This is a genomic window from Venatoribacter cucullus (assembly GCF_016132445.1).
GTDB lineage: Bacteria > Pseudomonadota > Gammaproteobacteria > Pseudomonadales > Oceanobacteraceae > Venatoribacter > Venatoribacter cucullus.
On sequence record NZ_CP046056.1, the window covers coordinates 228,141 to 338,109 of the forward strand.

The window sequence follows — 109,969 nt, forward strand, 5'->3', positions numbered from 1 at the left end:
TGCGATCCGTGAAGGCGGCCGTACTGTAGGCGCCGGTGTTGTGGCTAAGATCATTGAATAATTCGCCCGGAGCGAATTATGACAGCCGGAGGCTGGCCCGATAGGGCGAGGGCAGGAAGCCCGCAGCAATGATGATTTTTGCCAGACGCTAGACGCTACAAGCGAAAAGCCGAAAGCGACAAAAAGCCCTGCCAGTAATGGTGGGGCTTTTTTTATGAGAGGAATAAAATGCTTCCAGCTTCCAGCTTCCAGCTTCCAGCTTCCAGCTTCCAGCTTCCAGCGTCTCCCGTCTCCCGTCTCCCGTCTCCCTTTTCACCAGCCAATAAAAAACCCCGCAGGCTTGCACCGGCGGGGTTTTTGTTCAGTCAGCAGCGATTACTTCGCGGCTTCCTTACGGGCTTTGGTCTCAGCGATTACTTTCTCTGACACGTTCGCCGGGCACGGCATGTAGTGAGAGAATTCCATCGAGAACTGGCCACGGCCAGAGGTGATGGTACGCAGGTGACCGATGTAGCCGAACATTTCGGACAGCGGAACATCGGCTTTAACGCGTACACCCGTAGCACCGGCTTCCTGGTCTTTGATCATGCCGCGACGACGGTTCAGGTCGCCGATCACGTCACCGACGTTATCTTCCGGAGTGAACACGTCCACTTTCATGACCGGTTCCAGCAGCTGGGCGCCGGCTTTCGGCATGGATTGACGGAATGCACCCTTGGCAGCGATTTCGAACGCGATGGCTGAGGAGTCAACCGCGTGGTAAGAACCGTCAAACAGTTCTACTTCTACGTCCAGTACCGGGAAGCCAGCCAACGGACCTTCGTTCATCATCAGGCGGAAGCCTTTTTCAACGGCAGGCCAGAATTCTTTCGGCACGTTACCGCCCACAACGGTGGACTTGAACGCAAAGCCAGTGCCTGGCTCGGCCGGACGGATGCGGTAGTCGATCTTACCGTACTGACCAGAACCACCAGACTGCTTCTTGTGGGTGTAGCTGTCTTCGATGGCTTTGGTAATGGTTTCGCGGTAAGCCACCTGCGGCTGACCAACGATCAGTTCCACACCGTAAGTACGCTTCAGAATGTCGACTTTAATATCCAGGTGCAGTTCGCCCATGCCTTTCAGGATGGTCTCACCAGAATCTTCATCGGTTTCAACCTGGAAGGTCGGATCTTCAGCCACCATCTTACCGATGGCGATACCCATCTTGTCGACCATGCTCTTGTCTTTCGGCTGCACGGCGATGGAGATTACCGGCTCCGGGAACACCATGGCTTCCAGAGTACAGGGGTGTTTCGGATCGCACAGGGTGTGACCGGTCTGTACGTTCTTCATGCCCACAACGGCGATGATGTCACCCGCCTGAGCAAAATCCAGTTCAGTACGCTGGTCAGCGTGCATTTCACACATACGACCGATACGTTCAGTCTTACCGGTGAAGCTGTTCAGAACGGTGTCGCCTTTACGCAGTTCGCCTGAGTAAATACGTACGAAGGTCAGGGCGCCGAATCGGTCGTCCATGATCTTGAATGCCAGGGCGCGCAGCGGCTCTTTCGGATCAACGATGGCTTTCTGGCCAGTCGGGTTACCTTCTTCGTCGGTCAGATCCTGTGGCTCAACTTCGGTCGGGGCCGGCAGGTAATCAACAACGGCGTCCAGAACCAGCTGCATGCCTTTGTTTTTGAAGGCAGAACCGCAGTAGGTCGGGAAGAATTTCAGATCGCGGGTGCCAAGACGGACACAGCGCTTGATGTCTTCAATGGACGGCTCTTCACCTTCCATGTACGCCATCATCAGGTCGTCGTCCATTTCTACCGCAGTTTCAACCAGCTGTTCGCGGTACATCTCAACGTCGTCAACCATATCGGCCGGAACATCACCAACGGTATAGGCTTCCGGATCGCCGGATGCGTCCCACACATACGCTTTGCGGGTCAGCAGATCAACAACACCGGTAAATTCGTCTTCACGACCGATCGGCAGCACCATGATCAGCGGGTTGGCCGCCAGAACGTTTTTAACCTGATCGGTAACGCGGAAGAAATCTGCACCCATACGGTCCAGTTTGTTAACAAAGATAATACGGGATACTTCAGAGTCGTTCGCATAGCGCCAGTTGGTTTCTGACTGCGGCTCTACACCGCCGGAACCGCAGAATACACCGATACCGCCATCCAGAACTTTCAGGGAGCGATACACTTCGACGGTGAAGTCAACGTGTCCGGGGGTGTCGATTACGTTAAAGCGGTGACCTTTCCAGAAACAGGTTACGGCCGCTGACTGAATGGTAATACCACGCTCAGATTCCTGTTCCATGAAGTCGGTGGTTGCTGAACCATCATGGGTGTCACCAGCGCGGTGAATACGGCCGGTCAGCTTCAGGATACGTTCGGTGGTGGTGGTTTTGCCCGCGTCTACGTGGGCGAAAATACCAATGTTTCTGTATAGGGAGAGGTCTGTCATAACTATTCTCGGTTGGAAGAGAGAAAATTCGCGCGCTACTTTACCCGTTTTTTTTTCCGTTTTCTCGCGTTTTTGCACTTTTTGTGCCGGAATTTGTGCGTCAAACCAGAAAAAAGCCCGGGCTGGCGGGGTGCGAATGGCTGCAGGCGCGCGTTGCGGCCTGTTGACAGTGAGGTGGTGACGGGTATTATTGCCCGCCACAGGGCATGCCGGAAATGTTTCCGCATGGCTAACATTCAGCTTTCTATGAGGATACGGCTGTGGCAAAGGAAACGTTTGAACGTTCCAAACCCCACGTAAACGTGGGCACTATCGGTCACGTTGACCACGGTAAAACCACTCTGACCGCGGCACTGACCCGCGTATGTTCAGAAGTATGGGGCGGTAAAGCAGTAGCGTTCGACGGTATCGACAAGGCACCGGAAGAGCGTGAGCGTGGTATCACCATTTCTACTTCTCACGTTGAATACGAGTCACCGACCCGCCACTACGCACACGTAGATTGCCCGGGCCACGCCGACTACGTTAAAAACATGATTACCGGTGCTGCCCAGATGGACGGCGCGATCCTGGTGTGTGGTTCAACTGACGGCCCGATGCCGCAGACCCGTGAGCACATCCTGCTGTCCCGTCAGGTAGGCGTACCTTACATTGTTGTGTTCCTGAACAAAGCTGACCTGCTGGCTGAAGACTGCGGCGGCGCGGATTCTGACGAATACGCCGAGATGCTGGAGCTGGTAGAAATGGAACTGCGTGACCTGCTGTCTGAATACGACTTCCCGGGTGACGACACTCCGATTATCCCAGGTTCTGCGCTGATGGCCCTGAACGGCCAGGATGAGAACGGCATGGGTACTTCTGCCGTTAAGAAACTGGTAGAAACTCTGGATGCTTACATTCCGGAACCTGAGCGTGCCATCGACGGCGCCTTCCTGATGCCGATCGAAGACGTATTCTCCATTCAGGGTCGTGGTACCGTAGTAACCGGTCGTGTAGAGCGTGGTATCGTTCGTACGGGTGAAGAACTGGCCATCGTTGGTATTCGTGAAACCACCAAGACCACCTGTACCGGTGTGGAAATGTTCCGCAAGATCCTGGACGAAGGCCGTGCTGGTGAAAACGTTGGTGTACTGCTGCGTGGTACCAAGCGTGATGACGTAGAGCGTGGTCAGGTACTGGCCAAGCCGGGCTCCATCACCCCGCACACCAAGTTTGAATCCGAAGTCTACGTACTGGGCAAAGACGAAGGCGGCCGTCACACTCCGTTCTTCAAAGGCTACCGTCCGCAGTTCTACTTCCGTACCACTGACGTAACCGGTTCAGTAGAACTGCCGGAAGGCGTAGAGATGGTAATGCCGGGCGACAACGTGAAACTGGTTGTTACCCTGATTCACCCGATCGCGATGGACGACGGTCTGCGCTTTGCGATCCGTGAAGGCGGCCGTACTGTAGGCGCCGGTGTTGTGGCTAAGATCATTGAATAATTCGCCCGGAGCGAATTATGACAGCCGGAGGCTGGCCCGATAGGGCGAGGGCAGGAAGCCCGCAGCAATGATGATTTTTGCCAGACGCTAGACGCTAGACGCTAGACGCTACAAGCGAAAAGCCGAAAGCGACAAAAAGCCCTGCCAGTAATGGTGGGGCTTTTTTTATGAGAGGAATAAAATGCTTCCAGCTTCCAGCTTCCAGCGTCTCCCGTCTCCCGTCTCCCGTCTCCCGTCTCCCGTCTCCCGTCTCCCGTCTCCCGTCTCCCGTCTCCCGTCACCCGTCACCCGTCACCCGTCACCCGTCACCCGTCACCCGTCACCCGTCTTTTTACCCATTCAGTATTGTGGTTGACACTTTTTGTACAGCCGCATACAATTCGCGTCCCCTTATTTCCGGGGGAAATGAGCTCTTGCACATAAAACTTGGAGTTTGGTAATGCAAAACCAACGAATCCGTATCCGTCTGAAGGCGTTCGACCATCGACTGATCGATACATCGACTCAGGAGATTGTTGATACTGCCAAGCGTACGGGCGCTCAGGTACGCGGTCCGATCCCGCTGCCGACTCGTAAAGAGCGTTATACCGTTCTGATCTCTCCGCACGTCAACAAAGACGCGCGCGATCAGTACGAAATCCGTACCCATAAGCGCATGCTCGACATCGTTGAGCCGACTGAAAAGACGGTAGATGCGCTGATGAAACTGGATCTGGCTGCCGGCGTGGAAGTTCAGATCAGCCTGGGTTAATTCGTTAACCTTAAGGCTCTGTGTAACGCCTGAAAGGGCGGCCATAGCGGGTAAAAAGCCCCATACACGTGAGGTAAATAAAAATGGCAATTGGTATTGTCGGTAAGAAAGCGGGTATGACCCGTGTATTTACCGAGGAAGGTCAATCTGTCGCAGTGACTGTTGTTCATGTAACTCCTAACCGTGTTTCTCAGGTTAAGAACGTTACCACTGACGGCTACAGCGCTCTGCAGATTACATACGGCGAGAAGAAAGCTTCCCGTCTGACAAAAGCTGAAGCTGGCCACTTTGCGAAAGCAAACGTTGAAGCCGGTCGTGGCGTTATGGAATTCCGCACTGAAGAAGCTCTGAGCATTGGTGATGAGCTGACCGTTGCGCAATTCGAAGCAGGTCAGAAAGTTGACGTGACTGGTTCTTCCAAGGGTAAAGGCTTCCAGGGCGGTGTTAAGCGCTGGAATTTCCGTACTCAGGATATGACCCACGGTAACTCCCTGTCCCATCGTGCTCCTGGTTCTATCGGTCAGTGCCAAACTCCTGGCCGCGTGTGGAAGGGCAAGAAGATGGCAGGACACATGGGTGCAGAACAGGTGACTACCCAGTCTCTGGAAATTGTACGCGTGGATGCAGAAAACAATCTGCTGCTGATCAAGGGTGCTGTGCCAGGTGCGACTGGTTCCGATGTGATTGTTAAACCAGCTGTAAAGGCTAAGGGGTAAGCAATGGAACTGAAAACTAACACTGGCGCCGCTGTAGCTGTTTCTGACGCTGCATTTGGTCGCGAATTCAATGAAGCCCTGGTTCACCAGATTGTTACCGCCTATATGGCTGGTGGACGTCAGGGTACCAAAGCACAAAAAACCCGTTCTGAAGTAAGCGGTGGTGGTATCAAGCCATGGCGTCAGAAGGGAACCGGTCGTGCCCGTTCAGGTACCTCCAACTCCCCGATCTGGCGTTCAGGTGGCGTTACATTCGCTGCCAAGCCACGCAGCTTTGAACAGAAAGTAAACAAGAAAATGTATCGCGCGGCGATGCAGTCCATCTTGTCTGAGCTGGTCCGTCAGGAGCGCCTGGTTGTTGCCGATTCTTTCGCTGTGGAATCCCACAAGACCAAAGAATTTGTTGCCAAGCTGAAAGAAATGGATCTGCGCAACGTATTGATCGTTGCCGATGAGATCGACGAAAAACTGTACCTGGCGGCGCGTAATGTTCCGCACGTTGGTATTACCGAAGCTTCGGCTATTGATCCTGTCAGCCTGATTGCTTTCGAAAAGGTACTGGTGACTGTGCCCGCCCTGAAGAGACTTGAGGAGGCTTACGCATGAACCGTGAGCGTATCTACAAAGTGCTGGTAGCTCCGCACATCTCTGAAAAAGCAACTCTGGTTGCAGAGAAACACGGTCAGTATGTTTTCCGTGTTGCTCCGGATGCCACCAAGCCTGAAATCAAAAAGGCTGTTGAAGCGCTGTTCGAAGTGAAAGTTGACTCCGTACAGACTGTCAACATCAAAGGTAAAACCAAGCGTACTGCCCGTGGTGTAGGCAAGCGTAACGATGTGCGTAAAGCATACGTTCGTTTGGCAGCCGGTCAGGACATCGACTTCGCAGACGCGGAATAAGGGGAATTAAGTCATGGCATTGGTGAAAACTAAACCGACTTCTCCCGGACGTCGTCATGTGGTGAAAGTCGTTAACCAGGAACTGCACAAAGGTCAGCCTTTTGCTGCATTGCTGGAAAAGAAAAACAAGCACGGTGGTCGTAACAACAACGGTCATATCACTACCCGTCATAAAGGTGGTGGCCACAAGCAGCATTACCGTCTGGTCGACTTCAAGCGCGACAAAGATGGCGTGCCGGCAGTGGTTGAACGTCTGGAATACGATCCGAACCGCAGCGCTAACATTGCTCTGCTGAAGTACGCTGACGGTGAGCGTCGCTACATTCTGGCCCCGAAAGGTATCTCTGCCGGCGACTCAGTCGTTTCTGGTGAAGATGCACCGATCAAAGCCGGTAGCGCCATGTCACTGCGCAACGTACCGGTGGGTTCTGTTGTTCACAACGTTGAACTGAAGCCAGGTAAAGGCGGCCAGATGGCACGTTCAGCCGGTGCTTCCGCTCAGGTTGTAGCTCGTGAAGGTATGTACTGCACCCTGCGTCTGCGTTCTGGCGAGATGCGTAAAGTGCTGTCCGACTGCCGCGCAACCATCGGTGAAGTAGGTAACTCTGAACACGCTCTGCGTGTACTGGGTAAAGCGGGTGCATCACGCTGGCGTGGCGTCCGTCCGACCGTTCGTGGTACTGCCATGAACCCGGTTGATCACCCGCATGGTGGTGGTGAAGGCCGTACCTGTGGTAAGCACCCGGTTACTCCGTGGGGCGTTGCTACCAAGGGTTACAAGACTCGTAAGAATAAGCGTACCGATAATCTCATCGTACGTCGTCGTTCTGCGAAATAATTAGAGAGGATAGAACTGTGCCACGTTCATTGAAAAAAGGTCCGTTTATCGACCATCACTTGATGAAGAAGGTAGAGGCCGCTCTTGAGAAGAACGACAAACGTCCGATCAAGACCTGGTCCCGCCGCTCCACAATCTTCCCGGATTTCGTGGGGCTGACACTTGCCGTACATAACGGCAAAACACACATGCCTGTTTTCGTAACTGAAGACATGGTTGGACATAAACTCGGCGAATTCGCTCTGACCCGTACTTATAAAGGTCACGTAGCGGATAAGAAAGCCAAACGTTAATAAGAGGTGAAACATGTCTGAAGTAGCCGCTGTATTACGTGGTGCTCGCTTATCTGCTCAGAAAGCACGTCTGGTTGCGGATAGCATCCGTGGCAAGAATGTTGGTGAAGCTCTGAATATCCTGTCTTTCAGCAACAAGAAAGGCGCAGACATCATCAAGAAAGTGCTGGAATCTGCCATCGCCAATGCTGAGCACAATGATGGTGCCGATGTGGACGAACTGAAGGTTTCTACCGTGTTCGTAAACGAAGGCATGACTATGAAGCGCATTCTGCCGCGTGCGAAAGGCCGTGCCGATCGCATTATGAAGCGCACTTGTCACATCACTGTGAAAGTTTCAGAACAATAGGAGTTGGTCAGATGGGTCAGAAAGTTCATCCAACCGGGATCCGCTTAGGTATTACCAAAGACCATAATTCGGTCTGGTATGCCGGTAAGGATAAATACGCCGACAACCTGCTGGCTGACATCGCTGTTCGTTCTCTGATCGAAAAGCGCCTGGAAAAAGCCTCTGTCAGCAAGATCGTTATCGAGCGCCCGGCACAAAACGCCAAAGTCACTATTCACACTGCCCGTCCGGGTATCGTGATCGGTAAAAAAGGCGAAGACGTAGAAGTTCTGCGTAAAGATATCAGCGATCTGATGGGTATCCCGGTACACATCAATATCGAAGAAGTTCGTAAACCGGATCTGGATGCCAAACTGGTAGCACAAAGCGTTGCCAGCCAGCTCGAGCGCCGTGTGATGTTCCGTCGTGCTATGAAGCGCGCGGTACAGAACGCCATGCGTGGTGGTGCTGAAGGTATCAAAATCCAGGTGAGCGGCCGTTTAGGTGGTGCTGAAATCGCTCGTACCGAATGGTACCGCGAAGGCCGCGTACCGCTGCACACTCTGCGTGCAGACATCGACTACGCGACTTACGAAGCACACACTACCTATGGTGTTATTGGCGTAAAAGTATGGATCTTCAAAGGCGAGATCCTCGGTGGTATCCAAGAGGTACGTGACCGCGCCAAGAACCAGGGCAAAAAGAAAACCGGTCGTTCATAAGGGGAATTAGTTATGTTGTTACCAAAACGTACAAAGTTCCGTAAAGTTCAGACCGGCCGCAACCGCGGTTTGGCGATCCGGGGCTCCAAAGTGAGCTTCGGTGAGTACGCTCTGAAGGCTACTGGACGTGGTCGCCTGACTTCACGTCAGATCGAGTCAGCACGTCGTGCTCTGACCCGTAAAGTGAAGCGTGGTGGTAAAATCTGGATCCGCGTGTTCCCGGACAAGCCGATTACCGAAAAGCCTCTTGAAGTGCGGATGGGTAAAGGTAAGGGTAACGTTGAATACTGGGTATGCCAGATTCAGCCGGGTCGTGTTCTGTACGAAATCGAAGGTGTACCGGAAGAGCTGGCGCGTGAAGCATTTGCTCTGGCTGCTGCCAAGCTGCCATTCGAAACCACCTTTGTTAAACGGACGGTGCTGTGATGAAAGCAAGTGAACTGAAGAACAAGTCAGTGGCTGAGCTGCAATCTCAGCTGGAAGAACTGTTGGGCGATCAATTTAAACTGCGTATGCAGAAGGCAACCGGTCAGCTGGGTCAGAACCATCTGATCAGCCAGGCCCGTCGCGATATCGCCCGCGTTAAAACCGTGCTGGCTCAAAAGGCAGGTGAGTAATTATGACTGAGAACACAAAAACTGTTCGCACTCTGTCCGGTCGCGTTGTAAGCAACAAGATGGACAAGTCCGTCACTGTGCTGGTTGAGCGCTTTGTTAAGCATCCGATCTATAAAAAGTTCGTGAAAAGCTCTTCCAAGGTGATGGCACACGATGAGAACAACGAATGCCAGATCGGTGATCTGGTAACCGTTAAAGAGTCACGTCCGCTGTCTAAAAACAAGACATGGGCGTTGGTATCAATCGACGAGCGCGCCGCCAAGGTTTAATACCGGGCGCAGTTAGTTAGGAGCGATAGGCATGATTCAAACTCAATCAATGCTTGACGTTGCCGACAACAGCGGCGCGAAACGCGTACAGTGCATTAAAGTACTGGGCGGTTCACATCGTCGCTATGCCGGCATCGGTGATCTGATTAAAGTATCCGTCAAGGAAGCTATTCCGCGCGGTAAAGTGAAAAAAGGTCAGGTAATGAATGCAGTGGTCGTACGCACCAAAAAAGGCGTACGTCGTCCGGACGGATCCGTGATCCGTTTTGATGTAAACTCCGCTGTTCTACTGAACGCATCACTGGCGCCGATCGGTACCCGTATCTTTGGCCCTGTGACTCGTGAGCTGCGCTCTGAGCAGTTCATGAAAATCATTTCCCTGGCACCTGAAGTGCTGTAAGGGAGGGGACGATATGTTAAAGATTCGTAAGAACGACGAAGTAGTAGTTATTGCTGGTAAAGATAAAGGTAAGCGCGGCAAGGTTCAGAAAGTTCTGGCCGATGGTCGTCTGCTGGTGTCCGGCATTAACATGGTGAAAAAACACCAAAAACCAAATCCGTACCTGCAACAGCCGGGCGGCATCATTGAGAAAGAAACTGGTATCCAGGCTTCCAATGTTGCTATCTGGAATCCGAAAACCAGCAAAGCCGACCGTGTTGGCTTTAAGGTAGACGGCGACAGCAAGGTACGTATCTTCAAATCCACTGGCGATCAAGTTGACGCCTGATAGGGGCTGGGTACTACTATGTCACGTTTAAAAGACCTGTACAAAAATGAAGTAGTAGCCAAGCTGCAAGAAGAGTTTGGTTACAAAAATGTAATGGAAGTGCCGCGTATCACCAAAATCACCCTGAACATGGGTGTGGGTGAAGCGCTGGGTGATAAGAAAATTCTGGACAATGCCGTGGCCGAAATGGAAGCCATCGCAGGTCAGAAAGTTGTTATTACCAAGGCACGTAAGTCAGTAGCGAGCTTCAAGGTTCGTGAAGGCTGGCCGATTGGCTGTAAAGTTACCCTGCGTCGTGATCGTATGTGGGAATTCATGGACCGTCTGATCGACGTAGCTCTGCCGCGTGTTCGTGACTTCCGTGGTATTAACGGCAAGTCTTTTGACGGCCGTGGTAACTACAGCATGGGTGTGAAAGAGCAGATCATTTTCCCGGAAATTGAATACGATAAAGTAGACAAGGTCCGCGGTATGGATGTGACTATCACCACCACCGCTCAAACCAACGAAGAAGGCCGCGCTCTGCTGAAGGCGCTGCAGTTCCCGTTCCGTAACTAAGGAGTACGTCATGGCTAAAATTAGCATGAAGAATCGTGAACTGAAGCGTGAACAGCTGGTTGCTAAATTCGCCGCCAAGCGCGCTGAATTAAAAGCGATTATCAGCAACGTGAACTCTTCTGAAGAAGATCGTTGGAATGCACAACAAGCACTGCAAAAACTGCCGCGGGATTCTTCCTCAAGCCGTCTGCAGCGTCGTTGTCAAATGACTGGCCGTCCACACGGTGTTTACCGCAAGTTCAAACTTTCACGGATTAAGTTGCGTGAAGAGGGAATGAAGGGTAATGTGCCGGGCCTGAAAAAAGCTAGTTGGTAAGCAATTCCCAGAGTGTGGCGGAAAAGTACCCGGTCTCCGGGTGCTTTTTTGCTGTACCGGGGCGCTGTACAACAGAGGTAATTATTAAATGAGTATGCAAGATACGTTGGCGGACATGTTCACCCGCATTCGTAATGCCCAGCAAGCTGGTCATGCGAATGTCTCCATGCCGTCTTCAAAAATTAAGAAGTCTGTAGCTCAGCTGCTCGAAGCTGAAGGCTACATTGGCGGTTTCTCCGTCGCTGGTGATGTTAAACAAACCATGACCATCGACCTGAAATACTACGAAGGCAAGCCTGTTATTGAACGCATCCAGCGCGTAAGTCGCCCTGGTCTGCGTCAGTACCGTGGCGCCACAGAACTGCCGAAAGTTGAAGCAGGTCTGGGCGTGGCTATCGTATCCACCTCCAAAGGCGTTATGACTGATCGTGCTGCCCGTGCTGCGGGTGTGGGCGGTGAAGTTATAGCGACTGTATTCTAAGGAGAAATACGATGTCCCGCGTTGCTAAGGCTCCCGTAACAATTCCGGCTGGCGTAGAAGTTAAAATCGCCGCCGGCAAAATCGCCATCAAAGGCAAGCAAGGCCAGCTCGAGCTGGATGTACACTCTGATGTTGAAATCAAACAGGAAGAGAATGTACTGACCTTTGCTCCCCGTACTGGTGAAAAACAAGCCAACGCTCTGGCCGGCACTTTCCGTGCCCTGGTAAACAATATGGTTACCGGTGTGACCGCTGGCTTTGAAAAGAAACTGGTTCTGCAGGGCGTTGGTTATCGTGCCAAAGCTGCCGGCAAAACCCTGAATCTGTCCCTGGGCTTCTCTCACCCTGTCGACTACGAACTGCCGGAAGGCGTTTCAGTCGAGACGCCGAGCCAGACCGAGATTGTTATCAAAGGTATTGATAAGCAGATCGTTGGTCAGGTTGCTGCAGAGATCCGTGGCTATCGTCCGCCTGAGCCGTATAAAGGCAAGGGTGTTCGCTATGCTGATGAAAACGTGCGTCGTAAAGAAGCCAAGAAAAAGTAAGGTCTAGGCCATGAATGAGAAGAAAAAAGCTCGTTTGCGCCGTGCTGCCAAAACTCGCGTAAATATTCGTGAAAAAGCCACGGTGCGTCTGTGCGTTCATCGCACGCCCAGACACATTTATGCTCAGATCATCTCTGCCAATGGCGCTACCGTCTTGGCGACTGCTTCCACTGTTGAAGCTGATCTGCGCACTGAAGCGACCGGTAACGTTAATGCAGCCACCAAAGTTGGTCAGCTGATTGCCGAGCGTGCGAAAGCCGCTGGCGTCACTAAAGTTGCATTTGATCGCTCCGGTTTTAAATACCATGGTCGTGTTAAAGCCCTGGCTGACGCGGCTCGTGAAAACGGCCTGGAATTCTAAGGGTAAAGATCATGGCAAATAATGAACGCGTAGAACGTAACGAAAGCGAACTGCAGGAAAAGCTGGTTCAGGTGAACCGGGTTGCAAAAGTGGTTAAAGGTGGTCGTATTTTCGCCTTTACCGCTCTGACTGTGGTTGGCGATGGCAACGGTCGTGTGGGTTTCGGTCGCGGTAAATCCCGTGAAGTTCCGCTTGCAATTCAAAAAGCAATGGAACAAGCCAAACGCAACATGGTAGCCGTGCAGCTGGATGGCAACACTCTGCAGTATCCGATCCGTGGTCGTCACTCTGGCGCCCAGATCTACATGCAGCCGGCCTCTGAAGGTACCGGTATCATCGCCGGCGGTGCAATGCGTGCCGTACTGGAGATGGTGGGTGTTAAAAACGTACTGGCCAAATGTTATGGCTCAACCAACCCGGTGAACGTGGTTCGTGCAACTTTTGATGCGCTGGCTCACATGAAATCTCCGGAACAGGTTGCTGCCAAACGTGGCAAATCCGTTGACGAGATCCTGGGGTAATACGTTATGGCTAAGAAAACCGTAAAAGTGACCCTGGTTCGCAGCACTATCGGCAAACTGCCGAAGCACCGCGAAACCGTTAAAGGCCTGGGTCTGCGTCGCATTGGTCATTGTGTTGAGCTGGAAGATACTCCTTCCGTGCGCGGCATGATCAACCAAGTTTCTTACATGGTTAAGGTAGAAGGGGAGTAATATGCGTCTCAATGAATTGAGCCCGGCCCCTGGTTCCAAGCCTGCCGGTAAGCGTGTTGGCCGTGGTATCGGCTCTGGTCTGGGTAAGACTGGTGGTCGTGGTCACAAAGGTCAGAAATCACGTTCAGGCGGCTCTGTAGCACCGGGTTTTGAAGGCGGTCAGATGCCTATGCACCGTCGTCTGCCGAAGTTTGGTTTCGTTTCCCGTAAGGCTCCGTATGTTGCGGAAATCCGTCTGGGCGAACTGGCTCTGGTAGAAGGCGATGTGGTTGACCTGGCTGCTCTGAAAGCGGCAGACGTTATTGGCGAGAAGATTCGTGAAGCTCGCGTAATTCTGTCCGGTGAAGTAACCAAGGCTGTGACCGTAAAAGGTCTGAAAGTTACCCAGGGCGCAAAAGCTGCTATTGAAGCGGCTGGTGGAAAGGTCGAAGACTAATGGCTAGGCAAGGACTTCCGCAGGGCATGCAAAGTGGATTAGGTGAGCTGTGGGCTCGTATCCGCTTCGTGCTGCTGGCAATTGTGGTATATCGGATCGGCACCCATATTCCGGTGCCGGGAATTAATCCGGATGCATTGGCGCGTTTGTTTGAACAGAACCAGGGCACAATCCTGGAAATGTTTAACATGTTCTCCGGTGGTGCACTGGAGCGCATGAGTATTCTTGCGCTGGGGATCATGCCCTACATCTCTGCATCCATTATCATGCAATTGCTGACTGCGGTAAGTCCTCAGCTCGAGCAGCTGAAGAAAGAAGGCGAAGCCGGTCGCCGTAAAATCACCCAGTACACCCGTTACGGTACCGTACTGTTGGCGACTTTACAGGCGTTCGGCGTCTCGGCTGGCCTGGCCAGTCAGGGCGTTACTTTCTCCGCCAGTGCAGATTTTTACATCACCGCTGTACCGTCCTTCGTGGCCGGTGCCGTGTTTATGATGTGGTTGGGTGAGCAGGTTACCGAGCGTGGTATCGGTAACGGCATCTCCATTCTGATCTTTGCTGGTATTGTTGCCGGGTTGCCGAGTGCAGTCGGTCAGGCTTTTGAATCCGCGCGTCAGGGTGACCTGAATATTCTGGTGCTGCTGGGTATTGCTGTACTGGCGACCGCTGTAGTGGCTTTTGTCGTGTTTGTGGAGCGCGGTCAACGCCGCATCACCATCAACTACGCCAAGCGCCAGCAGGGCCGTCAGATGTTCGCAGCCCAGACCAGTCATCTGCCCCTTAAACTGAATATGGCCGGCGTTATTCCTGCTATTTTCGCGTCCAGCTTACTGTTGTTCCCGGCATCTCTGGGTCAGTGGTTTGGTCAGGGCGAGGAAATGGCCTGGTTGCAGGATATCAGTATGGCTCTGGCTCCCAGTCAGCCGTTGTACATTGTCCTGTTTGCTGCCGGTATCATTTTCTTCTGCTACTTCTACACGGCGTTGATGTTTAACCCGAGAGACGTGGCCGAAAACCTGAAGAAATCCGGAGCATTTATTCCGGGTATCCGTCCAGGCATTCAGACCGCCAATTATATTGATGGTGTGCTGGGTCGTCTGACGCTGTTTGGTTCTCTGTACATCACCGCTGTATGCCTGATGCCGGAGTTTCTGATCGTAGGTTTCGGCATCCCGTTCTACTTCGGTGGTACCTCTCTGCTGATCGTGGTGGTGGTCGTAATGGATTTCATGGCCCAGGTGCAATCACACCTGATGTCTCACCAGTACGAATCGCTGATGAAGAAAGCAAATCTGAAGAATTTTGGCTCAGCTCGCTGAGCCGGATTTAGGAGACTGTCATGAAAGTACGTGCGTCTGTTAAAAAAATCTGCCGTGAATGCAAAATTATTCGCCGTAACGGTAGTGTGCGCGTGATCTGTTCAGATCCCAAGCACAAGCAACGTCAGGGTTAATCCCCGGACACAGGGTCGGGCGTAAGTTTTACCAGGTGGCTTGCTTTAACGTTAAGCCACCTGTATTATTTTGCGCCCTTTCATTAAGTAAGAGTAACGGAGTTAGACATGGCCCGTATTGCCGGTGTCAATATTCCTGACAACAAGCATGCAGTGATTTCTCTGACCTATGTCTATGGCATTGGTCGTACTACTGCCCAACAGATCTGTGCCGCTACTGGCATCGCTGAGACCACCAAAATTGGTGAGCTGAGCGAAGAACTGCTGGATGTTGTTCGTAACGAAGTAGCTAAGTACACGGTTGAAGGTGATCTGCGCCGCGAAGTGCAGATGAACATCAAGCGTCTGATGGATATGGCTTGCTATCGTGGCATCCGCCACCGTCGCAGCCTGCCGCTTCGTGGTCAGCGTACTAAAACGAATGCCCGTACCCGTAAAGGTCCGCGCAAACCGATCCGTAAGTAATTACGGTCGGTCTTTTAGTGTAGCTGCATTCGACTTGTTGCAGTGTTGATATTAAAAGCAGGATTTAAAAATGGCTAAGCCACAAAGATCAACCAAGAAGAAGGTTAAAAAGCAGGTAGTGGACGGCATCGCCCACATCCATGCCTCTTTTAACAACACCATTGTGACCATCACCGACCGTCAGGGTAATGCTCTGTCATGGGCAACTGCCGGTGGTTCTGGTTTTCGTGGTTCACGTAAGAGCACTCCTTTCGCCGCTCAGGTCGCTGCAGAGCGTGCCGGTGAAGCCGCAAAAGAGTACGGTCTGAAAAACCTGGACGTGGAAGTTAAAGGTCCTGGTCCGGGTCGTGAGTCCGCAGTCCGCGCTCTGAACGCATGTGGTTATAAGATCGCTAACATCACTGATGTTACCCCGATCCCACATAACGGCTGTCGTCCACCTAAGAAGCGTCGCGTATAAGGAGGCTGAGAAATGGCACGTTATATTGGTCCTAAGTGCAAGCTGTCCCGTCGTGAAGGAACTGATCTGTTCCTGAAGAGTGGTGTACGCGCACTGGACACTAAATGCAAAATGGAAACCAAACCGGGTGTACACGGTGCTGGTCGCGGTCGTCTGTCAGACTATGGTCTGCAGCTGCGTGAAAAGCAGAAGGTACGTCGTCTGTACGGTATCCTGGAAAAACAATTCCGCAGTTACTACAAAGAAGCCGCACGTCGTAAAGGCGCTACCGGTGAGAACCTGCTGCAACTGCTTGAATCCCGTCTGGATAACGTTGTTTACCGCATGGGCTTTGGTTCTACCCGCGCTGAAGCGCGTCAGCTGGTGTCTCACAAGGCAGTCGCTGTTAACGGTAAAACCGTGAATATTCCTTCTTTCAGCATCAAAGCTGGTGATGTGGTTACTATTCGCGAAAAAGCGAAGAATCAGGACCGTATCAAGACTGCAATGCAACTGGCTGGTCAGCGTGCTGACTGTGCCTGGATTGACGTAAATGCAGCTTCAATGGAAGGCACGTTCAAGTCCGCTCCTGAGCGCGCGGATCTCCCTGCGGAGATCAACGAAAACCTGATCGTGGAACTTTACTCTAAGTAATAGAGGAACTAAGGGGCAGCTATGCAGCGTGCAGTTAATGAATTTTTGACACCTCGTCACATTCAGGTTGACGAAGTAACCAAAACCCATGCCAAAGTCACTCTGGAGCCGCTTGAGCGTGGCTTCGGTCACACTTTGGGCAACGCATTGCGTCGTATCCTGCTGTCCTCTATGCCGGGTGCCGCGATCGTTGAATGCGAAATTGATGGCGTTCTGCATGAGTACAGCGCGATCGAAGGTGTGCAGGAAGACGTTATTGAAATCCTGCTGAACCTGAAGGGCGTCGCCGTTAAATTGCATGAACGCGACGAAGCCACTCTGAGCCTGGCCAAAACCGGCCCGGCCACTGTGACCGCTGCCGATATTCAACTGGATCACGGTGTAGATATTGCTAATCCGGACCACGTCATTGCCCATCTGGGTGAAGGCGCTGAGCTGAAAATGACCCTGAAAGTCGCTTCCGGTCGTGGCTACGAGACGGTTGAGTCCCGTAATCAGAACGATGAAGAGACCAAGGCGATTGGCAAACTGCAACTCGATGCTACTTACAGCCCGGTTAAACGCGTTTCTTACAGTGTAGATGCTGCACGTGTGGAACAGCGTACTGACCTGGACAAGTTGGTTATCGATCTTGAAACCAACGGTACCATCGATCCGGAAGAAGCTATTCGTCGTTCCGCGACTATCCTGCAGCAGCAGCTGGCTATCTTCGTTAACCTGGAAAACGACGAAGTCGTTGAACAGGTTCGTGAAGAAGAAGAGATTGACCCGATTCTCCTGCGTCCGGTGGACGATCTGGAGCTGACTGTCCGCTCTGCCAACTGCCTGAAAGCAGAAAATATTTACTACATCGGTGACCTGATTCAGCGTACAGAAGTTGAGCTGTTGAAGACACCTAACCTGGGTAAGAAGTCTCTGACTGAAATCAAAGACGTTCTGGCCTCACGCGGACTGTCGTTGGGTATGCACCTGGAAAACTGGCCTCCAGCCAGTCTCCGCAACGACGATAAAGTATTAGCCTGAGCGGAACGTTCAGTTAGTTAAGGAATTAAACCATGCGTCATCGTAAAAGTGGTCGTCACTTCAATCGTACCAGCGCACACCGTCAAGCCATGTTTAAAAACATGGCGGTGAGCCTGTTCGAGCATGAAATTATCAAGACTACTCTGCCAAAGGCGAAAGAGCTGCGTCGCGTAGCTGAGCCGCTGATTACTCTGGCAAAAGAGGATTCAGTTGCTAATCGTCGTCTGGCCTTTGCTCGTACCCGTAGCAAAGAAGCAGTAGGCAAGCTGTTCACTGAACTGGGCCCGCGTTACCAAACCCGTCCGGGTGGCTACATTCGCATTATGAAATGTGGTTTCCGTGCTGGCGATAACGCTCCCATGGCTTATGTGGAACTGGTCGATCGTCCGGTAGCAACTGCTGCTGAAGACATCGTCGAGGACAGCGCTGAGTAATTTCAGCTGTTGTAAAGACACGGAAAAGCCCGTTACCGCAAGGTAACGGGCTTTTTTGTTGGGCGCTGTTCCGGTGGTTATGCCAGTCGGCCTGCACTGGTCTGGCTGCGGTTGGGCTGCATAGCTGTGAGCGCAGCGCCGGAATGCAGGCAAAAAAAAGCGGGCAGTGCCCGCTTAAAATACTCTTCCTGAGTCCAATCATGAATGGCTTTCACCATGGTTGTACTCTAACCCTTGTCCCTGTCAGTCAGGGCAAAGGCTGGTAAAGAAGTGTACTGCCTTACCAACTTCAGCTGCGGCTGTTACAGCAGGGCCAGGCTCAGACCCGGCCAGAAGGTAATAATCAGTACTGTCGTCAGCAAAATAAAGAAGAACGGCAGGGTGGCCTTATACAGGGTCATAACCGGTTTATTAAAGCGGAAGCTGGCAATAAACAGGTTCATGCCTACCGGCGGTGTGAAGTAACCCAACTGCATATTGGCCAGGAACAGAATACCCAGATGGATAGGGTGGATGCCGTACTCAATGGCAATGGGCAGAATAATCGGGATCATAATGACGATGGCGGAAAAGATATCCAGCATCATGCCCAGTACCAGCAGGAATAAGGTTAACAGCAGCAGAAACGTTAGCGGGTCACTGACGTGTTGCTGGATAAAGCTGAAGATTTTTTCCGGAATACCGGCATCAATCATGTAATTGGTGGACGCCATAGAGACAGCCAGAATCAGCAGGATGGCACCGACCAGCTTCATTGAATCACGCATCACCACCGGCAGCTTTGCCAGGCTGATTTCCCGCCGGATAACCACACTGACGATCAGTACATAAAATGCGGTTAAAGCGGCCGCTTCCGAGACGGCAAAGAAGCCACTGTAAATACCGCCCAATACCACCACGGGTAACGGGATTTCCCAGGCACTGTCCTTAATGGCAGCCCAGGTTTCGGCTTTATCAAACGGATGTTGATCGCGCTGCATACCGCGCGACTGCCACATGCTGTAGGCCGATAAGGCAAACAGCATCAGCAGGCCAGGCAGCAGGCCGGCGAGGAACAGGTCATCAATACTGACCGGGGTTTCCAGAGCCATTTGTTGCGCGACCACACCGTACAGGATCAGTGGCAACGATGGTGCAAACAGTAAGCCCAGACTGCCGGAAGTGGTGACCAGGCCCAGATTGAACGACTCTTTATAGCCGGCCTTGTGCAGGGCCGGCACCAGCAGGGCGCCCAGTGCGACGATGGTGACACCGGAGGCGCCGGTAAAGGCAGTGAACATGGCACAGGCTGCCAGTGCCACAATCGCCAGTCCGCCAGGCATCCAGCCCAGTAACGCATCGGTAATGCGTACCAGCCGTTGGGGCGCCTTGCTTTCACCCAGCAGATAACCGGCGAAGGTAAACAGCGGAATGGCCACCAGTACCGGCATTTCCGCCACCTGGTAAATGTTAATGGCCATGGTCATCAGATCGATATCGGCTTGCCAGAAGCCCCACATGGCGCTGGCGGCAATGACCGCAAACAGCGGTGCACCGGCCAGTGCCAGCAGTAATAGGATCAGTGGAACCAGAATGCTCACCGGGCTTCTCCCTCGGTTTTGGCCAGTAAATCCTGCACGCCCTGCAGCATAAAGCGCAGTCCCATCAGGGCAAAACTGAGCGGAATAATGATCTGCAGCGGCCAGGCTGGCACCCGGCCAAAGGCCACATCACCAAACTCCCAGGCAAAGCGGACGAAGTTCTGTGAATGCCAGGCCAGCAGCAAACAAACCATTGCGGCAAACACCGAGCTGATCAGTGCCAGCAGTCGGCGCAAGCCGGGCCCGGCCAGCCGGCTGGCCAGGTCGATGGCAATATGCTCGCGGGTGCGGGTCGCCAGCAAGGCGCCCAGTAAGCCCAGCCACAGCACCATCACGCGCAGCAACGGCGGAATCCACACCAGACCGCCACCAAACAGGCTGCGGGCCAGAATGTCGGCACCGGCCAGTACGATCATGGCCAGCAGCAGCAGCACTAACAGGCCGTCTTCGGCCCGGTGCAGAATACGGAAGAAGGCCGTCATATCAGTTGCTGGTACTGTTACGCAGGGTGGTCAGCGTCTGCAGCAATTGATTGTAGGTCTCGACCGGATACACCTTGCGCTCACGCAGCGAAGCAATGCTGTCGGCGGCCAGCTGACGCCAGGCTTCTTTATCCGCTTCGCTGAGGGCGACGAATTCCAGGCCGTTCTGCTGTAATGCTTCGCGGGCGCCCTGTTCATCCGTTTCGTTCTGGCCGTCCATTGCTTTGAACGCGGCCGCCATGGCGGTACGCACCACCTGTTGATCGGCGGCACTGATGCCTTTAAACGCACGGGCATCGACCACCAGCATGCCAAACAGGAACACCAGCGGATAATCGGTGGCGTAGTTCAGCTTGGTGTGCCATTGCAGCGCAATGGCGGACGAGGCATTCACCGCCAGAGTGTCAATCAGGCCGGTCTGCAGGCTGGTGTAAACATCGGAAATCGGCAGGGCAATGGGTTGTACTTTGCCATTGGTGAAGATGGTTTCGCTGATCATGTCACCTTCCGGCATCCATACTTTTTTGCTGCGCACGTCATCGGAGGTGCGCAGCGGGCTGTTGGACATCAGGTAGGCAAAACCGCCTTCTGACAGGCCCAGCAGAATATAGCCCTGTTCTTCCAGTGCGGCCGCAATGCGCTGATCGTACTCGGCACGTACGGCACGGATTTCGTCCAGATTGCGGAAGGTAAAGGGCAGGCTGTACAGCTGCGTCATATTGGTAATGTGCGCCAGCGCACCGCTGGCCACGGCGCCGCCCTGCAGCTGGCGGATCTGCATTTTACGCAGTACGGCTTTGTCGGTGCCCTGCACGCCGCCGGGGAAGTAGCGCACTTTAACACGGCCTTCGGTGGCGCTTTCAATGTCATCGGCGGCCTGACGCATCAGACGCATCCAGCTGGTCCCGTCCGGCGCTACAGTGGCGATTTTCAGGGTGGTCGCGGCCTGCACGGGGGCAATCATAACGCCCAGCAGCAGGGCAATGGTGGAGATCAGTTTCATGGTTCTCACTCGAAGTAATCAGAGGATTCGGCTAACAATTCGGCCGCCTGACGTTGAGCCAGGCGGTTGATCAGGGTGAGCCCTTCCTGGTGCGGGTCGGCCGCCAGAGCTTCTTTTAATAAACGGTCGTGCAGTTCCTGTTCAAACATCAGGCGGGCGTACTGTTTGGCAAACAGTACGTGTGCCATCAGGTTGCGGCCTTCGGTCATCACAATGGCGCGCTCAAAATATTCCCGTGCCAGGTCGGGTTTGCCGCCCAGGGACGGGGGCAGCTGGCTTTCCAGCACCCCCAGATACACCTGTACGGTGGCGTTATCGAAAGCCGGATCATGGCTGGCGACCCATTGCATCAGGGTTTTCACTTTGCCCAGCTGGGCAATGGCATGCCAGTTATCGCTGTTGGCCTGAATCCAGCCAGCCCAGGCGGCGGCTTTGGCATAAAAGACGGCGATATCGTCTTCGTCATAGTTCAGCTGCAGCCCGGCCAGCAGTTGATCCTGCGGGCCGTCAACCAATGCGCAGGCATCGCTGTCGTATTCACACAGCGCCCGGCGGGAGTAGGTCATGGCTTTGTCGGCCATGCGTCTGGCCTGCTCTTTATCGCGGGCGAAGACACCGGCATACGCACCGTACAGGCGCGAGCCCGCAAGCAGGAAGTCTTCGTTATCGGGATAGGTCAGGATCAGGGCATCCAGCAACAGCAGGTAAGCCGGCGCGCCGGCCTCGACGATGGCCGGGTCATCCTGATTCATCATGGCCCGCGACAGGTTACCGGGCAGGTTGGCGACTGAGCAGCCGCTGAGCAGGGCCAGCAAAGCCAGGCCGACGAGTACTTTCATGCGAATACAACCGCGCTTGCTTAAAAAGGGAGCGCGGATTGTACACCGGTTGGGCAGCCCGGGCATTAACCGGACTGCCCACTGGCCGTGGCCGGATCAGCCAAGTTGCTCCAGTGGCTGATATTCGTTAGGGGCACCGGCGACAAAATCGATGCCGATGGTGCGCAGAATTTCCCAGGCATTATTGTTCGGGCTGTACTCGGCAATGGTTTTCTTGGCCATAAAGTGGGCGATTTCCTGAATCGATTTTACCAGCGCGTAGTCGGCAGCACTGGCGTGCAGCCCGTCAATAAAGCTGTGATCAATTTTGACGTAGTCGACCGGCAGGGCTTTCAGGTATTCAAATGACGACTGGCCGGTACCGAAATCCGACAACACAAACTGGCAGCCCAGGCTGCGCATTTCGTGCATAAAGTCGGCGGCGTCTTCCAGGTTGCGGATGGCCGATGTTTCATTCAGCTCAAAACAGAGTTTCCTCACCGGAACGTCTTTTTCCCGTGCCTGCTCAAAAATATACGCCAGCAGGCTTTCGTCATTAATAGCATGGCCGGATAGCCGCAGCACAAAGCGGTTAATACCGGCCGCCTGCTGCGGATGGTCGTGCAGCCATTGCACCAGTTGTTCCAGCGTCCAGCGATCCAGCAGGTACATTCGGTTGTAGTTTTCCGCCGCCTGCAGGTAGTCCTGTGGGGGAATCTGCGCGCCGCGCTCATCACGGATGCTGATCAGGATTTCATACTGCCGGCTGTCGCGGTGGCGTTCCTGAATGGGTTTGATCGGTACGCACAGTACCTGCAGCTGGTTGTTGCTGAGCGCCTGATTCAGCTTGTTGCCCCAGGCCATAAATTCTTCATGGCGCTGACGACTGGTGTCATCGGTCTGATAGGTAACAATGCGGCTGCCGCCTTTTTCTTTGGCCAGCTGGCAGGCGGACTCGGCTTGTTCGATCAGTTCAGCAGCGCCGGCGCTGTCAGCACTGGTGGTGGCCAGACCGATGCTGAGGTGGACGCTGAAGGTGCCGGCCGGACTGTCGATATGGGTGGTTTCAATCTGGCGTTTCAGGATTTTGGCACTGGCTTCGGCCTGCTCGGTGTCGGTGTGCGGGAAGAACAGGGCAAATTCGTTACTGCCGAGGCGCGCGCACAGGGCGTCCGGCATATGCTCACGCAGCATGCCGGCCACCTGTTGCAGACACAGATCACCGCCTTCAACACCGTAGTTTTTATTGATCAGTTTGAACTGATCCAGGTCAGCCATCAGCAGAGTACAGGGGCTGGCGCTGCGCAGGCTGATCAGAATGCGCTCCTGCAGCAGGCGCAAAAAGTGCTGACGGTTGGTCAGGCCGGTGAGCGGGTCGATATTGGCCTGCTCGGACAGGTCGCGGTAAATCTGCTGCACCAGCTTGTCGACGCCTTTATCCACCGCCGACTCTTCCTGCTCGTACAGGCGTTTAACCCGGCCGCTGTCAAAGGCTGTGGCCAGTTCGGCCAGGGTGAAATCGACCACTTTCATGCCGCTGTGGTTCACACAGGCAAAGCGGGAGGCATCCTGGGCAATCCAGACCACCGATACGGCCTGATCCGGTTCGACCAGCAACAGCCAGTCGCCAACCTGCAGGTTCATGGCGCGGCGGGTGCCACGACCTTCCGGTATCACTTCCGCCGGCTCGGCGCTCCAGGCCGGCAGATCAATGGCTTCGGGGATGGTGCCGGATTGCAGATGCTCAGTGGCCGCCTGCAGTATGCCCTGGTGCCACAGCTCATGCGCCGGCAGGTTGCCGTGCAGTTTATCCAGTTCCGTGCGGGCCAGATCCAGCAGGGGCCGGAATTTGGGCAGCAGCTCCTGACGGCCGCTGTTGGCGGCGCTGAACAGAGCCAGCACCTGCCGGTAGAGCTTAATCGCTCCCTGAAAGCGTTTGCTGTCCTTGCCTTCGCGTAGCAGCAGCAGGCTCAGCAGCGGTTGCCAGCCCTGCTGCAGCCATTCCACCACGCTGTTGGGCAGGGTGCGGTTGGCGATGTCTTTACCAATCAGTTGCTCAATGCGGCGGCGGGCGTTGTGCAGCTTGTGCTCACCTTCGGCGGCCTGGGCCACCCGTTCGGCATTCTGACGGGCTTTGCGCTCGGCCCCCCCCACCAGACTCTGCAGGCTTTCCAGTAGTTCTTCCAGAGCGTGTTCATCCCGGTCGAGATTCTGTAAGACCGGCTCAATCAGCCCCTGCAGACGGTTGCTGAGCTGGGTTTCGCCGCTGGTGGTCAGTTGCCCCAGTTTGGCCAGCTGGTTCAGGACCAGCCGGCCCGGGTGTTCCGGGTTAAACAGCAGGCTGGGGTCTTTCAGCATCAGCTGCAGCAGTGGCCAGCCCAGACGCTCAATAAAGGGTTTGATAAAGTCGGCGACCTGCTCACTGCTGAGCAGGTGCTGGGTGACCTGTTCCAGCGTATCAATGGCATCGCGGGAGTCCGCCGGCAGGCTGACTTCTTGTGCGGCCAGTGCTTTTTCTACCGATTCCCGCACATGGCCTTCGGCCAGGCTGTGCTGCTGGGCCAGGTGGGTAACGATGGTGCTGACCTGCTCGGGTGCGGCCGCCGGCAGGGATTCTTCCGGGCTGAGTTCGGCCTGCTCAAGGCGCTGATAGCGCAGGCTCAGCAGGTTCTGAATATTGGCATAGGCCTGTTTGGCTTCGTCCTGGTGGCGCTGGAAACTTTGCAGTGACTGGCCGCGATTGTTGCTGGGGGGCGGATTGGTAACACTCGCTGCGCTGTTCGCCTTAACGGTAGCTGCCTGGGTGGTGTTGGTACCGGTTGTGGCAGATGCCGTGGGCACGGCTGGTTGCACCGCCGGAATGGCACGGCGATAGCGGAACGTCAGCGGGATATCAATCTGGCGGATCAGATTCTGGTAGCTGGTTTGCAGGGTGGTCAGGGCCACCTGTTCATACACAGAAAACGCCAGTGCCCGCGCTTCCTGGGGTAGCTGCAGAGTATCCAGACTGTCACGGAAGGCTTCTGTCACGGTGGACGGACCGATGGGATTGAAGGTGTCTTCCATGCGTGCGGAGGACAGGGTGTCGAGCAGCTGGCGCAGCTCAAAACTCATATTAGCCAGCCGGGACTGCAGGTGTGATGAAGTCACTTTGGCCAGCAGCCAGTCTTCAAAATCGGCTTGCTGCACCAGCGATAAATGCAGCTCGGCCTGATCCGGCTGCTGCTCCCGCGAGATTTCCGGCTCACCTTGCAGCCAGCGCTGTAACTGCTGCTGCAAGCGCTGCTGAAAAGCTTTCAGCATGGCGCCAGCATTGCTTTTGGCCTGTTTCTCCAGTCGCAGCCATTGCTGCTGTTCGGCGGTGTTGCGGGCCATATTGGCTTTTTCAAAGGTGGCTTCCAGAAAGTCCGGCAGCCATTGGCGCAGCAGGCGGTCACGCACGTTCGCGGCTTCCTGTTGCAGCAGTTGCAGATAGCGTTGTTTTTGCTCGTCCGTGATACGGCGTTGATTACGGGTGGCCTGATTGTATTCCTGCAGGCGCAGAAAGAGTTTGTTATCGGGGCGGCGGAATTGCACGCCGGCGTGCTGGTCATTATTGAAGACCCAGTCGACGGCGACTTTGACGGGGTGATCGTCAAAGGCCAGTTGCAGCATCAGATTCTGAGTGCTGGTGGGAATGCCATGCGGCCAGAGCAGGTGCACGCCGGTCTGTGAATAATCCAGTACCTGACAGGGGTATTGTTGCCCATCGGTACTGATCAGAGCGGCATTCAGGTAGGTGGTGAATCTTGGGTGTTCGCGTTGCTCAACGGCCATGCTGTCAATTCCATAATGCGGGCCAGTAGCCCGTAGCCGGCACTGGGCCGGGTTCTCCTCAGCTGGCAGAACAGCTTCAGGGGAATGCTGCCAGCGATATTGTTCTATTCCCTGTTGTGCATATTGTTATCTGTTTTCGCGCTTGCCGGAATAGCCGGGTGTGTAAAGTCCGGTTTTTTTTGCGTTAAAACGGTTGGTTATCAATCTTCTGGCTGCGCAAACTGCGCAATTTCCGGTACAGCGTGCGTTCGCTGACGCCCAGAGCCTGTGCCAGTGACGCGTTATCACCTTCGTACTGTTGCTGCAGTTGTTGCAGGTAATGCTGCTCCAGCTGATCCAGCGGCATCAGCGGCAAGCCGGCAGGTAAAGGGGCCGCAGTCGCAGGCAGCGCGGGAGTGTCACGCTGCGGCAGCTGCAGATGCTGAGGTTCAATCAGGTTGCTGTCACACAGCAGGATGGCGCGCTCGATGCGGTTGCGCAGCTCACGGATGTTGCCGGGAAAAATCTGGCTGGTCAGCCATTCGCAGGCGGCATCGGACAGTTGCAGGGGGCGTTGCGGGCTGAGCTGCTGCAGCAGGTGTGTGGCCAGCGGCACAATATCTTCCGGCCGCTCGCGCAGTGACGGCAGCAGCACCGGAAAGGGGCTGATACGGTAGTAAAGGTCCTGACGGAAGGTGCCGGCAGCGACCATGTCTTCCAGCTGCCGGTGGGTGGCACAGATCAGCCGGAAGTCGGCCTGTTTGGGGGTGATGCTGCCAACCGGCCGGTAAGCGCCGGTTTCTATCAGGCGCAGCAGTTTTACCTGCATGGGCAGCGGAATATCCCCCACTTCATCGAGAAACAGAGTGCCGCCACGGGCGGCATCAATCAGACCGGGTTTCTTCTGGGTGGCGCCGGTAAAGGCGCCTTTTTCGTAGCCGAACAGTTCGCTCTCAAACAGGCTTTCGGTCAGGCCGGAACATTCCACCGTCACAAAAGGTTTGCTGCTGCGCTGGCTGTGGTTGTGCAGATATTGCGCCGCCAGTTCTTTGCCGGTGCCGGAATCCCCCAGCAGCAGCACGCTGATATCGCTGGGAGCGGCGCGGCTGAGTAATTCCAGCATGCGGGTGTAGGCGCTGCTGTAGCCCAGCATGGGTTGGCCGGGCAGGCTGTCGCGGTGTTGCAGCGGCTGCATGATTTCAACGAAGAAGGTGATGTCGCCGGCGTCGTTGCAGATCGGGCTGAGTTCCACGTTGACGTGTTCGCGGCCACGGGCGGTGTTGTGAATATGCAGAATGCGCTGGCGCTGACCGGTGTCCAGGCATTGGCGTAAGGGGCAGTGTTCGCCAGCCTGATCGCAGGGGACGCTGTAGCCGTGCGATACCTCGTAACAATGGCGCTGCAGGATGTCCTCTTCATTGGCGAAGGTGCGCCGGTAGGCATCATTGGCTGCGCAGATTTCGTAATCCAGATTCAGCAGCACCGCCGGATCGCTGATGGCATTCAGCAATGAGGTGATGGCGGGCAGGTCGTGACTGTCGATATTGGAAAACATGACTGACATCTTTGGCAGTGGCGTGCTGCCAAATCTGGCAGCTGGCGTAAGGATGCGCAAGCCCAACATGTGTTTTCTATGCCTGGCAGCGCTGACAGCACAGCTGGCCCGCTTGTTGCTGAGGGAGCTCTGTGACAACACGCCGCATGGTCAGCCAGTACATTCAGGCCGACCATGCGATGCCTGACTGGCATGCCCTGTGTTTGCGGGGCGGCCGCCGGAATAACCGGCGGTGCCAATGTTCTGAGTAACCGGAGGATCAGCAATGATCAGTGAAAGCCTCGTCGAGCTATCGCGGCTGCAGTTTGCCATTACGGCGTTTTACCATTTTCTGTTTGTACCCCTGACCCTGGGTCTGTCATTTCTGCTGGCCATTATGGAGTCGGTGTACGTGATGACCGGTAAAGAAATTTACCGCGATATGGTGAAATTCTGGGGCAAGCTGTTTGGTATTAACTTTGCGCTGGGGGTGACCACCGGCCTGACCATGGAGTTTCAGTTCGGTACCAACTGGGCGTATTACTCACACTATGTGGGTGATATTTTCGGTGCGCCGCTGGCCATTGAAGGACTGATGGCATTCTTTCTGGAATCCACCTTTATCGGCCTGTTTTTCTTTGGTTGGGAGCGGTTAAGCAAGGTGCAGCATCTGCTGGTGACCTGGCTGGTGGCCATCGGCTCCAACCTGTCGGCACTGTGGATTCTGATTGCCAATGGCTGGATGCAGAACCCGATCGGCGCTGAGTTTAATTACGACACCATGCGCATGGAAATGACCAGCTTTGCTGAGGTGATTTTAAACCCGGTGGCGCAGGTGAAATTCGTCCATACCGTCTCGGCCGGTTACGTGACCGGAGCGATGTTTGTGCTGGCTATTTCCGCTTTCTACATGCTGAAAAAACGCGATCTGCCTTTTGCCCGCCGTTCCTTTGCCATTGCTGCCAGCTTCGGTTTTGCCGCCATTCTGAGTGTGATTATTCTCGGCGATGAATCCGGTTATGAGCTGGGGGATGTGCAGAAAACCAAGCTGGCGGCCATTGAAGCCGAGTGGGATACCCATGAAGCGCCGGCGGCTTTTACCCTGATCGGTCTGCCCGATGAAGACCGCATGACCACCGACTACGCGATTAAAATTCCTTACGCGCTGGGGCTGATTGCCACCCGCTCGGTTACGGAAGAAGTGACCGGTATTAAAGACCTGATTGCTCAGCATGAATTGCGCATCCGTCGCGGTATGGAAGCCTATGCTTTGCTGCAAAAAATCCGCAGTGGCGATAAATCCGCGCCGGTATTGGCGGCCTTTGATGCCCTGAAAGATGACCTCGGTTACGGCCTGCTGCTGAAGCGTTATACCGATAACGTGGTGGATGCCACCGAAGAGCAGATTCAGCAGGCGGCGCGTGACACCATTCCGGCCGTGGCGCCGATGTTCTGGACCTTCCGCATTATGGTGGGGCTGGGCTTCCTGATGCTGGTGCTGATTGGTCTGTCGTTCTACTACAGCGCCCGTGGTGTGGCGGAAGAGAAAACCTGGCTGCTGAAAGCCCTGTTAATTGCGCTGCCGGCGCCCTGGATTGCCTGTGAAATGGGCTGGTTTGTGGCCGAGTTCGGTCGTCAGCCCTGGTCCATCGGAGAAGTGCTGCCCACTTATCTGTCGGTGTCGACCCGCAGCGTGGAAGACCTGTGGCTGAGCATTGCCGGTTTCGTCACCTTCTACACCGTGCTGCTGGTGGTGGAAATGTACCTGATGATCCATTTCTGCAAACTGGGACCGTCCAGCCTGCACACCGGTCGTTACCACTTTGAACAGCAGGGTGGAGCCTTACCGGCACAGCCGCTGCAGTCTGTACAAGATCCGGCCTGAGGAGCAGAACATGGATTATGAAACCTTAAAAATTGTCTGGTGGTTATTAATCGGTGTGCTGCTGATCGGCTTTGCCGTCACCGATGGCTTTGATATGGGCGTGGGTGCGCTGCTGCGCATCATTGGTAAAACCGATAACGAGCGGCGGGTGATGCTGAATACTGTTGGCCCGCACTGGGATGGTAATCAGGTGTGGTTTATCACCGCCGGCGGGGCTTTGTTTGCTGCCTGGCCGGTGGTCTACGCGGTGGCGTTTTCCGGTTTTTACTGGGCCATGCTGCTGGTGCTGTTCGCCATGTTTTTCCGCCCGGTAGGCTTTGAATACCGTTCGAAAATGACCGATGCCCGCTGGCGCAGTGCCTGGGACTGGGGTCTGACCGTGGGCGGTGCGGTGCCGGCGCTGGTGTTCGGTGTGGCGTTCGGCAATCTGTTCCTGGGCGTGCCGTTCACCCTGGATGAGTTTATGCGCTCTACCTACAGCGGCTCGTTCTGGGCCTTGCTGAATCCGTTCGGTCTGCTGGCCGGGCTGATCAGTCTGGGCATGCTGACCCTGCACGGCGCCACCTATCTGCAGATGCGGACCGATGGAGCCCTGCATGAGCGGGCGCGCAAAACCGGCGTGTTGTTAGGCGTGCTGGTGGCGGTGCTGTTCGGTTTGGCCGGATTCTGGGTAGCGGGTATGGACGGCTATGTTATGACCGCCAGCGCTGATGTGGGCGCGGCAATGTCGCCGCTGCAGAAAACCGCAGAGCTGCAGGCCGGTGGCTGGATGCAGAATTACAGTCAGTATCCGCTGGCCATATTGGCGCCCGTCGTGGGGTTTGCTGGCTTGTTGCTGGCCTCGCTGTTTTCGTTGCTGAACCGCGGCGCGCTGGCCTTTGTCGGCAGTTCGCTGGCACAGGTGGGGGTGATTATGACGGCCGGCGTCAGTCTGTTCCCGTTCATTATGCCGTCCAGCCTGAATCCGTCGCACAGTCTGACCGTGTGGGATGTGGTCTCGAGCGAGCTGACCCTGAATATTATGTTCTGGGTGGCCATGGTGTTTGTGCCCATCGTGCTCAGCTACACCGCCTGGGGTTACTACAAAATGCGCGGTCGCCTGACCACCGATTTTATTGAACAGAACAAGTACAGCACGTACTGAGGAGATTGGTTATGTGGTATTTCGCCTGGATTCTTGGCGTGTTGCTGGCCTGCTCGTTCGGCATCATTAACGCCCTGTGGCTGGAAGTGAGTGGCCGCTTCGAGCACGAATAAAACCTGCTTTGTGACCGGTCCGGCCTTGGTCGGGCTGGCAGTGAAGTCTTATTTCTGTATGCCTATTGCGGAATGTATGACGGAATATTTAAGGGGTAACGAATGGCCTTAAACAAAGACGATTTACTGGCCGAAGCGCGCAGTGCTGTGGTGCCGGTGGATGCGGCGGCGGCGGAAGCCATGCTGGCGCAGGGCTGTGTGGTGCTGGATGTGCGTGAGCCGGCTGAGTTTGATATGGGGCATCTGCCCGGGGCGGTGAATGTGCCGCGCGGGGTGCTGGAATTCCGCGTTGGTGATCACCCTGATTTATGTGATCTGCAGGCGGATATTTTGTTGTATTGCAAAAACGGTGGCCGCAGCACATTAGCCGCTCATACCCTGAAGCGCATGGGTTTTGAGCAGGTAAAAATGCTGGTGGGTGGCTTTGATGGCTGGGCGGGTTCGGTGCACAAAGTGGAACTGGACCCGGGCATGTATCGCTGAGGATTAACGATGAAAAAATTACTGACTGTTTTGGTATCCGCAGCGCTGACATCCGTGTCCGTGCAGGCTGAAGACACCCGTGCGCTGCAGGCGGAAGCCCGGACGCAGATCAAAGCCTTTGCCGGTGCGCTGCAAAGCACGCTGAAGCAAGGGATGGAAAGTGAGGGTGCTGTGCATGCGATTGAGCTGTGCAATACCGAAGCGCCGGTGATTGCCGAACAGACCAGTGTGAATGGCTGGCAGGTTGGCCGCACCTCGCTGAAAGTACGCAACCCGGACAACCAACCGGATGCCTGGGAACGTGAAGTGCTGCAGCAGTTTGAACAGCGTAAACAGGCCGGCGAAGACCTTATGACACTGGAAGCCAGTGCGACTGAGAATGGCGAATTCCGCTTTATGAAAGCCATTCCCACCGGTGCCGCCTGTATTGCCTGTCATGGCACCGAACTGAGTGCGCCGGTGCAGGCGCGCCTGGCCGAGCTGTACCCGCAGGATCAGGCCCGTGGCTTTAACCCCGGCGATCTGCGTGGTGCTTTCACGTTGCGTAAAACACTGGAGTAATGCAGGTGTCTGAACACATTGTAAATATCCGCTGGCAACAGCAGGGCGAGTTTTCCCACGAGGGCTTTGAGCGCCGTCATGAGCTGCAGTTTCAGCCGACCGTCACGCTGCCGGCCGGTGGCGCCGGTAACGATTTTGGTGCTGATCCGGAACAGATGCTGGCGGCGGCCATGGCCAGCTGTCATATGCAGACCTTCCTGGCGCTGGCGGCGAAAAAACGTCTGGTAGTGGCTTCTTATGAAGACATTGCCAGCGCCGAAATCGCCCAGCGTGACGATGGTAAATTCTGGGTGCCGGTAATTCGCCTGCAACCCAGGGCCGTGTTCAGTGGCGATAAGCAGCCCGATGCGGCGGCCATTGCTGCCATGCACGAAAAAGCCCATCAGCACTGCTTTATTGCCAATTCCTGCCTGAGTGAGGTGGTGGTCGAGCCGCGAATGGGTTAACGGGTTCCGGGGGCGGCGTTGAGGGTTCTGCGTGCCCGGTGGCTATTCACGGGGCGCACCAAACCCTCAACCCTCAACCAGATCTTCTCCCGTCCAAGCATCCTCTTACATTTCTTTGCGGCCTGATTAGTCATAATCTGCCGCTGTTTTATGCTTTCATGCTATCTTTTCTGCCGTCCATATAATTAATTCTGATCATCAAGGGGCACCCGTCGGTATGACTGTGTTATGGATTTTGTTGCTGCCCATGCTGGGTATTCTGCTGCCGTTATTGGCCGGGCGCAGCGGGCGCACAACCATTGCCTGGAGCACGGCACTGTTGCCGGCGGTGGCGCTGGGGCTGTTGTTGCAGGCGGCGCCGCAGGTGTTCAGCGGTGAAGTGCCGGTATACACCGCTCAGTGGGTGCCATTACTGGGGCTGAATATTTCTTTGCATCTGGATGGTTTGGCGTTTTTATTCAGCCTGCTGATTCTGGGTATTGGTCTGTTAATTATTCTGTACGCCCGTTATTACCTGTCGGCGCAGGATAATATGGCGGTGTTTTACGCCTATTTGCTGTTCTTCATGTCGGCCATGCTGGGTGTGGTGCTGTCGTCCAATTTATTGCAGCTGTGGTTATTCTGGGAATTAACCAGCATCAGCTCCTTCCTGCTGATCAGTTTCTGGTCGCACAAAAGTGAAGCCCGTAAAGGCGCGCGTATGGCGCTGGTGGTAACCGGTGCCGGCGGTCTGGCGTTGCTGGGTGCCTTATTGCTGATCGCGCAGGTTACCGGTACCTATGAATTGCGCGAAGTGCTGGGCATGGGTGACGTGCTGCGTGCCAGTGACTATTACCCGGCCATTCTGACGCTGTTTTTGCTGGGGGCTTTTACCAAGTCGGCGCAGTTCCCGTTCCAGTTCTGGTTGCCGCACGCGATGGCGGCACCCACGCCGGTATCGGCCTATCTGCACTCGGCCACCATGGTGAAAGCCGGGGTGTTCCTGCTGGCGCGTTTCCATCCGGCCCTGTCGGGTACCGAAGCCTGGTTTGTGGCGGTGTCCCTGACCGGTATGGCGACCATGTTGCTGGGCGCCTATACGGCGCTGTTCAAGCATGATTTAAAAGGTCTATTGGCTTATTCCACGGTATCGCATCTGGGCCTGATTACCCTGCTGCTGGGGCTGGGTTCACCGCTGGCAGCGGTGGCGGCGGTGTTTCACATTATTAACCATGCGGTGTTCAAAGCGTCACTGTTTATGGCGGCCGGTATCATCGACCACGAATCCGGCACCCGCGATATGCGCAAGCTGAATGGCCTGTGGAAATACATGCCCTATACCGCCACGCTGGCAATGACGGCGGCGGCTTCGATGGCGGGGGTGCCGTTGCTGAACGGCTTCCTGTCGAAAGAAATGCTATTCGCCGAAACCCTGCATCAGGAAACCCTGGGGGCGCTGTCCTGGTGGATTCCTTTACTGGCGACTGCCGGTGGTGCGCTGGCGGTGGCGTACTCGCTGCGCTTTATGCACGATGTGTTCTTTAACGGCGAACCCATTGATCTGCCGAAAACCCCGCACGAACCCCCCCGCTATATGCGGGTGCCGGTGGAGGTGCTGGTGGTGCTCTGTCTGCTGGTCGGTATTTTCCCGCAATTTATGGTGGGCGATATACTGGCAGCCGCATCGTCGGCCGTACTGCAGACCGAGCTGCCCTATTACAGCCTGGCGATCTGGCATGGTTTTAACCTGCCGTTGCTGATGAGTGGCCTGGCAGTGGCGGGTGGTCTGGCCCTGTATGCGAACCGCCGGCATCTGTTCTATTTCCAGAGCCAGTTTGTTGAACGTGATGCCAAGCTGGTATTTGAAGGGGCGGTACAGCGAGTGCAGGGCTGGGCCGGGGTGCTGAACAATGCGCTCGATAACGGCTCGCTGCAGCGCTATATGCTGCTGCTTATTTTACTGGCGCTGGCGGTCAGTGCGGCTCCCTTATTCCATTTAATGGATACCGTCGGTACGCATCCGCAACTGCCGGTGAACTGGGTGGTGGGCTTCTGTGCCGCGCTGATGATAGCCGCCACCTTCGTGACGCTGTGGTGGAGCCATCGCCGGCTGGTGGCTCTGATCGCCTTATCGGTGGTGGGTCTGATTGTCTCCATCGCCTTTGCCTATTTCTCCGCGCCGGATCTGGCGTTAACCCAGTTGTCGGTGGAAGTGGTCACCATTCTGCTGTTCCTGCTGGCGCTGTTTTTCCTGCCGCAGAAAAGCCCGGTGATCGACAGTTCCTTTACTGTGATTGTGCGTGATTTCAGCATTGCGGCGTTGTTTGGCAGTGTGATCGGCACCATCTGTTATGCCCTGCTGATCCGGCCGCTGGACAGCATTTCCGGTTATTTCCTGGACAACAGTAAGACCGGCGGCGGTGGTACCAACGTGGTGAACGTGATTCTGGTCGATTTCCGCGGCTTCGATACCCTGGGCGAAATTACCGTACTGGGGATTGCCGCGCTGGGTATCTTTAAGTTGTTATCACGGATGCGGGTGTATATGCCGCACAGCGACAGCAAGGGCCGTAAGTGGGCCAAAGATCGTCATCCGCTGTTGCTGGCGCTGGTATCGCAAAGTTTATTGCCGCTGGCGTTGCTGGTGTCGGCGTTTATTTTCCTGCGCGGCCACAATATGCCCGGTGGTGGTTTTATCGCCGGTCTGATTACCGCCATTGCGTTAATTCAGCAATATGTTGCACACGGGGTGGTGTGGATGAAAGAGCGGATGCCGATTAATTATCAGGGCCTGATCGGCAGCGGCTTACTGATCGCCACCCTGTCGGGCCTGGGCAGCTGGCTGTTCGGCCGTAATTTCCTCACCACCTGGTTTGATTACTTCCACCTGCCGGTGGTCGGCGAGTTTGAGCTGGCCAGTGCCATGGTGTTTGACTTCGGCGTGTACCTGACTGTCATCGGTGCCACCCTGCTGATTCTGGCGAATCTGGGTAAGCTCACCACCACCGAGCGCCTGCGCGCAGGAGATGAATAATGGAATTTACCTTTGCCCTCGGGGTGGGTGTGCTCACCACCGCTGGTATTTATCTGATGCTGCGGGGCCAGACGTTCCCGGTCATTGTTGGCCTGACGCTGCTGTCGTATGCGGTTAACCTGTTTCTGTTTGCCAGTGGTCGTCTTACCGTCAACGGCGCGGCGATTGTTGGCCAGAGTGAGGTCTATACCGATCCCTTGCCGCAGGCGCTGGTGCTGACCGCTATTGTGATCGGTTTTGCCATGACCGCCTTTGTGCTGATTCTGGCCATGCGTGCCCGTTCGGATCTGGGCAATGACCATGTGGATGGCCGCACCATGCCGCAGGCCCGGGAAACCGGTGCTGAGGAAAATGGCAAAGAACGAAAAACCAGCCGCAAAAGTGCCACCCGTACTGAATTGCGTGATACCAAACCCCGCAAGGAGCCGAAATGATTCTGCAGCATTTACCGGTATTGCCGCTGCTGATACCTCTGTTGGGCGGTATTTTATTGTTACTGCCACCGCTGGCTGATTCTGACCGTGCGCAGCGCTGGGCGGGCAGTGCCATTGCCCTGGCGGCACTGGCGGCGGCGCTGTTGTTGCTGTGGCAGGTTGATGCCCGGGGCACGCTGGTCTATGCCGTGGGCGAATGGCATCCCCCGTTCGGTATTGTACTGGTGGCGGACCGTATGGCCGCGTTGTTGCTGGTGCTGACGTCCTTATTGCTGTTGAGCGTGCAGGTATTCAGCAGTGCCGGTGAAGATCAGAAAGGGCGTTTTTTACACCCCTTGCTGATGTTTCAGGCGCTGGGCATTCAGGGCTCGTTCCTGACCGGTGATATTTTTAACCTGTTCGTATTCTTTGAGATCTTGCTGATCGCGTCTTATGCGCTGTTAATTCATGGTGGTGGTAAGCAGAAAACCCAGGCCAATGTGCATTATGTCATTCTGAACCTGGCCGGTTCGGCGTTGTTTCTGTTTGCGCTGGGCATTATTTACGGCACCTTCGGCACGCTGAACATGGCCGACCTGCAGCAAAAAGCCGCACATCTGCCCGCCACCGATGTGCAACTGGCGAAGGCCGGGGCGATGTTACTGCTGGTGGTATTCGGGATGAAATCTGCCATGTTGCCGCTGCATTTCTGGTTGCCACGCGCCTATGAGGCGGCACCAGCACCGGTGGCGGCTTTGTTTGCCATTATGACCAAGGTGGGCATCTACAGTCTGTGGCGGGTGCATAACAGCATTTTCGGTGAAGGTGCCGGAGAGCTGGCCAATATTGCTCAGCCCTGGTTGTGGCCATTGGCCTGGCTGACCGTCGTGGTGGGGATTGTGGCGGTGCTGGCCAGTCAGACATTGCGGACGCTGACCGCTAACCTGATTATCGTCTCGGTCGGCAGTTTGCTGCTGATGGTGGCGATTAACGGTGCCGACGCCACGGCGGCGGGCCTGTATTACCTGGTGCACAGCACCATCGCCGCCGCCCTGATGTTTTTGCTGGCCGGGCTGATCATTGCCCAGCGCGGCAAGGCCGAAGACCGCTTTGTGCAGGCCCGCCCGGTCACCCAGCCGGTGTTGCTGGGAGGCTTGTTTTTCATTGCGTCTCTGGCGCTGATCGGCATGCCACCACTGTCTGGTTTTATTGGTAAAGCGCTGATGCTGAAAGCAGCTTTACCGGATTCAGCCGGCTGGATCTGGCCGCCGATATTGCTGGGCAGTCTGGCAGCGTTGCTGATGCTGTCACGGGCCGGCAGTACGCTGTTCTGGCGCGTGCGTGGCGACAACGACGAACCGGTACGGGTGCAGCCGGCCCAGCAGCTGGCGGTGTGGATACTGGTATTGGCGCTGGTGGCACTGGTGATCTGGGCCGGCTGGCTGACCAGTTTTATGCAGCAGGCGGCGCTGGATATGCTGAATGGTCTGGATCTGCAACAACTGCTGCTGCCGGCGGGAGGTTATCATGCTGAATAAACTGCTGCCGATGCCGCTGCACACCCTGATTCTGACCGGGGTGTGGCTGCTGCTGAACGACTTTACCGCCGGCCATCTGGTGCTGGGTTTACTGTTGGGCCTGATGATTCCCTGGCTGGCGGCCCGTCTGAGTGATCCCCATCCGCGTGTACAGCGGCCCGGGCTGGCCTTTCTGTACCTGCTGAAAGTCTTGTGGGATATCGTGATCTCGAACTTCGAGGTGGCCTACCGGGTGCTGCGTTCCAATAAACATCTGCGGCCGGGGCTGATTGCCTTACCACTGGATCTGCGCGGTGATTTTCCGCTCGCCATTCTGGCCAGCACCATTTCCTTAACCCCGGGTACCGTGAGTGTGGATTTCTCGGATGATCTGCAATGGCTGTATATCCATGCCCTGCATATCGATGACGAACAGGCGCTGATCGATACCATTAAAACGCGTTATGAAGCGCCGCTGCGGGAGATTTTCGGATGCTGAATGTCGTATTGCCGGCGGTATCGCTGCTGGTGGGAATTGCACTGGTGCTGAATGGCGTGCGGTTGCTGATGGGACCGTCCACCGTCGACCGCATTCTGGCGCTGGATACCATGTACATCAACAGCATTGCCCTGATTGTGTTACTGGGGCTGTATTTTGCTACGGATATGTATTTTGAAGCGGCCCTGCTGATTGCCATGCTGGGCTTTGTCAGTACCGCGGCGCTGGCCAAATATCTGTTGCGTGGCGACATCATTGAATAAGACGGAGGCTGACGATGTTCTGGCTTGAATTGATTGCATCGGTGTTATTGCTGGTGGGCGGTGTGTTTATTGTGATCGGCGCACTGGGCATGGTGAAACTGCCGGATTTTTATACCCGCCTGCACGCACCGACCAAGGCCACCACGCTGGGGATTGGCTGTATTCTGGTGGCATCGATGGGGCTGCATGCGTTGCGCGGTGACGGTTTCAGTATTCAGGAGCTGGTGATCAGCCTGTTTCTGTTTATTACCGCGCCGGTGTCGGCCTATATGATTGCCAAAGCGGCGTTTCACCGCCGTACCGGTTTGCAGGACGGCACTCTGAACAGCCACCTGGCCGACGATATTGTGCAGCAAAGCAATCATCCGGCGGTGGATAAAACACCGGAACAGCCCTGATTACAGCTGCGCCAGCGCCTGTTGCAGGGTTTCGACGGCAATGACGGTCATGCCCGGCAGCGGCTGCCGCGGGGCATTGGCTTTGGGAACGATGGCGCGGGTAAAGCCGTGCTTGGCGGCCTCGCGGATGCGTTCCTGCCCAGACGGCACCGGCCGGATTTCGCCGGATAACCCTACTTCCCCGAATACGATTAAATCCTGCGGTAAGGCCTGATTGCGGAAGCTCGATAACGCCGCCAGCAGCAGTGCCAGATCGGCGGCGGTCTCATTCACCTTCACACCCCCCACCACATTAATGTACACATCCTGATCGCCCAGCATGACGCCACCATGGCGGTGCAGGGCGGCCAGTAATAAATTCATGCGGTTCTGATCCAGCCCCACCGCCACCCGTTTGGGGTGACCAAAATGGCTGTCGTCGACCAGCGCCTGAATTTCCACCAGCAATGGCCGCGTTCCTTCCCAGATCACCATCACCACGCTGCCGGCGGCGGGTTCTTCACTGCGGCTTAAAAAAATGGAACTGGGGTTTTTCACTTCTTTCAGGCCGCTTTCCAGCATGGCAAACACGCCCAGCTCGTTGATGGCGCCGAAACGGTTTTTGATGCCGCGCAGCGTGCGGAAGCGGCTGTCACCGTCGCCTTCCAGCATGATCGAACAGTCGATCATATGCTCCAGCACTTTCGGGCCGGCCAGGGTGCCGTCTTTGGTGACGTGGCCGACCAGCAGCAGAATGGTGCCGGTCTGTTTGGCGTAGCGGGTGAGGGCGGCGGCACTTTCGCGCACCTGCGACACGCTGCCGGGGGCGGATTCCACGCCTTCCACGTGCATCACCTGAATGGAGTCGATGACCACCACTTTGGGCTGGTGTTGCTGCAGTAATTGCAGCAGCCGGTCGACACTGGTTTCGCTGAGCATATTCAGCTGGTCGGTGGGCAGGTTTAAGCGGCGCGCGCGCATCGCTACCTGCTGCAGGCTTTCTTCACCGGTGACGTACAGCGCCGGCAGGGTGGCGGCCAGCGCACACATGGTCTGCAGCAGTAAGGTGGATTTACCGGCGCCCGGATGGCCGCCGATGAGGATGGCGGAGCCTGGCACCAGACCGCCGCCGAGCACGCGGTCGAATTCCTGCATGCCACTGCTGATGCGCGGCACTTCCGCCAGATCCACATCGGCCAGGCGCTGAATGCCCTGCGTGCCGGCCGCCCCGGCATAGCCGCCGAGGCTGGCGTCGCGGGCCGGGGTTTTGGCCGCCGAGACGACAAATTCCTGCAAGGTATTCCAGGCACCACAATCGCTGCACTGGCCCTGCCATTTGCTGTGATCCGAGCCGCAATCGGTGCAGACATATGCGGTTTTTTTCTTGGCCATAATAAACACTATCCGGAGCTGGTGACGGCGACGTGAAAGCGCCGAGTGTACGGCATTCAGAGGATTCCGTCAGGCACTGCAGATGGCTATGGCAGGGCGGTGCAACTTGCTACACTCGGGACTTTCCGTCACCCAATAAGGATAATGCCCGATGAAAATTGAGACTCAGGCTATTCACGCCGGCTTTAATGATGACCCGACCACCCGCGCGGTCGCGGTGCCGATTTATCAGACCACGTCCTACAGCTTCCGCGATACTCAGCACGGTGCCGACCTGTTCGACCTGAAAGAACCGGGCAATATTTACACCCGCATTATGAACCCCACCAACGATGTGCTGGAGCAGCGCCTGGCGGCGATGGAAGGTGGTATCGGCGCGCTCTGTATGGCCTCCGGTATGTCGGCCATTACCGCCAGCATTCAGACCCTGGCCCGCGCCGGCGATAACATCGTCAGCGTCAGCCAGCTGTACGGCGGTACTTACAATCTGTTCGCGCACACCTTTCCGCAGCAGGGTATTGAGGTGCGGATGGCGCGCGGAGACGATCTGATTGCTCTGGAAGCACTGATCGACGACAACACCAAAGCGCTGTTCTGTGAGTCCATCGGTAACCCGGCCGGCAACGTGGTTGATCTGCAGGCGCTGGCTGATATGGCGCACAAACATGGCGTGCCGGTGATTGTCGACAACACTGTCGCTACCCCGTATCTGTGCCGGCCGTTTGAATTTGGTGCCGACATCGTGGTGCATTCGTTAACCAAATACATTGGTGGGCATGGCACCACCGTGGGCGGTGCGATTGTCGATTCCGGTAAGTTCCCGTGGAAAGATAACCCGCGTTTCCCGCACTTTAACCAGCCAGACCCTTCGTATCACGGTGTGGTTTACGCCGAGGCCTTTGGTCCGGCCGCCTTTATCGGCCGGGCCCGCGTGGTGCCGCTGCGTAATATGGGGGCGGCGCTGGCACCGCTGAGTGCTTTCCTGTTGCTGCAGGGCCTGGAAACCCTGGCGCTGCGGATGGACCGCCATGTGGAAAACGCCCAGAAAGTGGCGGAATATCTGGCGGCCCATGAACAGGTGCTGTGGGTAAATTATGCCGGTTTGCCGACCAATAATTACCACGCCGTGGCGCAGCGTATGGTCGGTGGTAAACCCTCGGCGATTTTAAGTTTCGGCATTAAAGGAGGTGCCGAAGCCGGGGCCAAATTCATTGATGCGCTGCAGATGATCAAACGTCTGGTGAATATTGGTGATGCCAAATCACTGGCCTGTCATCCGGCCACCACGACGCATCGCCAGCTGAACGAGGAAGAGCTGGCCAAGGCCGGTGTCAGCCGTGATCTGGTCCGCCTGTCGATTGGTATCGAGCATGTGGATGATATCATCGCCGATGTTGAGCAGGCGCTGGCCGCCGCACGTTAAACCCTTGTGTTCCGGCAGTCACTGGCTGCCGGTATTTTTTAACAGCAGGCTAGTCTGGGAGCCGTTATGTCATTTGGTCAGTTTATTGCGTTAATCAGTTTTGTCCTGTCGATGGGGACCATTGCGGTAACGTATTACGTTGGTACAACACAGGGTACCGCCTTACTCTGTAACCCCTTTATTGTGGGGTGCACCGATATTACGCATACCGGTATGAAAGGTGCGGCCGGCTTTATTTTCCGTGGTGGTCTGGTAACGGCCTGCGCATTTTTTATGGTCTGGTGGGTGGTTATGCACACCTGGCTGCAGGGGCGCAGTAACCGCATCGCACTGAATGCGATGACGATCCTGGGCGTTATTGGTGCCATTGGTTTGATTGTGGGTACCGCCGTATTGCTGCCGGAAAAAGCCGAAAGCCCGTTTAAAGTACATGTGAAAGGGGCCAACCTGTTTTTCCAGGGCACAATTATTGCCATTCTGATCAGCTACGTGCTGATTTATAAAGCCCGGAAAAATGGCTTTGAGGTGCCGTCATTCCGCCTTAAATCCATTATTCTGATTGCCTTGACGGTGATGTCGATACTGGTTGAAGGCGCTGCAATTACCGTCAATATGAGCAATAAAAGCCGGATTATTGAGTGGTGGGGAACTCTGTTTGTCGGCATGTATTTCCTGTCGTCCTACTGGGACTGGAAGCGTGTGCGTCTGGTCAGCGAAGATCGCTGATTTCCTGACCGGCGTCAGGTGCGCCGGCCAGCCAAAACGCCTATGCTGACTAAGCGCCGTTAAGGCGCTTCATTTATAAGGAAACATTGCATGGCCATTCCCGTTGATCTTCTGCACGAAATGAATCTGCTGGCGCATTACGATCTGCACAGCATGCAAAAGGGTATTAAAGTGCACTCCGATGCCGGGCCAGAGATGATTGCGGCGGCACAGCGCCTGCATCAGAAAGGGCTGATTGATCAGCCGGATGGCGGCTATCTGACCACGCTCGGGCATGATGCCGCCGAGCACGTACAGAATCTGTTGCAGATTCTGCGTGGCTGATGGCTTCAGGCGCTGAAGTCGCCCCACTGAAACTGCAGTACGCTGAGGGCCGCGAGGGCTGCGGTTTCAGTACGCAAAATCCGCGGGCCTAAGGTCAGGCCGGCAAAACCGGCCTGCAGCGCCTGCTCTACCTCGGTATCACTGAAACCGCCTTCCGGCCCCACCAGTAATGCAATGGCGTCTGGTTGCGCATAATCGCGCAGTGGCTTTTGCTGGTGCGGATGCAGCAATAACCGGACATCTTCCTGGCGGGCGCTTGTCCAGTCGAGAAAATGCACCGGCTGGTGGATTTCCGGCACCCAGGTGCGGCCACTTTGCTCACAGGCCGCGACGGCCACGTTACGCCAGTGCTCCATTTTTTTATCCAGTCGCTCACCCTTTAAGCGCACCTCACAGCGTTCGCTCCACAGCGGTGTAATGTCGCTGATACCCAGCTCGGTGGCTTTCTGAATGGTGAAATCCATCCGGTCACCTTTTGAAACGACCTGGCCCAGGTGCAGTGCTAAGCGCAGTGGCGGTTCCTGACGCAGACATTGCTGCAATTCGACTGCGGCTGATTTTTTCTGCACGTCGCACAGGCGGGCAGCAAATTCACTGCCGCGGCCATTAAATACCAGTACCGCATCCTGTTCTGTCATCCGCAGGACGCGCAGCAGATGAGTGGCGTTGTTGTCGTCCAGTGGCAGCTGGGTGCCGGCTGCGCTGGCCTGAGGCAAATAAATTCGCGGGGCGGAGCTCATGGGATACCTGTGGTTGTGGTGCCGTGGTTCAGTCGCCGGCCCGCTGCTGGCGCAGGGTGCGGCTTTGCAGCTGGAATAAATGCTGAATCAGCATTTCCTGTTCTGCTTCTTTCAGGCCGTCAAAATTAACCCGTACCTGATAACGGCCGCGATCATGATTCACTTCTTTTACCGAAACAATATCACCGGCCAGTGACAGGCTGGCATTGGACGGTTTCAGCTGCATATTCAGCAACATAAAGCGTTCAGCCTGCAGCGGTTCATCAGTATAAAAGGCAATGCCGCAAGCGCTCAGATTAACCTGCATGCGCGCTTCGTTGCTGCCATTATGCAGCTCTGGCGTGTCACCCGGGTGATCGTGGGTGTTGTGCAGCAGATTGATTTTGCGGTTAAACAGCTCCAGCACCTGCCCCAGTTGCGGGTGGCTGGCCCGCACCTGATGCAGCAGTAAGCCTAGCTCCTGCTCCAGTTGTTTCAGTTCGGAAGTCTGCAGTTGATGCTCGCTGCGCCACTGCTCAAATTCATCCGCACTGAGGGGGCGGAATTCCATAATGACTTCGTCATCGAGGCGGAAGAAACGGCGTCTTTCCTGCATTGTTATTATTATCCTGTTCAGAAAATTTCGTTGGGCGACAGCTCAAAATCTTCCGGGCGGGCGTTGAAGGCATCTTCAACTGCCGGGGTCGTTTGCGGCTGAATAATCGGTTGATCGTCGTCGTCATCTTCCTGCGAACGCAAAATAATAATTTCTACCCGCCGGTTGCGCTCACGGGTTTCCGCATCCAGATTCGGCACCAGCGGCATGGTGTCGGCGTGACCAACAATCTGAAAGCGGCTGGCGTCCATTTCCGGGGCGATAAACAACTCTTCGGCAAACGCCGCCGCCCGGGCTGAAGACAATGTCCAGTTAGAACGGAAGCGACCGCCGCGGATAGGAATATCATCGGTATGGCCTTCCACGGAAATTTTGCCCGGAATGGTGACCAGCACCTCGCGGATTTTATCGACCACCGGCAAAAATTTATCCTCGATATAATCCGAGCCGGAGCGGAAGGCGCCTTGCTGCGGAATACGGATAATAATTTTTTTACCGACGGTCTCAATTTCCACCTGACCCTGGGCAATTTCACTTTCCAGCCGGGTGGCGATATCCAGCGCCATTTCTTCACTCTTTTGGATTTCGGCCTGCTCAGACGATGAAGGCACCACCACTTCGCGGGTTTGCATGCCGCGATCGCCCTGGCGTTCGATCTGTTGCTGGGTTTCGTCCTGGCACAGCACTTCCAGTGAACTGCGGGTGATATCGTTGGTTTTCTGCCGCACTTCATTAATGGGCGTCGGCTCCGGAATAGAGGGGCTGAAATGACGCGCAATCACGCTGGTGCCTTTCGGTGGGTCATCAACGTTGATAACCGTCTGCACACCAAAGGCCTCGCGCAGCTCACCGGCCAGACGTTTGAATTTCAGGGCATCAATTTCGGAAAACGACAGCAGCAGCACGAAGAAGCACATCAGCAGCGACATCAGGTCGGCGAAGGTCATGATCCAGGCCGCCATTTTCGGACATTCCGGACATTCGAGTTCTTCTTCCGGCGCCATTACTGCTCTCCGGTATTGCGTTTGCTCTTCTGGATATAGGTCTGCAGCATGGATTCAATGACGCGCGGATTCTGGCCGCTCTGAATGGCCAGCAGGGCGTCAATAATCATGTTTTTCAGGCGCGCCTCTTCCTCTTTGCGCAACGTCAGCTTGTCGGCAATCGGCAGCGCGATCATGGTCGCCATCATGGCGCCATAGAGAGTGGTCAGCAGCGCCACCGCCATGGCCGGGCCGATGGATTTCGGGTCATCCATATTCGCCAGCATCGCCACCAGACCAATCAGGGTACCGATCATGCCCATGGCCGGAGCCACATCGCCAATGGCCTTAAAAATGTTAATGCCGATGGCGTGGCGCTCGACGGTTTGTTTCATATCTTTGTTCATCAGCGTGCGGACCACGTCCGGGTCGTGGCCGTCCACCAGCAGCTGAATGCCTTTGCCAAGAAATTCATCACTGACTTCGCGGCCTTCCAGCGACAGCAGCCCACCTTTACGCGCCATGCCGGCCATTTCCACCACTTCTTCGATGATTTTTTCCGGCTTGCTGAGCTTGAAGGAGAAAGCTTTGGCGGCCACTTTTACGGCACCCAGAAACTGCCCCAGTTCGAACTTCACCATCACGGCAAACATACTGCCGACAATCACAATAAGAATGGACGGTACGTTGACGAACATACTGATGTCGCCGCCCAGGATCATGGCCATGATCACAATGGCGAGGGCGCCTACTATCCCGATAAGCGATGCGAGATCCACGGATGCTCCTTGATTAAGCGTTAACTGCGCCCAAGTTTAGCTAATCTGCCGTAGAAATGCCCCGCCTTGACAAAATTGTTGTTGATCCTGGGCAAGCTGGCTGCGGTTGACCGCCCCCGGGCTTGGCGTTAGTGTTGCCGGCTCTGTGCAAGAGCCCTGATTATGAGCACCAAAACCCCCGTCTTTACCTTTGAAACCGCCCTCGCTGAACTGGAGCAACTGGTACAGCGCATGGAAAGCGGCGAGTTGTCGTTGGAAGAATCGCTGCAGTCCTTTGAACAAGGCGTCAAACTGACCCGTCAGTGTCAGCAGGCGCTCAGCAGTGCCGAGCAGCGTGTACAGCTGCTGCTGGAACAAAATGGCCAATCGGTAGCCCAGCCGTTCCAGGGAGAACAATGATGCTGGCCAGCCGTTTGCAGATGGTGCAACAGCGCATTGCCGGGCAGTTGCAGCAGCATTTACAGGCACTGCAACCGGCTGACCCGCGTCTGGCTGAAGCCATGCAATACGGCGTTCTGAACGGTGGTAAACGTCTGCGGCCGTTTCTGATTTATGCCACCTGCGAAGCGCTGGGAGGTACCACCGAAGCGGCTGATGCCGCCGCCGTGGCCATGGAAATGGTGCACAGCTACAGTCTGGTTCATGACGATCTGCCGGCGATGGATGACGATGATCTGCGCCGCGGCAAACCCACCTGCCATATTGCCTTTGATGAAGCCACCGCCATTCTGGCCGGCGATGGCCTGTTAACGGCGGCGTTTGCGGTATTGGCTGACGCGCCGGCCCAGACCGATACTCAGCGCCTGCAGCTGATTCGCCTGCTGGCACAGGCCGCCGGTGCCGCCGGTATGGTGGCCGGGCAGAATATCGATCTTGGCCATGTTGGCAAGCCGATGACGCTGGCCCAGCTGGAAACCATGCACCGTTATAAAACCGGCGCGCTGATCCGCGCCGCGGTCCTGATGGGCGCTGCCTGTGCGCCGCTGGCACCGGCGGCGGCAACCTTGCAGGCACTGACGGACTATGCCGATGCCGTGGGGCTGGCCTTTCAGGTGTGGGATGACATTCTGGATGTGGAAGGCGACACCGCCGTGCTGGGTAAACAGCAGGGTTCGGATCTGGCCCACAACAAACCTACCTACCCGTCGCTGCTGGGGCTGGAGGGGGCGCGCAGCAAGGCCACAGAACTGATTGACCGGGCGCAGCAGGCGTTACTGCAGGTGCCGGGCGATACCAGCCTGCTGGCCGGGCTGGCCCGCTATGTGATTAACCGCGACCATTGACCGGCGCGGCGGTCATGATTGCCGCTACTCATTGCCGCCAACAGCCGTTAGAATAGCAGCCCTTTTGTGCCGGCTGCGCCGGCCCCGTTGATGTGCTGACTGCAGGCCGATGACACTTACTGAAATCCCACATACCCGTCCACTGACGCCGCTGCTCGACAGTCTGGATACCCCGGAACAGCTGCGCACGCTGGACGAAGCACAGCTGCCGCAACTCTGTACCGAACTGCGCGAGTTTCTGCTCTGGAGTGTCAGCCAGTCGGGCGGTCATTTTGCGGCGGGACTCGGCGTGGTCGAACTCACAGTGGCGCTGCATTTTGTCTTCAATACGCCGGCTGACCGGCTGGTATGGGACGTGGGGCACCAGGCGTATCCGCACAAAGTGCTGACCGGCCGCCGCGAACAGATGCACATCATCCGCAGCCAGGAAGGCCCGGCGGCTTTCCCGCTGCGCAGTGAAAGTGAATACGACACCTTTGGCGTGGGCCACTCCAGTACCTCCATCAGTGCCGCGCTGGGCATGGCGATGGCCTTGCGCGCCCGTGGCGAAGAGCGCCAGACGGTGGCCATTATTGGTGACGGCGCCATGACCGCCGGGCTGTCCTTTGAAGCCCTGAATCACGCCGGCCACGAAAAGGCCGATATGCTGGTGATCCTGAACGACAACGATATGTCGATCTCCAACAACGTCGGCGCGCTGAATAAATATTTCACCCGTATCTGGTCCAGCCGTACCTATTCAGCCTTGCGTGAAGGCAGCAAGCGGGTGCTGGAAAAAATCCCGGCGGCCTGGGAATTTGCCCGCCGTACCGAAGAACACATGAAAGGCATGGTGGCTCCCGGCACGCTGTTTGAAGAGCTGGGCTTCAACTACTACGGCCCCATCGACGGCCACGATCTGGATGAGCTGGTGCTCACCCTGAACAACCTGAAAAAGCTGAAAGGCCCGCGTTTTCTGCACGTGGTTACCCGCAAGGGCAAAGGCTTTGAGCCGGCCGAGCAGGACCCGATTGGTTATCACGCCCTGAAAAGTGCCCGTGCGCCGGCCGGGGTAAAAAAACCGACCTATTCCAATGTGTTCGGCCAGTGGCTGTGCGATATGGCCGCCGCCGATGAGCGCTTAATCGGCATTACTCCGGCCATGCGCGAAGGTTCTGATCTGATCCGCTTTTCGCAGGAATATCCGGATCGTTATATCGATGTCGCCATTGCCGAGCAGCACGCGGTAACGCTGGCGGCGGGCCTGGCCTGTGAAGGCGCGAAGCCGGTGGTCGCTATCTATTCCACCTTTTTACAGCGCGCTTATGATCAGCTGATTCACGATGTGGCGCTGCAGAATCTGGATGTACTGTTTGCCATTGACCGTGCCGGTCTGGTTGGTGAAGACGGCCCTACCCATCATGGTGCTTACGATTTAAGTTACCTGCGCTGCATTCCCGGCATGGTGATCATGACGCCGTCCGATGAAAACGAATGCCGGCAGATGCTCTACACCGGTTATATCCACGAGGGCCCGGCCGCCGTGCGTTATCCGCGTGGCAGTGGCACTGGCGTGGTTCCGGATGCCGAGATGCAGGCGCTGGCGCTGGGTAAAGGCATTATCCGTCGTCAGGGCAACCCCGTAGCCGGGCAGCGGGTGGCTTTGCTGGCTTTTGGGGCGCCACTGGCGCAGGCGCTGCAAGCGGCGGAAGCACTGGATGCAACCGTGGCGGATATGCGTTTTGTGAAACCGCTGGATCATGAGCTGGTGGCCGAACTGGCAGGCCGTCACGATTTGCTGGTAACGCTGGAAGACAACGCTGTTCAGGGTGGTGCCGGCAGTGCCGTGCTGGAGTCGCTGGCGGCGGCTGGCCTGTCGGTACCGGTGTTAACGCTGGGCATTCCCGACCGCTACATCGAACACGCCTCACCGGCGCAGCAACAGCAGGACATCGGTCTGGACGTGGCTGGTATTCTGGCCGCTGTGGCTGGCTACCGGAGCCGCACTGGCGCATCGTAATCTGCCGCAGATGATGCTTTACTGTCTGCACGTCTTTGTTTCTTAGAGTGCTTCAGGAGTGTCAGGCATGAGACTCAGAGAAAGCCTGCTGGCCTTGTTGCTGGCTTTCGCTGCGGCCCTGATTGTGTTTTCCGTTGTCAGTAATCAGCAGCAGCGTCAGGCCGCCGGCATGAGTCAGCAGCTGTTGCAGCAGGTGTATATCCGCGCCCTGCGTGAATATTATCAATGGCTGAGTGTCGTCCGTGAGGACGGCCCGGCCCTGTCCCGTACTTTGTTATCCCTCTATCTGGATACCGGCCCGGCTCAGGCCGGCGACTGGCAGCTGCAATTCAGCCTGCAGGAGCTGGATGCCCGTATTCTGTTGCCTGCGCAGCCGTTATCCGAAGCCTCCCGTTTTGCCATGCAGATCCACAGCGAGGGTTGGACCGAGCCTCTGCAGCTACGGCTCGATGTACTGGGCTGGCTGGAGCAATTAACCAGCGATCTGGGTTATGCGGCACTGCCGGTGGCGGTGGAGTTTCAGCAACAGTCTTTTGGCGATGGCGCTGCCGGAATCCGCAGCCCGCAGCGGTTTCCGGATTTTTTGTTTACTGAATTGACCCTCATTCTGGATGCCGCCCCCCTGCAGCAACATCTGCTGCGTGGTTATACCCCGTTACTGAGCGCCGTGCTGGCGGCACTGCTGGTACTGGTGGCGGTGTGGCTGATTCTGCAGCAATGGTATCAGCGCCAGCACCTGAGTCTGGCGCTGCAGGATGCTGAAACCAGTCTGCGCGAACAAATGCGCAGCAATGCACGTCAGCGACTGAAATTGCAGCACCATACGCTGGAACTGGAAGGCCTTAATCAGCATCTGCAGAATGCCCGCCAGCGCATGGAATTATCGGAACGTCTGGCCGGGCTGGGCGAGTTGTCGGCCGGCATCGCTCACGAAATCAATAATCCGGTGGCCTATGTGCGCAGTAATTTGCAGACGCTGGCCGAAGACTTTGCTGCGCTGGCAGAATTTATCGATACGCTGGATAAGGCCAGTGATGAGCTGGACCTGCATTCGCCGGTATTTCAGCGCCTGCTGAAAGCGTATCAGCGTTTGCGCATTGCCGCGGTGCTGAAAGAGGCGCCGGCCCGGCTGGCGGACAGCCAAACGGGTGTGGAGCGGGTGGCGCGCATTGTCAGTGATATGCGTAATCTCAGCCGCAGCGGTTTTGACAAGCACTGGTGCCAGGTTAATGAAGACATCCGCAGCGCCATCAATATTGCCCGTTCGCGTCTGCCGGCGGGCGTCAGCCTGGAGGCTGAACTGATCCAGCTGCCCGATATTTACTGCAACCCGTCGCAGATCGCTCAGGTGGTGATGAATATTCTGGTCAATGCGATACAGGCACTGGAAGGCCGCCACGGCCAGATTCAGTTACACGAAGTCTTTACCGGTAACGAGCTGAAGATCAGCATTCAGGATGATGGGCCGGGTATGGATGAGCAAACCGCCAGCCGGGTCTTTGAACCGTTCTTTACCACCAAGCTGCAAGGAAGTGGTACCGGCCTGGGGCTGGCCTTGTGCTATAAATTAATGCAGGCACATGCCGGACGTATTGAATTAACCACAGGTCCCGGTGAGGGCGCCCGGTTTGACCTGATTCTGCCGGTAAACGGAGGTACTGAACATGTTGAGTGAGATGGCGGAAGCCCTGCAGGAAAAACACGCGCGGCTGATTATTGTTGATGACGATCAGGCCGTTCTGCAGGCGCTGAACCGTTTGTTTTGCCGCCAGTACGATGTCGTGCTGTGTTCCGGCGGAGAAGAAGCCCTGAATTATCTGCAGCAACACAGCGCTGATCTGATCATTTCTGATATGCGCATGCCGGGCATGAACGGGGCGGAATTGCTGAAACAGTGCAATGAAAAATATCCGGATATGATCCGATTTTTACTCACCGGTTACGCTGATTTGCAGTCGGCGATTAAAGCGGTTAATGAAGGGAATATTTACCGTTATATTGCCAAACCCTGGGACAACGACCAGTTGCGCGGCATGGTGGCTGAAGCCATTGACCTGCGTGATCTGCGCTACGCCAACCAGCGTCTGAACGCCCATGTGGCGGCGCAGAATGCTGAACTGGAACGGCTGAATCTGGAATTAAAAATTAAATACCAGCAAAAAGCCGAACAGGCTGGCAGTGCTGAAGAGCAATTACGCGAAGCCTACCGTACCCTGCGGCAGGAATTTAACGGCATGGTGCATTTGCTGGTCAGTATTGTTGAAACCCGCAATGGTGAAGAATCGGGCAGCAGTGAAAAACTGGCCCGGCTGGCAAAATTGTTTGCCGAATTTGCCGGTATGCAGGGCGAGCAGATTCAGGATATTTATTACGCCGCCTTATTGCGCAATATCGGTAAGGTTTTATTACCGGATGCGGTGCTGAATAAAAGCATTGGTTTGCTGTCGGCGGCCGAAAAACAAGCTTATGCGCGTTTTCCTCTGCATGGACATAACGCCCTGATGATGCTGGGGCCATTGCAGCATGTGGCGGCGGTTATCCGTAACCATATGGAGCTGTATAACGGTAAGGGCTTCCCTGACCGGCTGGCAGCCAATGCCATTCCGAAAGAATCCCGCATGCTGCGTATCGTCAGTGATTATGTCGACCTGCAGCATGAGCATAATTTTCTTGGTACGGCGCTGGATGAAGAGCAGGTGCGGGAATATTTGCTGAAAATGGCCGGCCAGCGTTATGACCGCGAGCTGGTGGATATTTTCTTTACCGCACTGGATGATTTTGAAGAAGGGGTGGTATCGAATTTTGAGCGTATTGATCTGCACGAAATCCGCGCGGGTCTGGTATTGGCGGCCAATCTGGTCAGCCCGGCCGGGATGATTTTACTGTCGGAAGGTACGGTGGTTACCGCTCAGCATGTTGCCAAACTGCACTCCATGATGGGGCAGTTTGAAGGCCATGAAATTATGCTGCATGTACGCCGCCCGGAACCTCAGGAGGCCGGGTCGTCGTCCTGATGAGTAATAGCCGGTGCCTGCGGTGGCTGCGGCAGATAATGTCCCAGCTTACTGGCTTTGGTATTCAGGTAGCCATCGTTATGCGGATTCCGGCCGACTTCCAGCGGTACCCGTTCCACTACCTGTACGCCGGCAGCGCTTAATGCTTTTACCTTGCGCGGATTATTGGTCATTAAGCGAATGGCTTTAATACCCAGATGCTCCAGCATTGGCTGGCACATGCTGTAATCGCGCATGTCGGCACCGAACCCCAGTTGCTCGTTCGCTTCAACGGTATCGGCACCCTGATCCTGCAAATGGTATGCGCGGATTTTATTCAGCAGGCCGATGCCCCGGCCTTCCTGACGCAGATACAGCACTACGCCGTGGCCGGCTTCTGCCACCGCTCGCAATGCTGCTTCCAGCTGATAACCACAATCGCAGCGCATGCTGAACAGGGCATCACCGGTCAGGCATTCTGAATGCGCCCGCGCCAGCACCGGCTCACCATTGCCGACATCGCCCATGCTCAGTGCTATGTGTTCTTTACCTGTCGCGCTGTCTTCAAAACCGTGCATAGTAAACACGCCGAACGGGGTCGGTAAGCGGGAGGAAGCTACATAGGTAATGCTCAAGGGACGCACTCCGGGGGCAAACGGGGCGCGTATTCTAACAGCGAAGGCGGGGACTGCCTAATATGTATCCGCCCCCTCACCTGCACAGACTGTTGCACTGCAGTAGAATCGGTTTATTAGTAATTAACGGGGCATAGCGATGCTGTGGATTATGCTGGGTGTGGGGGTGCTGGCCTTGCTGGTACTGCCGGGCTGGTGGGTAAAACGGGTGTTGCGCCGGCACGCCGGAGAACGGCCGGATTATCCCGGCACGGGCGGTGATATGGCGCGTCACCTGCTGGGCAAACTGGGGCTGGATGACGTAACGGTGGTCAGCAGTGATGCCGGCGATCATTACGACCCGCGCAGCCGCAGCGTGCGCCTGACGCCGGATAAACTGGACGGCAAAAGCCTGACTGCCGTGGTGGTGGCGGCGCATGAGGTCGGCCACGCCGTGCAGCATGCCCGCGGCGAACCGCTGTTTCACAGCCGCACGGCGCTGGCGTATCTGGCCATCTGGATGCAGCGGCTGGCACCCGCTGCGCTGCTGATTACCCCTTTTCTGGCCTTCTATACCCCGTCGGCCTCGCGGTTGGCGCTGATTATTGCGGTGGGGGCCATGCTGATCGGCACGCTGGTGCATCTGGCTACCTTGCCGGTGGAATGGGATGCCAGCTTCGGTAAGGCGTTGCCGTTGTTGCAGGATGGCGGGTATCTGAACGAGCAGGATATGCAGGATGCCCGCCGGATTTTGCTGGCCGCGGCACTCACTTACGTTGCGGGTTCGCTGTTCAGCTTGCTGAATGTCTGGCAGTGGCTGAGGTATTTGCGGCGGTAGGGGTTGAGCTGGAAGCTTGAGGCTTGAGGCTTGAAGCAAAAAACGCTTGACGGGAGACGGGAGACGCCAAAAAGCGTCCAGCGTCCAGCTAATTGCATATATATGGAAAACCGAATATAAAGGCAGGCAGATATTTGAGGTCTGCCTATGAAGAAGAGTGTTCTGTTCCTGTGCAGCGGCAATTCGGCCCGCTCACAGATGGCTGAAGCGGTGTTGCGCCAGCTGGCGCCTGAGCAATTCGACGCGGCCAGCGCTGGTACTCAGCCGGAAGGCGTTGATCCGCGTACGCTGCAGGTGTTGGAAAAAGCCGGTATTGATACCGCCGGGCTGGCGTCAAAAGCAGCAGCACAATTCAGCGACCAGCATTTCGATTACGTGATTTCCCTCTGCGATAAAGCCCATCAGGAGTGCAAACACTGGCCCGGTGCGGGTGTGATCATGGCGTGGGATTTTCCCGACCCCAAGGCCAGCAAAGATCCGCTGGCTTTCGCCCGCACCCTGCAGGAAATCAGCGAACGCCTGCGCCTGTTTGTGCTGGTGAACAGTAAGCAGGTCAGCGAGCAAACCAAGCCGCTGAGCGCTGTGGAGTTTTATAAAGCGCTGGCTGATGAAACCCGGTTGTTGTCATTGCTGCTGATAGAACAGCACGGCGAGCTTTGCGTGTGCGATTTAGTCACCGCACTGGATGAGTCACAGCCGAAAATTTCCCGCCATTTAGCCCAGCTGCGCAAAAGCGGTATTCTGCAGGATCGCCGTCAGGGGCAGTGGGTGCATTACTCCCTGCATCCGTTGCTGGAGCCCTGGATGCGTGAGGTGCTGCACACCACCCGGCTGAATAATACGCCGCTGCTGCAGCTGCCCACTCAACGTGTAACAGCGGCGCAAGGCTGCAGCACAGGAGCGGCATAAATGGGAATTTTTGAACGCTATTTAACCCTGTGGGTGGCGCTCTGTATCGCTGCCGGTGTATTGCTTGGCAATCTGGTACCGCAGGCATTTGCACTGATCGCCACGTTGGAATACGCCCATGTGAATCTGGTGGTGGCGGTGTTTATCTGGATCATGATTTACCCGATGATGGTGCAGATTGATTTTTCCGCCATTAAAGAAGTGGGCCGCCAACCCAAAGGCTTGCTGCTGACGCTGGTGATTAACTGGCTGATCAAACCGTTCAGCATGGCGTTAATCGGCTGGGTATTTTTCCGTGTTTTATTTGCCGATTGGGTTGATCCGCACAGTGCCGGTGAATACATCGCCGGCATGATTCTGCTCGGTGTGGCGCCTTGCACGGCGATGGTGTTTGTCTGGAGTCAGTTGACCAAAGGCGACCCGAATTACACGCTGGTGCAGGTGTCGGTGAACGACGTCGTTATGATTTTTGCCTTCGCCCCGTTAACGGCTTTTTTGCTGGGGGTGACCGATATTCAGGTACCCTGGAAAACTCTGCTGTTATCGGTGGTGCTGTATGTGTTACTGCCGCTGCTGGCCGGCATTCTGACCCGGCATTTGCTGGAGCGGCATTCATCGTCTGCGTCTGACGGTATGGACGTGCAGGAGTTGTTGCAACGTTTAAAACCTTGGTCGGTATTAGGCTTGTTAGCGACGGTGATTCTGCTGTTTGGATTTCAGGCGGAAACCATCATTGCCCAGCCGCACACCATTGGCTTAATTGCCATTCCGTTATTGCTGCAAACCTACGGCATTTTTGCCATTGCCTATGCGGCGGCGTATTGGCTGAAACTTCCCTATCGTATTGCGGCTCCGGCTTGCATGATCGGCACGTCTAACTTTTTTGAACTGGCGGTGGCCGTAGCGATTTCATTATTCGGCCTGCATTCCGGTGCTGCACTGGCGACCGTGGTGGGGGTTCTGGTGGAAGTGCCGGTGATGTTGTCGCTGGTGTACTTCGCTAATAAAACCCAGCACTGGTTTGTACAGAATTGATTAACAGAGGATTCCATTATGAGTATTAAAATCGGCATTAATGGCTTTGGTCGTATGGGGCGGTTATCGGCCCGTGTGTTGGCTGAGCACAGCGATGTGCAGATTATTAACGTGAATGATCCGGCCGGCGATGCCGCCACGCTGGCGCATTTAATGAATTTTGATTCCGTGCATGGCCGCTGGAGCCGGGAAGCCGGGGTGGATGGCGATAATATGCTGATTAACGGCCAGCCAGTGCTGGTGACGCACAATAAAACCATTGCCGACACCGACTGGTCGGGCTGCGATGTAGTGATTGAAGCCTCCGGCAAAATGAAAACCAAAGCAGTGTTGCAGGCCTATCTGGATCAGGGTGTTAAGCGCGTGGTGGTAACGGCGCCGGTAAAAGAAGAGGGCGTGCTGAACGTGGTGATGGGCGTTAACGACCATCTGTACGATCCGGCGTTGCATCCTATTGTGACCGCTGCCTCCTGCACCACCAACTGCCTGGCGCCGGTGGTTAAGGTGATTCACGAAAACCTGGGCATTGAGCACGGCTCTATTACCACCATTCATGATTTAACCAATACCCAGACCATTCTGGATGCGCCGCACAAAGACCTGCGTCGCGCCCGTGCCTGTGGCATGAGTTTAATTCCGACCACCACCGGTTCGGCCACCGCCATTACACATATTTTCCCGGAATTAAAAGGCCGCCTGAACGGTCATGCTATCCGCGTACCGCTGGCTAATGCTTCCATTACCGACTGTGTCTTTGAAGTGGCACGCGAAACCACGGCCGAAGAAGTGAATGCGTTATTAAAAGCAGCCGCGGCTAATGAGCTTAAGGGAATTCTTGGTTACGAAGAGCGCCCACTGGTGTCGATTGATTACAAAACCGATCCGCGCTCCAGCATTATTGATGCGCTTTCCACCATGGTGATTAATAACACGCAGGTGAAAATTTACGCCTGGTACGACAACGAATGGGGCTACGCCAACCGCACCGCGGAACTGGCCTTAAAAGTGGCGCGCTACCGTTAAGTGTTGGGCGTTGGGCGTTCAGGGTTCGGCGGGCGGTATCGTTAAGCGTTAGGCGTTTAGGGTTCCGCGAGCTTTTGTTTTTAATGCCACCCTCGCTGAACCATTAACCCTCTATCAGCGCAAGACATTAAGTAGTGAACTTTGCTGCCGAGCACGCCTAACCCTTTACTGGCAAAGGTATCCGGTGCTCGCTTTTGCTGCAGAGCTCGCCCAACGCTCAACCCTTAACCTTTTACTCGCACAAGACATCAGGTACTGGCTTTTGCTGCGGAGCACGCAAAACACCGAACCCTCAACCCTTAACGAAAAAATAATTATGCTGACTCATCTCTCCGCCGATCTGCGCCAGTATCTGGTGGTGACCGGTAATTACTGGGCCTTTACCCTTACAGACGGTGCCTTGCGCATGCTGGTGGTGCTGCATTTTCATGCGCTGGGGTACAGCCCGCTGAACATTGCACTGCTGTTTTTGTTTTATGAGATTTTCGGCGTTATTACTAATTTAGTCGGTGGCTGGCTGGGAGCACGGCTGGGACTGAACCGCACCATGAACATAGGCTTATTTCTGCAGTTGGTGGCATTGGCCATGCTGCTGGTGCCGGCATCCATGTTAACGGTGGTGTGGGTGATGGCAGCACAGGCGCTGTCGGGTATCGCCAAAGACCTGAATAAAATGAGCGCCAAAAGCTCGATTAAATTATTGCTACCGGAAGATGCCGAAGGCGCTTTATATAAATGGGTCGCCATTCTCACCGGCTCCAAAAATGCCATGAAAGGCGCCGGATTTTTTCTCGGTGGTGTGCTGTTAATGACGCTGGGTTTCAGCGGCGCCATATTGGCGATGCTGCTGGGCTTGTTGCTGGTGTGGCTGCTCAGTCTGGTGCTTTTGAAGCGGGATTTAGGCAAAGCCAAAAACAAACCGAAATTCCGCGATATTGTCTCCAAAAGCCGCGCCATTAATATTTTATCGGCGGCGCGGATGCTGTTATTCGGCGCGCGTGATGTGTGGTTTGTGGTCGCCTTGCCGGTATTTCTGGCGCAGACGCTGGGCTGGGATCACTGGCAGACCGGCGGCTTTCTGGCCTTATGGGTCATTGGCTATGGCGCGGTACAAACGCAGGCGCCGAGGCTCACCGGCAAGCGCGCTGGCACCGTGCCGGATGGCCGCAGCGCTGTTCTTTGGGCTGCACCATTAATGCTGTTACCGGCGCTGATTGCAGCAGGGCTTTACGTGGGGTTTGATCCGGCCTTCACCATCATTATTGGCTTGCTGGCCTTTGGCGCCGTGTTTGCAGTGAACTCGTCGCTGCACAGCTATTTAATCGTCAGCTACGCCGGCCGCGATGGTGTGTCGCTGGACGTCGGCTTTTATTACATGGCCAACGCCATGGGCCGTTTGCTGGGCACCCTGTTGTCAGGCTGGTTATTCCAGTTGGCCGGGCAGGGCAGCAGCGGGTTGCAGGCTTGCCTGTGGGTATCGGCTATGCTGCTGTTGCTGACGTTGGTGATTTCTCTGGCGTTACCAACGACTGCGCAAGCCCGCTCCGCCTGAAAAGCACTGTTCCTCTGATCAGCCCAAGGCTGGCTTGCGGCTCTGACGGCCTTGCGTCTTAATGATCGGCGATTTTTGTGTATCCACAGGAGCCTTGTCATGATTAAAGCCTACGCCGCATTTGAACCGGGTGGTGAATTAAAATCCTTTGAGTACGATCCAGGCCCGCTGGGTGATCATGATGTGGAAATCGAGGTGGATTACTGCGGTATCTGTCACAGCGACCTCAGCATGCTGAATAACGAATGGGGTATTACCCAGTATCCTTTTGTACCCGGCCATGAAGTGGCGGGCCGTATCAGCGCCGTGGGTAAACATGTGAATAAATTCAGCATCGGCGACCGCGTCGGTTTAGGCTGGCATTCCAGCTACTGCAACGAATGCAACACCTGTATGGAAGGCGACCATAACCTGTGCCGCGATGCGCAGGGCACCATTGTTGGTCGTCACGGTGGCTTTGCCGATAAAGTACGGGCACAGGCCGCCAGTGTGGTGAAACTGCCGGACACCTTAAGCAGCGAAAGTGCCGGGCCGTTATTCTGCGGCGGTATTACCGTATTCAATCCCATTGTGCAGTTCGATCTGAAACCCACTGCCCGTGTCGGCGTGATTGGCATCGGTGGTCTCGGCCATATGGCGGTGCAATTTCTGAATAAATGGGGTTGTGAAGTCACGGCCTTTACCTCGTCGGAAGCCAAGCGTACCGAAGCACTGGAACTGGGCGCGCACCGCACCCTGGATTCCCGCGATAAGGATGCCTTAAAAGCCTCGGCCGGTTATTTCGATCTGATTATTTCCACCGTCAACGTCGAACTGGATTGGGGTGGTTATATCAGTACGCTGCGTCCTAAAGGCCGTTTGCATCTGGTCGGCGCGGTGCTGGAACCGATGAAAATCAGCGTGATGGCCCTGATGGGTGGTCAGCGCTCCGTGTCGTCGTCACCGGTCGGCAGTCCGGCGGTTATTGCGCAAATGCTGGAATTTGCCGCCCGTCATCGTATTGAACCCAAGGTGGAAGTGTTCCCGATGGCGGACGTAAATGCCGCGATTGACCGGCTGGAAAATGGCAGCCCGCGTTACCGGGTGGTGCTGAAGCGCTGACAGGTGTTGTCGCCGTGCACGGCGGCATTATTGCCGCTGTCGCACAGCTTTGTCGCTGTGGCTGGGTTGATCTGGCCCGGCACAGTGATTAAGGTCGGTTTTTTTCTGCAGCAGAAGATTGTTATGACACAGCACGAATGGCGTCCGTTAACCAATATTGATCACGACTGTTTTGGCTGCGGTCAGCATAATCATCAGGGTCTGAAAATGACCTTCGCCACCAATGGCGAACAGTTACGTTCCGAGCTGGTGATTCCCGAGCATCTGCGCGGCTGGAGTAATCTGGTGCATGGCGGTATTACCACCACCATTCTGGATGAAATGATGGGCTGGGCCGGTATTTATTTTCTGAATAAATTTGTGCTTACCCGCGATATTAAAGTGCGTTTCCGGCTGCCGGTCTTTATTGGTGAAAGCGTCAGTGTTATTGGCTATGTCGCCGAATGCAAAAACGACAGGCGCGCCTTATTGGTGGCTGAACTTTATAACAGCAAGGGCCAGCTGGCGGCAAAAGCGGAAGGGGATTTTGCGTTATTTGAACCACAACGCTTTGCGGAACTGAATCTGGTGCCGGATGGCAAACTGGAAAAAATGCAGCAGATGTTCAGCTGTAATCAAAATATCGGCGCATAAAAAACCCGCTGTAAAATACTGCAGCGGGTTTTTTATAAGCGGAATTATTCCTGCGCAGCTGCACATTTAATGCAAAGCGTTGCGTAAGGCACCGCCTGCAGGCGTTCGGTGCCAATATCGGCACCACAGCCACTGCATTCACCGTAATTGCCATCTTCAATGCGCTGCAAAGCCTGACCAATCTGCTGAATTTCATAGCGGGCTTCGACACTGATGGTGCGTAATACATCATCGTTTTCCCGCTCGCTGGCCTGTTCAGCAAAATCCGCCGACACGGCCTCATCACGATGGCTGGCATCGCGGGCGGTTTTGTCGGCACGGGCTTCCAGCATCTGCTGACGCTGTAATAATTGTTCGCGGACTTTATCCAGATTCATAATGTCTTCCTGTTTATAATCTGTCTGCAGGCTAACCCATTGGCTGGCCTGCAGCCTTGATGTGCATCAGCCGGCCGGGCGCTGCTCCAGCAGTTCAATGGCCAGGCGGACAAAATCCTGCGAGCTGACAATACCCAGCAAGCGTTCCTGTTCATCGGCGACCAGCAGGCAACCGTGGCGCTTACTGCGTAATAAGCGGCCGGCTTCGGCCAGGTCCAGATCCGGGCGTACGGTCTGAATATCGTTTTTCATACACTGGCGTACGCTGGTTTTGGCCAGATAATTGCGCAGATTATGAGCACCGAATTTATCGGTAATGCGGAAGGCTTCGGCCAGAAACTCTTTCTGGCTTAACAGCCCAACCACAATGCCGCTTTCATCCAGTACCGGAATATGGCGGATAGAATGGGTGGCCATGGTTTGTTCGACATCCTGCAGGGTGTCATCGGCCTGGTGGGTAAGGACATTGCGGATCATCAGATCGCTGACCAGTTTCATAACGCTTCCTGTGTCAATTTCAGCTTAAAAAGGTTGAGTGTCAGTAAAGCAGGAAATCATCAAAGTGCTATCCTCACGTCAGCACTTTGGAGAGTCATCATGAGCATCAGTAACCATATCCGCAACTACTACGAACAGCTGGTCGCCGAAGAAGTCCGCCGCCGCCTGCACGATGCCGAACCACCGGCAACACTGGATTACATGGCCGATGTGGCCTGTGTGGCGCTGAACCGTCTACCGCCCCGTTATATCCGCTTTGAGGTGGACATGGCGTTTTATATGTCGGCCGATGAATATGTGCAGACCCAGAAAGCGGTGGAAAATGCCGTAACCGATGCGCTGGCCTTTGTGGCGCAGCATCATCGCCGTGACTGAATGTAACCGGGCGTCTTTACAAAATGTAAAGAAACGGGCCAACAGCTTGAAATAAATACATTTTTCCTGAACTCTGAGCCACTAAGGATGAGGATCAGGTATGAATGTACTGTTAGTCGACGACGATCAGGAACTCTGTGCACTGTTGAAGCGTTACCTTGAACGCGAGCTGTTTAAGGTAACTGCCGTGCATGAAGCCACCACCGGGCTCAGCGAAGCGCTGTCGGGTAAATACCAGGCCGTTATTCTGGATGTGATGCTGCCGGGCGGTGACGGGCTGGATATTCTGCGCAATATCCGCCAGCGCAGCGATCTGCCGGTGCTGATGCTGACCGCCAAAGGCGATGAAACCGACCGTATTGAAGGGCTGGAAATCGGCGCCGATGATTACCTGCCCAAACCCTGCAACCCGCGTGAACTGGCTGCCCGCCTGCGTTCTGTCTTACGCCGTGGCCGTTCCGGCCAGATTGCCGATGCGCTGCTGCAGGTGGACGAACTGACCATTGACCTCGACCAGCACCGCGTTCTGCGCGACGGTCAGCCGGTTGAGCTGACGGTCACCGAATTCAATATTCTCAGTGTGCTGGCCCGCGAAGCCGGCAATGTGGTGGAAAAAAACCGTCTGGCCGAGCAATCGTTGCAACGCTCACTGACGTTATTCGACCGCAGCCTTGATATGCACCTGAGCAATCTGCGCAAAAAACTCGGCCCCAACCGGCAGGGCGAAGCCCGCATCCGCACCGTGCGCGGTATCGGTTACTGGTACGCGCCGGAAACGGTGACGGCCAACACCTGATGCGCGGCATTTTTATCCGCATTTATCTGGCCTTTCTGGTCACCAGTCTGGTGGCCACGCTGGTGACCGTACTGCTGGCCATGTATTACCGTCAGTGGTCAAACGACTCCGTTAACCTTATTGCCCCCACCGGCGGTTATATTTCCGCCGCCGAACTGATGCTGCAGCGCGGTGGCGAGCCGCTGTTGCTGGAATGGCTGCTGACCTTCGAGCGCCATCCCAGCGTCAATGCCTATGTGTTTGATGATCAGGGCGTCAGTCTGACCCCGGCCGTGCCCGTGGATGTGCTCAGTTACGCCTTTGCGGCCGATTCCTATCAGGCCCGGGTTAACCCGCTGGGGCAGACCGAAATTCTGGTGAAGGCACCGCTGCACAGCCTGGATGGGCGGGTGTACCTGTTGGTGGTGGAATTCCTGCACCCGTTGGCGGTGTTTAATCTGCCCATCTATCTGGCGCTCGGGCTGGTGGCTTCATTGCTGCTGTTCGCCTTATGGAGCTATGTGCTGTCGCGTTATCTGACCCGGCCGTTACTGTCATTGCGGCGCAGCGTGCGCGCCTTTGCCGATGGTCAGTGGCCGGTGCGTATTGCCCCGCGGGTACTGGCGCGGCCGGATGAAATCGGTGAGCTGGGGCGTGAATTCAGCCAGATGGCCAGCCGCCTGCAGCGGCTGATTTCCGATCAGCGCCAGCTGCTGCGCGATGTCTCCCACGAATTACGGTCGCCGCTGGCGCGCAGTGCAGTGGCGCTGGAGCTGGCACGGCTGGATGCGGTGCCGGAACAGCAGGAATACCTCGACCGTATCGAACTGGAAACCGGCCGGCTGAACGAGCTGATTGAAGATCTATTGCACATGGCACGGCTGGAAACGGTGCAGGACCGCCAGCACTGGCAACGCTTTGACTGCGCAGAGCTGTTGCAGCAAGTGGTGGCTGATGCCCGTTTTGAACGGCCGGATTCACCCTTGCAGCTGCAGCTGCCGGCCGGCGCCGTAACGTTGCAGGGTGACCCGCGCCTGCTGCTGTCAGCGTTTGAAAATATTATCCGCAATGCCTTGCTGCACACCGCGCCGCAAACCTCGGTGGACATCAGTCTGCAGGTCGCGGCGGTGGCTGAAATCCGTATCCGTGACCACGGCCCCGGGGTGCCGGAGCATCTGCTGGCTGATTTATTGCGCCCCTTTGTGCGCAGCGAGCAGGCCCGCGAGCGCAGTCCCGATACGCTGCAACAAGGACACCGTGGTTTCGGCCTGGGGCTGGCCATTGCCCAGCGCGTTATTCAGCACCACGACGGTACGCTGCAGCTCGGTAATCATCCGCAAGGCGGGTTGCAGGTATTGATCCGTCTGCCGGTGGTGGTTTGAATGCGGTTGGCTTTACCAGAGGTTTACGCCGGTGCGGCTGGGTTTGTGGCGCTGGCTGTCGTTACAATCGGCGCACGTTTTAATGAGGACATACTGTGAGGCGGATTTGTTTTATTGCTCTGCTGTTAGCGGCTGCCGGCGTCCAGGCCGACCCGCTGCTGCGCCTGCCGGAGCCGGTCGCAGTGCCACCGGCGGCCGTCACCCAGCTGGAGTGGAATAACAGCCGTCCGGAACAACGCCAGGCGCTGGATCATTTCTATCGCTCACTGCAAAGCCAGCAACCAGACCTGAACAGTCAGCAGCTGCAACGCCAGCAGCACATTGACCAGCTGCGCGGCATGTCCCCCGAGCAGCGTCAGCAACAGTTCCTGAATTTTATCCAACAGCAGAACGCTGCCACCCTGCCACCGCGCTGACTTCCTGCGCGGCTGGTCAGCCGTTAGAATGCCGGCTTTTCCTGTTGCCGGAACCGCTATGAAAACCCGTATTACCGAACTCTTAGGTATTCAACACCCCATTCTGCTGCCGGGCATGAGCTGGATCTCCACCCCGGAACTGGTGGCGGCGGTGTCCAACGCCGGTGGTCTGGGTATTCTGGCCAGCGGCCCGTTAACGCCCGCGCAAACCCGCGCGGCGATTCGTCAAATCCGTGCCTTAACCAGCAAGCCCTTTGGTATCGGCGTTACGCTGCTGATGCCGGGTGCCAAAGAAAACGCCGACGTAGCGCTGGACGAACAGGTGCCGGTGATTAACTTTTCCCTCGGCAAAGGCGACTGGATTGTGCAGCGCGCCCACGCCTACGGCGGCAAAGTGATTGCCACCGTGGTATCCGAAAAACACGCGCTGTCGGCCCAGGCCATTGGCGCCGATGCCTTGCTGGTAACCGGCCATGAAGCCGCCGCCCACGGCGGCGATGTTACCTCGCTGGTGCTGGTGCCGGCGATTGCCGGCAAAGTGACCATTCCGGTCATCGCTACCGGTGGTTTTGCCGACGGCCGCGGCCTGCTGGCGGCGCTGGCGCTGGGTGCCGAAGGCATTGCCATGGGCTCACGTTTTGCCACCAGCCTGGAAAGCCCGCTGCATCAGGCCACCAAGCAGGCGGTGCTGGAGCGCAGCGAACAAGACACCATTTATTCGAAAAACTTTGATGGTATCCCGGCCCGGGTGATGCGCACGCCGCGATCCCTTAAAGCCACCCGCAAACCGATGAATTTTTTCGTCGCCAGCTGGCAGGCGACCAAAGCCGCGAAACTGATTGGTCAGCCGGTGTGGAAGGTCATGATCGGTATGCTGGCGATGCTGGATAAGGTGAAATTGCTGGCCTATTTCGGTGCCAGCGTGCCGCGTCTGCAGGCGGCTACTATTCACGGTGACCTGCACCAGGGCGTGCAGTTTATCGGCCAGACTCAGGGGCTGATTAACGACGTGGTCAGCGTTGAGACCATTATTCAGCGCACGCTGGCGGAAGCGCAGGCACAGCATCAGCGTCTGCAACCGCTGTTGAGATAAGCATCCGGCCGGGCATCAGTACCGATTTACAACCAACTGGCCGCTGATGTCCTAACACCTGTCGGTTCAGGCCGTCATTGTTAGTCCGTTTTCTGAACGGGATCGACCTGCTGCTGTTGGTTGTGATGGGCAGGTTGATGAGTCTCTAACAATAAAAAAGGCCCACACTCATGCTCCGATCTGTCCTTTCTGCTGTCGTTTTATCCTCCACGTTGCTGCTGTCGCAGGCGCAGGCCATGTCTGCACCGCCGCCGACCGGTTATACCGAAACCCAGTACCCCATCGTGCTGGCCCACGGGCTGTTTGGCTTTGATGCCATTCTGGGGGTGGACTACTGGTACAAAGTGCCGGAAACCCTGCAGAAAGACGGCGCCACCGTGTTCCTGACCAGTGTCGCCAACTCCAATTCGCCGGAAGTACGTGGTGAGCAGCTGATTGCGGAAGTTGAGCGTGTACTGGCCATTACCGGTGCCGACAAAGTGAACCTGATCGGTCACAGCCATGGTGGCCCGACCACCCGTTATGTGGCCTCAGTGCGCCCCGATCTGGTGGCGTCAGTAACCAGCATTTCCGGTGTGAATAAAGGCACCCCGGTGGCGGAAACCCTGTCGCAGTGGCAGAACGGCGCTACCGGCTTTTCCTGGTTGCTGGAAAATCTGGGCAATACACTGGCCGGTGCTATCGATTTCTTATCCGGCGGTGGTTATGAGCAGGATATTCTGGCCTCCATCGGCTCCATGACCTTTGCCGAAGCGGATGCCTTTAACCAGCAGCATCCGGGTGGTATTCCGGCTACTGCCTGTGGCGAAGGTGCCTATGAATATCAGAACGTGCGCTACTACTCCTGGGCCGGTGAAAAACCACTCACCAACGTGCTGGACCCGCTGGAAGTGGTGACCGGTGCCGCCTCGCTGTTTTTCCCGGCCGGTGAGCGCAACGATGGCCTGGTCGGTGCCTGCGCCAGCCGTCTGGGCATGGTGATCCGGGATGACTTCAAGATGAACCATCTGGATGAAGTGAATCAGACCTTCGGTATTCACGCCCTTACCGATACCGATCCGCTGACGGTGTTCCGTACCCACGCCAACCGTCTGAAGCAGGCAGGTCTGTAAGCAATGCAGGCGGCGCATGGTGCACTGGCGCTGACCATTCTGGGCGTTGCCATCGGCCTGTTGGGCTGGTGGCAGCAGCCTCAGGTAACCGTGGCGGATGCGCCGGCTATGCTGCCGTCGCTGCCGGTAGCGGCAAATGTCAGCAGCGCAGCAGTTACGCCCGTGGCGCCGGACTATTCGGCCTTACAAACCTTCCGTGGTGCCGCCGTCGATGGCCAGCTGCGTACCGATTTCAAAGGCCGGCTGGTCATTGATATGCAGCTGCGCCACTGGATTGATTTTCATCTGTCAGCTCAGGGCGAAGTGCCGCTGGATGAGATTGTGGCACTGATGCAGCAACAGATGCAGCAACTGCCGCAGCCCGGACAGCAACAAGCCTTACAGCTGTTGGATGATTATCTGGGCTACCTGCAGGCGTTGGCCGGTTACGATGCCGAAGCCGCCCGCCGACTGGTGCAACCGGGTATGGATGATCTGGAAGCCCGCCTGTTGTGGCAGCAACGTTTGCGCCGTGAATGGCTGCAGCCGCTGGCGGTGGAGGCGTTTTTTGGTGCGGAAGAACAGCTGGATCAGCATACCCTGGCCAGCCGGCGCTTACGCCGTGATGGCGCCAGCCCGGAAGCACTGGTGGCGCTGGAGCAAACCCTGCCCGAGCCATTACAGCAGATGCGGAAGGAATCCCGTCAGCTGATCGAACTGCGCCAGCAGGAACAACAATTAAGCCAGAGCAACGATCCGCGCGCCTTGCAACAATGGCGTGAGCAGCAGTTCGGGCCGCAAGCCGCCGGGCGGCTGGCCGATCTGGATAAAAAAAATCAGCAATGGCAGCAACGCCTGCAGGCGTATCAGACGTACCGCGACTCGCTGGCGGTGCAGGGCTTAAACGAACGCGATCGTGAGCGACTGCTCAGCACCTATCAGCGCAAACACTTCTCGGAAGCCGAACAAAAACGTTTGCCGGCAGCACTCAGTCTGCTGGCCACCAGCAGCTCAGACTGAGCGGTCGGCCTGTTGCAATAACTGCTGCAGCGGCGCAAACAGCGCCGGCACACTGAACAGCAGATTCTCACCACACAATTCCTGATTCACTCCTTCAGGCAACGTATGAATATGGCCAAAGCGCACGCCGGCCTCGCGCGCAATTAACTGTGCGGCGGCAAAATCCCACAGCTGCACGGTTTCGTAATAAGCATCCAGCCGGCCGCAGGCCAGCCAGCAGATATCCAGCGCCGCCGAGCCGATCCGGCGCACGTCAGCACAGTTTTCTAACACCCGTTGCAGTCGTGCCATTAACAGCGGCAGATTGTCTTTCACGTAAGGAAAACCGGTGGCCACCAGGGCGCGTTTAAGCTCCGTGGTGGCTGCGCAATGGATGCGCTGACCATTCAGAAACGCACCGGCACCGGCTTCAGCGTAAAAAGTTTCCTGCAGGAAGGGGTTATGCACCACCGCTGCCTGCGCCTGGCCGTGGCGGTAATAAGCAATGGAAATACCGACATTGGGGTGCTGGTGGGCGTAGTTCACCGTGCCGTCGATGGGGTCGACAATCCATAAGTCCGGTGCGCTGGTGGTTTGTTGCGGGGCCAGTTCTTCCGACAGAATCTGATGCTGCGGAAAGGCGGCGCTGATGGCGCTGCGGATAACCCGGTCGGCTTCCACATCGGCCTGGGTGACCAGTTCGTGGCCGCCTTTAAATTGAATATTCAGCTGGTCGCGGGCGGCCATAATAGCCTTGCCGGCCGCTTCGGCCGCCTGTAAGGCCAGAGTCAGCTGTGAACTCAGTGTTGCACTGTTCATCTTATTGCCGCTCCTGCAGCCATTGCTGCACCAGCGGCTCCACCAGGGCGGTCATGCGCGGCTGGGCGGCGGCGGTGGGGTGGATGCCATCGCTTTGCATCAGCCCCGGTTCGGTGGCGATACCGTCCAGTAAAAACGGCACCACCGGCAGCTCAAAACGCTCGGCCAGCTCGGTAAAACTGCGGCTGAACAGTTCGGTATAACGGGCGCCGTAGTTGGGCGGAATCTGCATGCCCAACAGCATCACATCGCTGCCGGCGGCCTGCGCCAGCTGTACCATGCGTTCTAAATTGCGCCGGATCACCGGAATCGGTGTACCGCGCAAGCCGTCATTACCACCCAGTTCAATAATGGTCAGATCCGGCTGGTGCTGTTTTAATAACGCCGGTAAGCGCGTCAGCCCGCCCTGGGTGGTTTCGCCACTGCTGCTGGCATTAATCACCTGCAGCTGGGGCTGACGTTGCTGCACATTTCTTTGCAATAAGGCGACCCAGCCTTGTTGCAGCGGCACCCCAAATCCGGCACTAATGCTGTCACCCACGACCAGTATTACCGGCTCGGCCCTTGCCAGCAGCGGCAACGCCGACAACATCATCAGGACAAGAATTGATTTTATGCGTACTGACACAGCAACAACCGCAGGGGATAACAACACGCTTTCTCTCCGTATTCAGAATCTGACCAAAACCGTTCAGGCCGGGCCGCAACCGCTGACCATCTTGCAGGCAGTGAATATTGAGATCAAGTCAGGGGAAACCGTGGCCATTGTCGGCGCTTCCGGCAGCGGCAAGTCGACGCTGCTCGGAATTATGGCCGGGCTGGACCTGCCCAGCAGTGGCTCAGTGCAGTTGCTTGGGCATGAACTCAGTGCTCTCGATGAAGATCAGCGCGCCGCGGTGCGGGCGCAGGGCGTCAGCTTTGTATTCCAGAACTTTCAGCTGCTGCCCGGTTTAACGGCGCTGGAGAACGTCATGCTGCCGCTGGAAATCCGCGCCGTGGTCAACGCCCGTGCCGAGGCCGAGCGTCTGCTGCAACAGGTGGGGCTGGGCGAACGCATGCTGCATTACCCCACCCAGTTATCCGGTGGCGAACAGCAGCGCGTGGCCATTGCCCGCGCCTTTGCCGGCCAGCCCGGCATTCTGTTTGCCGACGAACCCACGGGTAACCTCGATTCCGTCACCGGCCATCAGGTTGAAGACCTGCTGTTTGAACTCAACCGCGCCACCGGCACCACGCTGGTACTGGTCACTCACGATGAACGGCTGGCGCAGCGCTGTCAGCGCCGGGTGCGGATGCAGGCCGGGCAGCTGGAGGCGTTATGACACTGGCAATGCAATGGCGCATGGCGCTGCGGCTGCTGTGGCGGGAAGCGCGCAGTGGCGAACTGACGCTGATTCTGGCCGCCTTACTGCTGGCGGTGACATCCGCCACGGCCATTTCACTGTTCAGTTCGCGCCTCGATCTGGCCATGCAGGCCCGTTCCAACGATTTGCTCGGGGCTGACTTACGGCTGCAATCCACCACCGAGCTGCCGCCGCAGTGGCAGCAGCAGGCCGAACAGCTGGGGCTGAAAACCGCCACCACCACGCATTTTTCCTCCATGATTCTGGCCGGCGATGAGATGGCGCTGGCCGCGGTAAAAGTGGTGGGCGAGAACTATCCGCTGCGCAGCAAACTGACGCTGGAAAACCCGCAGGGCGGCGAACCCTTAGCGCAAACCAGCGGTCCGGCCGCCGGTGAAGTCTGGGCCGAACCCCGGCTGCTGGCGCTGCTGAATGCCAGTGTTGGCGATGTGCTGGAAGTGGGCCGCAGCCAGTTGCGGCTGAGCGGTGTGATTGCCGAAGAGAGCGACCGTGGCGGTGGTTTTTACAGCTTTTCGCCGCGTCTGCTGATGAACGCCGCCGACCTGCCCGGCAGTGGTTTAACCGACGCCGGCAGCCGCATCCGCTGGCGCTTATTGCTGGTGGGTGAACAAGACGCGCTGCAGCAGTTCCAGCAGCAACTGACGCTGGAGCCTAATCAGCGCTGGCAATCGCTGGAAGACAGCAGCGAAGCCGTTGCCTCCCGGCTGGCCAAGGCGCGCCGGTACCTGGGGCTGGCGGCCTTGCTGGCGGTGGTGCTGGCCAGTGTGGCGGTGGCCATCAGTGCACAGCGCTATGCCATGCGCCATTACGACATCAGCGCGCTGATGCGCACCTTTGGTTTATCCCGGCAGCAAGTGTTCCGCATTTATGCCTTCCAGCTGCTGCAGCTGGGCGTGCTGGCCACGGTGGCGGGGTTGCTGCTGGCGTCAGCGTTGCAGGCCGGTTTGCTGGCGATTCTGGGCGATCTGGTGCCCGATCCGCTGCCGGCAGCGCCGCTGTCGGCCTGGCTGCTGGGGGCCAGCAGCGGTTTGCTGACCCTGCTCGGTTTTGCCTTGCCCTACATTATGCCGCTGGCGCGGGTTACGCCGTTGCGGGTGCTGCGCCGCGATATCACCCCGGTGCCGTTGGCCGGCTGGCTGATTACCGCCGTGGCGCTGCTGGCGTTAACGCTGTTGCTGTGGTTGTTTACCGGCGATCTGGCGTTAAGCGCCGGCGTGATGGGCGGCGGCAGTGTGTTGTTGCTGGTGATGCTGGTAGGACTGCATGGGCTGATCCGCGTGCTGCGCCGCCAGTTGGCCGGGCGCAATCTGCCGCTGGTGTGGCGCTTTGCCTGGCAGCACATCAGCCGCAACAGCCGCCAGAGTGCCGGCCAGATTCTGGCCTTCTCGTTAACCATGATGGTGATGCTGCTGATCGGTACTCTGCGTACCGACCTGCTGGCCGACTGGCAGGCCAGCATGCCGGCTGACGCGCCCAATGTGTTCACCATCAATCTGCAGCCCTATGAGCTGGAGGACTTCCGCACGGCACTGGCGCAGCAGGATATTCGTGCGCAGAAACTCTACCCCACGGTGCCGGGACGCTTGCTGAGTATTAACGGTGAGCCGCTGGAGGGTGAAGCCGCCGAAGACTCGTCGGTGAACCGCGATCTGGTACTGACGGCTGACACCGAACTGCCGGCTTCCAATACCGTGGTGGCCGGTGACTGGGCGGCGCAGCAACAGCCTGGCCAGCTATCCATTGAAGAACGGCTGGCCGGCCGCTTAGGAGTGGAGCTGGGCGATGTGCTCAGCTTCCGCGCCGCCGGGGTGGACTTCAGTGCCACCGTCAGCAGCATCCGCACGGTGGACTGGGGCTCGATGCAGCCGAACTTCTTTATGATCTTTTCGCCGGACGTGCTGGACGGCCTGCCGGCCAACTACCTCACCAGTTTCTACCTGCCGCCGGGCCAGCAAACGGCGTTAACGGCGCTGATCCGCCAGTTCCCGGCCGCCACCTTTATGGATGTGCGGGCGATTCTGGGCCAGATTCAGACCTTACTGGAACAGGTAACGCTGGCGATTGAGCTGATTCTGCTGTTTGTGTTGCTGGCGGCGCTGCTGGTGATGCTGGCGTCGCTGGTGGCGGCCTTGCCGGAGCGGCTGCGCGAAGGTGCGGTGCTGCGGACGCTGGGCGGCAGTTCGGCGTTGCTGCGGCGCTCGCAGATCGGTGAATTTACCCTGCTGGGCCTGGCCGCGGTGCTGCTGGCGCTGCTGGGTACCGAGCTGGTGCGCTATGTGCTGTACCACACACTGCTGGATATTCCCTGGTACAGCCTGGGCTGGATCTGGCTGTGGCTGCCGCCGCTGGCGGTGCTGTTGCTGGCGGTGCCGGGCATGTTGTTGCTGCGCCGCACCACTCAGGTGGCGCCGTTGCGGGTATTGCGGGAACTGGCTGAGTAACGGGTGGCATCGGCGGCGGATTGTTATAGAGTAACGCCTTTTCCCATCCGGACGGCGTTATGATCCGCACCCATTTAATTACCGGTTTCCTTGGCGTTGGCAAAACCACCGCCATTCTGCACCTGCTGCAACACAAGCCGGCCCATGAAAAATGGGCCGTGCTGGTGAACGAATTTGGCGAAGTCGGCGTCGATGGCGCCATTCTGGCGGCGCAGGGCGCGGTGGTGAAAGAAGTACCGGGCGGCTGCCTGTGCTGCGTCTCCGGTCTGCCGTTTCAGATGGGTCTGAACATGCTGATTGCCCGGGAAAAACCCGATGTGCTGCTGATTGAGCCCACCGGCCTTGGTCATCCGCGCAATATTCTCAATACCCTGCGCAACGAACATTACCGCGACATTCTCAGCATTGGCGCGGCGCTGTGCATTCTCGATCCGCGTCATCTGCTTAACCCGCGTTACACCGGCAATGATGTCTACGCCGACCAGATTCAGCTGGCCGATGTGCTGGTGGCGAACAAAACCGACCTCTGTGGCGATGCGGAGCGCGCCGCGTTTGAGCAGTTGCTGGCCGACGCGCAACCGCCCAAAAGCGGCTCGGCCTGGGTAACGCAGGGACAGTTGAAGCCTGAGTTATTGTTGTTACCGGCTGATCCGCAACGGTTGGCGCTGCACCCGGATGCTCACGAGCATAACCGTAAAGAATCCCTGCCGCTGGTGTTGCCGCTGGCCGCTGGTGAAACCTGCCGCCGGTTGCAGAATCAGGGCCAGGGCTATTATTCGCTGGGCTGGCTGCTGCGCGGTGATCTGGTATTTTCAGCCCGCGCGCTGCGAAACTGGCTCGGCAGTCTGGACATCGAACGGGCCAAAGGGATTGTGGCGACCGACGAAGGCCCGCTGGTGCTGAATATGCGCGATGGCGTGCTCAGTGATATGCCAACCCGCCAGCCGGAAGAAGGGCGTATCGAACTCATTGATGCACAGCCGCTGGCAGTCGAGCTGTTGGAACAGGCGATGCTGGCCTGCCGGCTGGAAGAGTGAATTGCATCCCTGCAACCCTCGCTCCATCCGGGTGCCCGTTGCCGGCTAAGCCGGCTTCCCTGAGTCGGGTAAAGGCCTCAGCCTATGCGGCTGAGCAGGGCAAACTCATGTACCAGCGCCCGCAGTCGCAGCCCGCGCCCCGGTTGTTCACGGTACAGGTGGCTGAGCACAAAAAAGGGCTGGTACAGATAATCAAGACACAGCTGCCGCCAGGTGGAGGGCAGGCTGGTGTTCAGCGCGGCATCGCGCAAGGTGTTGTACAGCCGGGTCAGCCAGCTTTCCTGCAGGGCCGTCAGTTGCCGTTGGCCCGCTGTGCAGGCCATTTCCAGCCCCAGATCCAGATACTCATTCAGCCAGTCGGCGTGCAGCTCCAGCCCTTTATGGCTGCGTATTTGTTGCTCCAGTTGTTCCAGCTGTTGGACCACCGGCAACGGTGCGGCAGCGGGTAGCAGACTCAGGTGGCGCGCAGTAGTGGGGCTGTGGGGTAGTACCGACTGCGGCGGAATGCGGGCCAATTGCAGCATGATGACTCTCCTTGGGAGTGGCGGCGCTGATAGAAAATCAACATAATGATAATTATTATCATTTGCAAGCGTTTTAATGGCGACTGCGTTAGCCTGTTGCGGAGCGAACTCCGTTATAATCTCCGCCTTTTCCCGCCAGGACAGATGTATGCAGGTGCTGATCATTTTTAACCCCGCCGCCGGTACTGCCAGTCAGCAGCTGATTGACGCCATTGAGCAGCGCCTGCAGCAGGCCGGGGTGACGGTGCAACGCTACGCCACCCGCCACGCTGGTGACGCCATGGACTATCTGGCGGCTTATGAAGGTGAATTGGATGTGGTGGCCGCTGCCGGAGGTGACGGCACCCTCAACGAAGTGGTGAACGGCATGCGCCAGCGCGATAACCAGAGCTGGCGACTGGCCATTATTCCCACCGGTACCACCAATGTGTTGGCCACTGAACTGGGTATTCGCCGGCGCGCAGGGGCGCTGGCGCAGATGATTCTTAATGGCCGCGAGCAGGCGCTGTATCCGGGCCGTATTAACGGCCGCCGTTTTTTGCTGATGGCGGGTGTGGGCTATGACGCCTGGGTGGTGGATAAGGTCGATCTGGCGCTGAAAAAGAAAGCCGGCAAACTCGCCTATGTAAAATCCATGCTGCAGCAGCTGCGCCATTTCGGCCGTAAACAATACCGCCTGCAGGTAGACGGTGTGCCCTATAGCGCCAGCTCGGTGGTGATGACCAATGGCCGTTGTTACGGCGGTTCTTTTATTATTTCCCGTCAGGCAGACCTGCGCGCTCCGACCACCCAGGTGCTGATGATGAACGGCGGCAGCCCCTGGGCGCTGTTGCTGTCGTTGCTGGGCTTGCCGCTGGGGCTGATGGAAAAAATGCCCGGCATTGTGTCGGTGCCGGCGCGCCGGGTCGATATTGAATTGGTGGGAGAGCAGGCCGAACCGGAACCGGTGCAGGCCGATGGAGATTCGCTGGCGCAATTGCCGCTGCAGCTGGTGATGGAAGAGCAGCCGTTACGGGTGCTGGTGCCTTAAACGGTGCCGTAATGAAGACGATCAGAATGTTATTGCGGCAACCGTGTGCGCCATGGATGGCGCGCTCGAGCCCCCAGGGATGGGTTTACGGCGAGTTGCAGCAATAACTTCTGATTGGGTGTTCAGTTGAACGAGATGGTGTATGCGTTAGCGCTCACCGCCACTCGAATGGCTTTTCTTCCCCACGGATCAGTTTGATCCAGCCGCTGCTGCTTTCCTCGCCCTCGGTTTCCTGCCAGCCGCTGTCGGAACAGCGCACTTCCACGCCTAAGGCGGCATGAGCGGCGCGGCCGCAATCGAGGTCGGTGGCCCAGGGCGTGTGGTTTTGCTTAAACCACAGACTGGCAAAATTTTTCTCCGCCTGCGGGTTAAAAAACACATCCATCGTCTCGCCGTTATGGCCACAGCGCCAGTGCTGGGCAGACACCTCCAGCACAGGTTCACCCAGCGCCTGTTGCAGCCATTGCTGCACCTCCGCGGCGCTGGCTTTCATCAGATAAATCTCAAGATCGGGAAATCGTTCAGTCATCGCGGCGGCCTACGGTCAGGATGCGTAATACACTGAGCGCAATATACCCGAGCGCGGCACAAACGCCACCGCCCACGGCCAGCACCAGCCCCAACAAACTGACTAATTCCTGCTGCAACGACGGCAGAAACCATTTTTGTGCCAGCACAATCAGCCCCATGCCGGCAAAAAAAATGGCCGCGCCCAGTACAAATAAACGCAGATTTTCCCGTTCTTTTTCCGCCCGCTGTAACAGCCATTGGCGCAGGCGGGCAGGACGGCTGGAATGGCTCATAGTGGCTTCCGCTGGGCATAAAGCCGGCAGCATAACAAAAAATCTGCAACAGTCTGTAGCCCAAGGCAGGGCAGACCCGGCGGGTTATTTCTGGTAAAAACGGCCGGCTATTTTAATAAAAGGAAAACACCATGAGCAGTATCTGGTTTGCCACCCCCGACATCGCCCTGATGAACCGTCAGATGCAGAATACCGCCTGCAGTAACCTGGGCATTGAAATTACCGAAATCGGAGATGACTGGGCAAAAGGCACCATGCCGGCCGATGAGCGCACCTTTCAGCCGGTGGGGCTGGTGCACGGTGGCGCCAATGTATTGTTTGCCGAAACCCTCGGCAGCATGGCCGCCAACCTCTGTCTGGATAACAGCAAAGAATATGCGGTGGGGCAGGAAATTAACGCCAACCATCTGCGTGGCGTGCGTTCCGGCACCTTAACCGGCATCGCCAAACTGGTGCACCGGGGCCGCACGTCGCAGGTGTGGGAAATCCGCATCCTGAATGACGAAGGCAAACTCAGCTGCATTTCGCGTTTAACCATGGCGGTTGTTCCGGCCCGCTGAGGCATACGGCTTGGTCATCGGCCCGCAGCGGGGTAACCTGCTGCGGTGATTCCACAGGACCGCATTATGGCCAACCTTGCCGGACAGAATTTTGTTCCCTGCGTGTGTTTTATTCTGCTGCGCGATGGCTGCGTGCTGCTGGAGCAGCGCCGCGCCGATAAAAGCACTGACCCTGGCCGTATTATGATTCCGGGCGGCCATATCGAAGCCGGCGAATCCCAGCTGCAGGCGTTGCAGCGCGAGCTGGCCGAAGAACTGGGCCTGCAGGCGGTGCAGCCACGCTACGTTTGTTCTTTATTACACCCCACCTCGGAATTGCAGCTGCTGCACTATTACCTGATTACCGACTGGCAGGGCGAGCTGTGCGCCCATGAAGCCGAGCGGGTGTTCTGGCACCCCGTTAGCGAACTGGCCGGGCTGGATTTGTGCCCGGACGACATCGCTATTGCCGAAGCACGGAGGCTGTACCTGTGAATCCCTTGCACTTACCCACCCTGGCATTTTTCAGCCCGGCGCAGTTACGCAGCCGCGGGCAAGGGCAGAGTATTGTCTATGGGCTGGCCCCCGGCCCCTTTGGTCTGTTCTTTGTTGCCACATTGAATAACGAAGTCATCCGCAGTGCTTTCGGTGAGGGTGCCGCTGAGTCCGCACTGCTACAGCAGCAATGGCCGCAGGCGCTCTGGCAGCGCGACGATGCCGTTGCCACTGCGGTGGTGCAGGCGCTGTGGGGCGGCGCCCCGGCCGCTTTATCGGCACGGGTGGGCGGCACGGCATTTCAGCAAGTCGTGTGGCAGGCCTTACTGGCGGTTCCTTATGGGCAGCATTGCTCATATCAGGCGCTGGCCGTCGCTGTCGGTAAACCGCAGGCCGCGCAGGCGGTGGGTAATGCCGTGGGTGCCAATCCGCTGGCCGGTATTATTCCCTGCCATCGGGTGCTGCCGCAGCGTGGCGGGCTGGGTGGCTTTCGCTGGGGTGTGAGCATCAAACAGCAGTTGCTGGACTGGGAAGCCGGGCAACACCGGCCAGATTAACCCGGCGTTGGGCCGCACAAAAAACCAACACCCGCCGCCAGCCCGCATTGGCTGGTGCATTGGTCTGGTTATCGTCAACTTATCCCATAAGTTATCCACAGAATCTGTGGATGTAATGGCCTCTTTGTCCCCATGCTGCGGAAAACTTTTTACCCTTTGTAGGTATTTTTTGAATTGGCAAGACTTGCAGGTAAATTTTTTCTGTGAAATTCAAAAATAGTCGCTGAGCCTTGAAAAATAAGGTTTTTTTATTAATTTTTCGCGTTGGTGAAAAAATACCCGGTTTTTGGCAGAGGCCGGCATTATGGGGTTCAGGGCAGTTCTCAAAAGAATACTCACAGAATTATCCACAGAATCTGTGCGTAACTTCAGGGTTGACAGCAACAACTTATGCACAAAATGCCGCTGACCGCTTGACGGCGTTATTGGTCTTATGTTTTGCGCGGATTAACAGCCAAAAAAAGGCACAGCGCCCTCACGCTGTGCCTTAGGGAGTCTCTGAATAACTCAGTGCTCGCTCTGGATTGCAGAAAAGTTCTGAATCACGAAGCCGGGTTGCGGTGGCATTTGACCAAAACACCGCAGCAGGAAATTGTTGCCCTCACAACAACCTCATGCCGTCAGAATAAGGCGGCCCCCGGGCCTTGTCGCTGTGACAGGTTGTCGCACCTGTAGCGGCCGGCACTACGCCAGAACGCTGCTGTGGTTGTCATGGCGCTGTCATCCGCTTGCCATCAAAGCGTCAATAAAGCGCAACCCGTCTGTCACAGCCGCAGCATTGAATAAAACCATACCGGTTAACAGCGGGGCAGGTATGAGTCTTACGCGGCGGAATTTTCTGCGCAGTTCGGCAGCAGCCACCTCAGGTTTAACACTGCTCGGCGGTGCGGCCGGAGCCACGGCTCAGTCCTGGTTACCGGCTTTGTTGCCCGCCTCAGACCCCCAGTCCCCTCCACGCAGTCACGCTTATCCTTTTCAGCATGGGGTGGCCAGCGGTGACCCGCTGACGGATGGCGTGATGCTGTGGACCCGCATCAGCCCACCGCCAGACTGGCAGGGGCCGCTGGCGTATCGCTGGCACCTGGCGCTGGACCCGCTGTGTCAGTGGCTGGTGGCCACCGGGGAAGGCAGCACCGATGCCAGCCGCGACTTCACCGTAAAGGAAGACGTGCGCGGTTTAAGCGCTGGTCAGACTTATTACTATCTGTTTGAAGCGCTGGGGCAGATTTCCGATACCGGCCGCACCCGGACCTTGCCGCAAGGCCGGGTGGAACATCTGCGGCTGGCTTATACCTCCTGCGCCAACTACGCCTGCGGGCATTTTAATGTGTACCGCGACATCGCCGCCCGCGCCGACCTCGATGCGGTGCTGCATCTGGGGGATTACCTGTACGAAGACGCCGACCATGAGCGTGCGCTGGTAAGTGGTCGCTTACCCTTGCCGGCCCGGGAACTATTGTCGCTGGATGATTACCGTACCCGGCACGCCTGCTACAAAAGCGACCCGGATCTGCAGGAAGTCCATCGCCAGCACCCGTTTCTGCTGATCTGGGACGACCACGAATTTGCCGATAATGCCTGGCCGGGCGGGGCGCAGAACCATACCGAAGGCGACCTGAACCGTGGTGGCGAAGGCGCCTGGACAGAACGCCTGGCGGCCGCCCGGCAGGCCTATTTTGAATGGATGCCGGTGCGTGAACAGCCTCATGGTGGCCTGTACCGCAATGTGCGTTGCGGTGATTTGCTCGATCTGAATCTGCTCGATACCCGGCTGGCCGGGCGTGACCAGCAAGCCACCACGCTGGAACAACGTAATCAGCCTGAACGCACCCTGTTGGGGGCTGCGCAGGAAGACTGGCTGCAACAGCAACTGCAGCAGTCGGTACAGGATGGCGTGTGCTGGAATCTGCTCGGCCAGCAGGTGATGCTGGCACAGCTGGGTACCAATTCCATGCCGTTTAACTATGACCAGTGGGACGGTTATCCGGCTGCCCGGCAACGGCTGTTTGACAGCGTACGGGCCGCGGGCGCAGAGAATCTGGTGGTGCTGACCGGTGATATTCATTCCAGCTGGGCGCTGGAACTGCACGACGACCCCTTTGCCAGCGCTGCAGGGCAACCCATTGGCGTAGAGCTGGTCACGCCGGCGGTGACTTCACCAGGTATTGAGCAGTTTGCCCAGGCCCGGCTGGCCGCCCATTCGTTAACGGGCTTGCTGCCACACCTGAACTTTGTCGATTTTTATCATCGTGGCTATGTGCTGCTGGATATCACCCACCAGCGGCTGCAGGCGCAGTGGTGGGTGGTGGATAATATCCGCTCGCCGCGTTATGTGAGTGAATGCTTGCGGGCGCTGGATATTCCCGCCGGCCGGGCGCAGTTGCAGCCGGCGGCGACACTGGCGGGCCCAGTGGCTGCGCCGGCTCTGGCGCCGCAGGCTCCGGCCGAACTGGCCTGGTTACGGCACTGGCAATCCGCGCCGGCGCTGAACCCGCAACAGGCGCTGGCCAGCCATGCGGCGCCAGCGCATAAGCTGGCGCTGGTATTACCCGACAGCTGAGCGGATTTACTGCTGCAGAAAGCGCAGTGCATCCACGGCACTGCGTTGCGGAATTTCTTCCATCGGCATGTGGCCGCAGTCGTCGTAAATCACACTTTCGGCCTGCGGTAATGCCTGGCGGAATTTCTCCACGTGGGCCACCGGAATCCAGCCGTCGTTTTTGCCCCACATAATCAGTACCGGCTGTTTTACCTGCTGCAGAGGGCGCGTATCAAACCCGCCCCGGTTGCGGACAAAACGCAGCACGGCGGCAGCGGCCATACGGTTACCCGGGCGCATTAATAAATCGTAATAACGGTCCATTACCGGCTTCTGCAGCCGTTCTTTCCGGCCATAGGTAGTGCGTACGATGGCGTACAGCGCTTTGCGCGGCAGCGGAGTACGGGCGGCCAGCCAGCCACCGAACGGCAGCCCCATGCTCAGCAGTACCATGGGCGGCATAAAGAAGAAGCCGGCACTGTCGAGCAGAATGATTTTCTGCACCTTATGCGGAAAGCGTGCGGCAAATTCCCAGCTCATCCAGCCGCCCAGTGAATTGCCCACCATGTGCGCCTGCTGAATATTCAGCGCATCGGTAAACTCATTCAGGAAGTCGCTGTACAGATGCTTACGTATGCCTTGCGGGTGCGGGCCGGTTAAGCCGAAGTTCGGGTTGTCGATGCTGATAACGCGGAAATGCTGGCTGAGAATATCCGTCCAGTCATTCCAGGTGTGCAACGAAGCAAAAATACCGTGCAGCATAATCACCACCGGTGCCCCGGGGTTGCCGGTATTATTCACATCACGGTAATGCACGCGCATACCCTGCAGCTCCAGGTAGCGGGAATCGGGCAGTTCATGGCGGCGCTGCAGTTCGTCCAGGGCAATGGCACCGGCTTCACCGGTAAAAGGACTGAACATGGCGTTCCAGGCTTGTGACAGCATGGGGGAAATCCCGTGGTAACCGAAAAAAGCCATTCTGCGGTGCGGGTACGGGAAAGATAAGGGACGTTTACGCCAGATGCTGGCCGGAATTCCCCCCTGGGGTGGTTTGTTGGCCACTGTGCCGGTGGTAGACTGCTGGCGCTTACCAATGGACTTCTTGCGGTAGCTCTTACCCCATAAATATTCTGTTAATAACAAGGATTCAGGCGATGGAAAACCTGCTCAATATTGTTTTTTCGGTCGAAGCCTTTGCGCTTATTTTTATTCTGGTGGTGCTGAAAAAGAGCATTATTTTTGTGCCACAGAACCGCGCCTGGCTGGTCGAGCGTTTTGGTAAATTTCTGGCCACCAAAGAAGCCGGCCTTAATTTTGTGGTGCCCTTTATTGACCGCGTGGCGGCCGACCGTAGCCTGAAAGAACAGGCCATTGATGTACCGAGCCAGTCGGCCATTACCCGCGACAACATTACCCTGAGCGTGGATGGCGTGCTGTATTTCCGCGTGCTCGACCCCTACAAAGCCACCTACGGTGTGGACGACTATATTTTTGCCGTAACCCAGCTGGCGCAGACCACCATGCGTTCCGAACTGGGCAAGCTGGAACTCGACCGTACCTTTGAAGAACGCGCCACACTGAATATCAACATTGTTCAGGCTATTAACGAAGCGGCAGAGCCCTGGGGTATTCAGGTGATGCGCTATGAAATTAAAGACATTACCCCGCCACGTTCGGTGATGGATGCGATGGAAGCGCAGATGAAAGCCGAGCGGGTAAAACGTGCGCAGATTCTGGAATCCGAAGGTAATCGCCAGGCCGCTATTAACGTGGCCGAAGGTGCCAAGCAAGCTCAGGTACTGGCGGCGGAAGCCGATAAAACCGAACAGGTTCTGAACGCCGAAGGTGAAGCCAAAGCCATTCTGGCCGTCGCTGCGGCCAAGGCTGAAGCACTGCGTAAAATCGGTGAAGCGGCGAATACCGTTGAGGGTCAGAAAGCCATTCAGCTGGATCTGGCCACCAAGGCCATTGAGGCCAAACAAGCCATTGCCAAAGAATCCTCCGTGGTGTTGCTGCCGGATAATGCAACCGATGCCAGCTCGATGGTGGCGCAGGGCATGGCCATTATTCACGCCATGAACCAGAAGGTCTGATCTATGGAATTTATTCTGCAGCATTTACCAAAATTTCTGCTGGTTGTTGGTGTGGGCGCACTCATTATTGAAGTGGCCATTTTAGGTTTTGCGACCTTTGTGTTGCTGTTTCTGGGCGCATCGCTGGTGATTACCGGTTTGCTGATGCACATCGGATTATTACCCGCCACCATGATGGTCGCGCTGTGGAGTAATGCCTTACTGACCAGCATTCTTGCGCTGGTGTTATGGAAGCCCCTGCGCAACCTGCAGAACAACCATATTCAGCGTCAGCCGGTGGAGAATGACTTCACCCGGCACGAATTTGTGCTGGAGCAGGATGCCGATGTGCAGGGAAAAACCGAACATCAGTATTCCGGTGTGCGCTGGAAAGTGAAAAGCGAACAGCCATTGGCTGCCGGTACGCGGGTGGAAGTGGTGAAAGCCGATGTCGGCGTGCTGTGGGTTAAAGAAAAAGCCTGATGCCAGACTGGCTGACCGACCTTGCCGCCCAGCCCTGGCTGCTCAGTTATGGCGGTTTATTTGTGCTGGCGTTTCTGTCGGCCAGTTTATTGCCCATGGGGTCGGCCTGGTTGGTGTTATTGCTGCTCAGTCAGGGCGAAAGCCCGCTGCTGGTGTGGCTGATTGCCACGGCCGGCAACACGCTGGGCAGTGTGCTGAATTACGCGCTGGGTTATTACGCCCGCCACTGGGTGCAGGCGCGGCAATCGCGTGAGCGCTGGCAGCAGGCCGAACGCTGGTTCGACCGCTACGGTATCTGGAGTATGCTGCTGGCCTGGTTACCCATTATCGGTGACCCGCTGACGCTGGTGGCCGGCGTATTACGGGCGAATTTCCCGCTCTTTCTGATCTTGGTAACCCTTGGCAAAGCGGCCCGTTACGCCGTACTGATTGCCGGATATCTGGCCGTTGCGCCAGGCAGTTAAACAGGAATACACATGAGCACCAAACCAACCCAGGGCGATGCGACCCGCATTATTCATAACCGCCGTCATGCCGATGCGGAAGGCAGCCCTTACGCACCCTTGTACACCACCACCACCTACCGCTTTGAAAAAACCGCCGATCTGCTCAACGTTATCAGCGGCAAAGATGACGGTAATCTGTACACCCGCTGGGGTTCCAACCCCACCATTCAGGAACTGGAACAAGGCCTGGCGCAGCTGGAACAGGCCGAGGCGGCGCTGGCCTTTGGTTCTGGCATGGCGGCTATTTCCGCCGCCCTGCTGGCGCTGGGGCGCAACGGCATTGTCTGCGTGGGGGATTTGTACGGCGGCACGCAGGAACTGCTGAAACAGTGCCAGCTGCTGGGATTTCCGGTGACCTTATTGCTGAAAGAACAGCAGACCGAACTGGCGCAGGCGCTGCACACGCCGGGCATGTTGGTGTATTGCGAAACGCCGGCCAACCCGACCCTGAGCATTCTGGATATTTCCGAACTGGCCAACGTGGTCCACGCCCATGGTGCGCTGCTGGCGGTGGATAACACCTTTGCGTCGCCCATTAATCAGCAGCCCTTAACCCTGGGTGCGGATGTGGTGCTGCACAGCGCCAGTAAATATTTAGGTGGCCACAGCGATATTACCGCCGGCGCCTTAATGGCCAGCCTGGAGTTGGTGCGCAAAGTGGCGCCGTGGCGTAAAAATTTCGGCCAGATTATTGCCCCGGAAGTGGCGGCGCTGCTGGCGCGCAGTTTACGCACACTGCCGCTGCGCATACGCCAGCACAACGACAATGCCTTAGCCGTGGCGCAGGCCATGCAGAATCACCCGAATATTCGCCGCGTGCTGTACCCCGGCTTGCCAGATTTTCCTGGCCATGCCCTGGCTGCACAACAGATGCAGGGCTTCGGTGGCATGCTCAGCATGGAAGTAGACGGCGGTTTTGAACAAGCGGCGGCGGTGGCCGATAACCTGCAGTTATTTCTGCTGGCCACCAGTCTGGGCGGGGTGGAAAGTCTGGTCAGCCAGCCCTGTGCCACCAGCCATTATGCCCTGAGCGCAGAAGAACGCCGGCAACGTGGCATCAGCGATGGCTTATTGCGGTTATCGGTGGGGCTGGAAAATGCCGAGGATTTAATTCACGACCTGCAGCAGGCGCTGGCCAGGGTATTCAGTTAGGCGATTTTCCACTCAGCGGCGCGGTTTCTTCGCGCCGCCGCCGCTGCGTCCGGCTGATGGTGCTTTACCGCCGCTGCGTCCGGCCGGGCGAGCGGGCTGCTGCTTACCACCATTGCGTGACCCGGAGCGTGGCGCGTTGGCTTTTGGTGGGGTATGACGGGTACCGGCATCCGGCTTAGTGCTTTTGCTGCCCGTGCTGTTTTTATTACCCGCTGCCTTGCCCGGTTTTGCGTCTTTATTGGACTGCGCCGCTGCAGGTTTCGGGCGATTGGTTTTGCGTGGCCGCGGGGATTTTTCGGCGGTTTTGCTGGAGTCGGCCACCATCTCATTAATAACGTCCATTTCCGCCCGGGTCAGCTCGCGCCATTGGCCGGCTTTTAAACCCGTAAGGCGAATATTCATCAACCGCACCCGGATCAGGCGGGTGACGTTATAGCCCAGAAATTCCGTCATTCGACGGATCTGCCGGTTCAGCCCCTGGGTCAGAATAATATTAAAAGTAGTGGCATTAATGCGGCGGATTTTACAGGGCAGGGTGCGGGTGCCGAGAATCGGCAGACCGCCACTCATTCGTTTCAGAAAGGCTTCATCAAAGGGGCGGTTTACCGTTACCACATATTCTTTTTCATGGGCATTACCGGCGCGCAGAATGCGGTTCACAATGTCGCCGTCGTTGGTTAATAAAATCAGCCCTTCCGATGGTTTATCTAGCCGGCCAATGGGGAAGATACGCTGGCGGTAACGCACCGCATCAATAATATTGCCCGGCACCGACTGGTCGGTGGTGCAGGTAATGCCCACCGGCTTGTTGTACACCAGGTAAACCGCTTGTGGCTTGGCGCGCAGCCGTTTGCCGTCCACCATCACCTCATCGCCGGGCTGCACCTGCACGCCGTTATCCGCCACCTGGCCGTTTACCGTAACTCGCCCTTGTTCAATGAACTCATCGGCTTCGCGGCGCGAACAGATACCGGTATCGCTGATGTGTTTGTTCAGGCGGATGCCGGCGGTGGATTCATCAGACATGGGGTACTCGCTGTGACGGTGGGCTGGGTAATCGTTGTGCGGGGTAAAGGATACCGGACAATCGGGTCGGGGTCAGGTGCGGGAGGGCGGTTTTGCCACGGCCAGCGCCCGGTGAGCTCCAGATCCAGCGTGAAACTGAGGAAGGTGCGGATAAGAACAACCAATGCCAATACGCCAATCGATTCAAAGGTGAGCTCCACCGCCACGGTATGAACAATATCGGCGGCGATAAGAAACTCTAACCCCAGCAAAATTCCCTGGCCGAGCACCTGACGGACGTTACTGAAAACATCCTCTTTCGCATGCCCTTTAATGAACAGCACGACGCCCATGATCAGCGATACCGTAGCGAACAGAATGATGACCGCCAGACCAAGCAGTTCAACGCCTGCTGCACACCATTCTGCAATGGGTCTTACAAATTCGTTTATGGAAGTAACCTTGATTTAATGCCCGCATTTTCGGCGAATTTGGAGCGCAGCGGAAATTTTGACCCAGTGCCTGCGATTTTCAGGTATTACCCAGATTCCAAAGGTAAATATCCAAAACACGCTCACGAAACCAGTGCTCAGAACTAATTTTTTCAATTTCGTCTTGCCTCATTTCTGGCTGTACAGAGTAGGACAACACATTTTTCAAATTGGAGCATGCACCTATAATCCGCTCCTCACAGTCTGCATACTGATAAGAAAAGGCATCATTGAAAGCCGTGAAGTCGCCCTCCTTGGTCTTTAGGGCAATACGAGCTTGCTTATCGTAAATCCGAACAGGGCTTTTAAACTTGAGCCAAAAAAACTTCGTGGTTAACGAAAGAACGTTTCTGTCTCCATAGTGCTTGGAGATTTGATCTCGCGCTTTGTTGACCACATCTGTTACGTTGCTCAAATTCACTTCACTAATATTTTTAAGCACATCAAGAACTGGCTGATATCTGGGAAAATTATTTTCTTTCTCGAAATGTGTAGGTAAGTTACGTGAGATACGAAAGTGCCCGCCGGCTTTAGCAAGCGCTAACCTTTGTGTCTCGATGTCTGGCGATGCGAGCATCTCGCAGTAGCTCTTTTCCTTTTCTAACCACTGGTTCAGAAATTGGAGAGCACAAAAATCAAACGTTCGTTGTGGCACGAAACCTCCTAAAATTTCTAACGCCAGGTAGTCGAGCAAATATTTTCTCGGCTGAGGTGTAGATTATGTATTCACATGCAATCCACTACAGAGACGTCGCAAATGGAACCACCTTTGCCGTTGTTTTCTTGCTGCCACGCCGCAAAAGCATTGTTAAAAGATTCAGGATAAACACCACCTTTTTCCAGAGGCTCTTTGATGCTGGCCTTCAATGCTTTTTCTGTAACGGCCATATGGTGAACCAAACGCTCTACCTGCCAAACTGCATTTCCATGCTTTCGGCCGATTACTTCGATGTGATATAAGCCAGTGGTTGTTGCACTCTCAAGGTTGTGAATAATTACCCATCGACTCATGTCTTGGGTGGACTCAATAGCCCAGACTCCGATCCTGTGTGCTGCTAGATCTACAGCAAAAGCACCCGATACAAATAAACCAAAAATCAAATACTTGAATCTATACATAGGTCTCCCTGATGCATAACGTTCAAAGCAGGGGCGGCGAAGCCGTCCCAGCCTGCCTTTGCTTGTTAACCGCGTCAATCGCAGGTTCCTTTAATTTCGCCGACAAATAGATTTCCACCATTGAATGATCCATATCCGGTAATAGACTTGGTGAAAAGCACTTTCCCCGCACTTGGATAAACGGCCCATGTTTCAATAGTTGTTTCTCCATCAGCTCGGACGTCTTGGCATAATAAGGTAGTTGAGCCGACTTGATCGCACTTCATGTTATTCGGCGTGATACTACTCGACTTTCCATTTAACTCTAAGATGAACTTGCCACTGCTTATTCCATCTTCAGATATCTGGTACCCCTCATGTGCCCTCGTAGCGTAGCCTTTCAAATCGCCAATAACATAGCACTCCGCTGAAGCTAGATGAGTAAATAAAACCAAAAATGTTAAAAATAAACGCATATTCCATTCCTGCGGTTAACGCCAACAGCACGCGCGACTGCGAAATGAAGGCGAAGCCGCAATGTAGCAGACGTCGCCGTGACTGTTATTGTTAGCTCACTTTCGCCAACATCTCCTCTAATACTGCCTGACGTTTCAATCGATCATCTGTGAGGTTTTCAAAGGATTGGATAATACCAATTGCCTCGTTAAACGGGTCGAGCACTGATGATCCATGTTTAGAAAAGGCATTAATTAACTTCTTTGTGTATGCTTCCATTTTTCTGGAATTAAGTTTTGGAACATCTTTTCCTGCAACGATCGCTCTAACCAAAACCAAAATATGCCACTTATATTTACGCATGTTTTGGGGTATATCTGCGCTCGCCACTAACAAATGCAATCGGTAGAGAGAAAGACATGCCGCATAGAAAACCGATTCTTTAGTATCGTCAGAGAAAATCTGATCACCTAGCTGCTCGTACATTTGCTTTGGATAACGATAGGCAAGGTCGGGTCGCTCAAAGAACATCGAGGCAACAGCTTTTGCTGCAACATTTACATTGAAAGTACGCACAGCAGGTATATCACGACCTACATATTGCCTATCTCGGCGTTCGAAATACAGCCGACCGTCTTGCCCTTCGAAAGTATTGAAATATTCTTCGACCCTTTTTACTATCGGGCGAAGTGATAAAAATTGTGTTTCATCAACTTTTGATTGGCTGTTTGTCGCCCGGACCAAGTCGGCGAAAACATCTTCATTCGAGGTCTCGACTACCTTCAGGTTCACCATCACTGAATCGTTTAGGTTCTCTCTGCACTCAAACAGCACATTCGAGGTCTGGCAGCCATTTACAATCTGAAAATTCTCTAGATGAAGGACGCTTCCTTGAACTCTTACGTCAGGACTTACAATTGTAATGCCATTGTTTAGAACAGGAAATCTAGTTGATTGGTTTATTTCATCCAGAGTTCGGGCTATTGATTCATTTACTGGATTTTCAATGCCAAGAAATGCTCTGACATTCTCCTGGAAAACATGAGCTCTAAGGTTTCCATCCTCGTTCATGAGAAGATTATCTACGAGATCTTTAGCCTTAACAACTGCAAGGTACGCCTCATCTATTCCATGAATTTTTGGAAGGGCGGCATTACTAAACATTTCGAGCTCCGAGCTTACAGTCTCATAAGTACTAACCCAAAGGTTAGTTATTTCTTCACGCCCAAAAAACTCAATGTCGATATCCCCAAAGTAGCCAAGATCATTTAATTGATCGGTGAAATCGTTTTTAGCATTTTCTAATGCTTCGGGCTTCCGATATATTCCTGTAGTGACAAATCTGGCGGTAATGTTCGGCTTGCCGCCCCTTATCTTTGGGACGTTACTTAAAATGACGTCAAAAATTTCTCGTGCATTATTTTGCACTGTATCATTCGATTCATAGTTGTCAGAGTCTGTAAACCTACGAATTGCCTCTTTAAACTTCAGGAAGTCGCCTAAATCATAACTTTCGCTAGTTTTGGCCTGGACAAAAACAACTTCAACATCGTGATTCTTTCTGCCTGAGCTAAAACAAGCTTCAGCGTCTTCTGATGAGATGACTAGTTCTTCATCTATTATGATGGCCACGCCATCGATTCCATCGTCTGTCTCACTAGAAGTGACATCGTCAAGCTCATAAGTATTGACTAGCCTGCCAGCCAATACTGAATAATTCACGAACAACTCAAACTGCTTAGATTCATCCAACTGCTCAAACCCATGACTCTTAACAAAGCTTTCAAGATGGGTCTTGGTTATTCTATGCATAGGTAAGCCCTTATCCTAGATGACTAAATGAGCTAACGCCCCAATCACCGGGCCAGCGGAGTGGAGCAATTTTTGTGGTAAAAGAGCGTAGCGACACCACAGAAATAGCGCAACGTAGCTGGCTCCACGTGCATTGGCTTGTTAGCTGTGTGACCCACCTGAGACTCGAACTCAGAGCTACTCCTTCATAAACACCCTATGCCAAGGTGCTTATGAAGGGAGTTGCTTTACCGATTAAGCGAGTGGGTCATAAAACTTATCTACTATCTCTCTAGCTCGATCTAAACTATACGAATATTCAGAATGAATATAGTTTGTTGCCACCTTTTTCAGCTTCTCATGGTTGTGGCCATATTTTTTCCACCGTTCAAAAGGTACCTTTGAGTAAATTTTACATTCTTCAGGCTCAAGTAACAGAGTAATTGTTTCAGTAAACTCCAAAAGCATTTGACACCAAAACTTTATATCATGAAATGATATGCTGCTTGGCTCATTCGGTGCCGACACCATGTTGTATTTTTTTCTAACGAAATCAATCGATTCGGATCTTGATTTATAAAACTCGTTTGCGCTAGTTTTATTCTCTTCACTCGGATGTGCAATTGAGTTACGAAGCAACCGGAAATAGTCAACGGCATCATTTTCGTACCGGAAGTGCGTCTTATTAGTTGGCTTACCAATGTAGTTCTGCTCAAGAACTACAAGGGGAGAAACTTTATCAGGCTTGATCCACTTATAGCCAAACTTTTTAAATTCGCCCTCTACTTCCTCCAAAAACACATCGAAACCACTATAAATCGAAACAACAGATAGCCTAATTTGACTATTCAAAATGCGCTTTGAAGTAATGCCATCTAGCACTATCCCTGCGTCACTTGCTTTGCTCTTCCAGTAGTCTTTTTGTTCTTTTTCTCGATCTTGTGAGTCAAGAAGAGATATGTGAACAGCTGCGGCTTCAGCAGTGAGTTCGCCGATAAACAATTTAAAGTTTCTAACACTCGGAGGTCTATACATACTTATTCAGCTAACAGTTTATTCGTAGGCATGCTCAAATACACGCCTGTGTCCTTGTTTAAGTCCCGAGTCTAACCCACTGTTACCCAAGCGAAAAGCGCCGGTAATAACATCGTTATCAGGCTGCAAACGCGCACGCACACTATCACTCTCTCAGTATCTTTACACTTTGCGCGTTATCACTCTGAGTAACTCGCTAACGCATTGATTTTAAAAGACGAATTTTCTGTATTGGTGGCAATTCGCGCATCGCCAGTTTGACGCTGGCGCGTAAACACGCATGATTTTATGCGTTCTGAATAATAGTCTGGTTTTTTATCCAGCATTTTAGGTTGGGTGCGTTTTCCGATTGTCAGGCTCAATTCATCGATTTCATCTGGCTGTTTGTATCGGCTTTGCATGCACAAAAACCCTGCTTTTTAGTCCTTTGCTTCGGCCTCCAGCTGCCGCACCATCCCCATAATCATGCGCAGGCCGGTATTCACCAGTGTGTCCACCGAGGCCGCGCAACCGCTTTGCAGCCAGTAGGTGGTGACCTGGCGCATGGCACCAATAAAGCCGGTGCCGAGCAGGGCGGCTTCTTCGTCGCTGATGTTCCAGTGTGGGTGAACGGTGCGCGCCAGCGTCATCACCATGTCGGCAAATGCGCGCATATAACCGTGGTAAAAACGGTCGCAGTCGGCGCTGACGCCTTCCAGTTCCAGCATGCATACGCGGGCGACGCGGGCGTCTTGCATGGCATTAAAAAACGCCGCCAAGCCCTGCCGGGCGATGCTTTCTATATGGCCGCCGGGGCTGGCCTGATGAAAGGCGGCCATAACACGGGCTTTGATGTCGTCCATGCAGTGGGCGTAGACGGCGCGCAGCAGTTCTTCAGTGCTGCCAAATTCGCGGTAGAAGTATCGGTCGGTTAGCTGCGCTTCACGGCACAGGCTGCGCACGGTGGTGTGGCGGAAGCCGTCGGTGCCGAATAATTGCAGGCCGGCCTGCAGAAATTGCTGGCGGCGCTGGGCATCGCGTTGTTGCTGGCTTTGGCCACCATAGGCGCGGCCCTGGCTGCGGTGGGAAGCGGTCACCGGTGTGTCCTGCATGGTTGAATATTGTCCTGAAATCACTCGCTGTATGATTTGACGACACCTGTCCTCAGAAGTAAAGTGAAGCGCAGTGTCGTCAGATGAGCTGGCCTGTTGTGCCCTTCGCTGGCCGACCCGGATAACCGCAATTCCGTATAACAACAATAAATCCGACCGGAGAACTTATGTCCCGCTATACCGTCATCATTATCGGCAGTGGCTTTGGTGGGCAGTGTGCTGCCATTAACCTGAAAAAACGCGGCATCGACGATTTTATTATTCTGGAACGCCGCGAATTTATGGGCGGCACCTGGGCACAGAATACTTACCCGGGGGCGGCGGTGGATGTGCAGTCGCCGCTGTATTCGATTGAATCCGAGCCGTATGACTGGTCGCAGATGTTTGCGGAACAGCACGAATTACGCGAATACACCGATTATGTGCTGAAAAAGCATAAGCTGGCCGAAAAAACCTTTACCCGCACCAATGTGCAGAAAATTGAATGGAATGCCGGCGAGCAATGCTGGGATATTCACACCGACAGCAAGGGCTTGCTGCAGGCGCAGTTTGTGATTAATGCCTCCGGCCCGCTGAGTACGGCGGTTATTCCGCCGTTTCCGGGGCGCGATTCCTTTACCGGCAAAGCCTTCCACACCAACGAGTGGGACCACAGTTACGATTACAAAAACAAGCGCGTGGCCATTATTGGCAGCGGTGCCAGCGCCGCGCAGATTATTCCGGCTATTGCGCCGGATGTTGCGCATCTGCATATTTTTCAGCGCACGCCGCACTGGGTATTGCCGCGCCCGGATTATGTGTTCAAACCCTGGCAGCGCAAGTTACTGCGGAATAAAACCATCTATCGGTTGCTGCGCGAAATTATTTACTGGTCGTTGGAAACCCGCGTAATCGGCTTTAAATATTCCGAAACCATGCTGGATTTATTGGCGGGTCGTGCGGCGCGTAAGCACATTAAAACCCAGATTAAAGACCCGGTATTACGTCAGAAAGTAACGCCGGAATTCACCATCGGCTGTAAGCGCATTATTTTGTCGGACACTCTGTATCCGGCTTACTGCCGCAGCAATGTCAGTCTGCACGATAAGCACGATGGCGTGGCGGAAATTACCCCAACCGGTATCAAAACCGCACAGGGTAATGAGCTGGAACTGGATCTGATTATTTATTCCACCGGCTACGATGCCACCGACGGTGCCATTTCCTACCCGGTAGTAGGCAAAGACGGCCGTACCTTGCTGGATGCCTGGGCTGATTTTCCGCGGGCCTATCTGGGCACCGCCGCGCCGGGTTTCCCTAATCTGTTTGTGGTTACCGGCCCCAATACCGGTATTGGCCATACTTCGGCCATTTTTGTGATTGAAGCACAGATGAATTACATCATGAGCGCCATTGAAGAAGTGCGGAAAAATAATAAGCAGGTGATTGAAGTGGATGCCGGCGCGGAAGAGCGCTACACGCAACACATTCACGAGGAAATGGCCAAAACGGTATGGCAAACCGGCGGCTGCAACAGCTGGTATAAAAGCAAAAGCGGTAAGGTAATTGCCATGTTCCCGGGCTTCAGTTTTACCTTCCGCCGCTGGACGAAAAATTTCCGTAAGCGTGATCACCACCTGGCATAAGGAGCCTCTGAATAACTCTGCACAGCTCTGCGCGAGTCTTTCCGGGCTACAGAGCACGGCGGCGAATGCCGAAAATGGCGAGTACTTTTCAAGTTCGCCAACACCGCTATGCGGACCGGAAAGCCGCGCCCTACGGGGATGACAGGAAAGCCCTGACTCGGTGTCGCCGGGTTTTGACAGAACCCGCTATGCCTGCAACCTGGCTTCGTGATTCAGAACTTTCCTGTAATCCAGAGCGGGCACCGAGTTGTTCAGAGGCTCCTTAACAATAAAAAAAGGAATACGTTATGAAAAAAGTGTTATTGCTCGCCGTGCCCTTGCTGCTGGCCTTATTGGCCGGCTTGTATCAGGGCGCTTATGCCTGCATCGGCCACTGGCTGTATGCCAACGCCACCGATCTGGAAGCCAGTATTTATGGTTTCAGCGAAGAGCGGGTGAATATTGGCGACATGGAGCTGGCGCTGTACCGCAACCATAATCCGGGCAAACCGGCCATTGTGATGCTGCACGGTTTCAGTGCCGACAAGGATGTATGGCCACGCTTTGCCAAGCATTTCGTTGACGATTATCAGGTAATTATTCCCGACCTCGCCGGCCACGGTGATACCGGGTTTAAACCGGGCTGGGATTATGGCATGCCGGCGCAGGCAGCGCGGGTGATGGCGTTGCTGGATGCGCTGGATATCGGTCAGGCGCATATTATCGGTAATTCCATGGGCGGGTTTTTAACCGCGGTGATTGCGCTGGATTATCCGCAGCGCACGTTGTCGGCCACCATGGTGGACCCGGCTGGTACGCGCTTTCCGCAACCGAGCGATATGTTCCGCATGCTGGAGCAGGGTATTAACCCGTTCCTTATTCACAATCAGGCGGAATTTCAGCGCTTTTATCCTATGACCATGGCGCAGCCGCCGTTCCTGCCCAATGTGGTGCTGGCTGCGGTGGGGAATAAATACATCGCCCGCCGGGATGAGTTGCAGACCATTTTTGCCGGCTTTCACAGCAGTCCGGCGCTGGACGAACGGCTGCCGGAATTAAGCGTGCCGGCCATGCTGTGGTGGGGTGATCAGGACCGTTTGCTGCACGTCAGTGCGGTGGAGGTGTGGCAGGCCGGTGTACCGCAACTGCAAACTCATATTTTTGCCGGTATCGGCCATATGCCAATGGTGGAAATTCCGGCCCGCAGTGCGCGCATTTACCGTGAATTTCTGCAGGGTTTGTGAAGCATTGCCGGCAGATTATGCAGACACAGCTACACTCGACTAACGACCGAAAGGAGATGCCTGTGTCTGTATTCATCCGGCGCTTAACCCTGCTTGCGTTACCGTTATGGCTGGCGGCCTGCTCGGAATCTTATCCGATGCAGAAGCCAGTGCACGATTTAGGCGCTGCCATTAATCATTGTCGTGAGTACACCCAATACATGCTGCCGCCGGAAGCGGTGATCAGCCTGGATGCGCTGAGCACCCGGCAGGGCCAGTATTTTTACGATGTGTTTTTCAGTGTGCGCGACCATAAAGACAGCGGCTATGTGCGCTGTCAGATCGATATGAGCGGCATGATTGTGTATTTCAAAGTGCGGGATTTCCGCCAGCGTTCACGGTCGTTTTCCGGTTCTGCTTTCTGAAGCGTTCGTTTGCCGCGCCGGGCTTACCGCTCGTGGCGCTTACAGCTCGTAGCGCTGATGACACCAAGCAATGCCGGACACCAGCGGGTAATGCTGGCACTCCGGTAAGCTGCACTGAAAATCGCGCAGACGCGCATCCACCGGTAACACCACTTCCGGGCTGCCCCGGTAGCCATGTTTGCACAGTTCTGCCGCGCGGCGCTGCCAGTGTTGCTGCAGGGTATCCAGCGTTTCTTCGCGGTTCAGCTGCAGCCGCAGGCGGCTGTTTTGCCGCACTTCAATAACAAACACGCCGGGGGCAATTTCTTCGCTGCGATAGCCGTTTTGCAGGCTGTCCTGAATGGCCGGCTGATAGGGTACCGGACTGCAGGCACTGAGCAGCGCAACCAATAACAATGACCAGGGCAGGGTACGGCGGAACGTCATGGCGGAACCGGAGCGGCTGAAAAAACAGGCTGCGATTCTGCCCAGACTGAGCCGGCGGGTAAAGTCCTGAATGGTCATTCCGTGATCAACGGAGCAAAGATTCCCCGCGTCAGCCGGGCCAGATCCGCCGGGGCCAGTTCAATTTCCAATCCGCGTCGTCCGGCGCTGACGTTTATTTGTGGCAGGGCTTCGGCGCTGCTGTCGATAACGGTGGGCAGGGCTTTTTTCTGGCCCAGCGGGCTGATGCCACCCACCACATAACCGCTGCTGCGTTCCGCGGCTTTGGGGTCGGCCATATCGGCTTTTTTCGCACCCAGCGCTTTGGCAATGGCTTTCAGGCTTAACCGGTGCGATACGGGTAATACGGCTACCGCTAACGGGCTTTTATGGCCGCTGAGGCTGACCAGCAGGGTTTTGAACACGCAGGCTGGGTCCAGCCCCAGCGCAGCGGCGGCTTCTTCACCGTAGGATTCGGCCGCCGGGTCGTGCTGGTATTCATGCACCTGAAAAACAATGCCGGCTCTCTGCGCCGTAACAATGGCGGGCGTCATGAGGCGTCCGGTTCGTATTGCGGCGGCAGGGCTGCGCCGGCTTCCAGCGGTTGTTGCAGGGCGAAACGGGGTTGTTCGCCGTTATCGGTATTCACCGTGCCGGTGAACATGGCAAAGGGGCGCACCCAGCTGGAAAAATCGCCGTACAGGGTTTTGTACAGCACCAGCCATTCTTCGGTTTCGCTGTGGCGCACCAGCCCCAGCACCTGATACAGGTTACCTTTGTAGTGCCGGTAAATACCCGGCTGAATCTGTGGTTGTGACATGCAAAAGCCTCGGTGTTACTTCAGTTCAAAACGGACCTGCACGGTCGCCCGGATACGTTGTTTCTGCACCAGCATTGGTGCCGGTGCGGCATCGGCTTTGGCCATGCTCAGCAGGCGCATTTCTGCCGCTGGCGCTGGCATGCCGCCCTGTTCTTCAATACGTTCGGTTTTCCCCAGCCGGTTGCCCAGAGCACTGGCCATGTGTTCAGCCTTCTGGCGGGCATTTTCTAATGCCAGGGCGGCGGCGCGCAGGTACAGCTGTTGCGGGTCGTTAAAGCCGGGCTGGCTGTGTTGCAGTTGCAGCAGCGGGTTCTGCAGCAAATGGTGCACCAGGTCGGTGTATTGGTTCAGGTCGCGCAATGTGATGGTTACCGGGCGGCTGACCTGCTCACCGCGCAGCACGCGGCGGTTGTTGTCCCAGTCGTAGACCGGCTGATTACTGATGCGGGAGGCATCAATATCGTCGGCGGCAATGTTCATGTGTTTCGTCAGCGCCAGCAGTTCCTGCATGGCAGCATCCACGGTTTTCTTGGCGTCGCTGGCGCTGCGTTCAACGGCGCTGATTTCCAGCTGCAGGCGCAGATAATCCGGCCATTCTTCCACTTCACCCTGGCCGCTGACGCTGATGTAGCGGTCAGCCCAGGCGGCCGGACTCAACAGCAGAATGAACAGGAACAGAGCGTAAAAAGGGCTGGCAGAGCGTGGCAATAACATAGTGACTTCCGGCGCAGTAATGAATGGATAACCGGCAACATAAACCGGACCGCTGAGTTTGTCATGTGTGGCGGGGCGGAGTTCCGTCTGTGCTGGCGTTAAACCAGCGCTGCGGGCTCAGAAGTGCTGGAAACCAGTGCGCTCTGGTAAGGGCATGGGGTTGTCATTGCGCAGCAGTGTAACGGTGTCGCTGCCGGCGGTGGTGACTTTGCCAATCCGGCTGAGCGGTGTGCCGTCCATATTCTGTAAGGTGCGGCGCAGGCTGGCCGGGGCGGTAAACAGCAGCTGGTAGTCGTCACCGCCGTTCAGGCACTGTGCCCAGCGCGGGTCATCGCTGGCCACGGCGGTGGGAATGGCATCGGCATCCAGCTCCAGCGACACCAGGCTGGCGCGGGCAATATGGGCGGCGTCCTGCAGTAAACCGTCGGAAATATCCATACAGGCGGTGGCTTTGCCGGTTAAGGCCTGGCCCAGCGGCAGTTGCACATCGGGGAAATAATAGGCGTGCGCCAGGCCACTGTAATCAGCCGACTGTTCCAGCACCTGCGGCAATGCCAATGCCGCCGTGCCAATGGTGCCGGATACCCAGACATCATCGCCGGGGCGGGCGCCGCTGCGGGTTAAGGCGGTGCCGGTGGTGACCCAACCCTGCACGCTGATGCTGATGACCAGCTGCGCACCGCGGGTAGTATCGCCACCCAACAGGTCCAGAGTCAGGGCGTCGGCCGCTTCGCGCAGGCCACGGCTGAAATCGGCCAGCCAGTCGGCGTCGGCATTGGGTAAGGTGAGCGCCAGATGAAAGCCTTGTGGCTCGGCACCCATCGCGGCCAGGTCCGAGGCCGCACAGCGCAGCGCGCGCTGAGCGATCAGATCGGCCGGTGCGTTGGCCGGAAAATGCACATCGGCGACCTGGGTGTCGATGCTTTGCACCAGATCACACAGCGGGCGCGGCATAATCACCGAGCAATCGTCACCCACGCCCAGCAGCGTATCGCGGCTGCGGGGAAAACCGTGACTGAAGTGGTCACGGATTAAGGTAAATTCGCCGGCGGGCAGGGTGCGGTTCATCATCGCTCCGGTTACGAACGCGGGCCGCGGATTTCGACCGAGCGTTCACGCTGGGCCAGTTTATCCAGCACGCCGTTGATGAACTTGTGGCCATCGGTGGCGCCGAAGGTTTTGGCCAGCTCAATGGCTTCGTTAATCACCACTTTGTACGGCACATCGATGCGGCGCATCATTTCATAGGCACCGAGACGGACGATGGCCAGTTCTACCGGGGTCATTTCATCGAGGCGACGGTCGACCAGCAGCGGGCTGACTTTTTCATCCAGCAGGGATTTATCCCGCGGCACGCCATGCAGAATGTCGTGGAAATATTCCATATCGACTTTGCTCATGTCATTGTCGGTACGGAACTCCGCTTCGATCTGCGCCAGATCGGCACCGGCTAATTGCCACTGATACAGCGCCTGCACGGCAAAATGACGCGCTTTACGGCGCGCGGCCGGGCTGGCTTTGTTGTGGCCGGAAATACGGGACATGGAAATCAGGCCTCCATCGCTTGCAGCAGGCCAACCATTTCAAAGGCTGACATGGCAGCTTCTTCACCTTTGTTGCCCGCTTTGGTGCCGGCACGCTCAATGGCTTGTTCGATGGTATCGACGGTCAGTACACCGAAAGACACCGGAATACCGAATTCCAGCGATACGGACGACAGGCCTTTTACACACTCGCCGGCCACGTATTCAAAGTGCGGCGTGCCGCCACGGATAACAGCGCCCAGGGCGATGATGGCATCGAAATTACCGGTGGTAGCGGCTTTCTGCACCACCAGCGGAATTTCAAAGGCGCCCGGAGCGCGGATGATGGTGATGTTGTCTTCTTCCACGCCGTGGCGCAGCAGCGAATCCACCGCACCTTCCAGCAGGCTTTCTACTACAAAAGCGTTCCAGCGACCGACCACAATGCCGTAACGGCCGTTGTTGGGGGTGAGGTTTCCTTCAATCGTTTTAATGTGTTTCATGGCATTAATTCCTGAAAAAATTATTCGTTAAATGGGAGGTATTCGGTAATTTCCAGATCGAAACCGGAAATGCCGCTGTACTTCATTTCGGAGCTGAGCAGGCGCATTTTTTTGATGCCCAGTTCGCGCAGAATCTGCGAACCGGTACCAATGGTTAAAAAGGCGCCGGAGCTGTCTTTATTCGGGCTGCGCTTGGGGCGGGCGCGGCCAAAGAAGGTATCCAGACTGTCGTCGATGTCTTCGGCCTGACCGGCCGATAACAACACCAGTGCGCCTTTGCCTTCGCGGGCAATGCGCTGCAGTGCCTGCGTGGAGGACCAGCTGTCAGAATTAGGCTGGCGCAGGCCCAATACATCGCGCAGGAAATTATTGGTTTGTACCCGGGTCAGGGTCGGTTCATCGCCCTCAATATTACCCAGCGTTAAGGCCAGATGAATTTCGTGCTGAATGCTGTCGCGGAAGGTGTGCAGGGTAAACTCGCCGAATTCGGTATGCACCGGTTCGCTGCTGAGTTTTTCCACGGTTTTTTCGTTGGCGATGCGGTAGTGAATTAAATCGGCAATGGTACCGATTTTAATGCCGTGTTTTTCGGCAAACACTTCCAGCTCCGGACGCCGTGCCATGGTGCCATCCGGGTTCATCACTTCGACAATGGCAGCCGCCGGAATCAGACCCGCCAGACGGGCTAAATCGCAGCCGGCTTCGGTGTGACCAGCGCGGCTTAATACACCACCCGGACGCGCGCGCAGCGGGAAAATATGGCCCGGCTGGACGATGTCTTCCGGCTTACCCATAGGGTTTACCGCCGCCAGAATGGTGGTGGCTCGGTCGGCGGCGGAAATACCGGTGGTCACGCCTTCGGCCGCTTCAATCGACACGGTAAAGGGCGTGGAAAATTTCGCCCCGTTGCCGGTGACCATGGCCGGTAAGCCGAGATAATCACAGCGCTCGCCGGTTAAGGTGAGGCAGATTAAGCCGCGCGCTTCACTGGCCATAAAGTTAATGATGGCCGGCGTGACTTTTTCGGCGGCAACGATAATGTCGCCTTCATTTTCGCGGTCTTCATCGTCCATCAGAATGACCATTTTGCCGGCGCGGATGTCGGCAATAATGTCTTCAATCTTGTTCAGAGCCATAAGATCCTGCCTATTTCCAGAAACCATTCTGTGCCAGAAAGGCCGGGGTTAACCGGGATTCCTGCGCGTTATTCTCAGCCTTACCGCCACTCAGTAATTGTTCAAGGTAGCGGGCAATAATATCCACTTCCAGATGCACCTGCGCACCGGGCTGCAGGTGAATTAAGGTGGTTTGTGCGGCGGTGTGCGGCACGATATTCAGTTCGAATCCTTCAGCACTCAGCGCGTTGGCGGTGAGGCTGACGCCGTCCACGGTAATGGAACCTTTGGCGGCGATGTATTTGCGTAAAGCGGTCGGCGCTTCGATGGTAAAGCGGATGGAACGGGCGTCGGCGCTGCGCTGTTTCACCACCCCCACGCCATCGACATGACCGGTAACAATATGCCCACCCATGCGCGTGGACGGGGTCATGGCTTTTTCCAGATTCACCGCCGTGCCGGCGCCCCAGTGCGCAATGCGCGTGTGCGCCAGCGACTCACGCGATACGTCGGCCACGAAACCGTTACCGGGCAATTCCACCACGGTTAAGCACACGCCGTTGGTGGCGATGCTGTCGCCCAGACGGACATCGCTTAAATCCAGCGCGCCGGTGTGGATGCGCAGGCGCAGGTCGCCTTGCTTATTCTCCACCTGTTGTACGCGCCCGATGGCTTCAATAATTCCGGTAAACATGGGGGTCCTGTTTCTATATGGTTTGGCGTTCAGGGTTGAGGGTTCGGCGTGCTCTGCAGCAAAATCCCAGCTCAACGCTCAACGCTCAACGCTCAACGCTCAACGCTCAACGCCTTAACATCATCCGCAAATCACCGCCGACCATGCGCACATCGTGCCAGTGCCAGCGGATCTGTTCGTTCATCTGTTGCAGCCCCAGCGTCAGCAACGGTCGGGCATCGCTGCCTAACAGCGTTGGTGCGCAATACAGCACCAGTTCATCCACCAGTCCGGCCTTCACAAAGGCGCCGGCCAGATGCGCGCCGGTTTCTACTAATACGTCGTTGCAGCCGCGCCGGCCCAGTTCGGCCAGCAGGGCGGTCAAATTCAGTTTGCCGGCGGGATTCAGCGGGCCTTGCCACACACTGAATTCACCCAGCGCGGCGTCGCGCTGTACGCGGTTACGGCGGGCGTCGCTGACGGCTAATAGCACCGGGCCGGGCAGTGAGAATAGCTTTTCATCACCGCTCAGGCGTTGCTGACCGTCAATAACCACCCGCAGTGGCTGCCGCCACAGGCGTTCCTCCAGTGTAATACCGGTTTCGGCCGGGCGTACGGTCATGGACGGATTATCGGTCTGTACCGAACCGGCGCCGGTAATAATGGCGCAGCTTTGCGCGCGCAGGCGCTGTACATCGGCGCGGGCCTGCGGGCCTGTGATCCACTGGCTTTCGCCGCAGGCCATGGCGGTGCGGCCATCGAGGCTGTGCGCAAGTTTCAGTCGCACCCGGGGCATGCCGGTACGCATCCGTTGCATAAAGCCGCGGTTGAGTTCCTGTGCCTGCGCTTCCAGACAGGGGGTCATCACGTCAATACCGGCATCGCGCAGCAGCTGATAACCCCGGCCGGCCACCAGTGGGTTGAGGTCAGAGCAGGCACCGACCACGCGGGTGACGCCGGCGTTAATCAGGCCTTCGGCGCAGGGCGGCGTGCGGCCATGATGGCTGCAGGGTTCCAGTGTCACGTAGGCAGTAGCCCCACGTGCAAGATCACCGGCCATGCGTAAGGCGTGCACTTCGGCGTGAGGTTCACCGGCTTTCTGATGCCAGCCTTCACCGACGATTTCGCCTTGCTCGCTGACAATAACGCAACCGACGCGGGGATTGGGGCTGGTGGACCAACGCCCCCGCTCGGCCAGCTGCAGGGCGCGGGCCATATAAAATTCGTGGTTCATTCTTTGTTGCCGCCGGGCTGGCGAGAGGACGACAGGCGCTCGATTTCGGCGCGGAATTCATCCAGATCTTTAAAGCTGCGGTACACCGAGGCAAAGCGCACGTAGGCGACTTCATCAAGCTGGCGCAGTTCCGACATTACGCATTCGCCGAGCATACGGCTGGGTACTTCGCGCTCACCGCTGCCGCGCAGGCGTTGCTTAATACGGGTGAGGGCGGCGTCAATGTCTTCGACACTGACCGGACGTTTTTCCAGTGCCCGCAAAATGCCGGCGTGGAGTTTTTCTTCGTTGAAGGGCTCACGCGTGCCGTTCTGCTTGATGATGCGCGGCATCACCAGTTCGGCGGTTTCGAAGGTCGTGAAACGCTCACCACAGCTGATGCATTCGCGTCGGCGGCGGATCTGTTCGCCATCGGCGACCAGGCGCGAGTCGATGACTTTGGTTTCCGGGTGAGTGCAGAACGGACAATGCATGGCTGGTAAAGAGCGACTCTGAGGAGTTAAGAGGCGCGGATTTTAAGCCATTCAGCCGGCCAGCGCCAGCACCATAGCGGTGCCGGCGAGGCTGGTTTCCGCATCAGGCTGCGCGTTGCGGGTTTTTGATCTGGTCGGCCAGCATACCGCCTTTACCCAGCAGTTTTTCACGCCAGTCGTCCAGCAACTGCACGGTATCGTGGTCGTTGGGGTGGAAACCCGGACGGAAGAAATCCAGGTACTGCGGCAACAGTTGCGGGAACAGACCTTTCGGACTCCACAGATACCAGAAGCCTTTCAGGTTGCCTTTGATATCGAACAGCTTACCGTCCGACCACAGCATGCGGGTATGGCCGATGCCGACCACGGCAAAGAAGAACAGGGTCACCACCAGCATGGTCAGTACGCGGGTGAAATAACCGCCACCGACCAGTTTGTACACATCGTAGGCCACGGTTTTGTGCTCATTTTCTTCCAGCGCGTGCCACATCCACAGCTTCAGCGCTTCCGGGTCCTGGATGTTTTGCTGATGTGCCGGATCGCGCAGCAGCTGCTCGGCCAGAATGGCGGTGTAATGTTCCAGCGCCACGGTAATGGCCAGCTGGATTTTTTTCGGCACAAAACGGCGGGTGAAACTCAGTAATTTGCCCAGATCGCGGTCGAGATTATTGGCCGGATAGCCGTGTTTCTCGGCCAGATCGTTAAAGGCCTGGTGCTCTTTGCTGTGCATAGCTTCCTGACCGATAAAGCCCGATACCTGCGCTTTCAGCAGCGGGTCTTCAATGCGCTTGCGATAGTTTTTAACCGAATCGACAAAGAAGGTTTCGCCTTCCGGAAACAGCGTCGACAGCGTGGTCCAGAAGGTGGTCAGGTAGGGGCTGTCTCTGTACCAGTAACGCTTGGTGTCTTCGGCGAACACGAAATCCATGCGGCGCGGCGGAATATTGGCCAGAGCGCCGGCGGTCTGACGAACAGTCGTGGTGGCGTTGGTTGCCTGAGCAGTGGCTTGGGTCATCACAAACTCCCGGAATATTGTTGTTATGGATTGGTACGGCGTACCGCAATGTGGGTATTAAAGCGCTGGCACTGGCCGGCCAGAAGGTAGCAATCGGACAATTTTGCTGGGCCGCCGTTGGGCCGGCGGCGGTTGCCAGGCGGTGTTTTACGGCCGCGGGCCGGCAGAAATGGCGGGAAGGCGCTGGTGGCTGGCCATTCTGGCCGCCAGAGAGGATTTTATGCCGGTGGAGATGGGGGTTCTAAGCGGCCAATACCCCGAATCCAGCGCTGGGCGCTGGTTGTTTTCAGCCTTGCAGGCTGGTCAGCCCCTTGGGCTGATACGGCCTGCGGCCGTTGGTTTAGCCGTCACTGCGTGACGGCTTTTTGCGGGCTGCGCCCGCTTTCACGGGGCTGCGCCCCTGTACCCCGATGTAAGGAGAGGTGTCTCCTTACAATCCTCTCTGGCCCGCGTCCCAGCTGATCCTTGCTGAAAAATTCCGACAACGCCCACGGATCGTAAGGTACCTCCTGTACCACGATCCTTGCCCGGCATCCCGCCGGGCATGGCTACCGGATTTTTTCAGCGGCGGGCTGGCCCGATTGGGCCGGTACAAACCCCTGCGGCTACGCCGGCATGGCTTTATTGGGCGCGCTACGCGCGCAAAACCAAAAGGAAAAGGAAAAGGAAAAGGAAAAATTGTTCCGGCCGCAGGCCGACAAAAGCGATTCAGGTTGCTGAGGTTTTTCCCGGCCCATTCGTTCCAGCCCGATGTTTGGCAAAGCCAATAGCATCGTTTGGATGATTCCAAACGAGCGGGCAGGGGCATGGATGCCCCTTGGCCGCGTATGCTCAATTGGCTTTGGTAAACAAGGAAACGACCAGCGGGAGTAACAGCCGAAGGCTGGCCCGAAGGGCGAGCGAAGCGAGTAACCAGCTGGAACGCGGGCCAGAGGGGTTCGCAAGGGGATACTTCCCCTTGCAATACCAGCGGCCGAAGGCCGCAAAAAGCCGTCACGCAGTGGCAGCTAAATCAGCCCAGCGGGCTGACCAACCGGAAAGGCTGGCCAGGGCCCCGCTGGCCGGAAGCGGTTTACTTGTAAACCGGGAACTTGTCACACAGAGCGATAACCTTGGCTTTCACCTCGGCTTCGACCGCGTCAGACGTACCGTTTTCCAGTGCGTTCAGCACATCACAGATCCAGCCAGCCAGTTGGGTGGCTTCGGCTTCTTGGAAGCCACGGCTGGTGATGGCCGGGGTACCGATACGCACACCCGAGGTGACGAACGGTGAACGCGGGTCGTTCGGAACGGCGTTTTTGTTCACGGTGATGTTGGCGCGGCCCAGAGCTGCGTCAGCGTCTTTACCTGAGTATTCCTTGCCGATCAGGTCGACCAGGAGCAGGTGGTCGTCAGTACCGCCGGATACCACGTTGATGCCACGCTCAATGAAGGTTTTGGCCATGGCCTGAGCGTTCTTAACCACCTGCGCCTGGTAGGCTTTGTATTCTGGAGTCATGGCTTCTTTGAAGCACACGGCTTTGGCCGCGATCACGTGCATCAGCGGGCCGCCCTGTGATTCCGGGAACACGGCGAAGTTGAGCTTTTTGTTCAGCTCTTCGTCTTCTTTGGCCAGAATCAGACCACCACGCGGACCGCGCAGGGTCTTGTGGGTGGTGGTGGTGACGACGTCAGCGTACGGCATCGGGCTTGGGTACACGCCAGCGGCGATCAGACCGGCTACGTGCGCCATGTCGACGAACAGGTAAGCGCCCACTTTGTCGGCGATTTCGCGGAACTTGGCCCAGTCGACCACGCGCGAGTAAGCGGAGAAACCGGCCACAATCATTTTTGGCTTGTGTTCAACGGCCAGACGTTCCACTTCGGCGTAGTCGATTTCGCCGGTGGCCGGATTCAGACCGTACTGCACGGCTTTGTAGATACGGCCAGAGAAAGATACCGCAGCACCGTGGGTCAGGTGACCACCGTGGGCCAGGCTCATGCCCAGAATGGTGTCGCCCGGCTGGCACAGAGCGAAGTAAACCGCGGCGTTAGCCTGGGAACCGGAGTGCGGCTGGACGTTGGCGTAACCGGCACCGAACAGTTCTTTGGCGCGGTCGATGGCCAGTTGTTCGATCACATCCACGTGCTCGCAACCACCGTAGTAACGCTTGCCCGGGTAACCTTCGGCGTACTTGTTGGTCAGCTGCGAACCCTGTGCCTGCATGACGCGCGGGCTGGTGTAGTTTTCAGAAGCGATCAGCTCAATATGATGCTCCTGACGGGCATCTTCAGCTTGCATCGCGGCCCAGAGTTCCGGGTCAAAATCCGCTATGTTCATGTCACGGCTAAACATCAGGGTTTCCTCACACAAGGGTGGTCGAAAGGGTTGAAATCGGGAAGGCCGGCATTCTAACCCAAACTCGGCGTTGTGGCACTTGAGTTCCTGTCATGTTGTGGCTGAATTCTGTTCAGGCTGAGCCGGGCGTCTGGCCTTCCAGCAGCAGTTGCCGGCAGGCATCCTGGGGCAGCGGTTTGCTGAACAGGAAGCCCTGCACTTCTTCACAGCGGGCAAAAATCAGGAATTGCAGCTGTTCCGGCGTTTCCACCCCTTCGGCAATCACGCCCATACCGAGGTTGTGCGCCATGGCAATAATGGTGCGGGTAATCTGGGCGTCGTCGGCGTTACCGGGCAGGTTCTGAATAAAGCTGCGGTCAATTTTCAGGGTGTCTACCGGGAACTGCTTCAGATAGTTGAGCGACGAGTAGCCGGTACCGAAATCGTCAATGGACGTACGCACGCCGAGGCTGCGCAGGCCGCTGAGCACGTCCAGGGTGTGTTCAATATCGTCAATCAGAATGCTTTCGGTCAGCTCCAGCTCCAGCTGGTCGGCACGGATACCGGCCCGCTCAATGGCGTTGCGCACCACGTTGAGGAAATCTTCCTGACGGAATTGCCGCGCCGAGACGTTAACAGCAATACGCTGCAGCTGAATCCCCTGTTGCTGCCAGCGCGCCAGCTGGCGGCAGGCCTGTTCCAGAACCCATTGGCCAATCGGCATAATCATGCCGGTATCTTCAATAATGGGAATAAACAGCCCCGGCGGAATGGTGCCTTTCTGGGGGTGGTGCCAGCGCAGCAAGGCTTCAGCGGCAATGGCACGACCGCTGGCGGCCTGATACTGCGGCTGGTAATAGAGTTCCAGTTCGCCGCGGTCGAGGGCATGGCGCAGGTCGTTTTCCAGTTCCAGCCGCTGTACGGCTTTACGGTTCATGGCTTCGTTGTAGAACTGCACGTTGTCGCGGCCGAGGTCTTTGGCGTGGTACATGGCCATGTCGGCGTTTTTCAGCAGTTCAATCACACTGTCGCCATCGTTGGGATAGACCGCAATACCAATACTGGCGCTGATAAAGACTTCACGCTGATCAAGGAAGTAGGGTTGGTTTAAGGCATACAGAATCCGTTCGGCCACTTTCACCGCCGTGTCGGCGGCGCTTTCCGGACTCTGCTGACCACCGATGGCGATGGTGAATTCATCGCCGCCCATACGGCACACCAGGTCGTGTTTTTTCACGCAGCTTTGCAGGCGCAGGGCGACGTCTTTCAGTACCTGATCACCGGCCGGATGACCCATGGAGTCGTTAATCGGCTTGAAGCGGTCAAGGTCAATAAACAGCAGCGCCAGCGCCTGGTCATGGCTGCGCACATCGTCCAGCATGCTGTTTAAGCGTTCATTCAGCTGGCTGCGGTTGGGCAGACCGGTGAGCGGATCGTAATAGGCCAGTTTGTGAATGCGCTCTTCAATGACTTTGCGTTCGGTAATGTCGGACACAATGATGATCAGGCTCTGCACATTATGATGCTTGTCGCGTACCGCACTGATACCGGCCCAGCCGGTGCGGATGTCGTGATTGGCGCGGCGGTAAGACACCTCCCCTTGCCAGTAACCGTCGACCACCAGGGATTCGCCGATCATGGTGAAAAAGTGTGCTTCGTGCTGTTCGGTAGCAATCAGGAAATCCGGGGTTTTACCCAGCACATCCTCATTGCGGTAGCCCGTAATGCCGGCAAAGGCCTGGTTGGTTTTCACGATCCGCAGCTGCGGGTCGGTAATGAGGATGGCTTCGTTACTGTTATCAAACACTTCGGCCGCCAGTTGCAGCTCGCTCTCCAGTTGCCGGGCTTCGCCAACATCACGGCAGATGCCGATAATGCCCTGCAGTTCGCCGTTATCGTTCCATAACGGGCTGGCCTGCAGCTCCAGTAACACTTCGGCGCCTTGTTTATTGGTGGCCAGTACGTCTTTGCGCACAATCAGCTGGCGCTGCCGGGCCTGTTCCGGCTGTTCCATGGCTTTGGCCAGCTCGACGCGGATTTTACGCGTAATGGAACGGACGTCGGCGTGTTTGAAAATGGCTTTAACCCCGACCCGCAGCAGCTCGTCGGGCTTGTAACCGAGAATGGTTTCTACCGACGAGCTGACAAAGTTGAAGTTCAGATGCACATCGGTGGCCCAGATCACGTCACTGATGTTCTCCGCCAGCAGGCGGTAGCGGCGTTCGGATTCCAGAATCAGTTCCTGCTGTTCAAAATCTTCCGTGACGTCACGGGCGGTGCCGATGTAGCGGTCAACGTTGCCGTTGGCATCCAGCCGAAACGGCGTATCGCGGAATTTTATGATGCGGATGCTGCCATTGGCATGACGGAAGCGGGCCACGGCTTCCCGCGTCTGGCCCATTTTCAGGCGGCGGTTTTCGGCCATGGCGGCAGTGAAACGCTCAGTGTCTTCTGAGGCGGCGTACTGAATCCAGTTATTGCCATTGCTGCTGGTCTCGTCGTAACCCAGCAGGGCGGCCAGGGTGCGGTTACGGTACACAATGCGGTTGTGCAGGTTGTCGTCCAGCTCAATGACGTACACCACATCGGGCATGGCTTCCATTACCCGCGCCCAGAAGGCTTCCTGTTCGCGGATTTTTTCAACACTGCGTTTTTGTTCGGTTACGTCGATGATGCTGGCCAGTGCCTGGCCATCGGTACCGGAGCGCAGGCTGAGATTGATCCAGAAATTGCGGGTTTCACCGCTGAAGGTTTTCAGTTCCAGTTCCAGCTCGGTGGTCTGCAGCTGCAGTTCCAGAGCGCGTTTCAGGGTCTGACGGATTTCTTCGTATTGCGGTAACGTCAGATTGGCGTATTCATCCAGCAGCTGGGCGGGATCGCTGGCCTGCATCATGCGCACCGCGGCCTGGTTAAAACTGAGCGGGCGGATATCCCCTTCATTGTTAATAAAGTCGCGGATGTCGAGCAGGCAGTGGCCGACACTGGCTTCATCGAACAGGGCTTTGTAGCGCTGCTGACTCTCTTCGATGGCCTGGCGGGCATAAACCGCCTCGGTAATATCACGCAGCAACCAGACCACACCGGTGCGGCGGCTGCCTTCGTGCAGGGGGTTGCAGATTTGCTCCAGAATGCGCTCCTGCGCTCCGTGGTGCAGGCGCAGTTGTCGCTGGCTGGCGTCAAGCTGTTCGGCGGCCTCGCCACACAGCCCCCGGTTCCACAGCGCGGCCGGGTCTGGCCAGATTTCGCTCAGGCGGTGTCCCAGGCTCTGTTCACAACCCAGTGCCCGCAGCAATGCTTCGGCTCTGGGGTTGATGTAATCAATAACACCGCTGGCATCGGTGGATATGTAGGCGTCATTAATAGCGTTCAAAGCCCGCTCGGCCCGGCGCTGGGTATTCCGGCGTTCGGCATCCAGCTGTTGGGCCCGCCGTTCCTGGCGCTGCAGCACCCACCATAAAACCCCGGTCAGAACGCTGAACAGCAGCAGAATCAGCAGCGGTGGCAGCAGCCGGTCACGGGCCATTTGCTGCAGGGTGCTTTTTACCGGCAGCGCGGCCACATCCCAGTGCATCAGCGGAATGGATAAGCGATACAGAATACGATCCTGGTCGGCCGGCTGCAGATGGGGCGGATTACGGGTGTCGGCGTAATAGTTGTGGCGCACAATAATGGCGTCGTTGCGGGTGTCGATCAGCAGCATCTCAAAGCCGCCGAAATCCCCGTCGTGAATGATGCCGGCCTGGTTACTGTAGGTGCGCCGATTAATAAAATAGTGGGGCTGACCGTCGTTATCTTCAAAACGGTTATAAAAGTAGAAGCCGGCCTGCTGGCCATAGCGCAGCATAAAGGCGCCTTGCTGGTCGCTCAGGCTGAGGACTTCAGCCCGGATATCCTGCAGTTCATCGGCGTGCAGGGCCGGGCCATGAGCCACCATTACTGTCATATCGGCGGCGTTAAGCACCCAGAAACCAGTCAGGTTATAAATGGCCTGCTGCATTTCTGCCCACAGGGCGTCGGTGGCGCCGGCTTCATTGGTGATGGCCCGGCTGAATTCATCGCGGTAGCCACGGCTGAACATCATATTGGTGTGGTGGCCTGCCTGCGCCAGCTGGCCGGCCTGGCGTACGTAATTATCCAGTGTCAGTTTTACTTCCTGCGTAAAGCGCTGTTGCTCCTGCTGCCACTGGCTGTAGGTGCTGTACAGCAGAATGGCCGCCAGAAATACAAAGCTGAGCAGCAGCAACGGCAGGTTCAGGCGTGAAGACGACAACGAGGCGCGGGCCTCTTCGGCACGCTGGAAAGGCAATGACATGGCAATCCGTATGTGTTTGTTATTAGCGGAATCCGCCACAGTATAGCCATTGTGATGGCCTTGTGACGAGTTGCGCCAAAATACGGCGCATGCCGCCGGACCGGGTGCGGTTGCTATCCCGGTCTGTTTTGAGTAGCTTTGCCGGCAATTGCAACGAGGACCTTTTTACATGGCTCAATATGTATTCACTATGAACCGTCTGGGCAAAATTGTACCGCCCAAACGCCAGATTCTGCGCGACATTTCGTTATCCTTTTTTCCTGGCGCCAAGATCGGCGTACTGGGCCTGAACGGCTCCGGTAAGTCCACCCTGCTGAAGATTATGGCTGGCCTGGATACCGATATTATTGGTGAAGCCCGCCCGCAGCCGGATCTGAAGATCGGCTACCTGCCGCAGGAACCGGAGCTGGACCCGAATAAAGATGTGAAAGGCAACGTCGAAGATGGCCTGCGCGAGCTGATGGACGCCCGCGCCGCACTGGATGCGGTGTACGCCGCCTACGCCGAGCCGGATGCCGATTTCGATGCGCTGGCAAAAAAACAGGGCCAGCTGGAAGCCTTTATCGAAGCCACTGGTGGCCACGATGTGGAACGTCAGATGGAAGTGGCCGCCGATGCTCTGCGTCTGCCGCCCTGGGATGCCGACGTCACCAAACTGTCCGGTGGTGAGCGCCGCCGGGTGGCGCTGTGCCGTCTGCTGATGTCCAAGCCGGACATGCTGCTGCTCGATGAACCGACCAACCACCTGGATGCCGAATCCGTGGGCTGGCTGGAGCAGTTCCTGGAAGAGTACCCGGGCACCGTGGTGGCCATTACCCACGACCGTTACTTCCTGGATAACTGTGCCGAGTGGATTCTGGAACTCGACCGTGGCCACGGTATTCCGTATCAGGGCAACTACACCACCTGGCTGGAAACCAAAGAACAGCGTTTAGAGCAGGAAAAGAAACAGGAAGAAGCGCACGCCAAAGCCATCAAGCACGAGCTGGAATGGGTGCGTAAAGGTGCCAAGGGTCGTCAGGCCAAGTCCAAGGCGCGTCTGGCCGCCTTCGAGGAAATGAACTCCCGCGAGTTCCAGGCCCGAAACGAAACCAACGAAATCTACATTCCGCCAGGCCCGCGTCTGGGCGACAAGGTGATCGAGTTCCATAACGTCACCAAAGCCTACGGCGACCGCGTGCTGATCGACGACCTGAGCTTCACCGTACCGCCGGGCGCCATCGTCGGCATCATCGGTGGTAACGGTGCCGGTAAATCGACCCTGTTCCGCATGATTGCCGGTACCGAGCAACCGGATTCCGGTTCTGTGGTGATCGGTGAAACCGTGAAACTGGCCTTTGTGGAACAGCTGCGCGATGAGCTGGACGACAAGAAAACCGTGTGGGAATCCATTTCCGACGGCATGGACATGATCAACATCAACGGCAAAGACTACCCCAGCCGCTCCTACATCGGTCGCTTTAACTTCAAAGGCGGCGATCAGCAGAAGCGCGTGGGCGAGCTGTCCGGTGGTGAGCGTGGCCGTCTGCAACTGGCTTATACCCTGAAGCAGGGCGCTAACGTGCTGCTGCTGGACGAACCGTCCAACGACCTCGACGTAGAAACCCTGCGGGCGCTGGAAGAAGCCATCGACGCCTTCCCGGGCACCGTGATGGTGGTGTCGCACGACCGCTGGTTCCTCGACCGTATTGCCACCCACATTCTGGCCTACGAAGGCGACTCGAAAGTGACTTTCTTTGAAGGTAACTACACCGAGTACGAAGCCGACCGTAAGAAGCGTCTGGGTGCTGATGCCGCGCCGAAGCGCATGAAGTACAAGCGGTTGGCGTAAAGTCGTTGAGCGTTGGGCGTTGGGCGTTGGGCGTTGGGCGTTGGGCGTGGCTGCCGAGCACGCTGAACCCTCAACGCCGAACCCTGAACGACTCTCCGCGCCCTTGCACTTCTGCAATTTCCGTCTAAACCTGTAAAGACTCAAAATACAGGAAGGAATCATGGAACAGCGCCAATTCCAGCGCGTGCATTTTCTGCAGCGCGTGCTGGTTGAGACCGAAGGTCAGCAGTACGAAACCCATTGTCTGGATATCAGCCTGCGCGGCATTTTGCTGGTGCGGCCGGAAGATGTGAACTGGCGGCTGGAGCAACAGCTGTCGGTGACGCTGGTGCTGACGCCGCAGGAGCTGATCGAAATGCACTGCTCGCTGGTGCATATTGATGAAGACTTGGTCGGTTGTGCCTGTGATTCCATGGACATTGACAGCATGACGTCGCTGCGCCGGCTGCTGGAGCTGAATATGACCGATCCGCTGCAGCTGAACCGCGAGCTTGGTGAACTGCTGCGCATTCCTCACTGACCATCCCCGGCACTTTGCGTTACAGTAACGGCCTGTTTTCTTCAGGCCGTTTTCTT

The 109,969-nt window shown here is 56.3% G+C and carries 125 protein-coding genes and 1 tRNA gene (1 of these 126 running past the window's edge); 81 read left to right on the forward strand and 45 right to left on the reverse strand.

Annotation, left to right across the window (positions count from 1 at the left end; all coding sequences use genetic code 11):
- Positions 1-61, forward strand: partial view of an elongation factor Tu gene (gene tuf, locus GJQ55_RS01075; protein WP_228345651.1) — the end only. It extends 1,163 nt beyond the left edge of the window; 61 of the gene's 1,224 nt are visible here — the last part of the coding sequence; its start codon lies beyond the left edge, outside the window; the stop codon is at positions 59-61.
- Between the two features lie 314 nt (positions 62-375).
- Here tuf (GJQ55_RS01075) and fusA read toward each other — a convergent pair whose 3' ends face one another.
- Positions 376-2,463: an elongation factor G gene (fusA, locus tag GJQ55_RS01080; RefSeq protein WP_228345663.1), complete on the reverse strand. Its 2,088-nt coding sequence runs from the start codon at positions 2,461-2,463 to the stop codon at positions 376-378.
- A 260-nt stretch (positions 2,464-2,723) separates the two neighbouring features.
- Here fusA and tuf (GJQ55_RS01085) point away from each other — a divergent pair, with 260 nt between their 5' ends.
- From tuf (GJQ55_RS01085) to rplQ, 29 genes are all read left to right on the forward strand, one after another.
- Positions 2,724-3,947 carry an elongation factor Tu gene (gene tuf, locus GJQ55_RS01085; RefSeq protein ID WP_228345651.1) on the forward strand — a complete coding sequence of 408 codons (1,224 nt, stop codon included), beginning with the start codon at positions 2,724-2,726 and terminating at the stop codon, positions 3,945-3,947.
- A gap of 439 nt (positions 3,948-4,386) precedes the next feature.
- Positions 4,387-4,698, forward strand: a complete 312-nt coding sequence (rpsJ, locus tag GJQ55_RS01090; RefSeq protein ID WP_145466725.1) for a 30S ribosomal protein S10 — start codon at positions 4,387-4,389, stop codon at positions 4,696-4,698.
- A gap of 83 nt (positions 4,699-4,781) precedes the next feature.
- A complete protein-coding gene (rplC, locus tag GJQ55_RS01095) occupies positions 4,782-5,414 on the forward strand; it encodes a 50S ribosomal protein L3 (protein WP_228345664.1) in 633 nt (210 codons plus the stop codon).
- A gap of 3 nt (positions 5,415-5,417) precedes the next feature.
- Entirely contained in the window at positions 5,418-6,020 is a 603-nt protein-coding gene (gene rplD, locus GJQ55_RS01100; RefSeq protein ID WP_228345665.1) for a 50S ribosomal protein L4, read from the forward strand.
- Positions 6,017-6,313 (forward strand): 50S ribosomal protein L23, encoded by a 297-nt coding sequence (gene rplW, locus GJQ55_RS01105; RefSeq protein ID WP_228345666.1) that lies wholly within the window; start codon positions 6,017-6,019, stop codon positions 6,311-6,313. Before rplD ends, rplW begins: the two co-directional genes overlap by 4 nt.
- 13 nt (positions 6,314-6,326) lie before the next feature.
- Entirely contained in the window at positions 6,327-7,151 is an 825-nt protein-coding gene (gene rplB, locus GJQ55_RS01110; protein ID WP_228345667.1) for a 50S ribosomal protein L2, read from the forward strand.
- A gap of 17 nt (positions 7,152-7,168) precedes the next feature.
- Positions 7,169-7,444 carry a 30S ribosomal protein S19 gene (rpsS, locus tag GJQ55_RS01115; protein WP_228345668.1) on the forward strand — a complete coding sequence of 92 codons (276 nt, stop codon included), beginning with the start codon at positions 7,169-7,171 and terminating at the stop codon, positions 7,442-7,444.
- 13 nt (positions 7,445-7,457) lie between these two features.
- Positions 7,458-7,793: a 50S ribosomal protein L22 gene (gene rplV, locus GJQ55_RS01120; RefSeq protein WP_228345669.1), complete on the forward strand. Its 336-nt coding sequence runs from the start codon at positions 7,458-7,460 to the stop codon at positions 7,791-7,793.
- A gap of 11 nt (positions 7,794-7,804) precedes the next feature.
- Positions 7,805-8,494 (forward strand): 30S ribosomal protein S3, encoded by a 690-nt coding sequence (gene rpsC / locus GJQ55_RS01125; protein ID WP_228345670.1) that lies wholly within the window; start codon positions 7,805-7,807, stop codon positions 8,492-8,494.
- Positions 8,495-8,506: 12 nt separating this feature from the next.
- Positions 8,507-8,920, forward strand: a complete 414-nt coding sequence (gene rplP, locus GJQ55_RS01130) for a 50S ribosomal protein L16 (RefSeq protein ID WP_228345671.1) — start codon at positions 8,507-8,509, stop codon at positions 8,918-8,920.
- On the forward strand, positions 8,920-9,111 hold the full coding sequence (gene rpmC / locus GJQ55_RS01135; RefSeq protein WP_228346735.1) for a 50S ribosomal protein L29: 192 nt from the start codon (positions 8,920-8,922) through the stop codon (positions 9,109-9,111). The genes rplP and rpmC overlap by 1 nt, the downstream gene beginning before the upstream one ends.
- A gap of 2 nt (positions 9,112-9,113) precedes the next feature.
- The gene (gene rpsQ, locus GJQ55_RS01140; protein ID WP_228345672.1) at positions 9,114-9,380 is read left to right on the forward strand and encodes a 30S ribosomal protein S17; all 267 of its coding nucleotides are present in this window, start codon (positions 9,114-9,116) and stop codon (positions 9,378-9,380) included.
- Positions 9,381-9,411: 31 nt separating this feature from the next.
- Entirely contained in the window at positions 9,412-9,780 is a 369-nt protein-coding gene (gene rplN / locus GJQ55_RS01145; RefSeq protein ID WP_228345673.1) for a 50S ribosomal protein L14, read from the forward strand.
- Between the two features lie 13 nt (positions 9,781-9,793).
- Positions 9,794-10,108: a 50S ribosomal protein L24 gene (rplX, locus tag GJQ55_RS01150; protein ID WP_228345674.1), complete on the forward strand. Its 315-nt coding sequence runs from the start codon at positions 9,794-9,796 to the stop codon at positions 10,106-10,108.
- 18 nt (positions 10,109-10,126) lie between these two features.
- On the forward strand, positions 10,127-10,666 hold the full coding sequence (gene rplE / locus GJQ55_RS01155; protein ID WP_228345675.1) for a 50S ribosomal protein L5: 540 nt from the start codon (positions 10,127-10,129) through the stop codon (positions 10,664-10,666).
- Positions 10,667-10,676: 10 nt separating this feature from the next.
- Entirely contained in the window at positions 10,677-10,982 is a 306-nt protein-coding gene (rpsN, locus tag GJQ55_RS01160; protein WP_228345676.1) for a 30S ribosomal protein S14, read from the forward strand.
- An 88-nt stretch (positions 10,983-11,070) separates the two neighbouring features.
- Entirely contained in the window at positions 11,071-11,463 is a 393-nt protein-coding gene (gene rpsH, locus GJQ55_RS01165) for a 30S ribosomal protein S8 (protein WP_228345677.1), read from the forward strand.
- 11 nt (positions 11,464-11,474) lie between these two features.
- Positions 11,475-12,008 carry a 50S ribosomal protein L6 gene (gene rplF, locus GJQ55_RS01170; RefSeq protein WP_228345678.1) on the forward strand — a complete coding sequence of 178 codons (534 nt, stop codon included), beginning with the start codon at positions 11,475-11,477 and terminating at the stop codon, positions 12,006-12,008.
- 10 nt (positions 12,009-12,018) lie between these two features.
- Complete coding sequence (rplR, locus tag GJQ55_RS01175; RefSeq protein ID WP_228345679.1) at positions 12,019-12,369, forward strand: 50S ribosomal protein L18; 351 nt, start codon at positions 12,019-12,021, stop codon at positions 12,367-12,369.
- An 11-nt stretch (positions 12,370-12,380) separates the two neighbouring features.
- A complete protein-coding gene (gene rpsE / locus GJQ55_RS01180; RefSeq protein WP_228345680.1) occupies positions 12,381-12,890 on the forward strand; it encodes a 30S ribosomal protein S5 in 510 nt (169 codons plus the stop codon).
- Between the two features lie 6 nt (positions 12,891-12,896).
- On the forward strand, positions 12,897-13,082 hold the full coding sequence (gene rpmD, locus GJQ55_RS01185) for a 50S ribosomal protein L30 (RefSeq protein ID WP_228345681.1): 186 nt from the start codon (positions 12,897-12,899) through the stop codon (positions 13,080-13,082).
- A gap of 1 nt (position 13,083) precedes the next feature.
- Complete coding sequence (rplO, locus tag GJQ55_RS01190) at positions 13,084-13,518, forward strand: 50S ribosomal protein L15 (protein ID WP_228345682.1); 435 nt, start codon at positions 13,084-13,086, stop codon at positions 13,516-13,518.
- Entirely contained in the window at positions 13,518-14,837 is a 1,320-nt protein-coding gene (secY, locus tag GJQ55_RS01195) for a preprotein translocase subunit SecY (RefSeq protein WP_228345683.1), read from the forward strand. The genes rplO and secY overlap by 1 nt, the downstream gene beginning before the upstream one ends.
- Before the next feature lie 20 nt (positions 14,838-14,857).
- Positions 14,858-14,971, forward strand: coding sequence for a 50S ribosomal protein L36 (rpmJ, locus tag GJQ55_RS01200; protein WP_145466704.1), 114 nt, complete (start codon positions 14,858-14,860; stop codon positions 14,969-14,971).
- A 108-nt stretch (positions 14,972-15,079) separates the two neighbouring features.
- Positions 15,080-15,436 carry a 30S ribosomal protein S13 gene (gene rpsM / locus GJQ55_RS01205; RefSeq protein ID WP_228345684.1) on the forward strand — a complete coding sequence of 119 codons (357 nt, stop codon included), beginning with the start codon at positions 15,080-15,082 and terminating at the stop codon, positions 15,434-15,436.
- 70 nt (positions 15,437-15,506) lie between these two features.
- On the forward strand, positions 15,507-15,896 hold the full coding sequence (gene rpsK, locus GJQ55_RS01210; RefSeq protein ID WP_228345685.1) for a 30S ribosomal protein S11: 390 nt from the start codon (positions 15,507-15,509) through the stop codon (positions 15,894-15,896).
- A gap of 12 nt (positions 15,897-15,908) precedes the next feature.
- Positions 15,909-16,529, forward strand: a complete 621-nt coding sequence (rpsD, locus tag GJQ55_RS01215) for a 30S ribosomal protein S4 (protein ID WP_228345686.1) — start codon at positions 15,909-15,911, stop codon at positions 16,527-16,529.
- Between the two features lie 21 nt (positions 16,530-16,550).
- Positions 16,551-17,552 carry a DNA-directed RNA polymerase subunit alpha gene (locus GJQ55_RS01220; protein WP_228345687.1) on the forward strand — a complete coding sequence of 334 codons (1,002 nt, stop codon included), beginning with the start codon at positions 16,551-16,553 and terminating at the stop codon, positions 17,550-17,552.
- Positions 17,553-17,584: 32 nt separating this feature from the next.
- Positions 17,585-17,986, forward strand: a complete 402-nt coding sequence (gene rplQ / locus GJQ55_RS01225) for a 50S ribosomal protein L17 (protein WP_228345688.1) — start codon at positions 17,585-17,587, stop codon at positions 17,984-17,986.
- A 302-nt stretch (positions 17,987-18,288) separates the two neighbouring features.
- On the opposite strand, the gene GJQ55_RS01230 is transcribed toward rplQ, so the two are convergent.
- From GJQ55_RS01230 to GJQ55_RS01255, 6 genes are all read right to left on the reverse strand, one after another.
- The gene (locus GJQ55_RS01230) at positions 18,289-19,566 is read right to left on the reverse strand and encodes a TRAP transporter large permease (protein ID WP_228345689.1); all 1,278 of its coding nucleotides are present in this window, start codon (positions 19,564-19,566) and stop codon (positions 18,289-18,291) included.
- Entirely contained in the window at positions 19,563-20,048 is a 486-nt protein-coding gene (locus tag GJQ55_RS01235) for a TRAP transporter small permease (RefSeq protein ID WP_228345690.1), read from the reverse strand. The genes GJQ55_RS01230 and GJQ55_RS01235 overlap by 4 nt, the downstream gene beginning before the upstream one ends.
- A gap of 1 nt (position 20,049) precedes the next feature.
- Positions 20,050-21,051 carry a TRAP transporter substrate-binding protein gene (locus GJQ55_RS01240; RefSeq protein ID WP_228345691.1) on the reverse strand — a complete coding sequence of 334 codons (1,002 nt, stop codon included), beginning with the start codon at positions 21,049-21,051 and terminating at the stop codon, positions 20,050-20,052.
- A 5-nt stretch (positions 21,052-21,056) separates the two neighbouring features.
- Complete coding sequence (locus tag GJQ55_RS01245) at positions 21,057-21,890, reverse strand: TRAP transporter TatT component family protein (protein ID WP_228345692.1); 834 nt, start codon at positions 21,888-21,890, stop codon at positions 21,057-21,059.
- 96 nt (positions 21,891-21,986) lie between these two features.
- Positions 21,987-25,685: a DUF1631 family protein gene (locus GJQ55_RS01250; RefSeq protein ID WP_228345693.1), complete on the reverse strand. Its 3,699-nt coding sequence runs from the start codon at positions 25,683-25,685 to the stop codon at positions 21,987-21,989.
- Between the two features lie 184 nt (positions 25,686-25,869).
- Positions 25,870-27,219: a sigma-54 interaction domain-containing protein gene (locus GJQ55_RS01255; RefSeq protein ID WP_228345694.1), complete on the reverse strand. Its 1,350-nt coding sequence runs from the start codon at positions 27,217-27,219 to the stop codon at positions 25,870-25,872.
- Between the two features lie 265 nt (positions 27,220-27,484).
- On the opposite strand from GJQ55_RS01255, the gene GJQ55_RS01260 reads away from it, so the two are divergent.
- The 12 genes from GJQ55_RS01260 (at position 27,485) to GJQ55_RS01315 (ending at position 37,933) form a co-directional block, all read left to right on the forward strand.
- A complete protein-coding gene (locus tag GJQ55_RS01260; RefSeq protein ID WP_228345695.1) occupies positions 27,485-29,083 on the forward strand; it encodes a cytochrome ubiquinol oxidase subunit I in 1,599 nt (532 codons plus the stop codon).
- A 10-nt stretch (positions 29,084-29,093) separates the two neighbouring features.
- Entirely contained in the window at positions 29,094-30,227 is a 1,134-nt protein-coding gene (gene cydB / locus GJQ55_RS01265) for a cytochrome d ubiquinol oxidase subunit II (protein ID WP_228345696.1), read from the forward strand.
- Between the two features lie 11 nt (positions 30,228-30,238).
- Positions 30,239-30,340, forward strand: coding sequence for a cytochrome bd-I oxidase subunit CydX (cydX, locus tag GJQ55_RS01270; protein WP_228345697.1), 102 nt, complete (start codon positions 30,239-30,241; stop codon positions 30,338-30,340).
- 102 nt (positions 30,341-30,442) lie between these two features.
- Positions 30,443-30,823, forward strand: a complete 381-nt coding sequence (locus GJQ55_RS01275; RefSeq protein WP_228345698.1) for a rhodanese-like domain-containing protein — start codon at positions 30,443-30,445, stop codon at positions 30,821-30,823.
- Between the two features lie 9 nt (positions 30,824-30,832).
- On the forward strand, positions 30,833-31,384 hold the full coding sequence (locus GJQ55_RS01280; RefSeq protein WP_228345699.1) for a Tll0287-like domain-containing protein: 552 nt from the start codon (positions 30,833-30,835) through the stop codon (positions 31,382-31,384).
- A 5-nt stretch (positions 31,385-31,389) separates the two neighbouring features.
- Positions 31,390-31,830 carry an OsmC family protein gene (locus GJQ55_RS01285; protein WP_228345700.1) on the forward strand — a complete coding sequence of 147 codons (441 nt, stop codon included), beginning with the start codon at positions 31,390-31,392 and terminating at the stop codon, positions 31,828-31,830.
- Positions 31,831-32,047: 217 nt separating this feature from the next.
- On the forward strand, positions 32,048-34,843 hold the full coding sequence (locus tag GJQ55_RS01290; RefSeq protein WP_228345701.1) for a monovalent cation/H+ antiporter subunit A: 2,796 nt from the start codon (positions 32,048-32,050) through the stop codon (positions 34,841-34,843).
- A complete protein-coding gene (locus GJQ55_RS01295) occupies positions 34,843-35,277 on the forward strand; it encodes a Na+/H+ antiporter subunit C (RefSeq protein ID WP_420907147.1) in 435 nt (144 codons plus the stop codon). Before GJQ55_RS01290 ends, GJQ55_RS01295 begins: the two co-directional genes overlap by 1 nt.
- A complete protein-coding gene (locus GJQ55_RS01300) occupies positions 35,274-36,794 on the forward strand; it encodes a monovalent cation/H+ antiporter subunit D (RefSeq protein ID WP_228345702.1) in 1,521 nt (506 codons plus the stop codon). The genes GJQ55_RS01295 and GJQ55_RS01300 overlap by 4 nt, the downstream gene beginning before the upstream one ends.
- Positions 36,784-37,272, forward strand: a complete 489-nt coding sequence (locus tag GJQ55_RS01305) for a Na+/H+ antiporter subunit E (protein WP_228345703.1) — start codon at positions 36,784-36,786, stop codon at positions 37,270-37,272. The genes GJQ55_RS01300 and GJQ55_RS01305 overlap by 11 nt, the downstream gene beginning before the upstream one ends.
- On the forward strand, positions 37,266-37,535 hold the full coding sequence (locus GJQ55_RS01310) for a K+/H+ antiporter subunit F (protein ID WP_228345704.1): 270 nt from the start codon (positions 37,266-37,268) through the stop codon (positions 37,533-37,535). Before GJQ55_RS01305 ends, GJQ55_RS01310 begins: the two co-directional genes overlap by 7 nt.
- A 14-nt stretch (positions 37,536-37,549) precedes the next feature.
- Positions 37,550-37,933, forward strand: a complete 384-nt coding sequence (locus GJQ55_RS01315; RefSeq protein ID WP_228345705.1) for a Na+/H+ antiporter subunit G — start codon at positions 37,550-37,552, stop codon at positions 37,931-37,933.
- Here GJQ55_RS01315 and radA read toward each other — a convergent pair whose 3' ends face one another.
- A complete protein-coding gene (gene radA, locus GJQ55_RS01320; RefSeq protein ID WP_228345706.1) occupies positions 37,934-39,304 on the reverse strand; it encodes a DNA repair protein RadA in 1,371 nt (456 codons plus the stop codon). It abuts the gene before it with no gap.
- A gap of 151 nt (positions 39,305-39,455) precedes the next feature.
- On the opposite strand from radA, the gene GJQ55_RS01325 reads away from it, so the two are divergent.
- The 3 genes from GJQ55_RS01325 to GJQ55_RS01335 all read left to right on the forward strand — a co-directional run bounded on the left by GJQ55_RS01325 (position 39,456) and on the right by GJQ55_RS01335 (position 41,777).
- On the forward strand, positions 39,456-40,727 hold the full coding sequence (locus tag GJQ55_RS01325) for a bifunctional O-acetylhomoserine aminocarboxypropyltransferase/cysteine synthase (protein ID WP_228345707.1): 1,272 nt from the start codon (positions 39,456-39,458) through the stop codon (positions 40,725-40,727).
- 66 nt (positions 40,728-40,793) lie between these two features.
- Positions 40,794-41,453 (forward strand): Frag1/DRAM/Sfk1 family protein, encoded by a 660-nt coding sequence (locus GJQ55_RS01330; protein ID WP_228345708.1) that lies wholly within the window; start codon positions 40,794-40,796, stop codon positions 41,451-41,453.
- Positions 41,454-41,543: 90 nt separating this feature from the next.
- Positions 41,544-41,777 (forward strand): TIGR02647 family protein, encoded by a 234-nt coding sequence (locus tag GJQ55_RS01335; RefSeq protein WP_228345709.1) that lies wholly within the window; start codon positions 41,544-41,546, stop codon positions 41,775-41,777.
- Between the two features lie 5 nt (positions 41,778-41,782).
- Here GJQ55_RS01335 and GJQ55_RS01340 read toward each other — a convergent pair whose 3' ends face one another.
- From GJQ55_RS01340 to pomA, 4 genes are read right to left on the reverse strand one after another with little or no spacing between them, the layout of a single operon-like run.
- Positions 41,783-42,517 carry a 16S rRNA (uracil(1498)-N(3))-methyltransferase gene (locus tag GJQ55_RS01340; protein WP_228345710.1) on the reverse strand — a complete coding sequence of 245 codons (735 nt, stop codon included), beginning with the start codon at positions 42,515-42,517 and terminating at the stop codon, positions 41,783-41,785.
- A 28-nt stretch (positions 42,518-42,545) separates the two neighbouring features.
- A complete protein-coding gene (locus GJQ55_RS01345) occupies positions 42,546-43,112 on the reverse strand; it encodes a PilZ domain-containing protein (RefSeq protein WP_228345711.1) in 567 nt (188 codons plus the stop codon).
- A gap of 17 nt (positions 43,113-43,129) precedes the next feature.
- Positions 43,130-44,116, reverse strand: a complete 987-nt coding sequence (locus GJQ55_RS01350; protein WP_228345712.1) for a flagellar motor protein MotB — start codon at positions 44,114-44,116, stop codon at positions 43,130-43,132.
- A complete protein-coding gene (pomA, locus tag GJQ55_RS01355; RefSeq protein WP_228345713.1) occupies positions 44,116-44,874 on the reverse strand; it encodes a flagellar motor protein PomA in 759 nt (252 codons plus the stop codon). The genes GJQ55_RS01350 and pomA overlap by 1 nt, the downstream gene beginning before the upstream one ends.
- A gap of 162 nt (positions 44,875-45,036) precedes the next feature.
- On the opposite strand from pomA, the gene GJQ55_RS01360 reads away from it, so the two are divergent.
- From GJQ55_RS01360 to nosR, 5 genes are all read left to right on the forward strand, one after another.
- Positions 45,037-45,273: an exodeoxyribonuclease VII small subunit gene (locus GJQ55_RS01360; protein ID WP_228345714.1), complete on the forward strand. Its 237-nt coding sequence runs from the start codon at positions 45,037-45,039 to the stop codon at positions 45,271-45,273.
- Complete coding sequence (gene ispA, locus GJQ55_RS01365) at positions 45,270-46,157, forward strand: (2E,6E)-farnesyl diphosphate synthase (RefSeq protein WP_228345715.1); 888 nt, start codon at positions 45,270-45,272, stop codon at positions 46,155-46,157. The genes GJQ55_RS01360 and ispA overlap by 4 nt, the downstream gene beginning before the upstream one ends.
- Before the next feature lie 109 nt (positions 46,158-46,266).
- The gene (gene dxs, locus GJQ55_RS01370) at positions 46,267-48,156 is read left to right on the forward strand and encodes a 1-deoxy-D-xylulose-5-phosphate synthase (protein ID WP_228345716.1); all 1,890 of its coding nucleotides are present in this window, start codon (positions 46,267-46,269) and stop codon (positions 48,154-48,156) included.
- Positions 48,157-48,223: 67 nt separating this feature from the next.
- Positions 48,224-49,831 (forward strand): sensor histidine kinase, encoded by a 1,608-nt coding sequence (locus GJQ55_RS01375; RefSeq protein WP_228345717.1) that lies wholly within the window; start codon positions 48,224-48,226, stop codon positions 49,829-49,831.
- The gene (nosR, locus tag GJQ55_RS01380) at positions 49,821-51,170 is read left to right on the forward strand and encodes a response regulator c-di-GMP phosphodiesterase, NosR family (RefSeq protein WP_228345718.1); all 1,350 of its coding nucleotides are present in this window, start codon (positions 49,821-49,823) and stop codon (positions 51,168-51,170) included. The genes GJQ55_RS01375 and nosR overlap by 11 nt, the downstream gene beginning before the upstream one ends.
- On the opposite strand, the gene ribA is transcribed toward nosR, so the two are convergent.
- The gene (gene ribA / locus GJQ55_RS01385) at positions 51,146-51,784 is read right to left on the reverse strand and encodes a GTP cyclohydrolase II (protein WP_228345719.1); all 639 of its coding nucleotides are present in this window, start codon (positions 51,782-51,784) and stop codon (positions 51,146-51,148) included. The two genes, nosR and ribA, sit on opposite strands and share 25 nt — an antisense overlap.
- A 139-nt stretch (positions 51,785-51,923) precedes the next feature.
- Between ribA and GJQ55_RS01390 the strand changes: the two genes are divergently transcribed.
- The 7 genes from GJQ55_RS01390 to GJQ55_RS01425 all read left to right on the forward strand — a co-directional run bounded on the left by GJQ55_RS01390 (position 51,924) and on the right by GJQ55_RS01425 (position 58,854).
- Positions 51,924-52,601, forward strand: coding sequence for a zinc metallopeptidase (locus GJQ55_RS01390; RefSeq protein ID WP_228345720.1), 678 nt, complete (start codon positions 51,924-51,926; stop codon positions 52,599-52,601).
- Positions 52,602-52,748: 147 nt separating this feature from the next.
- Complete coding sequence (locus GJQ55_RS13430) at positions 52,749-53,510, forward strand: metalloregulator ArsR/SmtB family transcription factor (RefSeq protein WP_420907148.1); 762 nt, start codon at positions 52,749-52,751, stop codon at positions 53,508-53,510.
- Positions 53,511-54,545, forward strand: a complete 1,035-nt coding sequence (gene arsB / locus GJQ55_RS01405; protein ID WP_228345721.1) for an ACR3 family arsenite efflux transporter — start codon at positions 53,511-53,513, stop codon at positions 54,543-54,545.
- Between the two features lie 18 nt (positions 54,546-54,563).
- The gene (locus tag GJQ55_RS01410; protein WP_228345722.1) at positions 54,564-55,568 is read left to right on the forward strand and encodes an ArsJ-associated glyceraldehyde-3-phosphate dehydrogenase; all 1,005 of its coding nucleotides are present in this window, start codon (positions 54,564-54,566) and stop codon (positions 55,566-55,568) included.
- A 316-nt stretch (positions 55,569-55,884) separates the two neighbouring features.
- Positions 55,885-57,120 carry an organoarsenical effux MFS transporter ArsJ gene (gene arsJ, locus GJQ55_RS01415; protein WP_228345723.1) on the forward strand — a complete coding sequence of 412 codons (1,236 nt, stop codon included), beginning with the start codon at positions 55,885-55,887 and terminating at the stop codon, positions 57,118-57,120.
- Between the two features lie 99 nt (positions 57,121-57,219).
- A complete protein-coding gene (gene ahr / locus GJQ55_RS01420; RefSeq protein WP_228345724.1) occupies positions 57,220-58,221 on the forward strand; it encodes an NADPH-dependent aldehyde reductase Ahr in 1,002 nt (333 codons plus the stop codon).
- A 123-nt stretch (positions 58,222-58,344) separates the two neighbouring features.
- A complete protein-coding gene (locus GJQ55_RS01425) occupies positions 58,345-58,854 on the forward strand; it encodes a PaaI family thioesterase (protein ID WP_228345725.1) in 510 nt (169 codons plus the stop codon).
- A 44-nt stretch (positions 58,855-58,898) separates the two neighbouring features.
- On the opposite strand, the gene GJQ55_RS01430 is transcribed toward GJQ55_RS01425, so the two are convergent.
- Together GJQ55_RS01430 and GJQ55_RS01435 are read right to left on the reverse strand one after the other, a co-directional pair.
- A complete protein-coding gene (locus tag GJQ55_RS01430; protein WP_228345726.1) occupies positions 58,899-59,231 on the reverse strand; it encodes a TraR/DksA family transcriptional regulator in 333 nt (110 codons plus the stop codon).
- 66 nt (positions 59,232-59,297) lie between these two features.
- Positions 59,298-59,729: a CBS domain-containing protein gene (locus GJQ55_RS01435; protein ID WP_228345727.1), complete on the reverse strand. Its 432-nt coding sequence runs from the start codon at positions 59,727-59,729 to the stop codon at positions 59,298-59,300.
- A gap of 99 nt (positions 59,730-59,828) precedes the next feature.
- Between GJQ55_RS01435 and GJQ55_RS01440 the strand changes: the two genes are divergently transcribed.
- The 7 genes from GJQ55_RS01440 to GJQ55_RS01470 all read left to right on the forward strand — a co-directional run bounded on the left by GJQ55_RS01440 (position 59,829) and on the right by GJQ55_RS01470 (position 65,881).
- On the forward strand, positions 59,829-60,104 hold the full coding sequence (locus tag GJQ55_RS01440; RefSeq protein ID WP_228345728.1) for a late competence development ComFB family protein: 276 nt from the start codon (positions 59,829-59,831) through the stop codon (positions 60,102-60,104).
- A 100-nt stretch (positions 60,105-60,204) separates the two neighbouring features.
- A complete protein-coding gene (locus GJQ55_RS01445; protein WP_228345729.1) occupies positions 60,205-60,900 on the forward strand; it encodes a response regulator transcription factor in 696 nt (231 codons plus the stop codon).
- Entirely contained in the window at positions 60,900-62,261 is a 1,362-nt protein-coding gene (locus tag GJQ55_RS01450; protein ID WP_228345730.1) for a sensor histidine kinase, read from the forward strand. The genes GJQ55_RS01445 and GJQ55_RS01450 overlap by 1 nt, the downstream gene beginning before the upstream one ends.
- A 95-nt stretch (positions 62,262-62,356) precedes the next feature.
- Positions 62,357-62,677, forward strand: coding sequence for a hypothetical protein (locus GJQ55_RS01455; RefSeq protein WP_228345731.1), 321 nt, complete (start codon positions 62,357-62,359; stop codon positions 62,675-62,677).
- Positions 62,678-62,735: 58 nt separating this feature from the next.
- On the forward strand, positions 62,736-63,770 hold the full coding sequence (locus tag GJQ55_RS01460) for an NAD(P)H-dependent flavin oxidoreductase (protein ID WP_228345732.1): 1,035 nt from the start codon (positions 62,736-62,738) through the stop codon (positions 63,768-63,770).
- A gap of 236 nt (positions 63,771-64,006) precedes the next feature.
- Positions 64,007-64,882 (forward strand): lipase family alpha/beta hydrolase, encoded by an 876-nt coding sequence (locus GJQ55_RS01465; RefSeq protein ID WP_228345733.1) that lies wholly within the window; start codon positions 64,007-64,009, stop codon positions 64,880-64,882.
- A 3-nt stretch (positions 64,883-64,885) separates the two neighbouring features.
- Entirely contained in the window at positions 64,886-65,881 is a 996-nt protein-coding gene (locus tag GJQ55_RS01470; RefSeq protein ID WP_228345734.1) for a lipase secretion chaperone, read from the forward strand.
- On the opposite strand, the gene GJQ55_RS01475 is transcribed toward GJQ55_RS01470, so the two are convergent.
- Positions 65,873-66,679 (reverse strand): inositol monophosphatase family protein, encoded by an 807-nt coding sequence (locus GJQ55_RS01475; protein ID WP_228345735.1) that lies wholly within the window; start codon positions 66,677-66,679, stop codon positions 65,873-65,875. The genes GJQ55_RS01470 and GJQ55_RS01475 overlap by 9 nt on opposite strands.
- A gap of 1 nt (position 66,680) precedes the next feature.
- Entirely contained in the window at positions 66,681-67,307 is a 627-nt protein-coding gene (locus GJQ55_RS01480; RefSeq protein WP_228345736.1) for an arylesterase, read from the reverse strand.
- Here GJQ55_RS01480 and GJQ55_RS01485 point away from each other — a divergent pair.
- The 3 genes from GJQ55_RS01485 to GJQ55_RS01495 are packed head-to-tail and all read left to right on the forward strand — an operon-like array spanning position 67,294 to position 71,521.
- Entirely contained in the window at positions 67,294-68,001 is a 708-nt protein-coding gene (locus tag GJQ55_RS01485) for an ABC transporter ATP-binding protein (protein ID WP_228345737.1), read from the forward strand. The genes GJQ55_RS01480 and GJQ55_RS01485 overlap by 14 nt on opposite strands.
- Complete coding sequence (locus GJQ55_RS01490; RefSeq protein WP_228345738.1) at positions 67,998-70,484, forward strand: ABC transporter permease; 2,487 nt, start codon at positions 67,998-68,000, stop codon at positions 70,482-70,484. Before GJQ55_RS01485 ends, GJQ55_RS01490 begins: the two co-directional genes overlap by 4 nt.
- 59 nt (positions 70,485-70,543) lie before the next feature.
- Positions 70,544-71,521 carry a CobW family GTP-binding protein gene (locus GJQ55_RS01495; RefSeq protein WP_228345739.1) on the forward strand — a complete coding sequence of 326 codons (978 nt, stop codon included), beginning with the start codon at positions 70,544-70,546 and terminating at the stop codon, positions 71,519-71,521.
- Between the two features lie 77 nt (positions 71,522-71,598).
- On the opposite strand, the gene GJQ55_RS01500 is transcribed toward GJQ55_RS01495, so the two are convergent.
- The gene (locus GJQ55_RS01500) at positions 71,599-72,045 is read right to left on the reverse strand and encodes a hypothetical protein (RefSeq protein WP_228345740.1); all 447 of its coding nucleotides are present in this window, start codon (positions 72,043-72,045) and stop codon (positions 71,599-71,601) included.
- 148 nt (positions 72,046-72,193) lie between these two features.
- Between GJQ55_RS01500 and GJQ55_RS01505 the strand changes: the two genes are divergently transcribed.
- Positions 72,194-73,075 (forward strand): diacylglycerol/lipid kinase family protein, encoded by an 882-nt coding sequence (locus GJQ55_RS01505; RefSeq protein ID WP_228345741.1) that lies wholly within the window; start codon positions 72,194-72,196, stop codon positions 73,073-73,075.
- A gap of 154 nt (positions 73,076-73,229) precedes the next feature.
- Here GJQ55_RS01505 and GJQ55_RS01510 read toward each other — a convergent pair whose 3' ends face one another.
- Positions 73,230-73,604: a hypothetical protein gene (locus GJQ55_RS01510; RefSeq protein WP_228345742.1), complete on the reverse strand. Its 375-nt coding sequence runs from the start codon at positions 73,602-73,604 to the stop codon at positions 73,230-73,232.
- A complete protein-coding gene (locus GJQ55_RS01515; protein ID WP_228345743.1) occupies positions 73,597-73,878 on the reverse strand; it encodes a hypothetical protein in 282 nt (93 codons plus the stop codon). Before GJQ55_RS01515 ends, GJQ55_RS01510 begins: the two co-directional genes overlap by 8 nt.
- Positions 73,879-74,009: 131 nt before the next feature.
- Here GJQ55_RS01515 and GJQ55_RS01520 point away from each other — a divergent pair, with 131 nt between their 5' ends.
- The 4 genes from GJQ55_RS01520 to GJQ55_RS01535 all read left to right on the forward strand — a co-directional run bounded on the left by GJQ55_RS01520 (position 74,010) and on the right by GJQ55_RS01535 (position 78,029).
- Positions 74,010-74,438, forward strand: a complete 429-nt coding sequence (locus GJQ55_RS01520) for a hotdog fold thioesterase (protein WP_228345744.1) — start codon at positions 74,010-74,012, stop codon at positions 74,436-74,438.
- 66 nt (positions 74,439-74,504) lie between these two features.
- The gene (locus GJQ55_RS01525; protein WP_228345745.1) at positions 74,505-74,912 is read left to right on the forward strand and encodes an NUDIX hydrolase; all 408 of its coding nucleotides are present in this window, start codon (positions 74,505-74,507) and stop codon (positions 74,910-74,912) included.
- Positions 74,909-75,469, forward strand: a complete 561-nt coding sequence (locus GJQ55_RS01530; protein WP_228345746.1) for a methylated-DNA--[protein]-cysteine S-methyltransferase — start codon at positions 74,909-74,911, stop codon at positions 75,467-75,469. The genes GJQ55_RS01525 and GJQ55_RS01530 overlap by 4 nt, the downstream gene beginning before the upstream one ends.
- Before the next feature lie 814 nt (positions 75,470-76,283).
- A complete protein-coding gene (locus tag GJQ55_RS01535) occupies positions 76,284-78,029 on the forward strand; it encodes an alkaline phosphatase D family protein (RefSeq protein WP_228345747.1) in 1,746 nt (581 codons plus the stop codon).
- 6 nt (positions 78,030-78,035) lie between these two features.
- On the opposite strand, the gene GJQ55_RS01540 is transcribed toward GJQ55_RS01535, so the two are convergent.
- Positions 78,036-78,953 carry an alpha/beta fold hydrolase gene (locus GJQ55_RS01540; protein WP_228345748.1) on the reverse strand — a complete coding sequence of 306 codons (918 nt, stop codon included), beginning with the start codon at positions 78,951-78,953 and terminating at the stop codon, positions 78,036-78,038.
- Positions 78,954-79,162: 209 nt separating this feature from the next.
- On the opposite strand from GJQ55_RS01540, the gene GJQ55_RS01545 reads away from it, so the two are divergent.
- From GJQ55_RS01545 to GJQ55_RS01560, 4 genes are read left to right on the forward strand one after another with little or no spacing between them, the layout of a single operon-like run.
- Positions 79,163-80,101 carry an SPFH domain-containing protein gene (locus GJQ55_RS01545; protein WP_228345749.1) on the forward strand — a complete coding sequence of 313 codons (939 nt, stop codon included), beginning with the start codon at positions 79,163-79,165 and terminating at the stop codon, positions 80,099-80,101.
- Between the two features lie 3 nt (positions 80,102-80,104).
- Positions 80,105-80,563 carry an NfeD family protein gene (locus GJQ55_RS01550; RefSeq protein WP_228345750.1) on the forward strand — a complete coding sequence of 153 codons (459 nt, stop codon included), beginning with the start codon at positions 80,105-80,107 and terminating at the stop codon, positions 80,561-80,563.
- Entirely contained in the window at positions 80,563-81,027 is a 465-nt protein-coding gene (locus tag GJQ55_RS01555) for a YqaA family protein (RefSeq protein WP_228345751.1), read from the forward strand. The genes GJQ55_RS01550 and GJQ55_RS01555 overlap by 1 nt, the downstream gene beginning before the upstream one ends.
- Before the next feature lie 12 nt (positions 81,028-81,039).
- A complete protein-coding gene (locus tag GJQ55_RS01560; RefSeq protein ID WP_228345752.1) occupies positions 81,040-82,221 on the forward strand; it encodes a trans-sulfuration enzyme family protein in 1,182 nt (393 codons plus the stop codon).
- A 12-nt stretch (positions 82,222-82,233) separates the two neighbouring features.
- Here the strand turns inward: GJQ55_RS01560 and rluF are convergent, their stop codons facing one another.
- The 10 genes from rluF to GJQ55_RS01610 all read right to left on the reverse strand — a co-directional run bounded on the left by rluF (position 82,234) and on the right by GJQ55_RS01610 (position 89,188).
- Positions 82,234-83,247: a 23S rRNA pseudouridine(2604) synthase RluF gene (gene rluF / locus GJQ55_RS01565; protein ID WP_228345753.1), complete on the reverse strand. Its 1,014-nt coding sequence runs from the start codon at positions 83,245-83,247 to the stop codon at positions 82,234-82,236.
- Positions 83,214-83,579, reverse strand: a complete 366-nt coding sequence (locus GJQ55_RS01570) for a DUF1622 domain-containing protein (protein ID WP_228345754.1) — start codon at positions 83,577-83,579, stop codon at positions 83,214-83,216. The genes rluF and GJQ55_RS01570 overlap by 34 nt, the downstream gene beginning before the upstream one ends.
- Before the next feature lie 178 nt (positions 83,580-83,757).
- Entirely contained in the window at positions 83,758-84,411 is a 654-nt protein-coding gene (locus tag GJQ55_RS01575; RefSeq protein WP_228345755.1) for a hypothetical protein, read from the reverse strand.
- 32 nt (positions 84,412-84,443) lie between these two features.
- On the reverse strand, positions 84,444-84,836 hold the full coding sequence (locus tag GJQ55_RS01580; protein WP_228345756.1) for a DUF5086 family protein: 393 nt from the start codon (positions 84,834-84,836) through the stop codon (positions 84,444-84,446).
- A gap of 74 nt (positions 84,837-84,910) precedes the next feature.
- Positions 84,911-85,291, reverse strand: a complete 381-nt coding sequence (locus tag GJQ55_RS01585) for a hypothetical protein (protein ID WP_228345757.1) — start codon at positions 85,289-85,291, stop codon at positions 84,911-84,913.
- Between the two features lie 91 nt (positions 85,292-85,382).
- Positions 85,383-87,083: an AIPR family protein gene (locus GJQ55_RS01590; RefSeq protein ID WP_228345758.1), complete on the reverse strand. Its 1,701-nt coding sequence runs from the start codon at positions 87,081-87,083 to the stop codon at positions 85,383-85,385.
- 150 nt (positions 87,084-87,233) lie between these two features.
- Positions 87,234-87,332 (reverse strand) — tRNA-OTHER (locus GJQ55_RS01595).
- The gene (locus GJQ55_RS01600) at positions 87,318-88,097 is read right to left on the reverse strand and encodes a hypothetical protein (RefSeq protein ID WP_228345759.1); all 780 of its coding nucleotides are present in this window, start codon (positions 88,095-88,097) and stop codon (positions 87,318-87,320) included. The genes GJQ55_RS01595 and GJQ55_RS01600 overlap by 15 nt, the downstream gene beginning before the upstream one ends.
- Before the next feature lie 179 nt (positions 88,098-88,276).
- Positions 88,277-88,498 (reverse strand): hypothetical protein, encoded by a 222-nt coding sequence (locus tag GJQ55_RS01605; RefSeq protein ID WP_228345760.1) that lies wholly within the window; start codon positions 88,496-88,498, stop codon positions 88,277-88,279.
- Between the two features lie 18 nt (positions 88,499-88,516).
- Positions 88,517-89,188 carry a TetR/AcrR family transcriptional regulator gene (locus GJQ55_RS01610; RefSeq protein ID WP_228345761.1) on the reverse strand — a complete coding sequence of 224 codons (672 nt, stop codon included), beginning with the start codon at positions 89,186-89,188 and terminating at the stop codon, positions 88,517-88,519.
- A 167-nt stretch (positions 89,189-89,355) separates the two neighbouring features.
- On the opposite strand from GJQ55_RS01610, the gene GJQ55_RS01615 reads away from it, so the two are divergent.
- The 3 genes from GJQ55_RS01615 to GJQ55_RS01625 all read left to right on the forward strand — a co-directional run bounded on the left by GJQ55_RS01615 (position 89,356) and on the right by GJQ55_RS01625 (position 92,440).
- Positions 89,356-90,813: a flavin-containing monooxygenase gene (locus GJQ55_RS01615; RefSeq protein ID WP_228345763.1), complete on the forward strand. Its 1,458-nt coding sequence runs from the start codon at positions 89,356-89,358 to the stop codon at positions 90,811-90,813.
- Between the two features lie 287 nt (positions 90,814-91,100).
- Positions 91,101-92,036, forward strand: a complete 936-nt coding sequence (locus tag GJQ55_RS01620; RefSeq protein ID WP_228345765.1) for an alpha/beta fold hydrolase — start codon at positions 91,101-91,103, stop codon at positions 92,034-92,036.
- Positions 92,037-92,098: 62 nt separating this feature from the next.
- Positions 92,099-92,440, forward strand: a complete 342-nt coding sequence (locus tag GJQ55_RS01625) for a hypothetical protein (RefSeq protein ID WP_228345767.1) — start codon at positions 92,099-92,101, stop codon at positions 92,438-92,440.
- A 39-nt stretch (positions 92,441-92,479) separates the two neighbouring features.
- Here the strand turns inward: GJQ55_RS01625 and GJQ55_RS01630 are convergent, their stop codons facing one another.
- From GJQ55_RS01630 to GJQ55_RS01695, 14 genes are all read right to left on the reverse strand, one after another.
- Positions 92,480-92,866: a hypothetical protein gene (locus GJQ55_RS01630; RefSeq protein ID WP_228345769.1), complete on the reverse strand. Its 387-nt coding sequence runs from the start codon at positions 92,864-92,866 to the stop codon at positions 92,480-92,482.
- Positions 92,867-92,940: 74 nt separating this feature from the next.
- Entirely contained in the window at positions 92,941-93,417 is a 477-nt protein-coding gene (gene ybaK / locus GJQ55_RS01635; protein ID WP_228345771.1) for a Cys-tRNA(Pro) deacylase, read from the reverse strand.
- Positions 93,414-93,683: a DUF1653 domain-containing protein gene (locus GJQ55_RS01640; protein ID WP_228345773.1), complete on the reverse strand. Its 270-nt coding sequence runs from the start codon at positions 93,681-93,683 to the stop codon at positions 93,414-93,416. Before GJQ55_RS01640 ends, ybaK begins: the two co-directional genes overlap by 4 nt.
- Before the next feature lie 15 nt (positions 93,684-93,698).
- On the reverse strand, positions 93,699-94,397 hold the full coding sequence (locus GJQ55_RS01645) for an SIMPL domain-containing protein (protein ID WP_228345775.1): 699 nt from the start codon (positions 94,395-94,397) through the stop codon (positions 93,699-93,701).
- 117 nt (positions 94,398-94,514) lie between these two features.
- A complete protein-coding gene (gene thiL, locus GJQ55_RS01650) occupies positions 94,515-95,465 on the reverse strand; it encodes a thiamine-phosphate kinase (protein ID WP_228345776.1) in 951 nt (316 codons plus the stop codon).
- A gap of 11 nt (positions 95,466-95,476) precedes the next feature.
- Positions 95,477-95,941 carry a transcription antitermination factor NusB gene (gene nusB / locus GJQ55_RS01655; RefSeq protein WP_228345777.1) on the reverse strand — a complete coding sequence of 155 codons (465 nt, stop codon included), beginning with the start codon at positions 95,939-95,941 and terminating at the stop codon, positions 95,477-95,479.
- 5 nt (positions 95,942-95,946) lie between these two features.
- On the reverse strand, positions 95,947-96,423 hold the full coding sequence (gene ribH, locus GJQ55_RS01660) for a 6,7-dimethyl-8-ribityllumazine synthase (protein ID WP_228345778.1): 477 nt from the start codon (positions 96,421-96,423) through the stop codon (positions 95,947-95,949).
- A 20-nt stretch (positions 96,424-96,443) separates the two neighbouring features.
- Positions 96,444-97,559: a 3,4-dihydroxy-2-butanone-4-phosphate synthase gene (gene ribB, locus GJQ55_RS01665; protein ID WP_228345779.1), complete on the reverse strand. Its 1,116-nt coding sequence runs from the start codon at positions 97,557-97,559 to the stop codon at positions 96,444-96,446.
- A gap of 10 nt (positions 97,560-97,569) precedes the next feature.
- Entirely contained in the window at positions 97,570-98,232 is a 663-nt protein-coding gene (locus tag GJQ55_RS01670) for a riboflavin synthase (RefSeq protein ID WP_228345780.1), read from the reverse strand.
- 106 nt (positions 98,233-98,338) lie between these two features.
- Positions 98,339-99,445 carry a bifunctional diaminohydroxyphosphoribosylaminopyrimidine deaminase/5-amino-6-(5-phosphoribosylamino)uracil reductase RibD gene (gene ribD, locus GJQ55_RS01675; RefSeq protein WP_228345781.1) on the reverse strand — a complete coding sequence of 369 codons (1,107 nt, stop codon included), beginning with the start codon at positions 99,443-99,445 and terminating at the stop codon, positions 98,339-98,341.
- The gene (nrdR, locus tag GJQ55_RS01680; protein ID WP_228345783.1) at positions 99,442-99,918 is read right to left on the reverse strand and encodes a transcriptional regulator NrdR; all 477 of its coding nucleotides are present in this window, start codon (positions 99,916-99,918) and stop codon (positions 99,442-99,444) included. Before nrdR ends, ribD begins: the two co-directional genes overlap by 4 nt.
- A gap of 103 nt (positions 99,919-100,021) precedes the next feature.
- Positions 100,022-100,933, reverse strand: coding sequence for a metal-dependent hydrolase (locus GJQ55_RS01685; protein ID WP_228345784.1), 912 nt, complete (start codon positions 100,931-100,933; stop codon positions 100,022-100,024).
- A gap of 1,072 nt (positions 100,934-102,005) precedes the next feature.
- Positions 102,006-103,268, reverse strand: coding sequence for a serine hydroxymethyltransferase (gene glyA, locus GJQ55_RS01690; protein ID WP_228345785.1), 1,263 nt, complete (start codon positions 103,266-103,268; stop codon positions 102,006-102,008).
- A gap of 115 nt (positions 103,269-103,383) precedes the next feature.
- On the reverse strand, positions 103,384-107,562 hold the full coding sequence (locus GJQ55_RS01695) for a sensor domain-containing protein (RefSeq protein WP_228345786.1): 4,179 nt from the start codon (positions 107,560-107,562) through the stop codon (positions 103,384-103,386).
- A 169-nt stretch (positions 107,563-107,731) separates the two neighbouring features.
- On the opposite strand from GJQ55_RS01695, the gene ettA reads away from it, so the two are divergent.
- Together ettA and GJQ55_RS01705 are read left to right on the forward strand one after the other, a co-directional pair.
- The gene (ettA, locus tag GJQ55_RS01700) at positions 107,732-109,393 is read left to right on the forward strand and encodes an energy-dependent translational throttle protein EttA (RefSeq protein WP_228345787.1); all 1,662 of its coding nucleotides are present in this window, start codon (positions 107,732-107,734) and stop codon (positions 109,391-109,393) included.
- Positions 109,394-109,553: 160 nt separating this feature from the next.
- A complete protein-coding gene (locus GJQ55_RS01705) occupies positions 109,554-109,913 on the forward strand; it encodes a PilZ domain-containing protein (RefSeq protein WP_228345788.1) in 360 nt (119 codons plus the stop codon).
- Positions 109,914-109,969: the final 56 nt, after the last annotated feature.

Excerpts from the sequence above, each read along its gene's own strand:
- GJQ55_RS01410 (WP_228345722.1), top strand. The coding sequence starts at position 54,564 with ATGAGTATTAAAATCGGCATTAATGGCTTTGGTCGTATGGGGCGGTTA.
- GJQ55_RS01275 (WP_228345698.1), top strand. The coding sequence starts at position 30,443 with ATGGCCTTAAACAAAGACGATTTACTGGCCGAAGCGCGCAGTGCTGTG.
- rplW (WP_228345666.1), top strand. The coding sequence starts at position 6,017 with ATGAACCGTGAGCGTATCTACAAAGTGCTGGTAGCTCCGCACATCTCT.
- GJQ55_RS01540 (WP_228345748.1), bottom strand. The coding sequence starts at position 78,953 with ATGCTGTCACAAGCCTGGAACGCCATGTTCAGTCCTTTTACCGGTGAA.
- GJQ55_RS01375 (WP_228345717.1), top strand. The coding sequence starts at position 48,224 with ATGAGACTCAGAGAAAGCCTGCTGGCCTTGTTGCTGGCTTTCGCTGCG.
- GJQ55_RS01330 (WP_228345708.1), top strand. The coding sequence starts at position 40,794 with ATGTCATTTGGTCAGTTTATTGCGTTAATCAGTTTTGTCCTGTCGATG.
- GJQ55_RS01520 (WP_228345744.1), top strand. The coding sequence starts at position 74,010 with ATGAGCAGTATCTGGTTTGCCACCCCCGACATCGCCCTGATGAACCGT.
- GJQ55_RS01600 (WP_228345759.1), bottom strand. The coding sequence starts at position 88,097 with ATGTATAGACCTCCGAGTGTTAGAAACTTTAAATTGTTTATCGGCGAA.
- rpmC (WP_228346735.1), top strand. The coding sequence starts at position 8,920 with ATGAAAGCAAGTGAACTGAAGAACAAGTCAGTGGCTGAGCTGCAATCT.
- rpsH (WP_228345677.1), top strand. The coding sequence starts at position 11,071 with ATGAGTATGCAAGATACGTTGGCGGACATGTTCACCCGCATTCGTAAT.
- rplF (WP_228345678.1), top strand. The coding sequence starts at position 11,475 with ATGTCCCGCGTTGCTAAGGCTCCCGTAACAATTCCGGCTGGCGTAGAA.
- arsJ (WP_228345723.1), top strand. The coding sequence starts at position 55,885 with ATGCTGACTCATCTCTCCGCCGATCTGCGCCAGTATCTGGTGGTGACC.
- GJQ55_RS01490 (WP_228345738.1), top strand. The coding sequence starts at position 67,998 with ATGACACTGGCAATGCAATGGCGCATGGCGCTGCGGCTGCTGTGGCGG.
- arsB (WP_228345721.1), top strand. The coding sequence starts at position 53,511 with ATGGGAATTTTTGAACGCTATTTAACCCTGTGGGTGGCGCTCTGTATC.
- GJQ55_RS01590 (WP_228345758.1), bottom strand. The coding sequence starts at position 87,083 with ATGCATAGAATAACCAAGACCCATCTTGAAAGCTTTGTTAAGAGTCAT.
- GJQ55_RS01425 (WP_228345725.1), top strand. The coding sequence starts at position 58,345 with ATGACACAGCACGAATGGCGTCCGTTAACCAATATTGATCACGACTGT.
- GJQ55_RS01510 (WP_228345742.1), bottom strand. The coding sequence starts at position 73,604 with ATGACTGAACGATTTCCCGATCTTGAGATTTATCTGATGAAAGCCAGC.
- GJQ55_RS01235 (WP_228345690.1), bottom strand. The coding sequence starts at position 20,048 with ATGACGGCCTTCTTCCGTATTCTGCACCGGGCCGAAGACGGCCTGTTA.
- GJQ55_RS01580 (WP_228345756.1), bottom strand. The coding sequence starts at position 84,836 with ATGTATAGATTCAAGTATTTGATTTTTGGTTTATTTGTATCGGGTGCT.
- GJQ55_RS01685 (WP_228345784.1), bottom strand. The coding sequence starts at position 100,933 with ATGACCCAAGCCACTGCTCAGGCAACCAACGCCACCACGACTGTTCGT.
- nosR (WP_228345718.1), top strand. The coding sequence starts at position 49,821 with ATGTTGAGTGAGATGGCGGAAGCCCTGCAGGAAAAACACGCGCGGCTG.
- GJQ55_RS01515 (WP_228345743.1), bottom strand. The coding sequence starts at position 73,878 with ATGAGCCATTCCAGCCGTCCTGCCCGCCTGCGCCAATGGCTGTTACAG.
- GJQ55_RS01465 (WP_228345733.1), top strand. The coding sequence starts at position 64,007 with ATGTCTGCACCGCCGCCGACCGGTTATACCGAAACCCAGTACCCCATC.
- nusB (WP_228345777.1), bottom strand. The coding sequence starts at position 95,941 with ATGTCCCGTATTTCCGGCCACAACAAAGCCAGCCCGGCCGCGCGCCGT.
- GJQ55_RS01340 (WP_228345710.1), bottom strand. The coding sequence starts at position 42,517 with ATGAGCTCCGCCCCGCGAATTTATTTGCCTCAGGCCAGCGCAGCCGGC.
- GJQ55_RS01525 (WP_228345745.1), top strand. The coding sequence starts at position 74,505 with ATGGCCAACCTTGCCGGACAGAATTTTGTTCCCTGCGTGTGTTTTATT.
- rpsD (WP_228345686.1), top strand. The coding sequence starts at position 15,909 with ATGGCACGTTATATTGGTCCTAAGTGCAAGCTGTCCCGTCGTGAAGGA.
- GJQ55_RS01670 (WP_228345780.1), bottom strand. The coding sequence starts at position 98,232 with ATGTTTACCGGAATTATTGAAGCCATCGGGCGCGTACAACAGGTGGAG.
- GJQ55_RS01435 (WP_228345727.1), bottom strand. The coding sequence starts at position 59,729 with ATGAAACTGGTCAGCGATCTGATGATCCGCAATGTCCTTACCCACCAG.
- GJQ55_RS01500 (WP_228345740.1), bottom strand. The coding sequence starts at position 72,045 with ATGCTGCAATTGGCCCGCATTCCGCCGCAGTCGGTACTACCCCACAGC.
- GJQ55_RS01345 (WP_228345711.1), bottom strand. The coding sequence starts at position 43,112 with ATGCAGGAAAGACGCCGTTTCTTCCGCCTCGATGACGAAGTCATTATG.
- rplP (WP_228345671.1), top strand. The coding sequence starts at position 8,507 with ATGTTGTTACCAAAACGTACAAAGTTCCGTAAAGTTCAGACCGGCCGC.
- rplN (WP_228345673.1), top strand. The coding sequence starts at position 9,412 with ATGATTCAAACTCAATCAATGCTTGACGTTGCCGACAACAGCGGCGCG.
- rpsJ (WP_145466725.1), top strand. The coding sequence starts at position 4,387 with ATGCAAAACCAACGAATCCGTATCCGTCTGAAGGCGTTCGACCATCGA.
- rpsC (WP_228345670.1), top strand. The coding sequence starts at position 7,805 with ATGGGTCAGAAAGTTCATCCAACCGGGATCCGCTTAGGTATTACCAAA.
- GJQ55_RS01505 (WP_228345741.1), top strand. The coding sequence starts at position 72,194 with ATGCAGGTGCTGATCATTTTTAACCCCGCCGCCGGTACTGCCAGTCAG.
- GJQ55_RS01485 (WP_228345737.1), top strand. The coding sequence starts at position 67,294 with ATGCGTACTGACACAGCAACAACCGCAGGGGATAACAACACGCTTTCT.
- GJQ55_RS01560 (WP_228345752.1), top strand. The coding sequence starts at position 81,040 with ATGAGCACCAAACCAACCCAGGGCGATGCGACCCGCATTATTCATAAC.
- GJQ55_RS01695 (WP_228345786.1), bottom strand. The coding sequence starts at position 107,562 with ATGTCATTGCCTTTCCAGCGTGCCGAAGAGGCCCGCGCCTCGTTGTCG.
- thiL (WP_228345776.1), bottom strand. The coding sequence starts at position 95,465 with ATGAACCGCACCCTGCCCGCCGGCGAATTTACCTTAATCCGTGACCAC.
- dxs (WP_228345716.1), top strand. The coding sequence starts at position 46,267 with ATGACACTTACTGAAATCCCACATACCCGTCCACTGACGCCGCTGCTC.
- ribH (WP_228345778.1), bottom strand. The coding sequence starts at position 96,423 with ATGAAACACATTAAAACGATTGAAGGAAACCTCACCCCCAACAACGGC.
- GJQ55_RS01290 (WP_228345701.1), top strand. The coding sequence starts at position 32,048 with ATGACTGTGTTATGGATTTTGTTGCTGCCCATGCTGGGTATTCTGCTG.
- GJQ55_RS01220 (WP_228345687.1), top strand. The coding sequence starts at position 16,551 with ATGCAGCGTGCAGTTAATGAATTTTTGACACCTCGTCACATTCAGGTT.
- rpmD (WP_228345681.1), top strand. The coding sequence starts at position 12,897 with ATGGCTAAGAAAACCGTAAAAGTGACCCTGGTTCGCAGCACTATCGGC.
- rplX (WP_228345674.1), top strand. The coding sequence starts at position 9,794 with ATGTTAAAGATTCGTAAGAACGACGAAGTAGTAGTTATTGCTGGTAAA.
- GJQ55_RS01310 (WP_228345704.1), top strand. The coding sequence starts at position 37,266 with ATGCTGAATGTCGTATTGCCGGCGGTATCGCTGCTGGTGGGAATTGCA.
- GJQ55_RS01250 (WP_228345693.1), bottom strand. The coding sequence starts at position 25,685 with ATGGCCGTTGAGCAACGCGAACACCCAAGATTCACCACCTACCTGAAT.
- GJQ55_RS01535 (WP_228345747.1), top strand. The coding sequence starts at position 76,284 with ATGAGTCTTACGCGGCGGAATTTTCTGCGCAGTTCGGCAGCAGCCACC.
- GJQ55_RS01550 (WP_228345750.1), top strand. The coding sequence starts at position 80,105 with ATGGAATTTATTCTGCAGCATTTACCAAAATTTCTGCTGGTTGTTGGT.
- GJQ55_RS01585 (WP_228345757.1), bottom strand. The coding sequence starts at position 85,291 with ATGCGTTTATTTTTAACATTTTTGGTTTTATTTACTCATCTAGCTTCA.
- GJQ55_RS01620 (WP_228345765.1), top strand. The coding sequence starts at position 91,101 with ATGAAAAAAGTGTTATTGCTCGCCGTGCCCTTGCTGCTGGCCTTATTG.
- GJQ55_RS01640 (WP_228345773.1), bottom strand. The coding sequence starts at position 93,683 with ATGTCACAACCACAGATTCAGCCGGGTATTTACCGGCACTACAAAGGT.
- rplD (WP_228345665.1), top strand. The coding sequence starts at position 5,418 with ATGGAACTGAAAACTAACACTGGCGCCGCTGTAGCTGTTTCTGACGCT.
- GJQ55_RS01390 (WP_228345720.1), top strand. The coding sequence starts at position 51,924 with ATGCTGTGGATTATGCTGGGTGTGGGGGTGCTGGCCTTGCTGGTACTG.
- GJQ55_RS01450 (WP_228345730.1), top strand. The coding sequence starts at position 60,900 with ATGCGCGGCATTTTTATCCGCATTTATCTGGCCTTTCTGGTCACCAGT.
- rpsE (WP_228345680.1), top strand. The coding sequence starts at position 12,381 with ATGGCAAATAATGAACGCGTAGAACGTAACGAAAGCGAACTGCAGGAA.
- GJQ55_RS01335 (WP_228345709.1), top strand. The coding sequence starts at position 41,544 with ATGGCCATTCCCGTTGATCTTCTGCACGAAATGAATCTGCTGGCGCAT.
- glyA (WP_228345785.1), bottom strand. The coding sequence starts at position 103,268 with ATGTTTAGCCGTGACATGAACATAGCGGATTTTGACCCGGAACTCTGG.
- ribB (WP_228345779.1), bottom strand. The coding sequence starts at position 97,559 with ATGGCTCTGAACAAGATTGAAGACATTATTGCCGACATCCGCGCCGGC.
- GJQ55_RS01605 (WP_228345760.1), bottom strand. The coding sequence starts at position 88,498 with ATGCAAAGCCGATACAAACAGCCAGATGAAATCGATGAATTGAGCCTG.
- ahr (WP_228345724.1), top strand. The coding sequence starts at position 57,220 with ATGATTAAAGCCTACGCCGCATTTGAACCGGGTGGTGAATTAAAATCC.
- cydB (WP_228345696.1), top strand. The coding sequence starts at position 29,094 with ATGGATTATGAAACCTTAAAAATTGTCTGGTGGTTATTAATCGGTGTG.
- GJQ55_RS01295 (WP_420907147.1), top strand. The coding sequence starts at position 34,843 with ATGGAATTTACCTTTGCCCTCGGGGTGGGTGTGCTCACCACCGCTGGT.
- rpsQ (WP_228345672.1), top strand. The coding sequence starts at position 9,114 with ATGACTGAGAACACAAAAACTGTTCGCACTCTGTCCGGTCGCGTTGTA.
- GJQ55_RS01315 (WP_228345705.1), top strand. The coding sequence starts at position 37,550 with ATGTTCTGGCTTGAATTGATTGCATCGGTGTTATTGCTGGTGGGCGGT.
- GJQ55_RS01615 (WP_228345763.1), top strand. The coding sequence starts at position 89,356 with ATGTCCCGCTATACCGTCATCATTATCGGCAGTGGCTTTGGTGGGCAG.
- rplR (WP_228345679.1), top strand. The coding sequence starts at position 12,019 with ATGAATGAGAAGAAAAAAGCTCGTTTGCGCCGTGCTGCCAAAACTCGC.
- GJQ55_RS01255 (WP_228345694.1), bottom strand. The coding sequence starts at position 27,219 with ATGTTTTCCAATATCGACAGTCACGACCTGCCCGCCATCACCTCATTG.
- rplC (WP_228345664.1), top strand. The coding sequence starts at position 4,782 with ATGGCAATTGGTATTGTCGGTAAGAAAGCGGGTATGACCCGTGTATTT.
- GJQ55_RS01430 (WP_228345726.1), bottom strand. The coding sequence starts at position 59,231 with ATGAATCTGGATAAAGTCCGCGAACAATTATTACAGCGTCAGCAGATG.
- GJQ55_RS01240 (WP_228345691.1), bottom strand. The coding sequence starts at position 21,051 with ATGAAACTGATCTCCACCATTGCCCTGCTGCTGGGCGTTATGATTGCC.
- ybaK (WP_228345771.1), bottom strand. The coding sequence starts at position 93,417 with ATGACGCCCGCCATTGTTACGGCGCAGAGAGCCGGCATTGTTTTTCAG.
- radA (WP_228345706.1), bottom strand. The coding sequence starts at position 39,304 with ATGGCCAAGAAAAAAACCGCATATGTCTGCACCGATTGCGGCTCGGAT.
- rplQ (WP_228345688.1), top strand. The coding sequence starts at position 17,585 with ATGCGTCATCGTAAAAGTGGTCGTCACTTCAATCGTACCAGCGCACAC.
- GJQ55_RS13430 (WP_420907148.1), top strand. The coding sequence starts at position 52,749 with ATGAAGAAGAGTGTTCTGTTCCTGTGCAGCGGCAATTCGGCCCGCTCA.
- GJQ55_RS01280 (WP_228345699.1), top strand. The coding sequence starts at position 30,833 with ATGAAAAAATTACTGACTGTTTTGGTATCCGCAGCGCTGACATCCGTG.
- GJQ55_RS01475 (WP_228345735.1), bottom strand. The coding sequence starts at position 66,679 with ATGAACAGTGCAACACTGAGTTCACAGCTGACTCTGGCCTTACAGGCG.
- GJQ55_RS01305 (WP_228345703.1), top strand. The coding sequence starts at position 36,784 with ATGCTGAATAAACTGCTGCCGATGCCGCTGCACACCCTGATTCTGACC.
- GJQ55_RS01445 (WP_228345729.1), top strand. The coding sequence starts at position 60,205 with ATGAATGTACTGTTAGTCGACGACGATCAGGAACTCTGTGCACTGTTG.
- rpsN (WP_228345676.1), top strand. The coding sequence starts at position 10,677 with ATGGCTAAAATTAGCATGAAGAATCGTGAACTGAAGCGTGAACAGCTG.
- ribD (WP_228345781.1), bottom strand. The coding sequence starts at position 99,445 with ATGAACCACGAATTTTATATGGCCCGCGCCCTGCAGCTGGCCGAGCGG.
- rpmJ (WP_145466704.1), top strand. The coding sequence starts at position 14,858 with ATGAAAGTACGTGCGTCTGTTAAAAAAATCTGCCGTGAATGCAAAATT.
- nrdR (WP_228345783.1), bottom strand. The coding sequence starts at position 99,918 with ATGCATTGTCCGTTCTGCACTCACCCGGAAACCAAAGTCATCGACTCG.
- GJQ55_RS01460 (WP_228345732.1), top strand. The coding sequence starts at position 62,736 with ATGAAAACCCGTATTACCGAACTCTTAGGTATTCAACACCCCATTCTG.
- GJQ55_RS01350 (WP_228345712.1), bottom strand. The coding sequence starts at position 44,116 with ATGGCGCCGGAAGAAGAACTCGAATGTCCGGAATGTCCGAAAATGGCG.
- GJQ55_RS01495 (WP_228345739.1), top strand. The coding sequence starts at position 70,544 with ATGATCCGCACCCATTTAATTACCGGTTTCCTTGGCGTTGGCAAAACC.
- secY (WP_228345683.1), top strand. The coding sequence starts at position 13,518 with ATGGCTAGGCAAGGACTTCCGCAGGGCATGCAAAGTGGATTAGGTGAG.
- GJQ55_RS01440 (WP_228345728.1), top strand. The coding sequence starts at position 59,829 with ATGAGCATCAGTAACCATATCCGCAACTACTACGAACAGCTGGTCGCC.
- GJQ55_RS01645 (WP_228345775.1), bottom strand. The coding sequence starts at position 94,397 with ATGTTATTGCCACGCTCTGCCAGCCCTTTTTACGCTCTGTTCCTGTTC.
- GJQ55_RS01610 (WP_228345761.1), bottom strand. The coding sequence starts at position 89,188 with ATGCAGGACACACCGGTGACCGCTTCCCACCGCAGCCAGGGCCGCGCC.
- rplB (WP_228345667.1), top strand. The coding sequence starts at position 6,327 with ATGGCATTGGTGAAAACTAAACCGACTTCTCCCGGACGTCGTCATGTG.
- fusA (WP_228345663.1), bottom strand. The coding sequence starts at position 2,463 with ATGACAGACCTCTCCCTATACAGAAACATTGGTATTTTCGCCCACGTA.
- GJQ55_RS01545 (WP_228345749.1), top strand. The coding sequence starts at position 79,163 with ATGGAAAACCTGCTCAATATTGTTTTTTCGGTCGAAGCCTTTGCGCTT.
- GJQ55_RS01555 (WP_228345751.1), top strand. The coding sequence starts at position 80,563 with ATGCCAGACTGGCTGACCGACCTTGCCGCCCAGCCCTGGCTGCTCAGT.
- GJQ55_RS01260 (WP_228345695.1), top strand. The coding sequence starts at position 27,485 with ATGATCAGTGAAAGCCTCGTCGAGCTATCGCGGCTGCAGTTTGCCATT.
- GJQ55_RS01705 (WP_228345788.1), top strand. The coding sequence starts at position 109,554 with ATGGAACAGCGCCAATTCCAGCGCGTGCATTTTCTGCAGCGCGTGCTG.
- rplO (WP_228345682.1), top strand. The coding sequence starts at position 13,084 with ATGCGTCTCAATGAATTGAGCCCGGCCCCTGGTTCCAAGCCTGCCGGT.
- GJQ55_RS01300 (WP_228345702.1), top strand. The coding sequence starts at position 35,274 with ATGATTCTGCAGCATTTACCGGTATTGCCGCTGCTGATACCTCTGTTG.
- rplV (WP_228345669.1), top strand. The coding sequence starts at position 7,458 with ATGTCTGAAGTAGCCGCTGTATTACGTGGTGCTCGCTTATCTGCTCAG.
- rpsM (WP_228345684.1), top strand. The coding sequence starts at position 15,080 with ATGGCCCGTATTGCCGGTGTCAATATTCCTGACAACAAGCATGCAGTG.
- ispA (WP_228345715.1), top strand. The coding sequence starts at position 45,270 with ATGATGCTGGCCAGCCGTTTGCAGATGGTGCAACAGCGCATTGCCGGG.
- GJQ55_RS01630 (WP_228345769.1), bottom strand. The coding sequence starts at position 92,866 with ATGACGTTCCGCCGTACCCTGCCCTGGTCATTGTTATTGGTTGCGCTG.
- cydX (WP_228345697.1), top strand. The coding sequence starts at position 30,239 with ATGTGGTATTTCGCCTGGATTCTTGGCGTGTTGCTGGCCTGCTCGTTC.
- GJQ55_RS01245 (WP_228345692.1), bottom strand. The coding sequence starts at position 21,890 with ATGAAAGTACTCGTCGGCCTGGCTTTGCTGGCCCTGCTCAGCGGCTGC.
- ettA (WP_228345787.1), top strand. The coding sequence starts at position 107,732 with ATGGCTCAATATGTATTCACTATGAACCGTCTGGGCAAAATTGTACCG.
- rluF (WP_228345753.1), bottom strand. The coding sequence starts at position 83,247 with ATGTCTGATGAATCCACCGCCGGCATCCGCCTGAACAAACACATCAGC.
- rpsK (WP_228345685.1), top strand. The coding sequence starts at position 15,507 with ATGGCTAAGCCACAAAGATCAACCAAGAAGAAGGTTAAAAAGCAGGTA.
- GJQ55_RS01570 (WP_228345754.1), bottom strand. The coding sequence starts at position 83,579 with ATGGGCGTCGTGCTGTTCATTAAAGGGCATGCGAAAGAGGATGTTTTC.
- rplE (WP_228345675.1), top strand. The coding sequence starts at position 10,127 with ATGTCACGTTTAAAAGACCTGTACAAAAATGAAGTAGTAGCCAAGCTG.
- GJQ55_RS01325 (WP_228345707.1), top strand. The coding sequence starts at position 39,456 with ATGAAAATTGAGACTCAGGCTATTCACGCCGGCTTTAATGATGACCCG.
- GJQ55_RS01470 (WP_228345734.1), top strand. The coding sequence starts at position 64,886 with ATGCAGGCGGCGCATGGTGCACTGGCGCTGACCATTCTGGGCGTTGCC.
- GJQ55_RS01360 (WP_228345714.1), top strand. The coding sequence starts at position 45,037 with ATGAGCACCAAAACCCCCGTCTTTACCTTTGAAACCGCCCTCGCTGAA.